The 115,011-nt window shown below is 69.1% G+C and carries 104 protein-coding genes, 3 tRNA genes, 1 other RNA gene and 1 pseudogene (2 of these 109 only partly in view); 37 read left to right on the plus strand and 72 right to left on the minus strand.

Going from position 1 to position 115,011, the window contains the following annotated elements; translation table 11 throughout:
- Positions 1-243, plus strand: the final stretch of a protein-coding gene (acs, locus tag E6C64_RS09750) for an acetate--CoA ligase (RefSeq protein WP_136427306.1). 1,782 nt of this gene lie to the left of the window's left edge; the window shows 243 of its 2,025 coding nt (coding positions 1,783-2,025); the start codon falls outside the window, past its left edge; the stop codon is at positions 241-243.
- A 94-nt stretch (positions 244-337) separates the two neighbouring features.
- On the opposite strand, the gene E6C64_RS09755 is transcribed toward acs, so the two are convergent.
- Together E6C64_RS09755 and sp36 are read right to left on the minus strand one after the other, a co-directional pair.
- On the minus strand, positions 338-826 hold the full coding sequence (locus tag E6C64_RS09755) for a RidA family protein (protein WP_136427307.1): 489 nt from the start codon (positions 824-826) through the stop codon (positions 338-340).
- Complete coding sequence (gene sp36, locus E6C64_RS19220; RefSeq protein ID WP_199241006.1) at positions 823-984, minus strand: Sp36 family protein; 162 nt, start codon at positions 982-984, stop codon at positions 823-825. The genes E6C64_RS09755 and sp36 overlap by 4 nt, the downstream gene beginning before the upstream one ends.
- An 86-nt stretch (positions 985-1,070) precedes the next feature.
- Here sp36 and E6C64_RS09760 point away from each other — a divergent pair, with 86 nt between their 5' ends.
- Both E6C64_RS09760 and E6C64_RS09765 read left to right on the plus strand, forming a co-directional pair.
- Positions 1,071-3,680 carry a transglycosylase domain-containing protein gene (locus E6C64_RS09760; RefSeq protein WP_136427308.1) on the plus strand — a complete coding sequence of 870 codons (2,610 nt, stop codon included), beginning with the start codon at positions 1,071-1,073 and terminating at the stop codon, positions 3,678-3,680.
- Positions 3,677-4,597 (plus strand): metallophosphoesterase, encoded by a 921-nt coding sequence (locus tag E6C64_RS09765; RefSeq protein WP_199241007.1) that lies wholly within the window; start codon positions 3,677-3,679, stop codon positions 4,595-4,597. The genes E6C64_RS09760 and E6C64_RS09765 overlap by 4 nt, the downstream gene beginning before the upstream one ends.
- Positions 4,598-4,678: 81 nt before the next feature.
- On the opposite strand, the gene E6C64_RS09770 is transcribed toward E6C64_RS09765, so the two are convergent.
- From E6C64_RS09770 to E6C64_RS09825, 12 genes are all read right to left on the minus strand, one after another.
- Positions 4,679-4,752: transfer RNA gene (locus E6C64_RS09770), tRNA-Pro, on the minus strand.
- 104 nt (positions 4,753-4,856) lie between these two features.
- Positions 4,857-5,525: a thymidine kinase gene (locus E6C64_RS09775; protein WP_136427538.1), complete on the minus strand. Its 669-nt coding sequence runs from the start codon at positions 5,523-5,525 to the stop codon at positions 4,857-4,859.
- Positions 5,526-5,568: 43 nt separating this feature from the next.
- Complete coding sequence (locus E6C64_RS09780; protein WP_136427310.1) at positions 5,569-6,333, minus strand: response regulator transcription factor; 765 nt, start codon at positions 6,331-6,333, stop codon at positions 5,569-5,571.
- Positions 6,320-7,456 carry a hypothetical protein gene (locus E6C64_RS09785; RefSeq protein ID WP_136427311.1) on the minus strand — a complete coding sequence of 379 codons (1,137 nt, stop codon included), beginning with the start codon at positions 7,454-7,456 and terminating at the stop codon, positions 6,320-6,322. The genes E6C64_RS09780 and E6C64_RS09785 overlap by 14 nt, the downstream gene beginning before the upstream one ends.
- The gene (locus E6C64_RS09790; protein ID WP_136427312.1) at positions 7,453-8,730 is read right to left on the minus strand and encodes a sensor histidine kinase; all 1,278 of its coding nucleotides are present in this window, start codon (positions 8,728-8,730) and stop codon (positions 7,453-7,455) included. The genes E6C64_RS09785 and E6C64_RS09790 overlap by 4 nt, the downstream gene beginning before the upstream one ends.
- A gap of 147 nt (positions 8,731-8,877) precedes the next feature.
- Complete coding sequence (locus tag E6C64_RS09795) at positions 8,878-9,984, minus strand: Rv2578c family radical SAM protein (protein WP_136427313.1); 1,107 nt, start codon at positions 9,982-9,984, stop codon at positions 8,878-8,880.
- Positions 9,985-10,043: 59 nt separating this feature from the next.
- Positions 10,044-11,522 carry a malate:quinone oxidoreductase gene (locus tag E6C64_RS09800; protein ID WP_136427314.1) on the minus strand — a complete coding sequence of 493 codons (1,479 nt, stop codon included), beginning with the start codon at positions 11,520-11,522 and terminating at the stop codon, positions 10,044-10,046.
- A gap of 84 nt (positions 11,523-11,606) precedes the next feature.
- Entirely contained in the window at positions 11,607-12,311 is a 705-nt protein-coding gene (locus tag E6C64_RS09805; protein WP_136427315.1) for an SGNH/GDSL hydrolase family protein, read from the minus strand.
- 128 nt (positions 12,312-12,439) lie between these two features.
- Positions 12,440-13,516: an aspartate-semialdehyde dehydrogenase gene (locus tag E6C64_RS09810; RefSeq protein ID WP_136427316.1), complete on the minus strand. Its 1,077-nt coding sequence runs from the start codon at positions 13,514-13,516 to the stop codon at positions 12,440-12,442.
- 55 nt (positions 13,517-13,571) lie between these two features.
- Positions 13,572-14,855: an aspartate kinase gene (locus tag E6C64_RS09815; protein ID WP_136427317.1), complete on the minus strand. Its 1,284-nt coding sequence runs from the start codon at positions 14,853-14,855 to the stop codon at positions 13,572-13,574.
- A gap of 91 nt (positions 14,856-14,946) precedes the next feature.
- Positions 14,947-15,546 (minus strand): recombination mediator RecR, encoded by a 600-nt coding sequence (gene recR / locus E6C64_RS09820; RefSeq protein ID WP_136427318.1) that lies wholly within the window; start codon positions 15,544-15,546, stop codon positions 14,947-14,949.
- A gap of 3 nt (positions 15,547-15,549) precedes the next feature.
- The gene (locus E6C64_RS09825; protein WP_136427319.1) at positions 15,550-17,631 is read right to left on the minus strand and encodes a DNA polymerase III subunit gamma and tau; all 2,082 of its coding nucleotides are present in this window, start codon (positions 17,629-17,631) and stop codon (positions 15,550-15,552) included.
- 347 nt (positions 17,632-17,978) lie between these two features.
- Here E6C64_RS09825 and E6C64_RS09830 point away from each other — a divergent pair, with 347 nt between their 5' ends.
- Complete coding sequence (locus tag E6C64_RS09830; protein WP_136427320.1) at positions 17,979-18,299, plus strand: hypothetical protein; 321 nt, start codon at positions 17,979-17,981, stop codon at positions 18,297-18,299.
- Between the two features lie 53 nt (positions 18,300-18,352).
- Here the strand turns inward: E6C64_RS09830 and E6C64_RS09835 are convergent.
- Positions 18,353-18,437: transfer RNA gene (locus tag E6C64_RS09835), tRNA-Ser, on the minus strand.
- A gap of 90 nt (positions 18,438-18,527) precedes the next feature.
- On the opposite strand from E6C64_RS09835, the gene ffs reads away from it, so the two are divergent.
- The 3 genes from ffs to E6C64_RS09850 all read left to right on the plus strand — a co-directional run bounded on the left by ffs (position 18,528) and on the right by E6C64_RS09850 (position 19,829).
- Positions 18,528-18,624: signal recognition particle sRNA small type (gene ffs / locus E6C64_RS09840), an RNA gene on the plus strand.
- A 62-nt stretch (positions 18,625-18,686) separates the two neighbouring features.
- A complete protein-coding gene (locus E6C64_RS09845; RefSeq protein ID WP_136427321.1) occupies positions 18,687-19,118 on the plus strand; it encodes a VOC family protein in 432 nt (143 codons plus the stop codon).
- A gap of 90 nt (positions 19,119-19,208) precedes the next feature.
- Entirely contained in the window at positions 19,209-19,829 is a 621-nt protein-coding gene (locus tag E6C64_RS09850; protein ID WP_136427322.1) for a hypothetical protein, read from the plus strand.
- 169 nt (positions 19,830-19,998) lie between these two features.
- Here the strand turns inward: E6C64_RS09850 and E6C64_RS09855 are convergent, their stop codons facing one another.
- The gene (locus E6C64_RS09855) at positions 19,999-21,276 is read right to left on the minus strand and encodes a saccharopine dehydrogenase family protein (RefSeq protein WP_136427323.1); all 1,278 of its coding nucleotides are present in this window, start codon (positions 21,274-21,276) and stop codon (positions 19,999-20,001) included.
- 172 nt (positions 21,277-21,448) lie between these two features.
- On the opposite strand from E6C64_RS09855, the gene E6C64_RS09860 reads away from it, so the two are divergent.
- The gene (locus E6C64_RS09860; protein ID WP_136427324.1) at positions 21,449-21,943 is read left to right on the plus strand and encodes a cation:proton antiporter regulatory subunit; all 495 of its coding nucleotides are present in this window, start codon (positions 21,449-21,451) and stop codon (positions 21,941-21,943) included.
- A gap of 27 nt (positions 21,944-21,970) precedes the next feature.
- Positions 21,971-23,176, plus strand: a complete 1,206-nt coding sequence (locus E6C64_RS09865; protein ID WP_136427325.1) for a cation:proton antiporter — start codon at positions 21,971-21,973, stop codon at positions 23,174-23,176.
- 144 nt (positions 23,177-23,320) lie between these two features.
- Here E6C64_RS09865 and E6C64_RS09870 read toward each other — a convergent pair whose 3' ends face one another.
- The 17 genes from E6C64_RS09870 to rplJ form a co-directional block, all read right to left on the minus strand.
- Positions 23,321-24,553, minus strand: a complete 1,233-nt coding sequence (locus E6C64_RS09870) for a multidrug effflux MFS transporter (protein WP_136427539.1) — start codon at positions 24,551-24,553, stop codon at positions 23,321-23,323.
- A gap of 199 nt (positions 24,554-24,752) precedes the next feature.
- Positions 24,753-25,841, minus strand: a complete 1,089-nt coding sequence (locus E6C64_RS09875; RefSeq protein ID WP_332908229.1) for a glycerate kinase — start codon at positions 25,839-25,841, stop codon at positions 24,753-24,755.
- A gap of 182 nt (positions 25,842-26,023) precedes the next feature.
- On the minus strand, positions 26,024-27,292 hold the full coding sequence (gene mmsB, locus E6C64_RS09880) for a multiple monosaccharide ABC transporter permease (protein ID WP_136427327.1): 1,269 nt from the start codon (positions 27,290-27,292) through the stop codon (positions 26,024-26,026).
- Positions 27,293-27,331: 39 nt separating this feature from the next.
- Positions 27,332-28,861 carry a multiple monosaccharide ABC transporter ATP-binding protein gene (gene mmsA / locus E6C64_RS09885; protein ID WP_136427328.1) on the minus strand — a complete coding sequence of 510 codons (1,530 nt, stop codon included), beginning with the start codon at positions 28,859-28,861 and terminating at the stop codon, positions 27,332-27,334.
- Positions 28,862-29,008: 147 nt separating this feature from the next.
- Entirely contained in the window at positions 29,009-30,157 is a 1,149-nt protein-coding gene (gene chvE, locus E6C64_RS09890) for a multiple monosaccharide ABC transporter substrate-binding protein (RefSeq protein ID WP_269846377.1), read from the minus strand.
- 143 nt (positions 30,158-30,300) lie between these two features.
- Entirely contained in the window at positions 30,301-31,812 is a 1,512-nt protein-coding gene (araA, locus tag E6C64_RS09895) for an L-arabinose isomerase (RefSeq protein ID WP_136427330.1), read from the minus strand.
- A complete protein-coding gene (locus E6C64_RS09900) occupies positions 31,809-32,549 on the minus strand; it encodes an L-ribulose-5-phosphate 4-epimerase (protein ID WP_136427331.1) in 741 nt (246 codons plus the stop codon). The genes araA and E6C64_RS09900 overlap by 4 nt, the downstream gene beginning before the upstream one ends.
- Positions 32,550-32,837: 288 nt before the next feature.
- Positions 32,838-33,881, minus strand: a complete 1,044-nt coding sequence (locus E6C64_RS09905; RefSeq protein WP_136427540.1) for a LacI family DNA-binding transcriptional regulator — start codon at positions 33,879-33,881, stop codon at positions 32,838-32,840.
- 106 nt (positions 33,882-33,987) lie between these two features.
- A complete protein-coding gene (locus E6C64_RS09910; protein ID WP_136427332.1) occupies positions 33,988-35,145 on the minus strand; it encodes a cystathionine gamma-synthase in 1,158 nt (385 codons plus the stop codon).
- Positions 35,146-35,217: 72 nt separating this feature from the next.
- Complete coding sequence (locus E6C64_RS09915) at positions 35,218-36,582, minus strand: cystathionine beta-synthase (RefSeq protein ID WP_136427333.1); 1,365 nt, start codon at positions 36,580-36,582, stop codon at positions 35,218-35,220.
- 195 nt (positions 36,583-36,777) lie between these two features.
- On the minus strand, positions 36,778-38,622 hold the full coding sequence (locus tag E6C64_RS09920) for an ABC transporter ATP-binding protein (RefSeq protein ID WP_136427541.1): 1,845 nt from the start codon (positions 38,620-38,622) through the stop codon (positions 36,778-36,780).
- Between the two features lie 138 nt (positions 38,623-38,760).
- Positions 38,761-39,723 (minus strand): carbohydrate ABC transporter permease, encoded by a 963-nt coding sequence (locus E6C64_RS09925; protein WP_136427334.1) that lies wholly within the window; start codon positions 39,721-39,723, stop codon positions 38,761-38,763.
- Positions 39,720-41,063: a carbohydrate ABC transporter permease gene (locus E6C64_RS09930; RefSeq protein ID WP_136427335.1), complete on the minus strand. Its 1,344-nt coding sequence runs from the start codon at positions 41,061-41,063 to the stop codon at positions 39,720-39,722. The genes E6C64_RS09925 and E6C64_RS09930 overlap by 4 nt, the downstream gene beginning before the upstream one ends.
- 185 nt (positions 41,064-41,248) lie before the next feature.
- On the minus strand, positions 41,249-42,568 hold the full coding sequence (locus tag E6C64_RS09935) for an ABC transporter substrate-binding protein (protein ID WP_136427336.1): 1,320 nt from the start codon (positions 42,566-42,568) through the stop codon (positions 41,249-41,251).
- Positions 42,569-42,747: 179 nt separating this feature from the next.
- Positions 42,748-43,869: a LacI family DNA-binding transcriptional regulator gene (locus tag E6C64_RS09940; protein ID WP_233255550.1), complete on the minus strand. Its 1,122-nt coding sequence runs from the start codon at positions 43,867-43,869 to the stop codon at positions 42,748-42,750.
- A gap of 221 nt (positions 43,870-44,090) precedes the next feature.
- A complete protein-coding gene (rplL, locus tag E6C64_RS09945) occupies positions 44,091-44,474 on the minus strand; it encodes a 50S ribosomal protein L7/L12 (RefSeq protein WP_136427338.1) in 384 nt (127 codons plus the stop codon).
- Positions 44,475-44,570: 96 nt separating this feature from the next.
- Positions 44,571-45,086, minus strand: a complete 516-nt coding sequence (rplJ, locus tag E6C64_RS09950) for a 50S ribosomal protein L10 (RefSeq protein WP_136427339.1) — start codon at positions 45,084-45,086, stop codon at positions 44,571-44,573.
- Positions 45,087-45,567: 481 nt separating this feature from the next.
- Between rplJ and E6C64_RS09955 the strand changes: the two genes are divergently transcribed.
- The 4 genes from E6C64_RS09955 (at position 45,568) to E6C64_RS09970 (ending at position 49,233) form a co-directional block, all read left to right on the plus strand.
- Positions 45,568-46,644 (plus strand): ABC transporter substrate-binding protein, encoded by a 1,077-nt coding sequence (locus tag E6C64_RS09955; protein ID WP_136427340.1) that lies wholly within the window; start codon positions 45,568-45,570, stop codon positions 46,642-46,644.
- An 80-nt stretch (positions 46,645-46,724) separates the two neighbouring features.
- Positions 46,725-47,549, plus strand: a complete 825-nt coding sequence (locus E6C64_RS09960; RefSeq protein WP_136427341.1) for an ABC transporter ATP-binding protein — start codon at positions 46,725-46,727, stop codon at positions 47,547-47,549.
- Positions 47,549-48,352, plus strand: coding sequence for an ABC transporter permease (locus E6C64_RS09965; protein ID WP_136427342.1), 804 nt, complete (start codon positions 47,549-47,551; stop codon positions 48,350-48,352). The genes E6C64_RS09960 and E6C64_RS09965 overlap by 1 nt, the downstream gene beginning before the upstream one ends.
- The gene (locus E6C64_RS09970) at positions 48,352-49,233 is read left to right on the plus strand and encodes an ABC transporter permease (RefSeq protein WP_136427343.1); all 882 of its coding nucleotides are present in this window, start codon (positions 48,352-48,354) and stop codon (positions 49,231-49,233) included. The genes E6C64_RS09965 and E6C64_RS09970 overlap by 1 nt, the downstream gene beginning before the upstream one ends.
- Before the next feature lie 78 nt (positions 49,234-49,311).
- On the opposite strand, the gene E6C64_RS09975 is transcribed toward E6C64_RS09970, so the two are convergent.
- The 5 genes from E6C64_RS09975 to E6C64_RS09995 form a co-directional block, all read right to left on the minus strand.
- A complete protein-coding gene (locus E6C64_RS09975; protein ID WP_136427344.1) occupies positions 49,312-52,131 on the minus strand; it encodes a molybdopterin-dependent oxidoreductase in 2,820 nt (939 codons plus the stop codon).
- Positions 52,128-52,979 carry an FAD binding domain-containing protein gene (locus E6C64_RS09980; RefSeq protein ID WP_233255551.1) on the minus strand — a complete coding sequence of 284 codons (852 nt, stop codon included), beginning with the start codon at positions 52,977-52,979 and terminating at the stop codon, positions 52,128-52,130. The genes E6C64_RS09975 and E6C64_RS09980 overlap by 4 nt, the downstream gene beginning before the upstream one ends.
- A gap of 61 nt (positions 52,980-53,040) precedes the next feature.
- Positions 53,041-54,045, minus strand: a complete 1,005-nt coding sequence (locus tag E6C64_RS09985) for a nucleoside hydrolase (RefSeq protein WP_136427345.1) — start codon at positions 54,043-54,045, stop codon at positions 53,041-53,043.
- 2 nt (positions 54,046-54,047) lie between these two features.
- The gene (locus E6C64_RS09990) at positions 54,048-55,406 is read right to left on the minus strand and encodes an 8-oxoguanine deaminase (RefSeq protein ID WP_136427346.1); all 1,359 of its coding nucleotides are present in this window, start codon (positions 55,404-55,406) and stop codon (positions 54,048-54,050) included.
- Positions 55,403-56,437: an adenosine deaminase gene (locus tag E6C64_RS09995; protein WP_136427543.1), complete on the minus strand. Its 1,035-nt coding sequence runs from the start codon at positions 56,435-56,437 to the stop codon at positions 55,403-55,405. Before E6C64_RS09995 ends, E6C64_RS09990 begins: the two co-directional genes overlap by 4 nt.
- 545 nt (positions 56,438-56,982) lie before the next feature.
- On the opposite strand from E6C64_RS09995, the gene E6C64_RS10000 reads away from it, so the two are divergent.
- Positions 56,983-58,284 carry an amidohydrolase family protein gene (locus E6C64_RS10000; RefSeq protein ID WP_136427347.1) on the plus strand — a complete coding sequence of 434 codons (1,302 nt, stop codon included), beginning with the start codon at positions 56,983-56,985 and terminating at the stop codon, positions 58,282-58,284.
- A gap of 228 nt (positions 58,285-58,512) precedes the next feature.
- On the opposite strand, the gene E6C64_RS10005 is transcribed toward E6C64_RS10000, so the two are convergent.
- Positions 58,513-59,562: a PDR/VanB family oxidoreductase gene (locus E6C64_RS10005; protein WP_233255552.1), complete on the minus strand. Its 1,050-nt coding sequence runs from the start codon at positions 59,560-59,562 to the stop codon at positions 58,513-58,515.
- Between the two features lie 198 nt (positions 59,563-59,760).
- On the opposite strand from E6C64_RS10005, the gene E6C64_RS10010 reads away from it, so the two are divergent.
- From E6C64_RS10010 to E6C64_RS10045, 8 genes are all read left to right on the plus strand, one after another.
- Positions 59,761-61,059 (plus strand): amidohydrolase family protein, encoded by a 1,299-nt coding sequence (locus E6C64_RS10010; protein ID WP_136427348.1) that lies wholly within the window; start codon positions 59,761-59,763, stop codon positions 61,057-61,059.
- A gap of 7 nt (positions 61,060-61,066) precedes the next feature.
- Positions 61,067-61,837, plus strand: coding sequence for an ABC transporter ATP-binding protein (locus E6C64_RS10015; RefSeq protein WP_136427349.1), 771 nt, complete (start codon positions 61,067-61,069; stop codon positions 61,835-61,837).
- The gene (locus tag E6C64_RS10020) at positions 61,834-62,682 is read left to right on the plus strand and encodes an ABC transporter permease (protein ID WP_136427350.1); all 849 of its coding nucleotides are present in this window, start codon (positions 61,834-61,836) and stop codon (positions 62,680-62,682) included. The genes E6C64_RS10015 and E6C64_RS10020 overlap by 4 nt, the downstream gene beginning before the upstream one ends.
- 144 nt (positions 62,683-62,826) lie before the next feature.
- Positions 62,827-64,014: an ABC transporter substrate-binding protein gene (locus tag E6C64_RS10025; protein ID WP_199241008.1), complete on the plus strand. Its 1,188-nt coding sequence runs from the start codon at positions 62,827-62,829 to the stop codon at positions 64,012-64,014.
- A gap of 72 nt (positions 64,015-64,086) precedes the next feature.
- Positions 64,087-64,842, plus strand: coding sequence for an SDR family NAD(P)-dependent oxidoreductase (locus E6C64_RS10030; protein ID WP_136427351.1), 756 nt, complete (start codon positions 64,087-64,089; stop codon positions 64,840-64,842).
- 88 nt (positions 64,843-64,930) lie between these two features.
- Complete coding sequence (locus E6C64_RS10035; protein ID WP_136427352.1) at positions 64,931-66,292, plus strand: FAD-binding oxidoreductase; 1,362 nt, start codon at positions 64,931-64,933, stop codon at positions 66,290-66,292.
- A complete protein-coding gene (locus E6C64_RS10040; protein WP_136427353.1) occupies positions 66,289-67,092 on the plus strand; it encodes a creatininase family protein in 804 nt (267 codons plus the stop codon). Before E6C64_RS10035 ends, E6C64_RS10040 begins: the two co-directional genes overlap by 4 nt.
- Positions 67,089-67,715, plus strand: a complete 627-nt coding sequence (locus E6C64_RS10045) for a pyridoxamine 5'-phosphate oxidase family protein (RefSeq protein ID WP_136427354.1) — start codon at positions 67,089-67,091, stop codon at positions 67,713-67,715. Before E6C64_RS10040 ends, E6C64_RS10045 begins: the two co-directional genes overlap by 4 nt.
- Before the next feature lie 94 nt (positions 67,716-67,809).
- On the opposite strand, the gene E6C64_RS10050 is transcribed toward E6C64_RS10045, so the two are convergent.
- The 5 genes from E6C64_RS10050 to E6C64_RS10070 form a co-directional block, all read right to left on the minus strand.
- Positions 67,810-68,217, minus strand: a complete 408-nt coding sequence (locus E6C64_RS10050; protein ID WP_136427355.1) for a DUF6855 family protein — start codon at positions 68,215-68,217, stop codon at positions 67,810-67,812.
- 108 nt (positions 68,218-68,325) lie between these two features.
- Positions 68,326-69,195, minus strand: coding sequence for a sugar phosphate isomerase/epimerase family protein (locus E6C64_RS10055; RefSeq protein ID WP_136427356.1), 870 nt, complete (start codon positions 69,193-69,195; stop codon positions 68,326-68,328).
- Positions 69,196-69,340: 145 nt separating this feature from the next.
- The gene (locus E6C64_RS10060) at positions 69,341-70,714 is read right to left on the minus strand and encodes an amidohydrolase family protein (RefSeq protein ID WP_136427357.1); all 1,374 of its coding nucleotides are present in this window, start codon (positions 70,712-70,714) and stop codon (positions 69,341-69,343) included.
- Positions 70,715-70,766: 52 nt separating this feature from the next.
- A complete protein-coding gene (locus E6C64_RS10065) occupies positions 70,767-71,387 on the minus strand; it encodes a class I SAM-dependent methyltransferase (RefSeq protein ID WP_136427546.1) in 621 nt (206 codons plus the stop codon).
- 10 nt (positions 71,388-71,397) lie between these two features.
- Complete coding sequence (locus E6C64_RS10070; protein WP_158437824.1) at positions 71,398-72,513, minus strand: methylenetetrahydrofolate reductase C-terminal domain-containing protein; 1,116 nt, start codon at positions 72,511-72,513, stop codon at positions 71,398-71,400.
- Between the two features lie 175 nt (positions 72,514-72,688).
- Between E6C64_RS10070 and allB the strand changes: the two genes are divergently transcribed.
- From allB to E6C64_RS10090, 4 genes are all read left to right on the plus strand, one after another.
- Positions 72,689-74,038, plus strand: coding sequence for an allantoinase AllB (gene allB, locus E6C64_RS10075; RefSeq protein ID WP_233255553.1), 1,350 nt, complete (start codon positions 72,689-72,691; stop codon positions 74,036-74,038).
- Positions 74,039-74,080: 42 nt separating this feature from the next.
- The gene (locus tag E6C64_RS10080) at positions 74,081-74,656 is read left to right on the plus strand and encodes a GNAT family N-acetyltransferase (protein ID WP_136427360.1); all 576 of its coding nucleotides are present in this window, start codon (positions 74,081-74,083) and stop codon (positions 74,654-74,656) included.
- 117 nt (positions 74,657-74,773) lie between these two features.
- Entirely contained in the window at positions 74,774-75,682 is a 909-nt protein-coding gene (pucL, locus tag E6C64_RS10085) for a factor-independent urate hydroxylase (protein WP_136427361.1), read from the plus strand.
- A complete protein-coding gene (locus tag E6C64_RS10090) occupies positions 75,679-76,188 on the plus strand; it encodes a nucleoside deaminase (RefSeq protein WP_136427362.1) in 510 nt (169 codons plus the stop codon). The genes pucL and E6C64_RS10090 overlap by 4 nt, the downstream gene beginning before the upstream one ends.
- 119 nt (positions 76,189-76,307) lie before the next feature.
- Here E6C64_RS10090 and E6C64_RS10095 read toward each other — a convergent pair whose 3' ends face one another.
- The 9 genes from E6C64_RS10095 to E6C64_RS10135 all read right to left on the minus strand — a co-directional run bounded on the left by E6C64_RS10095 (position 76,308) and on the right by E6C64_RS10135 (position 85,406).
- On the minus strand, positions 76,308-76,598 hold the full coding sequence (locus E6C64_RS10095) for a hypothetical protein (protein WP_136427363.1): 291 nt from the start codon (positions 76,596-76,598) through the stop codon (positions 76,308-76,310).
- A gap of 152 nt (positions 76,599-76,750) precedes the next feature.
- On the minus strand, positions 76,751-77,083 hold the full coding sequence (gene uraH, locus E6C64_RS10100; RefSeq protein WP_136427364.1) for a hydroxyisourate hydrolase: 333 nt from the start codon (positions 77,081-77,083) through the stop codon (positions 76,751-76,753).
- On the minus strand, positions 77,080-77,613 hold the full coding sequence (uraD, locus tag E6C64_RS10105) for a 2-oxo-4-hydroxy-4-carboxy-5-ureidoimidazoline decarboxylase (RefSeq protein ID WP_199241010.1): 534 nt from the start codon (positions 77,611-77,613) through the stop codon (positions 77,080-77,082). The genes uraH and uraD overlap by 4 nt, the downstream gene beginning before the upstream one ends.
- Before the next feature lie 138 nt (positions 77,614-77,751).
- On the minus strand, positions 77,752-78,627 hold the full coding sequence (locus E6C64_RS10110) for a MurR/RpiR family transcriptional regulator (protein ID WP_136427365.1): 876 nt from the start codon (positions 78,625-78,627) through the stop codon (positions 77,752-77,754).
- Complete coding sequence (locus tag E6C64_RS10115) at positions 78,624-79,892, minus strand: allantoate amidohydrolase (protein WP_136427366.1); 1,269 nt, start codon at positions 79,890-79,892, stop codon at positions 78,624-78,626. Before E6C64_RS10115 ends, E6C64_RS10110 begins: the two co-directional genes overlap by 4 nt.
- A gap of 30 nt (positions 79,893-79,922) precedes the next feature.
- On the minus strand, positions 79,923-81,122 hold the full coding sequence (locus tag E6C64_RS10120) for a pyridoxal-phosphate-dependent aminotransferase family protein (protein ID WP_136427548.1): 1,200 nt from the start codon (positions 81,120-81,122) through the stop codon (positions 79,923-79,925).
- A 224-nt stretch (positions 81,123-81,346) separates the two neighbouring features.
- Positions 81,347-82,630 carry an MFS transporter gene (locus E6C64_RS10125; RefSeq protein WP_158437825.1) on the minus strand — a complete coding sequence of 428 codons (1,284 nt, stop codon included), beginning with the start codon at positions 82,628-82,630 and terminating at the stop codon, positions 81,347-81,349.
- A gap of 126 nt (positions 82,631-82,756) precedes the next feature.
- Positions 82,757-84,304 carry an AtzH-like domain-containing protein gene (locus E6C64_RS10130; protein WP_136427368.1) on the minus strand — a complete coding sequence of 516 codons (1,548 nt, stop codon included), beginning with the start codon at positions 84,302-84,304 and terminating at the stop codon, positions 82,757-82,759.
- The gene (locus E6C64_RS10135) at positions 84,297-85,406 is read right to left on the minus strand and encodes an acetamidase/formamidase family protein (protein ID WP_136427369.1); all 1,110 of its coding nucleotides are present in this window, start codon (positions 85,404-85,406) and stop codon (positions 84,297-84,299) included. Before E6C64_RS10135 ends, E6C64_RS10130 begins: the two co-directional genes overlap by 8 nt.
- A gap of 145 nt (positions 85,407-85,551) precedes the next feature.
- Here E6C64_RS10135 and E6C64_RS10140 point away from each other — a divergent pair, with 145 nt between their 5' ends.
- Positions 85,552-86,250, plus strand: a complete 699-nt coding sequence (locus E6C64_RS10140) for a YoaK family protein (protein WP_332908222.1) — start codon at positions 85,552-85,554, stop codon at positions 86,248-86,250.
- A 113-nt stretch (positions 86,251-86,363) separates the two neighbouring features.
- On the opposite strand, the gene E6C64_RS10145 is transcribed toward E6C64_RS10140, so the two are convergent.
- The 4 genes from E6C64_RS10145 to E6C64_RS10160 form a co-directional block, all read right to left on the minus strand.
- Positions 86,364-87,800 carry an MFS transporter gene (locus tag E6C64_RS10145; RefSeq protein ID WP_332908223.1) on the minus strand — a complete coding sequence of 479 codons (1,437 nt, stop codon included), beginning with the start codon at positions 87,798-87,800 and terminating at the stop codon, positions 86,364-86,366.
- 97 nt (positions 87,801-87,897) lie between these two features.
- On the minus strand, positions 87,898-88,623 hold the full coding sequence (locus E6C64_RS10150; RefSeq protein ID WP_136427370.1) for an SDR family NAD(P)-dependent oxidoreductase: 726 nt from the start codon (positions 88,621-88,623) through the stop codon (positions 87,898-87,900).
- A 64-nt stretch (positions 88,624-88,687) separates the two neighbouring features.
- Positions 88,688-90,244 (minus strand): sensor histidine kinase, encoded by a 1,557-nt coding sequence (locus tag E6C64_RS10155; RefSeq protein ID WP_233255555.1) that lies wholly within the window; start codon positions 90,242-90,244, stop codon positions 88,688-88,690.
- Complete coding sequence (locus E6C64_RS10160) at positions 90,241-90,990, minus strand: response regulator transcription factor (RefSeq protein WP_136427372.1); 750 nt, start codon at positions 90,988-90,990, stop codon at positions 90,241-90,243. The genes E6C64_RS10155 and E6C64_RS10160 overlap by 4 nt, the downstream gene beginning before the upstream one ends.
- 281 nt (positions 90,991-91,271) lie before the next feature.
- Here E6C64_RS10160 and E6C64_RS10165 point away from each other — a divergent pair, with 281 nt between their 5' ends.
- A complete protein-coding gene (locus E6C64_RS10165) occupies positions 91,272-92,771 on the plus strand; it encodes an ABC transporter permease (protein ID WP_136427373.1) in 1,500 nt (499 codons plus the stop codon).
- 40 nt (positions 92,772-92,811) lie between these two features.
- Positions 92,812-93,480 (plus strand): ABC transporter ATP-binding protein, encoded by a 669-nt coding sequence (locus E6C64_RS10170; RefSeq protein WP_136427374.1) that lies wholly within the window; start codon positions 92,812-92,814, stop codon positions 93,478-93,480.
- Between the two features lie 79 nt (positions 93,481-93,559).
- Here the strand turns inward: E6C64_RS10170 and E6C64_RS10175 are convergent, their stop codons facing one another.
- A complete protein-coding gene (locus E6C64_RS10175; protein ID WP_136427375.1) occupies positions 93,560-94,828 on the minus strand; it encodes a GAF domain-containing protein in 1,269 nt (422 codons plus the stop codon).
- Between the two features lie 235 nt (positions 94,829-95,063).
- Positions 95,064-95,720 carry a Pr6Pr family membrane protein gene (locus E6C64_RS10180; RefSeq protein WP_136427376.1) on the minus strand — a complete coding sequence of 219 codons (657 nt, stop codon included), beginning with the start codon at positions 95,718-95,720 and terminating at the stop codon, positions 95,064-95,066.
- Between the two features lie 295 nt (positions 95,721-96,015).
- Here E6C64_RS10180 and E6C64_RS10185 point away from each other — a divergent pair, with 295 nt between their 5' ends.
- Positions 96,016-96,969, plus strand: coding sequence for an NADP-dependent oxidoreductase (locus E6C64_RS10185; RefSeq protein ID WP_136427551.1), 954 nt, complete (start codon positions 96,016-96,018; stop codon positions 96,967-96,969).
- 132 nt (positions 96,970-97,101) lie between these two features.
- Here the strand turns inward: E6C64_RS10185 and E6C64_RS10190 are convergent, their stop codons facing one another.
- The 6 genes from E6C64_RS10190 to E6C64_RS10215 form a co-directional block, all read right to left on the minus strand.
- Positions 97,102-97,653, minus strand: a complete 552-nt coding sequence (locus E6C64_RS10190) for a GNAT family N-acetyltransferase (protein ID WP_136427377.1) — start codon at positions 97,651-97,653, stop codon at positions 97,102-97,104.
- A gap of 150 nt (positions 97,654-97,803) precedes the next feature.
- A complete protein-coding gene (gene rplA, locus E6C64_RS10195) occupies positions 97,804-98,493 on the minus strand; it encodes a 50S ribosomal protein L1 (RefSeq protein ID WP_136427378.1) in 690 nt (229 codons plus the stop codon).
- A gap of 16 nt (positions 98,494-98,509) precedes the next feature.
- Positions 98,510-98,938 (minus strand): 50S ribosomal protein L11, encoded by a 429-nt coding sequence (rplK, locus tag E6C64_RS10200; protein WP_136427379.1) that lies wholly within the window; start codon positions 98,936-98,938, stop codon positions 98,510-98,512.
- Positions 98,939-99,077: 139 nt separating this feature from the next.
- Positions 99,078-100,118 carry a transcription termination/antitermination protein NusG gene (gene nusG, locus E6C64_RS10205; RefSeq protein WP_158437826.1) on the minus strand — a complete coding sequence of 347 codons (1,041 nt, stop codon included), beginning with the start codon at positions 100,116-100,118 and terminating at the stop codon, positions 99,078-99,080.
- A 122-nt stretch (positions 100,119-100,240) separates the two neighbouring features.
- Positions 100,241-100,516 carry a preprotein translocase subunit SecE gene (gene secE, locus E6C64_RS10210; protein ID WP_136427380.1) on the minus strand — a complete coding sequence of 92 codons (276 nt, stop codon included), beginning with the start codon at positions 100,514-100,516 and terminating at the stop codon, positions 100,241-100,243.
- Between the two features lie 81 nt (positions 100,517-100,597).
- A tRNA-Trp gene (locus E6C64_RS10215) sits at positions 100,598-100,670 on the minus strand.
- 180 nt (positions 100,671-100,850) lie between these two features.
- On the opposite strand from E6C64_RS10215, the gene E6C64_RS10220 reads away from it, so the two are divergent.
- From E6C64_RS10220 to E6C64_RS10245, 6 genes are all read left to right on the plus strand, one after another.
- Positions 100,851-102,107 carry a pyridoxal phosphate-dependent aminotransferase gene (locus E6C64_RS10220; protein ID WP_136427381.1) on the plus strand — a complete coding sequence of 419 codons (1,257 nt, stop codon included), beginning with the start codon at positions 100,851-100,853 and terminating at the stop codon, positions 102,105-102,107.
- Positions 102,108-102,206: 99 nt separating this feature from the next.
- Positions 102,207-103,394: a kynureninase gene (locus E6C64_RS10225; RefSeq protein WP_233255556.1), complete on the plus strand. Its 1,188-nt coding sequence runs from the start codon at positions 102,207-102,209 to the stop codon at positions 103,392-103,394.
- A 165-nt stretch (positions 103,395-103,559) separates the two neighbouring features.
- Positions 103,560-104,513: an ABC transporter ATP-binding protein gene (locus E6C64_RS10230; RefSeq protein WP_233255557.1), complete on the plus strand. Its 954-nt coding sequence runs from the start codon at positions 103,560-103,562 to the stop codon at positions 104,511-104,513.
- Positions 104,510-105,379: an ABC transporter permease gene (locus tag E6C64_RS10235; protein WP_136427383.1), complete on the plus strand. Its 870-nt coding sequence runs from the start codon at positions 104,510-104,512 to the stop codon at positions 105,377-105,379. The genes E6C64_RS10230 and E6C64_RS10235 overlap by 4 nt, the downstream gene beginning before the upstream one ends.
- A gap of 4 nt (positions 105,380-105,383) precedes the next feature.
- Positions 105,384-106,811 carry a sensor histidine kinase gene (locus E6C64_RS10240; protein ID WP_136427384.1) on the plus strand — a complete coding sequence of 476 codons (1,428 nt, stop codon included), beginning with the start codon at positions 105,384-105,386 and terminating at the stop codon, positions 106,809-106,811.
- The gene (locus E6C64_RS10245) at positions 106,808-107,437 is read left to right on the plus strand and encodes a response regulator (protein WP_136427385.1); all 630 of its coding nucleotides are present in this window, start codon (positions 106,808-106,810) and stop codon (positions 107,435-107,437) included. Before E6C64_RS10240 ends, E6C64_RS10245 begins: the two co-directional genes overlap by 4 nt.
- Positions 107,438-107,618: 181 nt before the next feature.
- Here E6C64_RS10245 and E6C64_RS10250 read toward each other — a convergent pair whose 3' ends face one another.
- From E6C64_RS10250 to E6C64_RS10285, 7 genes and pseudogenes are all read right to left on the minus strand, one after another.
- A complete protein-coding gene (locus E6C64_RS10250; protein ID WP_136427386.1) occupies positions 107,619-108,383 on the minus strand; it encodes an ABC transporter permease in 765 nt (254 codons plus the stop codon).
- A gap of 1 nt (position 108,384) precedes the next feature.
- Entirely contained in the window at positions 108,385-109,347 is a 963-nt protein-coding gene (locus tag E6C64_RS10255) for an ATP-binding cassette domain-containing protein (RefSeq protein ID WP_136427387.1), read from the minus strand.
- A 142-nt stretch (positions 109,348-109,489) separates the two neighbouring features.
- Complete coding sequence (locus E6C64_RS10260) at positions 109,490-110,680, minus strand: UDP-N-acetylmuramate dehydrogenase (protein WP_136427388.1); 1,191 nt, start codon at positions 110,678-110,680, stop codon at positions 109,490-109,492.
- A 1-nt stretch (position 110,681) separates the two neighbouring features.
- The gene (locus E6C64_RS10265) at positions 110,682-111,110 is read right to left on the minus strand and encodes a MaoC family dehydratase (RefSeq protein WP_136427389.1); all 429 of its coding nucleotides are present in this window, start codon (positions 111,108-111,110) and stop codon (positions 110,682-110,684) included.
- Positions 111,107-111,553, minus strand: a complete 447-nt coding sequence (locus E6C64_RS10270; RefSeq protein WP_136427390.1) for an FAS1-like dehydratase domain-containing protein — start codon at positions 111,551-111,553, stop codon at positions 111,107-111,109. Before E6C64_RS10270 ends, E6C64_RS10265 begins: the two co-directional genes overlap by 4 nt.
- 896 nt (positions 111,554-112,449) lie before the next feature.
- Positions 112,450-114,174 (minus strand): annotated as a pseudogene (locus E6C64_RS10280) (amidase); the annotation flags it as partial.
- A gap of 108 nt (positions 114,175-114,282) precedes the next feature.
- On the minus strand, positions 114,283-114,591 hold the full coding sequence (locus E6C64_RS10285) for an EthD family reductase (protein WP_136427392.1): 309 nt from the start codon (positions 114,589-114,591) through the stop codon (positions 114,283-114,285).
- 182 nt (positions 114,592-114,773) lie between these two features.
- Between E6C64_RS10285 and E6C64_RS10290 the strand changes: the two genes are divergently transcribed.
- Positions 114,774-115,011, plus strand: the start of a protein-coding gene (locus E6C64_RS10290) for an aldo/keto reductase (protein ID WP_199241011.1). Its footprint extends 746 nt past the window's final position; 238 of the gene's 984 nt are visible here — the first part of the coding sequence; it begins with the start codon at positions 114,774-114,776; its stop codon lies beyond the right edge, outside the window.

Below are 115,011 nucleotides of genomic sequence, written 5' to 3' on the forward strand. Positions count from 1 at the left end.
CCGGGTGCCGCCGATCAGCTGCGCTCCCACGTCGCCTCGACGATCGGACCGATCGCCCGCCCCCGCCAGGTGTTCCTGGTGAGCGAGCTGCCGAAGACCCGATCGGGCAAGATCATGCGCCGGCTGCTGCGCGATGTGGCCGAGGGCCGGGCGGTCGGAGACACGACCACCCTCGCCGATGCGACCGTGATGCAGGCGATCGGCGACAAGCTCGCGGACAAGGCCGCGGCCAAGAAGAAGTAGCCCTCTCGCGAGCTGCCCAGTTCTGCCGCCTAGAACGCGTTTCAGGCGGCAGAACTGGGCAGCTCGGAAGACGAGGGTTGTACGACGGGAACGGCTAGACGGCGCCGACCAGGAAGATCGCCTCGACCTCGACCGACGCGTCGAGGGGCAGCTGGGCCACGCCGACCGCGGACCGGGCGTGCCGTCCCGCCTCGCCGAACACCGAGCCGAAGAGCTCGGATGCGCCGTTGATGACGGTGGGGATGCCGATGAAGCCAGGGGCGCCCGCCACGAAGCCGACCACCTTGACCACGCCGACCAGCGCCTCGCCCGCACCGAGCACCGCGGTCGCGGCCGCGATGGCGTTGAGCGCCGAATACCCCGCCAGCTCCTTGGCCGCCTCGGGTGAGACGAGATCCTCGCCCTCTCCGACCTTGCCGGATGCGGGCATCGCGCCGCTGACCATCGGAAGCTGACCGGAGACGTAGATGTAGTCCCCCGTGCGCACCGCCGGCACATAGGCCGCGACGGGCGGGACGACCGAGGGCAGCGAGAGGCCGAGCTCGGCGAGGCGAGCCTCGACGGCGGACGGCGCCTCGGTCACGCGTCGGCTCCGACGGGGCGCTTAAGGTATGCCACCAGGCCGCCTTCGGGGCCCTGCACCACCTGGACGAGCTCCCATCCTTGGGATCCCCAGTTGTTGAGGATGGCTGCCGTGTTGTGAACGATCAGCGGAGTCGTGACGTACTCCCAGGTAGTCATCCGAACAGGCCCTTCTCGGTGCTTTGTCAGTCCGGCGCGCCCTGTTCTAGGGCCATGTCCCGGCTTGGCTCACGTACCCTGATCCTATGTCTGCCCCCGCCAGGCTGCCTCGCAGCCGTTCGGGCGCCATCCTCTCCTTCGTAGGCTTCAGTGTCGCAGCGGGGGTCCTCCTGACCCTCGGTGTCACGCCTGCGATCGCCCTGACAGGGATGGCGGCCAACAATTCGATCTCGCTCTTCGAGAATCTGCCGAGCTATCTGAAGATCGGCTCGCTGCCCGAGAAGACCACGATCTACGCGCACCGCACCGTCGACGGCGTCGACACCAACGTGCCCCTCACCTCGTTCTACGCCGAGGACCGCGACGTGGTCGGCTGGGACCAGGTCTCCCAGTTCGCGAAGGACGCCGCGGTCGACGCGGAGGACCCCCGCTACTACGAGCACGGCGGGGTCGACCCGCTCGGCGTCGTGCGCGCCGCGCTCTCCAACGTCATGGGCGGCTCCCTCCAGGGCGCCTCGACCATCACGCAGCAGTACGTCAAGAACGTGCAGGTGGTGCAGGCCTCGGCACTCGCGACGACCGAGGAGCAGGAGGCCGCCTACGAGGAGGCCACCAAGACGAGCCTCGACCGCAAGCTCAAGGAGATGCGCCTCGCCATCGCCCTCGAGAAGGAGACGAGCAAGGACGACATCCTGCTCGGCTACCTCAACATCGCGCTCTTCGGCGGCCGGACCTACGGCATCCAGTCGGCGGCGCAGCACTACTACAGCGTCAATGCGTCGGACCTGTCGCTCGCTCAGGCCGCGAGCCTGATCGCCATCGTCAACAACCCCGAGAAGTTCCGCCTCGACCAGCCCGACGACCCGGACAACGGAGCCGCCAACGGCTATGCGGCCAACCTCGAGCGGCGCAACTACGTGCTCGACAAGATGCTCGAATACGGGCACGTCACCCAGCAGGAGCACGACGACGCCATCGCGACGCCGATCACCCCTGCCATCTACAACCCGCCGTCGGGCTGCCAGGCAGCAGGGAACGCGGCGTTCTTCTGTGACTACGTGCTCAACGTGATCCAGAACGACCCGGTCTTCGGTGCGGACGCGGAGTCGCGCTACGCCGCCTTCGCCCGGGGTGGGCTCCAGGTCTTCACGACCCTGGATCTGGACATGCAGGACGTCGCGCAGGGCTCGATCGACGCACAGATCCCGAAGTCGATGGACGGGGTCGACATCGCCTCGGCCGCGACTGCCGTGCAGGCCGGCAGCGGCAGGATCCTCGCCATGGCCGAGAACAAGGACTACAACCAGGACGCGGACGCCGCGGAGCAGGGCGCGAACTTCTCGGCGATCAACTACAACACCGACTTCGACTACGGCGGATCCGGTGGATTCCAGGCCGCATCGACCTACAAGGCGTTCACACTGATCGCCTGGCTCCAGGCGGGCCACTCCCTGTACGACACCGTCAACGTGTCGGAGAAGGAGCTCGACCTGTCGACTTTCAAGGCCTGCGACCAGTCATTCAGCGGCACCAAGCTGTTCGAGAACGATGAGAACGAGCGCGGCAGTCGGTCGATCATGCAGAACGTCGCCAACTCGATCAATGGCGGGTTCATGGCGATGGCCCAGCAGCTCGACCAGTGCAGCATCCGCAATGCGGCAAGCTCGCTGCTCGTGCACTCCGCGGATGGAAGCCCGCTCGAGGACTTCCCGGCCAACGTCCTCGGCGCGACGAGCGTCTCACCGCTCACCATGGCGACCGCCTATGCGGGCATCGCGAACAACGGTCTGGTCTGCAGTCCTATCGCCATCGACAGGATCGTCAACCAGGACGGCACCGATGCCCAGCTTCCGACCTCCACCTGCACCCAGGGCATCGCGCCCGATATCGCCCAGGCGGCTCAGTTCGCGCTGAGGGGACCGATGGAGAACGGCACCGCGGTGGCGTCCAACCCCGACGACGGCATCGAGCACATCGCCAAGACCGGGACGAGCGACGGCAACCAGCAGACGTGGACGACCGGCGCGAGCTCCAAGGTCGGCCTCTCCGTGCTCGTCGGACAGGCGACCGGTGATGCGGACCTTCGAAAGACGTACCTCGACAACGGCACGGCGGCGACTGCTCGCCACCGCATCTTCGAGCCCATCATCGCCGCGCTCGACGAGCGGTACGGGGGAGACGATTTCACAGCTCCCAACCGCATCTTCCTCTACGGCCAGCAGCTCGATGTGCCGGACGTCATCGGGCTCTCGTCCAGCCAAGCGCAGTCGATCATCGAGGGCGCCGGCCTCACCTTCGGCGACGGGGGCAGCCAGCCCTCCGAGGAGGACGCGGGCACCGTCATCAGCCAGAACCCCGGAGGCGGCGGAACCACCAGCCGCGGCGGCACAGTGACCGTGATCACGAGCTCGGGAGTGCCCCCCGCTCCGACTCCGACGGCGGCCCCGGAAGAGGTCCCGGTGCCGGACGTGACGAACAAGAGCAGCAAGGACGCCATCGCCCAGCTGACGGCGGCCGGCTTCAGCTCGTCGAACATCACCTTCGCGTACACGCAGGACAACAACCCTGCCAATGCCTGCAAGGTGAAGAGCTCGAATCCGAAGCCCCAGACGCCGACCAGCAAGAGCGCCGCGATCGTGCTCACGCTGAACTCCCCGACAGGCGCGGCGCCCACGCCGGCCTGCCCGACCTCGTGAGCTCCGCCCTCCGGCGCACCCTCGGTGCCGTCGCCGCGGCGGGTGCCGCGGCGACGGTCTGGGGCACGCTGATCGAGCGGACGGCGTTCACCCTGCGCACCGCCACGGTGCCGATCCTGCCGGCAGGCGCAGAGCCGATCACGGTGCTTCACCTCTCCGATCTGCACATGGCGCCCTGGCAGCGCCGCAAGCAGAAGTGGGTGAGCGACCTCGTGGCGCTCCAGCCCGACCTCATCGTCGACACGGGCGACAATCTTGGTCACGCGGAGGGCCTGCTGGGGATCCGCGCCGCGTTCGCGGGCTTCGAGGGCATTCCCGGCGTCTACGTGTGGGGCTCGAACGACTACTTCGGACCTCAGGCGAAGAATCCTCTCCGCTACTTCGGCGATGTCTCGCAGACCCCCGCCAATCCGCAGCTGCTCGATCTCGACGCCTTGGAGGGCGCCTTCACGGGCCTCGGCTGGCAGAGCCTGAACAACCGGGCGACGACGCTGCAGATCAAGGGGCTGACCCTCGAGCTGTTCGGCGTCGACGATCCGCATCGTCGCTTCGACCGGATCGACGAGATGGACGCGTCGCTCGACGGCGTCCGTTCCGCCGGCCCCGCAGCCGACGTCTCGATCGGTGTGGCGCACGCCCCGTATCGGCGAGTGCTCGACGGGTTCGCTGCACGGGGTGCTGACGCGATCCTCGCCGGCCACACCCACGGCGGCCAGGTCTGCGTTCCCGGCTACGGCGCCTTGGTCACCAACTGCGACATCCCCCGCGAGCAGGTCAAGGGCCTCAGCATCTGGGACGACGGATCGAGTTCGTCATGGCTCAACGTCTCGGCCGGCCTCGGAACGTCGATCTACGCGCCGATCCGGTTCGCCTGCAGGCCAGAGGCATCGTTCCTCACTCTCATCCCCAGCTCCTGACGCCGAGAACACGAGAACGGCCGACCCGCACCAGCGGATCGGCCGTTCTTCGTCTGGCTCGCACGCGAGCCGGTCACCGTGTCGGGGTAGCGGGATTCGAACCCACGACCTCCTCGTCCCGAACGAGGCGCGCTACCAAGCTGCGCCACACCCCGGAGACCTCGAATGAAGCGGTATCCACGATAGCCGATCATTCGCCCATCGTTTGCGCGCCGCCGCAGAGGAGTCGCGGCGACAGGCAGGACAACCGGCGCTGGGTTCAGCTGAAGTCGGGATCAGGACCGGAGCTGTAGCTGAAGGCGCCGATCTTGGAACGGCCGCGGTTGAGCAGCCCACCGCTCTCGTCGAGGTAGCACTGGCCGCAGAGCGACTCGTACGTCACGTCCTCGAACGTGTCGATGGCCACCTGGTCGCCGTCGAAGACGAACCGGTCCCCCACCCGACGCGCGTTGAACATCGCCTTGCGACCGCACCGGCAGATGGTCTTCAGCTCTTCGAGGCTGTGCGAGATCTCCAGCAGCCGCCGACTCCCCGGGAAGGCGACGGTCTGGAAGTCCGTGCGGATGCCGTACGCGAGCACGGGCACGCCGAGCTCGATCGCGATCCGCAGCAGGTCGTCGACCTGTCCCTCGGCCAGGAACTGCGCTTCGTCCACGAGCAGGCATGCCACGTCATGCCCCGTCGTGCGCTGCACCCGCTGGCGCTCCGCGGCGAAGATGGAGAGCAGGTCGTCGTCGGGAGCGATCCCGAAGTCGATGTCGCGCTCGACGCCCAGTCGGGAGACGATGCGCCGGTCGCCCTTCCGATCCATCAGCGGCTTGGCGAGCAGGACGTGCTGGCCGCGCTCCTCGTAGTTGAACGCCGCCTGCAGCAGAGCCGTGCTCTTGCCGCTGTTCATCGCGCCGTATCGGAAGTAGAGCTTCGAGATGGTGCCGCCCCCGTCTGTCGTCGCAGCGTCCTCCCCGGAGGAGCTACTGCAGGTAGCCGTCCTCTGCCGCGCGGCGGATGAGATCCGCCTTGCGGCTGGCCGGCCGGTTGGCTCTAGCGTACTTCTCACGCACTCGCCGCAGGTATGTCTTGGCCGTCTCGTAGCGCACGTTCATCAGCTCGGCGACCTCGTTCGTCGAGTTGCCGGCGACGTAGAGCTTGAGCGCCTCGAGCTCGCCCAGGCTCAGCTTCGGGCGGTTCGGATTGACGGCTCCGACCGGCAGCGGCCGCCAGTCCCGCTGCGCCTCGCCGGTGCGCGCCAGGCCCATCACGCTGCGCGCCATGTCCATCACCTCGCGGAGCGGCTGCGACTTGGAGACGAATGCCGCAGCTCCCGCGGCGAGGGCGCGCTCCCGGGCGTCGACGGTGTCCAGGCCGCTCATCACGATCACCTTCGCTCCGGCAGCCCGACAGGTGCGCACGCGAGCCTCGATCGAGACCTGCTCACGCAGCTGGAAGTCGATGAAGACCAGCTGCGTCGGGAAATTCGCGCTGTGGACCAGCTCGAGCCAGGTCCGGGCGCTCAGCACCACCTCGAAATCGGTCGCGTTGGTGCTGATCCAGCTGGAGATGCTGTCGAGGAGCACCTCGTGGTCGTCCAAGATCGCGAGCCGGATGACATCGCGGCCCACCGGCGCCGGCGCCGGTTCGGCCGCGGCGGGCGGACGAGCGGCGCGGGCACCGCCGATCAGGGTGGGCACGTGCTCGGAGATGTGCTCGCGGTCGAAGCCGCGGTCAGAGTCGGTCATAGCTGAACCTCAGGGTGATCTGGGAGGCGATGTCGAATGCGACATCGTCGAAGAGCGCGGCGAGCACGGAGATGTAGGGATCCAGGAGGTGCGACATGGTGCCGGCAGCAGTGCCCGACTCTGCGGTCACCGTGACATCGCAGTGCGCTCCGCGCGTCCGGATGAGCACCTGCAGCGAGCCTGGGTCGGTGAGATCGGGATCGGCCAGGGTCACGAGGATGGCACGCATCGCCGCCCGCTGCTCCATCGTCATGTCGTCCGCTCGTCGATCGTCGTCGATGACCGACGCGTCCGAGAACTCATCCGCCGCAGGCAGGCTCTCGGCGAGCTGGTCGAGCCAGCTCCGATCCGCCTCGAGCACCATGACGCTCCTCAGCGCCTGCGCCACGGCCGATGCGCGCGCCTGATGGCCGCGGTCGATGGTCCCGGCGCTCAATATCTCGGAGAAGAGCGGCGCCACCTCGTGGTTGAGGATCCCCACCCGGTCGCGTCGTTCATCGACGGGATTGGAGCGGCGCATCAGCTCGACCGCCACCCCTGTCTCGGTCGCCTCCTGCCGCTGCCACTGCTCGACGCTGCGCACGACGGTCGCCGCGAATGCGGCTCCCCCGAGCGACAGGGCGAGAACCGGGGTGACGGCGGCGATCGCGTCGATCGTCACGCTCCGGGCGTCGCCGCCCTGCAGGACGGCGATGAGCACGAAGACCAGGGAGCAGACGCCGCCGAGCGTCAGGATCTCCCGGGCGGGCCGGTAGGTGGAGAGGGCCAGCACGAGGAGCGCGGTGGCGATGGGACCCCAGTCCTGGCCGATGCCCTTGACCATCCAGAAGGCCGCAGAGGAAGTCACCGATGCCGCCAGCGCGAGAGCGATGACGGTCGCCGCCGTGCCGCGCCCCGCCGGGGTGCGATGCGGCGAGGTGGTGATGGCCAGCACGAGTCCGGCCAGCGCGATGAACGCGAGAGCCAGCACGGCCGCGACGGGGACGCCGGCACTCGGTGAGGTCGCGAGCGTCGAGAGCAGCGCCACGAGGGGCGCTGCCACGGCGCCGATCAGGGTGAGCGGACGGCTCGCGAGGGAGCCGAGGGGGTCGAGACGGCGGAGCGTGCGCTCGGTCTCCCTCACGAGGCCGCCCTCTCGCTGTCCTGATGCACCGCATGTCGCGGAAGCTGCAGCGCAACGGAGGTGCCCCGGCCCGGCTGGGACCAGAGCTTGACCGATCCGCCAAGCGACTCGATGCGCGAGGTGACCGAGTGACGCAGGCCGAGCCGATCGGGTGCCACGGCCGCGAGATCGAAGCCGCGGCCGTCGTCGACGACGATCACCGAGAACAGATCCGGCGTGGAGCCGACGATCACTTCGGCGGACGTGACACCCGCGTGGCGGCGCACATTGGCGAGCAGCTGACCCACTGCGAGCCCCACTGCGGTGTCCTCTGCCGGGCCGAGCGTGTCGGCGTCGGCCGCCGCGCCGGTGATGGTGACGTCGAGGCCCTGCTGCCTGGCCTGCTCGACGGCCGAGGCGATGCCGGTCGACTGCCACCTGGTGGACGCCTCCGAGTCGGGCGGCATGTCCGGCTGCATGTGCTCCGAGGCCCAGTTGCGGCCCTCGATCGCGTGCAGGTCGTCCTGCAGACGGCCGAGCATCTGCCCGGACGGCGCTCCGGGGTCGTCGGCGGCGATCGCGTCGAGGTCGTCGAGGATCGTGTCGTGCACGAACGCGACGGCGCTCAGCTCGAGCTCGCTGCGGGCGGTGTCGATCCGCACGTCCCGCGCGGCCTGATGGATCGACGGCTGGGCGATGCGTGCGAGACGTTCGGTCCAGCGGGTGATCATGTGCACGAACAGGACGAGGACGAAGGCGACGAGCGGGACGTAGGCCCGGATCATCGGGGTGCCCGTCACCGTGCCGGCGAGGGACATCGCGACGGCGCCCAGCACGAATCCCCCCGCCGTCAGCGCGAGGGTGAGGCGGAGGGATGCACTCACGCCACCCACCATGATCAGGGCGACGTGCACCCCGACGATGGCGGCTCGGACAGGCTCGACCCCTCCGAGGCCGCTGCCCTGCATGGCGGCCGCCGCTGCGAAGAGCGCGACGCCACCCAGCAGCACGTAGGCCGCGGCGACGAGCAGGGTCCTGCGTCGCTCGAGCAGCACGAGCAGCGCGCCGATCGCCACGATCGCCGCGGGCGCCAGCCAGGCGATCGGCGTCGTCCCGCTCGCCGCGACCACGCTGAGCGCGACGGTGGCCATGAAGAGGCAGACCGCGGCGATCGCGTTCTCCCCCCGCGCCACACCGAGGGCGACGATGCGAGGAGCGAGGTGGCCAGGCAAGCCGAGCGACACGTGGATTCCCGATTGACTGATCCGGACCGAAGCCAGGGGAGGTTCTGCCATCCATCCGCGGACGACACCGGCAGCGGAGCCGCCGTACTGATTATCGCTCAGCCCACCGGGTTGTGTACCCCAATGCGCTGTACCCCGAGAATCCTGACGGCCGGCGAGCCGGCCGGCTCGGCCACCACTCGGACATCGAGCCCGGCCTCAGAACAGCGTCAGCGGCTCCACCGCCGCCGTGCGCGGCAGTCGAGCGTCAGCTGCCCGCCCGCCGGCCTCGCTCCTCGAGCCGACCGTGCGCCAGGTGCCCAGTGGCGCCACTGCTCCAGAGGAGAGCGCGGTGCCGGTGACCGGATCCAGCTCTCCGGTCCGCAGCCGGTGCTTGTCCAGCAGGGGACGGATCTTCGCGCTCAGCCACTTCCGGTACTCGGCGGGGGCGTAGGCGCTCGAGCGGTACATGTCGGCGTAGCGCGGGACCAGGTCGGGGTGCGCGCGCTGGAGCCAGCCCATGAACCACTCCTTCGTCCCCGCCTTGAGGTAGAGCACGCTGTACGAGACGGAGGTGGCTCCGGACTCGGCGATCTCGGCGAGCGCACGGTCCAGGTGCGCGGCGGTGTCGGTGAGATAGGGCAGCACGGGCATGAGGAAGACCGAGCAGGGCAGCCCTCTGTCGCGCGCGGCCGCCACGGTCGCGAGCCGAGCGGTAGTGCTCGGAGTGCCCGGCTCGATGGACTGCTGGAGCTCGTCGTCATAGATGGCGATGGACATGGCGAGATCGACGGGCACCCGGGTCGCCGCCTCTGCGAGGAGATCGAGATCTCGGCGCAGCAGGGTGCCCTTCGTGAGGATGGACAGCGGGGTCCCCGAGTCGGCGAGGGCGGAGATGATGCCCGGCATCAGCGCATAGCGCCCTTCCGAGCGCTGGTACGGGTCGGTGTTGGTGCCGAGCGCCACCGGATGGCCTCCCCACGAGGCCTTGGCCAGCTCGGTGCGCAGCACCTCGGCGACGTTCACCTTGACGATGACCTGGCTGTCAAAATCACGGCCGGCGTCGAGGTCGAGATACCTGTGGGTGGGGCGGGCGAAGCAGTAGACGCAGGCATGGCTGCAGCCGCGGTACGGATTGATCGTCCAGCCGAACGGCATCCGACTGCCACCGGGCACCTTGTTCAGCGCAGACTTCGCCAGGACCTCGTGGAAGGTCATCCCGGCGAACTCGGGCGTACGCACCGACCGCACGAGGTTGCTCAGCTTCGCGAGCCCGGGCAGAGCATCGCCCTGCTCGACATCGATCTCCTGGCCCGCCCAACGCATGGCGACATTCGAACATGCATTCGAAGAGAATGCAACTCCGAACTCGGGTCGCGCGCCTGCTAGGCGGTGAGCTCCAGTGCGGCCGCGGTCTCCTTCTGGATCGCCTGCACCGTGGCGGGAGAGTCGGACAGCAGGGTGCCGTACGTCGGCACCATCTGCCGGATCTGCGGCTCCCAGCCCGCGATGCGGTCGGGGAAGCAGCGCTTGAGCACATCGAGCATGATCGGCACGGCGGTGGACGCCCCCGGCGAGGCGCCGAGCAGACCGGCGATCGACCCGTCTGCGGAGGCGATGACTTCGGTGCCGAACTGCAGCACACCGCCCTTCGCCTTGTCGGGCTTGATCACCTGGGCGCGCTGCCCGGCGGTGATGAGCCGCCAGTCGGCGGGGTCGGCGTCGGGGAAGAACTCCTTGAGGCTGTCGAACTTCTTGGCTTTCGAGGCCATCAGCTCGCCGACGAGGTAGCGCACGAGGGAGAAGTTGTCCTTCGCGACGGCGAGCAGCGGCACGATGTTGTGCGGCTTGATCGAGCCGAACAGGTCGAGCAGCGAGCCGTTCTTGAGGAACTTGGGGCTGAACCCGGCGTAGGGGCCGAACATGAGGGAGGCGGAGTCGTCCACGATGCGGGTGTCGAGGTGCGGCACCGACATGGGAGGAGCACCCACCGAGGCCTTGCCGTAGACCTTCGCCTTGTGCTGCGCGACGACCTTGGGGTCGTCGGTGCGCAGGAACTGACCGCTGATCGGAAAGACCCCGTAGCCACGGGCCTCCTTGATCCGGGACTTCTGGAGCATCTTGAGCGCCCAGCCGCCCGCGCCGACGAAGACGAAGCGAGCCGTGACCTCATGCGGCGTCTGACCGACGAGCTGCTTGACCTTCAGCCGCCACAGGCCGTCGCGGGTGCGACGGAGGCTGCGGACCTCGTGGTCGAGCTCCAGCTCGGCCCCGTTCTCGGTCAGCTTGGCCATGAGCTCGCGGGTGAGCGCGCCGAAGTCGACGTCGGTGCCCGCGACGATCCGGGTGGCGGCGATCGGCTCGTCCTTCGCCCGACCGAGCACCAGCAGCGGGGCCCAGCGATGGATGACGACAGGATCCTCGCTGTACTCCATGCCCGCGAAGAGCGGGTGGTCCTTGAGCGCGTCGAAGCGCCGCCGGAGATAGTCGACGTTTCCCGCGCCGCGGACGAACGTCATGTGCGGCGTGGAGTTGATGAAGTCGGACGCCTTCTCCAGGTGCGAGGCGCCCACCAGGAACGACCAGAACTCGCGCGTCAGCTGGAACTGCTCGTTGACCTTCACCGCGCTGGTGATGTCGATGGTACCGTCGGCCTTCTCCGGCGTGTAGTTGAGCTCGCAGAAGGCGGCGTGACCGGTTCCCGCGTTGTTCCAGGGGTTGCTGCTCTCCCCCGCGACCTCGCCGAGGCGCTCGTAGATGCGGATCTTCCAGGTGGGCTCGAGCCTCTGGAGCAGGGTGCCGAGCGTTGCGCTCATGATCCCCCCGCCGATGAGGACGACGTCGATCGGATCCGCAGCAGACATGCCGTCCAGTTTACGGCCGCGCCCCCGCGAGTCCGTCTGATGAAGGTCCAGTGAGGGCGGGATTGCGATCGAGTTTGCCGGCCGTTAAAGATCGAGCTTCTTGAGCTCTGCGTCCATCCGCACGGCCATCGCGGCGTAGCCCGCGTCGTTCGGGTGCAGGCCGTCCGCGGCCATCCACTCGGGGTGCCCGGCGATCCACGTCGATGCACCCGGGATGTAGTCGGCGTCGATGTCGGCGGCGGCGGCCTTCACCCAGTCGATGACGGTCAAGATCGATTCGGGACGGTCGTCGAGGTACCAGAACGGCTCGACCACGATGAAGCGGGCGTCCGGAAGCGCCGACTTGAGCTGAGCGAAGTCGGCATCGATGGCGTCGTGGATCTCATCGGCGGCGCGGTCGTACGAGAAGGCGTCGTTGAGCCCCATCGTGATGAACACGATGTCCGGCTGATCGGCGATGATCAGGGCCGGCTCGTCCACCCCGAACGCGTCGCGGTTGTTGACGAACCCGAGGCCGTTGACGCTCGGGTTGAACTCCTGCCAGCCGCGTTCGGCGCAGATCACCGTGGACCAGCGCCTGTCCGCCGAGCTCGCACCCGTGCCGAGTGTGTACGAGTCGCCGTAGAAGGCGACCCTCTCCCCCGTCGCGGTTCCCGTCCCCGTCGTCGCGTCGCTTCCGGTCACTGCACTCCCCTGATTCGCCAGCCGCGCGCTCACGGCGATCGCCCCGACCACCAGGAGGACGACGACGACGATCGCGATGGTCACGATTCGCCCGGTCCTCGACATCCGCTCAGTCTGTCGGACGCTCCTGAACGCTCGGGTTCGGACATGGACCATCGGTCGCACAGCGAACTGCCCAGTTCTGTCACCTGAAACGCGATTCAGGTGGCAGAACTGGGCGACTCGCGGCGACGTCAGACGGTGGCGGGTGCCTTCGCGGCGATGAGCTCGGCGATCTGCACGGCGTTGAGAGCCGCGCCCTTGCGCAGGTTGTCGTTGCTGATGAACAGCGCGAGGCCGCGACCGCCGGGAACGCCCTCGTCCTGGCGGATGCGCCCGACATAGCTGGGGTCGGTGCCGGCGGCCTGGAGCGGGGTGGGAACCTCGGAGAGCTCGACACCGGCCGCGCCGGCGAGCAGCTCGCGCGCCCGCTCGGGCGAGATGGAGGAGCCGAACTCGGCGTTGATGGACAGCGAGTGGCCGGTGAAGACCGGCACGCGCACGCAGGTGCCGGACACGAGGAGCTCGGGCAGCTCGAGGATCTTCCTGCTCTCGTTGCGGAGCTTCTTCTCCTCGTCGGTCTCGTACAGGCCGTCGTCGACGATGGATCCGGCCAGCGGGATGACGTCGAACGCGATCGTGCGCGGGAACTTCTTCGCCTCGGGGAACTCAACCGAGCGGCCGTCGTGCACGAGCGCGGCGGTGTCCTGAGCGACCGCGGCACGGGCCTGTTCGAGGAGCTCTTCCGCCCCGGCGAGCCCGGCGCCGGAGACGGCCTGATACGTGCTGACGATCAGCCGCTCGAGGCCGGCCTCGGCGTGCAGCACCTTGAGCACCGGCATCGCGGCCATGGTCGTGCAGTTGGGGTTGGCGATGATGCCCTTGACCGCCTCGTCGATGGCGTGCGGGTTCACCTCGCTGACCACGAGCGGGACCTCCGGATCCATCCGCCAGGCCGACGAGTTGTCGATGACGGTGACGCCGGCGGCGGCGAAGCGGGGCGCCTGCGCCTTGGAGGTCGTCGCGCCCGCCGAGAAGAGGGCGATGTCGAGGCCCGTCGGGTCAGCGGTCGCCGCGTCTTCGACGACGATCTCGCCGTCCTTCCAAGGCAGGGTCGTGCCCGCAGAGCGGGCCGAGGCGAAGAAGCGGATCTCGGCGATCGGGAAGTCGCGCTCCTCGAGCAGCCGGCGCATGACGGCGCCGACCTGGCCGGTGGCGCCGACGACGCCGACGCGCAGGGCGCGTCCGCTGGAGAGGGGTGTGTCGCTCATGGGATGTCCTTCGGTATTCAACGGGACGGCTCGATGACGGTGGCAGCGACCCGCGTCAGCGGCCTGTGCCGGCGTAGACGACAGCCACGTCCTCGGCGTCGAGGCCGAACGCGGTGTGCACCACGCGCGCTGCCTCGTGGATGGTGTCGGCCCGGGTCACGACCGAGATGCGGATCTCGCTGGTGGAGATCATCTCGATGTTGATGCCGGCCTCGAACAGCGCGGTGAAGAGCTTGGCGGAGACGCCGGAGTTCGTGCGCATGCCGGCGCCGACGAGGGCGAGCTTGCCGATCTGGTCGTCGTGCTGGAGGCTCTGGAAGCCGACCTGCTCCTTCTCGACGGTCAGCGCCGTGAGCACGGACTGCGCCTCGGACTTCGGCAGCGTGAAGGAGATGTCGGTGAGGCCTGTCGCAGCTGCCGAGACGTTCTGCACGATCATGTCGATGTTCGCGCCGGTCTTGGCGACGATGTTGAAGATCTGCGCCGCCTTGCCGGGGATGTCGGGCACGCCGACGACGGTGATCTTGGCCTCGCTGAGGTCGATCGCGACCCCGGAGATGATCGGCTCTTCCACTGCTTCTCCGTTCTCGTCCAAGCCCGGCGCCGCCGGGTTGTAGACGATGGTGCCCAGGTTGCCGTTGAACGACGTCCGTACGTGAAGGGTAACTCCGTGCCTGCGGGCATATTCCACAGCGCGGATATGCAGCACCTTCGAGCCGGCGGCGGCGAGCTCGAGCATCTCCTCGCTGGTGATCCGGTCGATCTTCCGCGCATGCGGGACGACCCGGGGGTCGGCCGTGAAGATGCCGTCGACGTCGGTGTAGATCTCGCAGACATCCGCGTGAAGGGCCGCCGCCAGCGCCACGGCGGTGGTGTCGGATCCGCCGCGGCCGAGCGTGGTGATGTCGCCGGTGCCCCGGTTGAAGCCCTGGAAGCCCGCGACGATGGCGATGGCCCCGTCGGTGAGGGCCTCCTGCACGCGACCGGGCGTGACGTCGACGATCCGGGCGGCCCCATGGCGAGCGTCGGTGATCATGCCGGCCTGGCTGCCGGTGTACGACCGAGCCTCGTGTCCGAGGTTCTTGATCGCCATCGCGAGCAGCGCCATCGAGATTCGCTCACCCGCGGTGAGCAGCATGTCGAGCTCGCGCGGTGCGGGGATCGGCGCGACCTCGTGCGCGAGATCGAGCAGCTCGTCGGTGGTGTCGCCCATCGCCGACACGGCGACGACGACGTCGTTGCCCGCCTTGCGGGTCTCGACGATCCGCTTCGCGACGCGTTTGATGCTCTCTGCGTTCGATACGGACGATCCGCCGTACTTCTGCACGATCAAGCTCACTGCGACTCCTGGGGATTGGCCCCCGCGATTCTAGTAGGTCACGAATTGAGCGGATTTCCGGCTCTCCGTGCGGACCGAACTCGTCTACCGGCTAATGCTCGACGAGACGACGGCCCTCGAACGCGCGGCCGAGGGTGACCTCGTCGGCGTATTCGAGGTCGCCGCCGACGGGGAGGCCCGAAGCCAGTCGGCTGACCTTGAGCTCGATGGTGCGCAGCAGTCGGGACAGGTAGGTCGCCGTCGCCTCCCCTTCGAGGTTGGGGTCGGTGGCCAGGATGACCTCGTCCACGGTGCCGTCGGCGAGGCGCGCGAGCAGCTCGCGGATGCGCAGATCGTCGGGGCCGACGCCGTCGATGGGGCTGATCGCACCGCCGAGCACGTGGTAGAGGCCACGGAACTCACGGGTGCGCTCGATCGCGACCACGTCCTTGGCCTCCTCGACGACGCAGATGAGGTTGCGGACCCGACGCGGATCGCGGCAGATGTTGCAGCGGTCCTGATCGGAGACGTTGCCGCACTCGACGCAGAAGCGCACCTTCTCGCGCACCTCGAGGAGGATCTCGCCGAGCCGCTTCACATCGAAGGTCTCGGTCTGCACGATGTGGAACGCGATCCGCTGAGCGGACTTCGGGCCGATCCCAGGCAGTCGGCCGAGCTCGTCGATCAGCTCCTGGACGATTCCCTCATACATGGCTCAGTCCCCCGATCGCGGCGAGGCTCGGGGCGGCAGCGGCGCCTCTTCGACGAAGGTGGCGCCGAGGATCTCGCGCACGACGGATTCGCCGTATCGCGCCTTCTGGAAGCTCTCGTCGTGCGCCGATGAGGCGGGGGCGCCCGGCATCGAGCGCGCGGGCGCTGCGACCGCGGCGGCGGCTGGCGCGTCGACACGGGCGAGGAACTTCACCCGCGTGCCGATCACGTCGAGGATCGCCTGCCGGAGGATCTCGCTGACGCCCTCGCCTGCCGTCTGCTGCTGGCGGAACCCGGCGACGTCGTTCTCGCTGATGAAGCCGAGGGTCAGCACATCGTCACGGAGCGCGATGGGGGTGGCGGTGTAGGCGACCGTCCACGCGCTGATCTTGGCCTTGCGCACGGCGTCGAGCACCTGCGGCCAGGCGTCCTGCACGAGCTGGATCGTGAGCACCGCCGGCGGGGCCGGAGGAGCTGAATCCGCAGCGCGTGCGGAAGCCTCCTCGGCCGCCGCTTGCCCGGGGGCCGCGTTTCCCAGGGCTGCGTTCCCTAAGAACTCGGGCATGGGCGGCTCATCGAACGACGGCTCGGGGATGTCGTCAGCGGGCGCACCGCGTACGACGGCGGGTGCGGCGGGCGGGGTCACCCCGGCACCGCCCGGCACGGCGACATCCCAGCCGGGCTCGGAGACGGGAGCGACATTCACGCGTTCGGGCTCGCGTCGAGCGGGAGTGGAGGCTGGTGTCGACGCAGGAGCGGGCGTGACGACTGCGGGCGCGGCCGCGGCGGGCACATCGGCGGGCCGCTCACGTGTGGGCACGGTCGGCGGCGCGGAGCGCTGCGGCGGGGTCGACACCGCGCGGGCGATGGGCGCGGGCGCCTCGGACAGCACAGGTGCACCGCCCTGCACGCCGACGCGTCGTTCGAGGCGTTCGACGCGGGCGAGGGCGCCTCGCTCCGTCTCATCGGACTTGGGCACCATGATCCGGGCGATCATCAGCTCGAGGTGCAGACGGGGCGACGTGGCCCCTGTCATCTCGGTCAGGGCGGCATTGACGATGTCGGCGGCGCGCGAGAGCTCAGCGGAGCCGAAGTGCGCCGCCTGCCCGCGGAAGGAGGCGATCTGCTCCTCGGGCACTCCGCGCAGCACCGATCCGGCGGACTCGCCGGTTGCCGCGACCACGATCAGGTCGCGGAGCCGCTCGAGGAGGTCCTCGACGAACCGGCGCGGATCCTGGCCCGTCTGGATGACCCGATCGACAGCGCCGAAGGCAGCGGACGCATCGCGACCGCCTATCGCCGTGACGACCTCGTCGAGCAGCGCGCCGTGGGTGTAGCCGAGCAGGGCCACCGCGCGTTCGTACTCGACGGTTGTGGTGCCCGAATCGGACTCGCGGTCGGAGCCGGCGATCAGCTGATCGAGGAGGGAGAGGGTGTCGCGCACCGAGCCGCCGCCCGCGCGGACGACGAGCGGAAGGACGCCCGCAGCGACGGTGACCGCCTCCTGGTCGCAGAGCTGCTGCAGGTACTCGAGCATCTGAGCCGGGGGGACGAGCCGGAATGGATAGTGGTGGGTGCGCGACCGGATGGTGCCGATGACCTTCTCGGGCTCGGTCGTCGCGAAGATGAACTTGATGTGCTCGGGCGGCTCCTCGACGATCTTCAGCAGCGCATTGAAGCCCTGCGGCGTCACCATGTGCGCCTCGTCAAGGATGAAGATCTTGTAGCGATCGCGAGCCGGAGCGAACACGGCGCGCTCTCGGAGATCACGGGCATCGTCGACGCCGTTGTGACTGGCCGCGTCGATCTCGACGACGTCGAGCGATCCGCCGCCGTCGCGCCCCAGCTCGACGCAGCTCGGGCAGACGCCGCACGGGACATCGGTCGGGCCCTCGGCACAGTTGAGGCAGCGCGCGAGGATGCGTGCGGAGGTGGTCTTGCCGCACCCGCGAGGACCGCTGAACAGGTAGGCGTGATTGACCCGGTCCGTGCGCAGCGCGGTGCGCAGCGGATCGGTGACCTGGCTCTGTCCGATGAGCTCCCCGAACGTCTCTGGACGATAGCGACGGTAGAGGGCGGTGACCACCCGACAAGAGTACCCACGGCCTCCGACGTCGCTGCCGCTGTCGGCATGCGCACCGGGTCGCCTGCGATTCGGACGACCGCTGGCCCGCCCGCGGGTGGGCTGTACCCCGGCAGGGTCCGACGTCTGACCCCCATCCGCTCTCCAGATCCGCAGATCACAGCGGCAGACTCGGGTCGCATGTCCCCCATCCGCGTCGCGCCCGCCGAGGGGGCACTCTCCCTGGGGATTACGGGGGCATGCACCCGAGGCGCACACTCGTCCTGCGGGCCCGAGAGGAGCCCGAGGTCAGCACCCCCTATCGAGCACCGGACCGAACTACCAGCACCCCCGGAAATGGCAAGGCGAACGTGGACATCTCAGTGCAAGCGATGCAGGATGCGTGGCGATACCGCGCCGCTCTGCGCCGGCGCGTGGTGCTGCGCGACCGCCCGTCGCCCTCCGAGACGCTGTGGCGGATGACCCCAGACCCGACTCCTATCGCGTCCGTGGCCGAGCTCCTCCCCGTCGAGGTGCACGTCTCCACGATCCCTGCGCACACCGTGCCCGACCACTTCGAGGCGAGCGACTTCGCTCAGCCGTCCATCATCGCGGCCGAGCTGGTGCGATCCGTCGCGCTCGCCTGCGCCCAGCGGCTGTCCTCGCGTCCGGCGGTCTCGCTCGTCGCCTAAAGATCCTGTAAACGACGAAAGGCCGCCCATGGGGCGGCCTTTCGTCGTTTTTGCGGAGGATGGGGGATTCGAACCCCCGAGGCTGTTACACCAACACGCTTTCCAAGCGTGCGCCATAGGCCACTAGGCGAATCCTCCTGAGTGCGCACCGATGCGGAGTTCCAGACCACGGAGACTGAGAATCGGCGTGCGAGCCAGAAAGCATCCTACCTGCAAGCTAAGATCGTTTCCGGCTCCCCGCGTGGCGCCATCCAGGCCAACTCCCCCAGGGCGGAAACGCAGCAAGGGTAACCGGGCTCTGGCGGGTGCGCGGGGGGTCCTTTCTCGTTAGGGGCTGACCCCTCGAACTTCTGGGCGGATGCGCGAGGCGGCGAGTACCCTTCCGGCATGACCGCGCGGATCGCCAACGTCTCCATCCACGCCGAGGACCCCGACGCGCTCGCCCGGTTCTGGTCCGGCGTGATGGGCTACCCCGAACGGCACGGCTGGCCCGCCGATGAAGAAGCCGAGCTGCGCGCCGCCGGCCTGTCCGACGAGGACATCTCCGCGCGCGCCGAAGCCTGGGACGGGGATTCCCACCACCAGCGCTTCTACTTCACCCGCTACACCCACGAGCGCCGGCAGCGGAACCGGATGCACATCGACATCACCCCCTTCGAGGACAGCCGCGCGACCCGCGCCGAGCTCGAGGCCGAACGCGACCGACTGATCGCCCTCGGCGCCACGCTCGAGAAGGAGCTCACCGAGCCGTGGGGGCCCTACGAGGAGTACGCGATCATGATGCGCGACCCCGAGGGCAACGAGTTCTGCCTCCAGTAGCTCCCGTCGGCCTGCGACTGGCCTCTCTAGTGGGGATATCGAGCTCGGGATCACCCACGTAGCCTGGGGGCAACCGGGGGGTCATCTCGCATGTCAGCGATCAGTTCGACGCACACATCTGTGACGCTGCGCCCGCTCGTCGTGCGGGTCGGCGGCAGCATCGGGCTGTCCTCGGCGCTGATCACCATCCCGCCGTTCGCGGCCCTCTACTTCCTCAGCACGGACGCCGGAGGCTGGCCCTTCCTGCTGCTCCTCCAGGTGGGCGTCACCCTCATCGCGACGGCCGCCTCCGCACGGCTGCATCGTGCCTTCATCCGCATCGACGCGAACGGCTTCACCGAGAACGGCTACTTCGGCCGGCGCACCCGCACCCGCGTCGAGGACATCGGCTCGATCCTGATCATCCCCGTCTCAGGCGGGCAGACCCTCGCCGCGAACAACCAGGTATTCGTGCTCGACCGTGCGGGCAAGACGCGGCTGCGGGTTCGCGGGCAGTACTGGGGCCCATCCGTCGTCCAGGCGATCGTCACCGCGTTCGACGTCCCCGTGCACCGGATCGGGAACGCCATGACCCCGGCCGAGCTCCGCCACGCGCACGGCGCCAAGCTCTACGCGTACGAGCGCCACCCCGCCGTAGCGACCACAGCCCTCGCGCTGCTGATCGTCGGCATCTGCCTGCCGATCATGATCACCCTCGACTCGCTCATATAGGCGCAAGCGCCCCTATCGGCCGAAGGCGATGTCGCAATGGGCGCAAGCGCCCCTTTCGGCCGGAGGCGGCCTCAGGTGCGCGCGCTAGAAGCGCGCGGCTGCGCCGCGGCCGCCTGCGGCGGCTGACGAAGTCCGAGCTGTCCGTTCGCCTGCGTGGTCGTTGGCTTGGTCAGGCGGGGGTGGTCTCGCGGAGGCCCCAGGACTGGCCGTAGCCGCCGTCGGCCTGCGGCTTGGCCATGAGCTCCAGGTAGGCGCTCGCGTCGAAGGCCTCTGGGCCCAGCACTCCCGCACCCGACCATGCCCCGGTCGCCAGCAGCTCGAGTGCGATCACCGGGTTGAGCGCGGTCTGCCAAACGACGCACTGGCTCTCGTACTCGGCCATCGTCCACTCGTTGTCGCTCACGTGATAGAGGTACACCTCACGGGGCGCGCCATCCTTCCCCATGCCGGTGACCCACACACCCGCGCAGGTCTTGCCGGTCATCTGCGGCCCGAGGGTCGCGGGATCGGGCAGGGCGGCCGCGACCACGTCGCGAGGCGACACCTCGACCGGCCCATTCGCCGAGCGCACGCGGAGCGGGGTCGTCGAATCGAGCCCGAGCTGATGCAGGGTCTGCAGGATGCCGATGAACTCGGCACCCAGCCCGTACTTGAAGGTGACCCGGTTCGCATCGATCCAGCGCGGCATCAGCAGGACCTCTTCGTGCTCGACGTTCACGCACTCGACCGGTCCGATGCCCTCGGGGAAGTCGAACACCTCGGGCTCGCTGAAGGCGGGCGTCGTGAACCAGCCCCTGCCCTTCTCCCAGATCACGGGCGGGTTGAGGCACTCTTCGATGGTGGTCCAGATGCTGAAGCTCGGAGCGAAGATCTCGTTCCCATCTGCGTCGCGCACGACGAGATTCGCTCCGTCGCGGGTGCCGAGCTCGTCGATGGAGCTGAACAGGGTGTCGGCGGCATATCGCGCGAAGACGTCGCTGAGCCCTGGTTCGACGCCCATGCCGACGAGGGCGAGCCGCCCGGCGTCCTCCCAGTCCCCCGCCACCGCGAACTGGCCGTCGCCCAGTTTGACCCCGGTCTCGGAGTATGGCGCCGTCGGGTGCCGCTCGGACAGGCTCATCGCCATGTCGAGGTAGTCGGCGCCCGCCGCGAATGCTCCGGAGAAGATGGTGGGCACGAACTTCGGCTCCACCGCATTCATCACATGCGTGGCGCCGTGGGCACGCGCGACGGAGGCGACGCTCTCCGCGTCGGACGCGTCGATCGCCGACGTGGCGAACCGCGCGGCGACATCGGCTCCGTGCTTGGCGGCGATCCACGCCACCGTGCGCTCGGCGCGCGCCTCGTCGTAGTCGCTGACCACCACCAGCTCGTAGAAGGAGCGCGTCGCCGCGATCTTCGCGAACGCATCCCCGACACCACCGGCACCCACGAGCAGAATCCTCATGGCACGACTGTATCCGTATCGAATCCGCGATCTGGCTGACCAAATCAAGGACATTCTCGGTCCGGGGCCACGGGATCCGCATGAACCGGTCGGAAAGGGGAAGGATCTCCTTGATTCGGTCAGGAGACCCACCCGAAACAGGCCCGCAACGGCCCGCTGGTAGGTTGGCGGCGTGACTGTACGCGTCGAGAAGGTCGATCTGCCGGGCATCGGTGCCCGCCACGATGTGCTGACGGAGAGCGGACGTCGCGTCGGCGTCGTCTCCCATCGCGACGGCGCGCGCGAGATCGCCGTGTTCGACATCGACGACCCCGACGCCTGCCGGGAGTCGGTCACCCTCACCGACGATGAGGCCGCTGCGCTGGCCGACGTGCTCGGAGCCTCCATGATGCTCAGCCACATCACCGGGATCGGCGAGCAGCTCACGGGCCTCTTCACCGAGCAGCTCATCCTGCCCGCCGGCTCGCCCTACGTCGGCGGAGTGCTCGGCGACACCAAGGCACGCACCCGCACGAGCACCTCGATCGTCGCGATCGTCCGCGACAAGCAGGTCATCCCCTCTCCCACACCAGACACTCCCCTGCAGTCCGGCGACACCATCGTCGCGGTCGGCACGCGCTCGGGCCTCGACGCGCTGGCCGAGCTGCTGACCCACGGCTCCGACTGAGCCCGCGATCGACGCACCCGCCCGCCTGTGAACGAGTCGACGCTCCTGCTGCTCGAGGTGGGCGCGCTGCTGCTCGCGCTCGGCCTGCTCTCCCGGCTCGCGACCTGGATCGGAATCTCGCCGATCCCCCTCTACCTCATCGCCGGACTCGCGTTCGGCCACGGCGGCGCGGTGCCGCTCTCCGCCAGCGAGGACTTCTTCGAGATCGGCAGCGAGATCGGAGTGATCCTGCTGCTGGTGATGCTCGGACTCGAGTACTCCGCGGCTGAGCTCGTCGACGGGTTGCAGCGTTCCCGCGTGGCCGGCATCTTCGATGCCCTGCTCAACGCGCTGCCCGGCGCGATCTTCGCCCTCATCCTCGGCTGGGGTCCGATCGCGGCCGTGGCCCTCGCCGGCATCACCTGGGTGTCCTCGTCGGGCGTCATCGCCAAGGTCCTGCGCGACCTCGGCCGACTCGGCAACCGGGAGACGCCGACCATCCTCTCCGTCCTCGTCATCGAGGACCTCGCGATGGCGTTCTACCTGCCCGTGCTCTCCACCCTGCTGATCGGGGCGACGCTGCTGGCCGGCGCGACCACACTGCTCATCGCTGTGCTCGTCGTGGTCAGCATCCTGTACCTCGCGCTCCGGCACGGCCGGGTGATCTCGCGTCTGTTCGCGGCGAACCACAACGAGTCGCTCCTGCTGGGAGTGCTCGGCCTCACCCTCCTCGTGGCCGGCTTCGCCCAGCAGGTCAACGTGTCGGCGGCGGTCGGCGCCTTCCTCGTGGGCATCGCGCTCTCCGATCAGGTCGCCCACTCCGCCGTGCAGCTGCTCTCGCCGCTGCGCGACCTCTTCGCGGCCATGTTCTTCGTCTTCTTCGGGCTCTCCACCGATCCCGCGTCGATCGTGCCCGTGCTTCTCCCCGCGGCGATCCTGGCGATCGTGACCATCGCGACGAAGGTCCTCACCGGCTACCTCGCCGCGCAGCGCGCCGGCATCGGGGTCCCCGGTCGATGGAGGGCCGGCTTCGTGCTGACCGCCCGCGGAGAGTTCAGCATCGTCATCGCCGGCCTCGCCGTGAGCGCGGGGATCGAGCCGCAGCTGGCTCCCCTCGCCACCGCCTACGTGCTGATGACCGTCGTCGCCGGCCCGGTGCTCGCCCGCATCCCGGATGCGGCCTGGTTCAAGGCGGCGGTCAAGCGTCGAGGCGACGCCCGCCGAGCTGCCGAGGCGATCAGCCGCGCAGCCTGACCGCTCGGCCCACTTCACGGATCCGGAGATGTTGCACGGATCCGGATGCCCTGGGCGCCCATGGGTCGAGATGCCCGATTCTGCCGCCGTTCACCCGCCGGTCGGAGCTGACCTCCGGATCCGTGAAGACGGGGCGCCGAAGACTCAGTCGGTGAGCGCCGCGACGGTGCGCGGACGGACGACGAACCACAGGCTGGCGCTGCCGATCAGCGCGGTGATGCCCATGATCAGCCCCATCGGCGCGGCGGTCGTGATCCCGATGAGCCCGACGATCGGCGAGACGGCACCGGCGACCCCGAAGTTGACCGCCCCGAGCAGAGATGCCGCGGTCCCCGCCTCGCTGCCGTGGTTGGCGAGCGCCAGCACCTGGATGCAGGGGAAGGCGAAGCCGCAGGACATGATGAAGATGAAGAGCGGCACCAGCACCCCGGGCAGGCCCCAGCCGAGCGAGACCCCAGCGATGATCGCGAACGAGGCGAGGACCTGCGCCATCGTCGTGCCGGCGAGGATCCACTGCGGTCCGATCACCCGGGTCAGCCGCGCACTCGTCTGGTTGCCGATGAGCACCCCGATCGAGTTGATGCCGAACAGCAGCCCGAACTCCTGCGGGCTGAAGCCGTAGACGTCCTGGAACAGGAACGACGAGGAAGAGAGGTACACGAACAGTCCGGAGAAGACCATGGCGCCGATGATCGCGACGCCGATGAAGGTGCGGTCGGTGAACAGCGCCCGGTACCGCTGACCGACGGTGGCGTGCCCTGCGTCGTGCGCTCGGTCCTTCGGCATGGTCTCGCGGAGGAAGACGAGCGCGAGCCCGATCATGACCGCGCCGTAGCCGGCGAGGAAGAAGAACAGCTCGCGCCACTCGACGAACCGGAGCAGCTGACTGCCGATGACGGGCGCCAGGATCGGCGCCAGCGTCGTCACGAGCGCCAACCGGGAGAGCATCCGCACGAGCGCCCGCCCGCCGAAGAGGTCGCGCACCATGGCCATGGCGACGACCCCGCCACCAGCCGCGCCGACGCCCTGGAGCAGCCGGAAGATGCCGAGGATGGTGACGTCCGGGGCGAAGGCGGCACCCAGGCAGGCGAGCACGTGGATGGCGGTGGCGACGAGCAGAGGGATCCTGCGCCCCACCCGGTCGCTCCACGGCCCGACGAGCAGCTGGCCGAGGCCGAAGCCGATGGTGGTGCCGGTCAGGGTGAGCTGCACCGCGGCGTCGGTGACGCCGAAGTCCCGGGTGATGCTCGGGAAGGCGGGCAGGTACATGTCGATGGTGAACGGACCGAGTCCGACAAGAGCGCCGAGCACGAGGATGAAGAGGACGAGCTCTCCTCGCGACTTCGAGTCGCCGGGATGCACGGTTGTCGCGGGTATGAGACCTGCTCCTGAAGACGAGGGCTGGAAGGCTCCCTGCGCCCGCGCAGGAAGCCGATTCCCGTCCAGGCTATGCCACCCCGGGCGCACGACCGCTCGCTGCGCGGCGAAGAACCTCCACCTGGAACCTGAGATCGGCGGTCAGGCGAGTCGGCCCGATACCGGCCCGAGTGGGCTCGATCCGAGCCGTATCCGCTCCCTATCGGCTGTAGCGCCGTGCGAGCTCCGCGCCCGCGGCCTCGAGCCAGCTGATCGTGTCGCGCATGGCGGCCTCGGTCCCGCCCGCGAGCTCCTCGAGGGACACCGCAGAGTCGACGGTCTCGCTGGCGACGCTGATCCGGCCTGCCACGACCGCGACGGGCACGTGATGGCGGGTGGCGACGAGCTCGATCTCGCTCGCGACCTTGCCCGACGATGTCTGCTGGTCGTAGCTTCCCTCGCCGGTGATCACGAGGTCTGCGCCCGGCAAGGCGGCTCCGACCCCGATCGCCTCGCACACCGCCTCGGCACCCGACCGCGCGATGGCTCCCCACGCCAGCATCCCGAATCCCGTGCCCCCCGCGGCGCCGGCGCCGGTCGCGGTCGGATCGACGGGCATCCGCCGCGCCAGTCGTGCGAGTCCGCGCTCGAGCAGGAGCACCTGATCGAGGCTCGCGCCCTTCTGGGGTCCGAACACGGCAGCGGCGCCCAGCGGGCCGGTGAGCGGATTGCGCACATCCGAGAGCAGGTACGCGCCTTCGGACGGCACCTCGCGGACCGCGCCGAAGCTGACGGACGACAGTCGTTCGAGCGCACCGCCGCCGAGGGGCAGCCGATGCGCAGCCTCGTCGAGGAATTTGGCTCCGAGGGCGGTGAGGGCGCCGGTGCCCCCATCCGTCGACGAGCTGCCGCCGACGGCGAGCAGCAGGCGCTGAACACCTGCGTCGAGCGCGAGGGCGATCTGCTGCCCGAAGCCGAGGGTGTGCGCATGCAGCGGGTCCAGGGGGTCGAGCAGGGGCAGCCCGCTCGTCTGGGCGAGTTCCACCACCCCGGTGTCGACACCGTCCGCATCGACGAAGCGCAGCCAGTCGGCGGCGATCGGATCGCTCAACGGACCGGAGACCGTGCTCGGCACTCGGACCGCATGGGCGATGCCGCGCTCGAGCGCGTCGATCGTGCCCTCGCCCCCGTCTGCCATCGGCAGCTGGAGGAGCTCGTCGTCGGAACGCACGGTGCGCCAGCCGGCCGCGATCGCCGCCGCCACGTCCACGGCGGTCGCGGTGCCCTTGAAGGAATCCGGTGCGATCACGATGCGCAAATGACTACTCCTCGTCGTCGGCGACAGCCCCACCATACCGGTCCGTCTACCCCCGGGGTACGAGCTCGGCCTCGGCGCAGGAACCGCATCGCCTCAACGCGAACTGCCCAGTTCTGCCGCTCGGATTGCTCCGGATGCGGCAGAACTGGGCAGTTCGGGAGAGACGCTGCGTACTAGCGCGAACCGCCCGAGCGGCGCTTGCTGTAGACGTCGAACGCGACGGCCAGCAGCAGGACGAGGCCCTTCACCGTCTGCTGGTAGTCGGAGCCGATGCCGAGGATCGACATGCCGTTGTTCAGGACGCCGATGATGAAACCACCGATGATCGCGCCGCCGATGGTGCCGATGCCGCCCTGGACCGCCGCGCCACCGATGAAGGCGGCCGAGATGGCCTCGAGCTCGAAGCCCTGACCGGCCTGCGGGCCTGCCACGTTGAGGCGGGCGGTGAAGACGATGCCGGCGATGGCCGCGAGGACACCCATGTTGACGAACAGCCAGAAGTCGACCGAGCGGGTCTTGATGCCCGACAGCTCCGCCGCGTGGCGGTTGCCGCCGATGGCGAAGATGTGCCGGCCGAAGACCGTGCGGTTGGCGACCGTCGTGTAGATGAGCACGAGCACGCCGAGGATGATCAGCGTGACGGGGATGCCCTTGGCCGCGGCCAGGGAGTAGAAGAACAGGCCGATGCCGATCGAGATCAGCACGAGCTTGCCGACGAAGAAGCCGAGCGGCTCCACATCCTGTCCGTACTTGGCGCGGCCGACGCGGGTGCGGAACTGCTGCACGAAGAGGCCGATGATCGCCAGGGCGCCGACTGCGAGGGTGACCAGGTCGAGCGAGCTGCGGACGCCGAGCTCGATCGGTGCCAGCTCGATGAAGCCGTTGCCGAGCGCGCGGTACTCGGGCGGGAAGTTGCCGATGTTGGAGTTGTTGAGCACGATCAGCGCGAGGCCGCGGAAGATCAGCATGCCCGCCAGGGTCACGATGAACGCCGGGATGCCTATGTAGGCGATCCAGAAGCCCTGCCACGCTCCGACCACCGCTCCGACGAGGAGCGAGAGCAGGATCGCGACGAACCACGGCATGCCCATGTTCACCGCGAAGACGCCCGAGATCGCTCCGACGAAGGCGGCGACCGATCCGACCGACAGGTCGATGTGACCGGCGACGATGACGAGCACCATGCCGATCGCGAGGATCAGGATGTAGCCGTTCTGCACGATCAGGTTCGAGATGTTCTGCGGGCGCAGGAGGATCGAGTCGCCCTGGGGGCTGATCGTGAGGATCGCGAACAGCACCAGCACCGCGATCAGCGCGATGAAGATGCCGTTCTTGCCGATGTCGGCGAGGACGTGTCCGATCGCGGAGTTCGCGCGGTTCTCGGGCGGGCCGACCTCTTCGGTGCCGAGCGGTCCGCCGCCGGGCTTCAGTTCAGTGCTCATTGCTGTTTCTCCCTAGACGATTCGTGAGAGCGCGCCGCCTCAGCGGGGCGATTCCATGGTCATGTACTTGATGAGGACCTCGGGTGAGGCCTCCGCGATCGGCACCTCGCCGGTGATCCGGCCTTCGGACAGCGCGTAGATCCGGTCGCAGATCCCGAGCAGCTCGGGCAGCTCGGAGGAGATCACGATGATGCCCTTGCCCTCCGAAGCGAGCCGGTTGATGATCGTGTAGATCTCGTACTTCGCGCCGACGTCGATGCCGCGGGTGGGCTCATCGAGGATCAGGACGTCGGGGTTGGAGTAGATCCACTTCGACAGGACGACCTTCTGCTGGTTGCCGCCCGAGAGCTTGCCCACCTTCGAGAGCACCGACGGAGCCTTGATGTTCATGCTCTTGCGGTACTGGTTCGCGACGGTGAACTCCTCGCCGTCGTTGATCAGGCCGAGGCGCTCGAGCTTCTTCAGCGATGCCATCGAGATGTTGCGCTTGATGTCCTCGATGAGGTTGAGGCCGTAGTTCTTGCGGTCCTCGGTCGCGTAGGCGAGCCCGTTGTCGATCGCCTCGGTGACCGTGCGGGTCTTGATCTCCTTGCCGGCCTTGAAGACCTTGCCGGTGATCTTCGATCCGTAGGTGCGTCCGAAGAGGCTCATCGCGAACTCGGTCCGGCCGGCGCCCATCAGGCCTGCGATGCCGACGATCTCGCCGCGCCGCACGTTGAGGTTGACGTGGTCGACGACCACGCGCGTCGGATCGGTGGGGTGGTGCGCGGTCCAGTCCTCCACGCGGAGGATCTCCTCGCCGAAGTTCGGCGTGTGGTCCGGGTACCGGTGCTCGAGATCCCGGCCGACCATGTCCTTGATGATGCGGTCCTCGGTGATCTCCTCCTGGTTCATGGTCTCGATCGTCTTGCCGTCGCGGATGACGGTCACGGAGTCGGAGATCTTCTTGATCTCGTTCAGCTTGTGGCTGATGATGATGCTCGTGATGCCCTGGCCCTTGAGGCTGAGGATCAGGTCGAGAAGGTGATCGGAGTCCTCGTCGTTGAGGGCGGCGGTCGGCTCATCGAGGATGAGCAGCTTGACCTCCTTGGAGAGCGCCTTGGCGATCTCGACCAGCTGCTGCTTGCCGACGCCGATGTCGGAGATCTTGGTGGTGGCCTTCTCGCGCAGGCCGACGCGGGCGAGGAGCTTCTGCGCCTCCTGGTTGGCCTTTCCCCAGTCGATGAGCCCGAAGCGGCCCTTGATCTCGTTGTTGAGGAAGATGTTCTCGGCGATCGACAGGTGCGGGCTCAGCGCGAGCTCCTGGTGGATGATCACGATGCCTTTGGCCTCGCTGTCGCGGATGTTGCCGAGCTGCACGGTCTCGTTCTCGAAGACGATGTCGCCCTCGTACGTGCCGAAGGGGTAGACGCCGGAGAGGACCTTCATCAGCGTGGACTTGCCGGCGCCGTTCTCGCCGCAGATGGCGTGCACCTCGCCGCGCGCGACGTTGAGCGTCACGTTCTGGAGAGCCTTCACACCAGGGAACTCCTTGGTGATGTTGCGCATCTCGAGGATGTTGGTGGTCATCCGAATACCGCTTCCTGCTACGTCGTCGTGGGGGAACCCGGTGGTGAGGAGCCTATTCCCCACCACCGGGTAGGTGGTGCTGACCGGGCGCGTCGCGCGGAACGCGGCGCACCCGGTCGGTGGTGCTGTTGGTGCGGGTGGAGTGTGTTACTCCGCCTTGGCGCCGTCGATCTCGGCCTGGGTCCAGTAGCCGGTGTCGATGAGTGCGGTCGTGATGTTGTCCTTGACCACGGTGACCGGCTGCAGCAGGTAGGAAGGAACGACCTTCACACCGTTGTCGTAGTCGGTCGTGTTGTTGACCTCGGGCTCTTCGCCGTTGAGGACGGCAACGGTCATCTTCACGGCCTGGGCCGCGAGGTCGCGGGTGTCCTTGAAGATGGTCGCGTACTGCTCGCCGGTCTCGATGTACTGGACGGAGAGAACCTCTGCGTCCTGACCCGAGATGATCGGCCATCCGGCGCCGACGGCGTAGCCGTTGTCCTTCAGGGCCGATGCGATGCCACGGCTCAGGCCGTCGTAGGGCGAGAGCACGGCGTTGACCTTGCTGCCGTCGGAGTAGCTCTTGGTGAGCAGGTCCTCCATGCGGGCCTGGGCGTTGGCGCCCAGCCAGTCCTGCGTGGCCACGACGTTGAAGTCCGTCTGGCCCGACTTGACGACGAGCGTGCCGGCGTCGATGAGGGGCTGGAGGACGTCCATCGCTCCGTTGAAGAAGAACGTGGCGTTGTTGTCGTCGGACGAACCGGCGAACAGCTCGATGTTGAACGGACCGGCGGGTGCGCCGTCGATCGGGGTTCCGTCGAGCTCGGTGAGGCCGAGGCCGTTGAGGACCGACCACGCCTGCTGCTGTCCGACAAGGAAGTTGTCGAACGTGGCGTAGTAGCTCACCGCGTCGGTGTTGACGAGCAAGCGGTCATAGGCGATGACCTGGATGTCCTGGCTGGCTGCCTCTTCGAGGACCGTGGTCAGCGCGGAGCCGTCCTTGGCCGCCACGATCAGGGCGACTGCGCCCTTGGTGATCATGTTCTCGATCTGGCTGATCTGGGTGGGGATGTCATCCTCGGCGTACTGCAGGTCCGTGGTGAAGCCCTGGTCCTCGAGCTGCTCCTTCAGGGCGTTGCCGTCCTGGATCCAGCGCTCGGACTGCTGGGTCGGCATCGCGATGCCGACGAGCTGTCCGCCGCCCTCATCGGCTCCGCTGGACGAGCTGCCACCGGTGGTTCCGCCGCCTGCGCACGCAGACAGCGAGGCAACGATCGCTCCCGCTGCAAGCAGGGCGACGATTCCTCTCTTCTTCACTGTGTTTCCTCTCATGTGCCTGTTAAGGCTGATTGCTAGGGACGCCCATGTCTGCAGCATCTCTGGTGTCTCGGGCCCGATGGACTCGAGGTCTTCTCGCTCGGGCGCGGGTGCGCTCGGACGGAAATCTGTGTCGGGGGTGGCTAGATCCCCTCCTTCAGCCGGTAGTACGCCGCGTTCCACTGCGTCTCGCGCTGGAACCCTGCGAGGGTGGTGTCCTCGTCGATGACGAGGAGCTCGATGCCCGCCATGACGGCGAAGTCACGGAAGACCTCGACGCCGACGGCGTTGCTCATCACGGTGTGGTGAGCCGCTCCCGCGACGAGCCAGGCCGACGCCGATGTGCGGAAGTCGGGAGCCGGCTTCCAGATCGCGCGACCGACGGGCAGGTTCGGCATGGGCTCGGGCAGGTCGACGTTCTCGACGACGTTGGCGACGAGGCGGAACCGGTCCCGCATGTCGGACATGGCGACGACCACCGCGGGGCCCGCGTCTGCGGTGAAGACCAGGCGCACCGGGTCCTCCTTGCCGCCGATGCCGAGTGCGTGGATCTCGAGGCTGGCCTTCTTGGAGCTGAGGGCCGCGTTCACCTCGAGCATGTGGGCGCCCAGGATGAGCTCGCTGCCCGGCGTCAGGTGGTAGGTGTAGTCCTCCATCAGGCTCGCGCCGCCGGGGAGGCCCGATCCCATCACGTTCGCGACGTGCACGAGGACGGCGGTCTTCCAATCGCCCTCGCCGCCGAAGCCGTAGCCGTCCGCCATCAGGCGCTGGACGGCGAGGCCGGGCAGCTGCTTGAGCCGACCGAGGTCTTCGAAGCTGTCGGTGAAGGCGCCGAAGCCGCCCGCCTCGAGGAAGGATCGCAGGCCCAGCTCGATCCGTGCGCCGTCGCGGAGCGACTCGCGTCGTGCGCCCTCCGCCTGCAGCTCGGGGACCACGTCGTACTCGGCGTCGTAGACCGCGACGAGCGCGTCGACCTCGGCCTCGGAGACGGCGTCGACGGCGTCGGCCAGCTCATTGACGCCCCACGTGTTGACCTGGACGCCGAGGCGGCGCTCGGCCTCGGTCTTGTCGCCCTCGGTGACGGCGACGTAGCGCATGTTGTCGCCGAAGCGGGCGACCTTGAGGGAGCGGACGGCGGCGAAGCCGGCGGCGGCGCGGGTCCAGGACTCGACCTGCCCGACGACGACCGCGTCGGAGACGTGGCCGACGACGATCTTGTGCGGGATGCCGAGGCGGCTGAGGATGTAGCCGTACTCCCGGTCGCCGTGAGCGGCCTGGTTGAGATTCATGAAGTCGAAGTCGATCTCGCCCCAGGGCAGCTCGACGTTCGCCTGCGTGTGCAGGTGGAGGAGGGGCTTCTGCAGCGCCTCGAGGCCCGAGATCCACATCTTGGCGGGCGAGAAGGTGTGCATCCAGGTGATGAGGCCGATGACCCGATCGTCCGCGTTGGCGTCGAGCGTGGCCCGGCGGATCGACTCACTGTCGGTGAGCACCGGCTTCCAGACAACGGTCACCGGGACGCCCGCGCCCAGCTCGTCGGCGATGGCGCGCGACTGCTCGGCCACCTGACGGAGGGTCTCCTCGCCGTACAGGCCCTGGCTCCCGGTCAGGAACCAGACCTCGTAGGCGGCGAGGTCGGGGGTGATGCGGGTCACAGTGGATCTCCTGATGCGGTGCTCGCGGCGGCGAGGGCGCCCTCGGGGGCCTGGCCGTAGACGTTCTGGTAGCGGTCGAACAGCGAGTCGATCGCGCTCTGAGGGATGGGGATGAGCTCGCCACCCTGACGGGCGATGTGCACCGTGCGCGCGACGTCCTCGACCATGACGGCGGCCTTGACCGCGTCCTTGGCGTTCCTGCCGATCGTGAACGGCCCGTGGTTGCGCATGAGCACGGCGCGGGAGCGGTGGCCCGTGAGCGTCTCGACGATGCCCCGGCCGATCGAGTCGTCGCCGATGATGGCGAACGGCCCGACGGGGATCTCGCCGCCGAACTCGTCGGCCATCGCGGTGATGACGCAGGGGATGGGCTCGGCGCGAGCTGCCCAGGCGACGGCGTAGGTGGAGTGGGTGTGCACGACCCCGCCGACCTCCGGCATATTCCGGTAGACGTACGCGTGCGCCGCGGTGTCGCTCGAGGGCGAGTTCTCGCTGCCCGGGGTGCCGGGTATGACTGCGCCGTCGAGGTCGCAGACGATCATGTTCTCGGGGGCCAGGTCGTCGTAGCTGACGCCGCTCGGCTTGATCACGAACAGGTCGGCGCCGGGCACGCGGCCCGAGACGTTCCCGCCGGTCCAGATGACGAGACCCCAGCGGATCAGCTCATCGTGCAGCGCAGCGACGTCGGCGCGGGTGCGCGCGATGGCGACCTCGATCTCGGGGCTGAATGTGCTCACGCCTTCCCCCCGACCGACGAGGGGGTGTCGTCGACGCCGAGGACACGGATGCCGATCGGCTGCCGTGCTGCGGAGGCGGGAATTGCTGCTGTCACCCTGCGGAGACCTCTTCGTCTTGTTGCTGCGCCGATCGGGCCTCAGGCCGGACCAGCGATGTGAACGGTCACATCGACCGCGCATCAGAATACGCCTGACGCTGCACTTCCTGTCAACTCGACATTGTCTCGGTACGGTAACGACCGAAAACCAAGGCCTCATCAGGTATCCGGCCGGGGAGGACCGGCGTCTTCAGAAGGCGGGAGCCGCCGTCGTTCCCCGCACGATCAGCTCGGGCACGATCGTCTCGCGGTAATCCTCGCTTCCGTCCAGCTGCGCCAGCAGCAGGGCGACGGCGCGCCGTCCCAGCTCGGGGAAATCCTGCCGGACCGTCGTCAGCGGCGGGCTGAAGTGACGCGCCTCCGGGATGTCGTCGAATCCGACGATGCTCACGTCCCGCGGGCAGTCGAGGCCGGCATCGCGAACCGCATGCATGAGACCGAGCGCCATCTGATCGTTGGAAGAGAAGATGGCGGTGAAGTCGCGATAGCGCAGGAGCTCGACGCCGGCGCGATAGCCGAAGTCGGCCGTCCAGTCCCCCAGGATCGGCGCCGTCGTCGGCACGTCGTTGTCGCTCATCGCCTGCAGGAAGCCCTTCATCCGCGCCTCCGCCTCGATCCAGTCCTGCGGCCCGGCGAGGTGGTAGATCCGACGGTGGCCGAGATCGATGAGGTGCTGGGTGGCCATTCGGGCGCCGGCGATCTGGTCGAACGAGAGCGCGTGGGTGATCACCCGATCGGTCATCTGCAGCGTGACGTAGGGGACGCGGAGAGCGAGGGAGGAGAGCACGTCGAGCACGCGGACCTGCGGCGCGATGACGACGATCCCCTCGACGGCCTGGTCGACGAGGTGGTCGACCTCGGCGAGGATGGCGCCCTCGTCGGTGGTCAGGAGGTTGGACGTGACGACGGAGTAGCCGGAGGCGCGCGCCGCCACCTCGATGGCCTGGATGCTCGCCGCCGGCCCGTACTGGGTGCGGCTCGAGGACAGGATGCCGATGGTGCGCGACCGGCTGGTGACGAGCATGCGGGCCGCACGGTTCGGACGGTAGCCGAGCTCCTCGATGGCGTCGAGCACGCGCTGCTTGGTCTCAGGGCGGATGCTCGGGTGGTTGTTGAGCACCCGCGATACGGTCTGATGAGAGACCTCGGCGCGCCGTGCGACGTCACGGATGGACGCGGCTCGCGCTGTCACATCGCCTGTCACATTCGTCTCCACTGACGTCCCACGAACCATGTGCACGGTCACATGACCGCGCGGGAATCATTATGACCCCTTGATGTGACGTGAATGTGACAGCTGTGCTCGTCGGCGCGAGCGGACGCCTGGTCGCGCGTCCGGCTCAGCGCGGAAGGGCCTGCTCGAGGTCGGCGATGAGGTCGGCGATGTCCTCGATTCCGACGGACAGCCGCACGATGGTCTCTGGCACCTCGAGGTCGGTGCCGCGGACCGAGGCGTGTGTCATCTCGGACGGGTAGCCGATCAGCGACTCGACTCCGCCGAGGGACTCGGCCAGCTGGAACAGCTTCGTGGACTCAGCGAAGGCGCGGGCCGCCGCTCCCCCGCCCTTCAGCGCGACCGACAGCATGCCGCCGAAGGCACGCATCTGTCGGGAGGCCAGCTCGTGACCCGGGTGTTCAGGCAGGCCGGGGTAGTACACCCGCTCGATGGCCGGATGCTCGGCGAAGTGCTCCGCCACGGCCTGCGCGTTGGACGAGTGGCGCTCCATCCGCAGTCCGAGCGTCTTGACACCACGGGTGGTCAGCCACGCCTCGAACGGCGCGAGCACCGCGCCGGTGGCGAACTGGAGGAAGCGGACCTTCTCACTGAGCTCCTCGTCGTTCGTGACGACGGCGCCGCCCAGGACGTCCGAGTGTCCGCCCAGGTACTTGGTGGTCGAGTGCACCACGACGTCGGCGCCGAGCTCGAGCGGACGCTGCAGGTAGGGGGACGCGAACGTGTTGTCCACGACCACGGTGACGCCCGCCTCGTGTCCGAGCTCTGCGAGGAGGGCGATGTCGGTGATCTTCATCAGCGGATTGCTCGGGGTCTCCACCCAGAGGATCTTCGTGGTGGGTCGGATGGCCGCGCGGACGGCGTCGCGATCCGCCATCTCGACGGTGCTCACCTCGATGCCCCACGAGCCGAAGACCTTCGAGATGAGACGGTGGGTGCCGCCGTAGACGTCGTTGCCGAGCACGACGTGGTCGCCGGGCACCAGGAGTGCCCGCAGCAGCGCGTCCTCCGCGGCGAGGCCGGAGGAGAAGGCGGTGCCGAAGGCGCCGGACTCGAGCGAGGCGATCTGCGTCTGGAACGCATCACGGGTCGGATTGCCGCTGCGGGCGTATTCGTAGCCGCCGCGGAAGCCGCCGATGCCGTCCTGCACGAAGGTGGAGGTCTGGTAGATCGGGGGCACGACGGCGCCGGTGGTCGGATCGAACTGCTGGCCGGCGTGGATCGCGCGGCTGAGGAAGCCGAGATCGGAGGTGGACTCGGGCATGGGACTCCTTGTGACGGACGACTCCGTCGAAGGGCGGAGGCTGCGAGCGAGGGGAAAGTCGGCGGAGCCGATTCAGTCGGTGATGAAGCTGAGAAGGTCGTAGCGGGTGACGACCGCGATGGGCTTCCCGCCGTCCGTGACGAGCAGAGCATCGGCATGCCCCAGCGCGGAGCGGGCCGCCGACACCGGCTCATTGGCGCCGATCAGGCCGGGTCGGGCACCGACGAGCGGACCGATCGCATCGGTGAGCGACGCCTTGCCGCTGAAGACGAGCTCGAGCAGCTCGCGCTCGTCGAGTGCTCCGAGCACCTCGCCCATCACGACGGGCGGCTCGGTGGCGAGCACCAGCAGCTGGGAGACGTCGTACTGCTGCATCGCGGCGATCGCCTCGCGGACGGTCTGATCCCGCAGCGCGTAGACGAGGTCGGGCAGTCGGCCCGTCTTCGCCTTGACGACATCGGCGACCGTGCGGTCTTCGGTGACCCGTGCGAATCCGTAGGACCGCATCCACGTGTCGTTGAAGATCTTGCCGAGGTAGCCGCGGCCGCCGTCCGGCAGGAGCACCACGACGACCGCATCCGCGGGCAGATGCTTCGCCGCTTTGAGGGCGACCGAGACGGCGAGCCCGCTCGAGCCGCCAACGAGCAGGCCCTCCTCGCGGGCGAGCCGGATGGTGAGGTCGAACGATTCCTGATCGGATGACGCGATGACCTGGTCGACGACGGAGGGGTCGTAGGCCGTGGGCCAGAAGTCCTCGCCGACCCCCTCGACGAGATACGGGCGCCCGGTGCCGCCCGAATAGACGGAGCCCTCGGGGTCCGCGCCGATCACCTGCACGCGGCCGTTCGAGACCTCCTTGAGGTACCTGCCGGATCCGCTGATCGTGCCGCCTGTGCCGACGCCGGCCACGAAGTGCGTGATGGTCCCGTCGGTGTCCGCCCAGATCTCGGGTCCGGTGGTCTGGTAATGCGACAGTGGACCGTTCGGATTGGAGTACTGGTTGGGCTTGAAGGCCCCAGGGATCTCGCGGGCGAGCCGATCGGACACGCTGTAGTAGGAGGTGGGATCGTCCGGCGCCACCGCGGTCGGGGTGACCACAACTTCGGCGCCGTAGGCCTGGAGCACCGCGCGCTTGTCCTCCCCGACCTTGTCCGGCAGCACGAACACGCAGCGATAGCCGCGCTGCTGCGCGACGAGGGCGAGTCCAACGCCGGTATTGCCGGAGGTCGGCTCGACGATGGTCCCGCCGGGCTTGAGCTTCCCCTCTCGCTCCGCCGCGTCGATGATGTTGACCGCGATGCGGTCCTTGCTCGATCCACCCGGGTTCAGGTACTCGACCTTGACGAGCACGGTGGCGGCGATGCCGTCGGTGACGTGGTTGAGCTTGACGAGGGGCGTGCGGCCGATGAGGTCCAGCACGGAGTTCGCGATCTTCATCTGGGAGTTCTCTGCTCGAGCGCCTGCTTCGAGGTGCGGGCGCGTGTGACGGTGGGGTGGGGGATTACCGACACGAACACGGGAGCGAGAAGGTCACGGCCACAGTCTTCCACAGTCGCTCATGTGCACGAAACCGGCCGATACCTACGAAATTACGTAGGTACTGGGCCGGAACGTACACATTGAGGGGTGGGGCTAGGGCTGGCGGGCGGCCAGGCGGGCGAACGGGCCGTCGAGGTCGAGGAGGTCGGCCGCGCGTCCGCTCTCGACGATCCGGCCTCCCTCGACGACGTGGATGACATCGGCATCGACGACCGTCGAGAGGCGATGCGCGATGGCGATGGTCGTGCGCCCGACGGACGCCTCGTCGAGCGCCTCCTGCACCGCCCGCTCGGAGAGCGAATCAAGTGCGCTGGTGGCCTCGTCGAGCACGAGCACGGCCGGGTCCTTGAGGATCACCCGGGCGATCGCGATCCGCTGCTTCTCGCCGCCGGACAGCCGGTATCCGCGCTCGCCGACGACCGTGTCGTAGCCGTCGGGAAACGACTCGATCGTGTCCGCGATGTTGGCCATCCGCGCCGCTCGGCGGATCTCCTCGTCGGTGGCGTTCGGCTTGGCGTAGCGGAGGTTCTCGCGGATCGTGGCGTGGAAGAGATAGGTCTCTTGACTGACTATGCCGATGGAGTCGAGCAGCGACTCCTGGGCGATGTCCCGCACGTCGTGCCCGGCGAACCGGATGCTGCCCCCGGTCACGTCGTAGAAGCGCGGGATGAGGTAGCTGATGGTGGTCTTGCCCGCGCCGGACGGACCCACGAAGGCGATGTGCTGGCCGGGCTCGACCGCGAACGAGACGTCTCGCAGCGTGCTGCCGCCGCGCTCGGACTGGCCTGGATAGGAGAACTCGACGTCGCGGAACTCTACCGATCCGAGCCGGTCGTCGGGGCTCAGCACCACCGCGCCCGGGCGATCGCGGATGGCGGGCACCAGGTCGAAGTACTCGAAGATCCGGGCGAACAGCGCGCCGGAGGTCTGCAGATCGAGCGCGACCCGCATGAGTCCGAGCAGCGGCCAGAGCAGACGGGCCTGCACGGTCGTGAAGGCCACGATCGTCCCTGCGGTGATGTCCGCGCCGCCCACGATCAGGTAGGCGGAGATGAGGTAGACCACGGCGGGCACGATCGACAGGAAGATCTGGACGAACGCGAAGAATCCCTGCCCGCTCATGGCCTGCCGGACCTGCAGCATGATCTGGTTGCGGTTCTCGGCCGCGTAGCGCTCGGTCTCGCTGCCCTGCCTGCCGAAGCTCTTGGCGAGCAGGATGCCCGAGACGCTCAGCGTCTCCTGGGTGATCGCGGTCATGTCGGACAGCGATTCCTGCGTCTTGGTCGCGATCCGCGCCCTCACCTGTCCGACCCGACGCTGGGCGAACGCGATGGCGGGCAGCAGGATCAGCGAGACGATGGTCAGCTGCCAGCTGAGCAGCAGCATGGCGACGAAGGCGGCGATGACCGTGACCGTGTTGCCGAGCACGCTCGAGACGGTGTTGCTCAGCACACTGGCGACGCCGCCGACGTCGTTGGCGAGGCGGCTCTGGATGATGCCGGTCTTCGTGCGGGTGAAGAAGCCGAGCTCCATCGCCTGGAGATGACGGAAGAGGTCGACGCGCATGGCGCCCATCACCTTGTTGCCGACCGACGCGGTGAGGTAGGTCTGCCAGACGCCGAGCAGCGCCGAGACGACCCAGACGGCGATCATCAGCAGGACCAGCTCGAACAGCAGCGGGACGTTCGGCCCGCCCGATGCCGGGAACAGCCCGAGGTCGAAGGCCTTTTGGGTGAGCAGAGGCGGGATCACGGTGAGCCCGGCGCCGACCAGCACCAGCGCCATCGTCAGGACGAGCGCTGGCCGGTGCGGGATGAAGAGGTGCGAGATGCGGCGCAGAAGATGCTCGACCTTGGGTGCGTCCGCATTGGCGCGGCGCTGAGCCTCGGCGTCGCTGCCGGAGACCGGGTTCCTCACCCTCGCGCCCCGGCTGCCCATGCTCACGACCTAGAGCCTAGATCGCGCCCCCGACAGGGGCGTCACCTGCGGCACGCTGTGAGCGGACGCCGCGGATGCTCGCGTCGGAGAGTCGGAGGAGCCCTCGCCGGGATTGCTCCCGACGAGGGCTCGAGGCGATCAGCCCTTCGTCGCGCCCGCCAGCAGGCCGCGTACGAAGAAGCGCTGCAGGGAGAAGAAGACGATGAGCGGGACGATGATCGAGATGAAGGCACCCGCGGACTGCAGGAACCACTGATTGCCCCATGTGCCCGACAGGGAGTTCAACGTCTGCGTGAGCGGGAGCGACGACGACGGCGCGAAGATCGTCGCGACGAGCAGATCGTTCCAGACCCAGAGGAACTGGAAGATCGCGAACGACGCGATCGCGGGCGTCGCGAGCGGCAGCACGATCCGGAAGAACATCTGCCCGTGCCCTGCTCCATCCACCCGTGCCGCCTCGATGACCTCGCCCGGGATCTCCGAGATGAAGTTGTGCAGCATGAAGATCGCCAGCGGAAGGGCGAAGATCGCGTGCGCGATCCACACCGTCGCGAAGCTGTGCTCCGCATCCCGCAGCTCGAACCCCGGGAAGATGCCGACGCCGTTGACGGTCAGCCCCTTCGAGAAGAGGCTGAGCAGCGGGACGAGTGCCATCTGGATGGGCACGATCTGCAGGGCGAAGACACCGACGAAGACGATGTTCTTGCCCTTGAAGTCGATCCACGCGAAGGCGTATGCCGCGAGCGAGGCGATGACGAGCGGGAACACCGTGGCCGGAATCGTGATTCCGAGGGAGTTGATGAAGGACTGGGCCAGGGTGAGGGCCGTTCCTCCCGAGTTGAGAGCCTGCGAGTAGTTGTCGAGCGTGAACGACGGGTCGGTGAAGACCGTCCACCATCCGGTCGACTGCGTGTCCGCTCCTGGCCGGAACGAGGTGACGAAGAGGCCGAAGGTCGGGATCGTCCAGAAGATCGCGATGATGACCGCGACGATGGTGGCACCTCGCGAGGTCAGTCGCGCCTGCGCCGTCTTCTCGCTCTTGGCGTTCGCCCGAGCGATCTGCCGCTTCGACCTGTCGTCGATGAGAGTGTCGGCGATCATCGGATCTCCCTCTGCTTGCGCATCTGGTTGGCGTTGTAGATGATCAGCGGCAGCACGAAGAGGAACAGCACGACGGCGAGCGCCGCGGAGTGGCCGTAGCTCTGGAACCGCTGCTGCTGGTTGACCATCTCGAAGCCGAGCACGGTCGTGTTGGCACGTCCACCTGTCATCACCGCGACGATGTCGTAGACCTTCAGCGACCCGATGGCGATGGTGGTCAGCACCACGATCAGCGAGGACCGGATGCCCGGGACGGTGACGTTGGTGAAGCGCTGCCAGGCGTTCGTGCCGTCGAGCTCCGCCGCCTCCATCTGCTCCGTCGGGACGCCCTTGATGGCCGCCGACAGGATCACCATCGCGAACCCGGTCTGCGTCCAGATGAAGACCACCAGGAGCAGGAAGGTGTTGATCAGCGGCTGGGCGTCGAGCCACGAGACCGGCTGTCCGCCGAAGGCCGTGATGATGGCGTTGAGCAGACCCACCTGCTCGCCCTGGCGGTTGTCGTAGATGAACTTCCAGATGATGCCGGCGCCGACGAACGAGATCGCCATCGGCATGAAGACGAGGCTCTTGAGGTACTTCTCGCCCTTCGCCCTGTCGATGAAGGCCGCGTAGGCGAGACCGACGATCGTCGAGAAGACGGGAGCCACGAGCACCCAGATCAGGGTGTTGACGACGGACCAGAAGCCCTCGGGGTTCGCGAAGACCCAGAAGTAGTTGTCGAGTCCGACGAACGTCTGCGACGTCTTGTCGAAGAACGACTGGTAGATCGTGGCGACGGTCGGATAGATGAGGCCGATGGTGAGCAGCAGGACAGCGGGCGTCATGAACGTGACGAGCTGGAAGAGGTACCCGGCCCCCTGCCTCGACCGATAGTCGGCGAAGAAGAGCAGCGCGCCGACGATCAGCGCGATGGCGAGCACCCAGATCAGGGCGTTCTGATACGGACGCAGCAGCATGAAGGCGAGCACCGGCAGCACGAAGCAGGCGGCGAGGCGCGCGTAGAAGTACCCCCTGCCGGCGCGAGGGGCGAACTCGATGAGCAGCAGGATGAGGGCCACGACGAGACCGAAGATCACCAGGATGATCGGGATCTGGACGATCGGGTTGAGGCCGCCCATCCAGCGGAAGAGGCTGTTGAGCGAGAAGCCGAGTGAGACCGGCCGAGCGTCGTCGTTGGGGGGCGACGTGATGAGCGCGATGAAGGCGACCGCCAGGAGGACGGCCGCGCCCCCGACGATGAGCCGAGTGGTGTTCGCCGATCTCGGTGCCTTGGGCACCTTCGGCGGCTGCGCCGGTGCCGTGGCCACGGCGGGCGTCTTCGTTTGCAAGGAAGTCATGAATACCCTTTTCGAGTACGACGGTGGACTCTCGGAGTGTGTGCAGCGCGGCTGCCTGCGAGCCGGGACGAGTGTTCGTCCGCCCCGGCCCCCATGCATTCGATTGCTGCGCGTGAGACCGCCCCGGTGAAGGAGCTGCCCCACCGGCGGGGCCGGGTTCTCACCCAGCCCCGCCGACTGGCTGACTAGTTGTCGTAGCCGGCCTGGATGTCACTGAGCACGGTGTCCGTGTCCTTGCCGTCGATCCAGCTGACCATGCCCTTCCAAAAGGAGCCGGCACCGACGGTGGACGGCATCAGGTCGGATCCGTCGAAGCGGACCGTCGTGTTCGGGTCTTGGAGCAGCTTCATGGCGTCCTGCAGCAGCGGGCTGGATGCCTTGGAGGGGTCGGCGTTCAGGTTGGCCGAGATGACTCCACCCAGGCCGACACGGATGTCGGCGAACTCGGGAGTCGCCATGTAGGCGGTGGCCTTCTGGACGGCCTCGGAGTCGCTGAACGGCGTCACGAACTCGCCGCCGACCTCGATGTTGGCCGCATCCGCCTCGATGCCCGGAAGCACGAAGCCGTAGACGTCACCATCGGGGCCGACCGTGGGGGTCGCTCCGGCGGCGGTCTTCACGTCGAGGAAGTTCGCCGAGAGGAAGGACGCCTGGTGGGTCAGCGCGCAGCTGCCGTCGGCGACCTTCGCCGCGACGTCACCGAACGCGGTGGAGTTGATGCTCTTGACATCGCCGTAACCGGCATTCACGTACGCCGGGTTCTTCAGGATCTCTCCGACCGCGTCGAAGGCCTCCTTGATCTCGGGGTCGGTGAACTTCACGTCGCCGGCGACCCACTGGTCGTAGACGTCGGGGCCGGACTGGCGGAGCACGAGGTCCTCGATCCAGTCGGTTCCGGGCCAGCCGGATGCCGCGTCGGACGCGAAGCCCGCGCACCAGGGCGCGGTTCCGGTCTTCTCCTGGATGGTCTTGGTCAGGTCGAGGACTTCCTGGAAGGTCGTGGGAACGCTGACCCCCCACTCCTTGAACGCGGCGGGCGAGTACCAGACGTAGCCCTTGATGTTCGCGAGCATCGGAGCCGCGTAGAACTTGCCGTCGAACGTGCCGTACTTCTTCCAGTCCGGCGACCAGTTCTTGTCGACGTTGGCCTCGGTCTCCTCGCCGGCCTCCTTGACCTCGCCGGTGTCGACGAGGGTCTTGAGCAGACCGGGCTGGGGAACGATGGCGATGTCGGGGGCCGAACCACCGGACACCTTGGTGACGATGTTGCCTTCGAAGCTCTTGTCACCGGTGTAGACGACCTTGATGCCGGTGTCCTTGGTGAACTGCTCGAAGCTCTTGTTGAGCGCGTCGGCCTCGCCGCCGGTGATGCCGCCCGAGATGCGGACGGTCTGGTCACCGGTGGAACCGGTGTCCTCGGCCTCGGCGCAGCCCGCGAGGGCCAGTCCGGCGACGGCCAGGATCGCTAGGGGTGCTGTGTAACGGCGGCGCAGGGGTGACCGCATGTTTCCTCCTCGTTGAGAGCGTTCCCATCGCGAACTGGTCTTCGTCGACCCAATTCGATTTGGGGATGCGGATGGACATCCGCTTGGTGCGTGCTGTGGACGCGCGGCCCACGCTCTCACAGAGCGGTGCACTCGTGCAAGAGGGCTCGCGGCCGGACGGCGGCGGCGGGACGTGCACCTCAGATCGGGGGCGCCCCGCCGGCCCTGTGCATCGCTCCGACCGGCTGCGCGACGGACTCCCGTTCGATGATGTGGGAGGCCATCCGGGTCGGCCCCGGCTCGCCGGGCATTGCGTCAGATCTCTCCAGCATCATCGTCGCAGCGTCGACCGCCCAGCGTCCCATCTCGTAGTGCGGCAGCGCCACCGTCGTCAGTCCTGGAGCGAGGTTGTCCGCGATGAGCTCGAGGTTGTCCACCCCGACGACCGAGAGATCGCGCGGGATCCGGAGGTCGAACAGCGCGGCCGCCTGGTAGACGCCCATAGCCAACTGGTCGTTGAAGCAGAAGACCGCGGTGGGCCGTGCGCCGCGCTCGAGGAAGGATGCGAAAGCCACGCGGGCGATCCCCGTCGCGGCCGCGCCGCGCTCGACGCTCGCTCGCACGATGAGGCGCTCATCGATGCCGATCCCCGCACGCTGGATGGCCCGCCGGTAGCCGGCGAGCCGGCCGCGCATCGCGGGGGTGTCCTCTGCGACGGTGAGGTGGGCGATCGATCGATGCCCGTCTCGGATGAGCAGCTCGACGGCTGCCTCGGCGATGGCCTCCTCGTCCGGCACCACGGCCGGCGCCGCGACGGCGGGATCGAACGCGTTGACGAGGACGGTGGGGATCTGGTGCAGCAGGGCGGGCAGCTCGATCTGCTGGTGGTACATCTTCGCGTAGATGACGGCGTCGACCTGATGGGCCAGGAGGGCTTCGATCTGATCCCGCTCGACCAGGACGTCGCGGTTCGAGTTGACGACCATCAGGAGCATGCCGCGCTGGGCGGCGGCGGACTGCGCGCCGAGCACGAGCCGGCCCGCGAAGGGCGTGGTGGCGATCTCGTCGCTCACGAATCCGATGATGCCCGACCGCTGACGGCGCAGCGCGCTGGCGATCCGGTTGGGCGCATAGCTCAGCTCGGCCGCGACCCGGAGGACCTTCGCGCGCGTCTCAGCGCTGACCTGGCCCTGTCCGCTCATCGCGTGCGACACGGTGGTGACGGACACACCGGCGGCCTTCGCGACATCCGAGATGCCGTTCCGTTTCGCCGCTCGTCCTCGAGCCGGGGTGGTGTCCCGCACGCGGGTCAGTGTATCCACGACGATCCTGCCGAGCTGGCTCGTCGCATATATGCCCGAAAACGCATGAATGGGTCCGTCACCCATGGTGACGGACCCATTCAGGTCTCAACGCCGCAGATGCGACGCCGAAGAGTCGATGCCGCCGAGAGGCGGCGGCGACTATGGTTCGAGACAGCGGCGCAAGCATGCGCCGCCCCTCACCATGGCTGGGCCGAGTCGCTGGCGCGACCCGGCGCAGCTCACTTGAGGGTGACGGTCGCGCCGGCAGCCTCGAGCTGAGCCTTGGCCTTCTCGGCGGTCTCCTTGTTGGCGCCCTCGAGGACGGCCTTGGGAGCACCATCGACGAGTGCCTTCGCCTCACCGAGGCCGAGGCTGGTGAGGGCGCGCACCTCCTTGATGACCTGGATCTTCTTGTCACCGGCGGCCTCGAGGACGACGTCGAAGGAATCCTTCTCCTCGACCTCTTCCACCGGCGCGGCCGTGCCACCGGCAGCGGCTGCCGCGACGGGCGCGGCGGCGGTGACCTCGAAGACCTCTTCGAACTTCTTGACGAACTCGCTCAGTTCGATGAGCGTGAGCTCCTTGAATGCATCGAGCAGCTCGTCGGTCGACAGCTTGGCCATCGTTGACTCCTTTACGTCTTCATGTACAGCTAGTTGGTGGTGCGGGTTGTACTGCTGCGGTCTGGCGCGGCCGGTCCTGGATCAGGGCCGATCGGATCAGGCTGCGGACTCTTGCTTCTCGCGCAGTGCGTCGACGGTGCGAACCGCCTGCGACAGCGGCGCGTTGATCGTGTAAGCGGCTCGGAACAGCGTGGCCTTGAAGGCACCCGCCGCCTTGGCGAGGAGCACCTCCCGAGACTCGAGGTCCGCGAGCTTTCCGACCTCGGCAGCGCTCAGCGGAGCGCCGTCGAAGTAGCCGCTCTTCACGACGAGCAGAGGATTCGTCTTGGCGAAGTCACGAAGAGCCTTAGCGACGGCGACGGTGTCTCCGTGCACGAAGGCGATGGCGGAGGGGCCGGCGAGCTCCTCGTCGAACGACGAGATTCCTGCCTGGTTCGCCGCGATCTTGGTCAGCGTGTTCTTCACCACGGCGTAGGTGGCGTGCTCACCGATGTTCGTGCGCAGCTGCTTGAGCTGTGCCACCGTGAGCCCGCGGTACTCGGTCAGCAGGCTGGCGTTCGAGTCGCGGAACTTGTCCGCGAGCTCGGTGACCGATGCTTCCTTCGTCGCCATGGATCTCCTTAGTTGTCGTGCCGACCGCACGACCCGCTTGCGCGAGCACACCTGGAGAAACACGAGAAGCTCCGGCGCAAGCGCACGGAGCTTCGGCATCCCGGCTCGGAACGAGCACATGGACGAGTCACTTCACACACCTGCGCAGGCTCTCGTCTCCGAGATTTGAGGCGACATGTCCGGGTATTGATTCCGGGCACGCCGACCACCGGCGGTCTTTGGCTTCGTCAAGAGTACGTCATGGGGCGCGATCCCGCCAACTCCACCCATCGCCACCTCGCGATCAGCCCATCCGTTACCAACTCCTTAGCCACCTGTTACACGGGGGAAACACGCTGACCCGTCGGCGAAACCTGGGCGCCATAGCCTCGCTAGGTCACACCCCCCCGGTTGCGGGTCGCTCGCAGCCCGTCGGCCGCGCGCGTCGACGGATCCGGCCCGCATCATCGAACCGCATCTCACGAGTGGAGTCCCCATCACCATGAAGACCCGTGCATTCCCGGCCAAGGCGGTGCGCAGGGCGACCGCCGTCCTTCTCGCGACCGCGGCCGCCATCTCCCTCGCCGCCTGCTCCTCGGGCGGCGACAGCGCCGCCTCCGGCGACGGCGAGGCCGCCGACTTCGGCGACCTGAGCGTCCAGCTCTCCTGGATCAAGAACGAGGAGTTCTCGGGCGAGTTCTTCGCCGACTCGAAGGGCTACTACACCGACGCCGGCTTCTCCTCCGTCACCCTGACGGCCGGCCCATCCACCGGAACGGCGGAGCTGCTCTCGAACAGCGCCGATGTCGCGCTGAGCGACGCCGTCTCCGTCGGCACCGTCGTCGCCAACGAGGACGCGCCCCTGAAGATCATCGGCACCACGTACCAGAAGAACCCCTTCACCATCCTGTCGCTGGCGGACGGCGGCAACATCGCCACCCCCGAGGACATGATCGGCAAGAAGATCGGCGTCCAGGCCTCCAACACCTCGCTGTTCCAGGCGCTGCTCGCGGCCAACGACATCGACGAGAGCCAGGTCACGGTCGTCCCCGTCGAATACGACCCGTCCGTGCTGGTGAACGGCGACGTCGACGGCTTCGTCGCGTACCTGACCAACGAGGCGATCACCGTGGCCGCGCAGGGCAACGAGGTCACCAACCTGCCGTTCGCCGACAACGGCCTGCCGTTCGTGGCGGAGACCGTCACGGTCACCGACCAGTCCATCGCCGAGAACCGCGAGGCTCTGAAGGCGTTCCTGCTCGCGGAGATCAAGGGCTGGACCGACGCGGTGAACGACCCAGAGGCCGGCGCCCAGCTCGCCCTGACCGACTACGGGAAGGACCTCGGACTCGACGAGACCAACTCGATCGCCGGCGCCACGGCGCAGGCCGAGGACCTCGTCGTCTCGGACGACACAGTGGCCAACGGCCTGTTCACGATCACGGACACCCTGCAGCAGGAGACAGTGGACAGCCTCGCCAAGGCGGGGATCGACGTGAGCGTCGACGACCTGTTCGACATGTCGCTCCTCGACGAGGTCTACAAGGAGAACCCGGACCTCGTCGCCTACGCGAAGTAGTCCTCATGTCGGTCGGCCGATCGCATCCGCATCGGCCGACCCGACATCCCACCCGCTCAGCAGTTCAAGGAGATCCCCTCATGACTGACGTGGCAGTTTCCGACACCGCGGCCACAGCACTCGGCACCGGTGTGCAGATCAGCGATCTGAAGAAGGAGTTCAAGATGGGCTCCCGCAGCGTCATGGCGCTGCAGGACACCACCCTGCACACGGATCAGGGGACCTTTCTCGCGCTGCTCGGCCCGTCGGGCTGCGGCAAGTCCACCATCCTGCGGATCCTCGCCGGCCTCGAAGAGCCGACCTCGGGCACGACCCGGGTCGACGGCAAGAGCCCCAAGGAGCTGCGCCGCAACAACGAGCTCGGCATCGCCTTCCAGGATCACGCACTGCTGCCGTGGCGCAGCGTGATCTCCAACATCCGCCTTCCGTTCGAGATCGCCGGCAAGAAGGTCGACACCGCCTACGTCGACGAGCTCATCGACCTCGTGGGGCTCCGCGGCTTCGAGAAGGCCAAGCCCGCCCAGCTCTCCGGCGGCATGCGCCAGCGCGTCTCCATCGCCCGCTCCCTGGTGATGAAGCCGTCGGTGCTGCTGCTCGACGAGCCGTTCGGCGCGCTCGACGACATGACCCGGCAGAAGCTCAACCTCGAGCTGCTGCGGATCTGGACCGAGAAGCCCGCGACGACCCTCCTGGTCACCCACGGTATCTCCGAGGCCATCTTCCTGTCGGACCAGGTCGCGGTGATGAGCCCGCGCCCCGGCCGGATCAAGGAGATCATCGACATCGACCTGCCCCGTCCTCGACACCCGGACATGCAGCGCACGCCCGAGTTCCATGCGTACGTGGATCAGGCGTCCGAGCTGCTCTTCGGGCTCGGCGGCGCCGCTGCGGACGACGACCACTGATGAGGACGGTCAGGCTCCCGTCCTGGGCGATCGGCATCCTCGGCGTCATCGGCGTGATCGCCATCTGGTGGATCCTCGCAGCGACGGTCTTCGCTCCCGCGGCCGGCTCGAAGTTCTCCAGCGTCCCGACCCCGCCCCAGGTCGTTGCGACCTGGGTCTCCGACGGCTTCTCCTTCTACTGGACGAACTTCTCCGTCACCCTCGCCGAAGCCGGCATCGGCTACGTCTTCGGCAACCTGGCGGCGCTGATCCTCTCGGCGCTCGTCCTCGTGGTGCCCCGCCTCGAGGGCGTCGTGATGCAGATCGCCGTCGTCACCTACTGCGTGCCGATCGTCGCCATCGGGCCGCTGCTCATCCTCATCCTCGGCGGCGCGAAGACGCAGGGCGCGACCTCGGCGACAGCGGTCTTCCTCGCGGGGCTGTCGGTGTTCTTCACCACGGTCGTCGGCTCCATCCTCGGCTTCAAGGCCGCGGACCGCGCCTCGCTCGACGTGGTCACCGTCTACGGCGGCAGCAAGTTCACCCAGCTGCGCAAGGTCCGCCTCATCGCGGCGCTGCCGAACATCCTCAACTCGCTGCAGATCGCGGTGCCCGCCGCCTTCCTCGGGGCCGTGCTCGGCGAGTACTTCGGCAAGATCGAGCAGGGCGTCGGCCCCATCTTCGTCGCAGCCCAAGTCACCCTCAACTCCCCGCGAGTCTGGGCGCTGTTCCTGCTCTGCGCGGCCGTCGCCCTCGCCGGATACGCCCTCGTCGGGCTCATCGCCCGCTTCGCCGCACCATGGACACGAGGAAGGAGCGCCTGATGTCCTCTCTCGCCACCAGCACCCAGACCCAGGTCATCGCGGTCCAGGACCTTCGCGCGCAGGTGCGCTCCGCCGCCACCAAGGCGCTGCTGAGGTCACTGGGCAAGAGCGCCCTGATCGGGCTGTCGACCTTCGCGATCGTGCTGATCATCTGGGTGGCCGTGCTCACCTTCTCGGGCGTCTCCCCCTACGTCGCCAAGGGCCCGATCGACGTCTGGAACTTCCTCTTCACGGATGAGGATGCGGTCGCGAACCGCGCCGAGATCGGGGCGAACCTCGCCGTGACCATGCGGCACTCGGTCATCGGCTTCGCCGCGGGACTGGCCGTCGCGATCATCGGGGCGATCCTGTTCCGGCTCAACAGGGGCATCGAGAGCGCGCTCATGCCGGGCGCGCTGCTGCTGCGTTCGGTGCCCCTGATCGCGCTGGCCCCCGTCATCATCCTCATCGTCGGGCTCGGCACCGATGCGTCCGTCGCGGTGATCGGTGGCATCGTGGTGCTCTTCCCCGCGCTGGTGACGATCGCCTTCGGCCTCAACTCCGCCTCGGCGCAGATGCTCGATGTCGTCAGCGTCTACGGCGGCAGCACACTCACCGCGATCCGCAAGGTCGCTCTGCCGGGCGCGCTTCCGTCGCTGTTCGCCGCCATCCGCGTATCGGTGCCGGGCGCCATCACCGGCGCCCTGCTGGCCGAGTACCTCTCGACGGGCGACGGGATTGGCCGCGCGGCCGCGACGTACGGCACCCAGGCGAAGTTCCCCGATCTGTGGGCCTCCGTTGTGGTGGTGACGTTCATCTCGCTGATCATCTACACGGTGGTCCAGCTCATCGAGACGATCGCCCTCACCCGGATGGGCATGAACCCCGACCGCAAGGCCTGATCCGGTCCGACCTCTTCATCGAGATGCCACTTTCCGTCCCTATTCGCGACGCTAAGGGACGGAAAGTGGCATCTCGATTCAGGGGTTGAGGAGGCGCCAGATGCGGTCGCGGCTGAAGGGCTGCTCGTAGGGGCGGACTCCGATCGCCCGGCGGATGGCATTGCCGAGTGCCGGTGCGACCGGGTTGTACGGCGACTCGCTCATCGACTTGGCGCCGAGCGGTCCGAGGTCGTCGCTGGTCTCGGCGAAGTAGACCTCGGTGACCGGGATGTCGGCCATCTGGGGCACCCGGTAGGTGCGGAAGACGGGGTTGAGGATGCCGCCCTCCCCGTCGAGCATGACCTCCTCGTACAGCGCACCGCCGATCCCCTGGGCGACGCCACCCTCCACCTGGCCGCGGCACTGCTCGGGGTTCAGCACAGTGCCTGCGTCGGCGGACTGTACGGACTGGAGGATGCGCACCTGGCCGGTCAGGACGTTGACCGCCACCCGGAAGGCCTGCACGTTGAAGGCGAGGGAGCGCACGTCGCCGAACTCGCTGCCGGCGGCCGTCACGCCATCGCCGCTCCGGTGCGGCGCGGGCACGGCGGCGATGAGCTCGGGGAAGCCGATCAGGCGATTGTCGGCGACGACGCCGCTCGGCCCGAGCTCGCATTCATCCAGCGCCGCACCGCTGATCGCGACGGCTGCCTCGAGAATCACCCCCCGCAGGGCGAGCGAGGCCGAATACAGCGCCTTTCCGGCGACCGTGGTGCCCGCCGAGGCGAAGGCGCCGGTGTCGTAGGCGGCCGCATCGGTGTCCGACTGGCGGATGCGGATGCGATCCGTCGTCGTGCCGAGCGCGGTCGACGAGAGCTGCGCATGCACGGTCGTCGTCCCGTTGCCGAACTCGCTCGTGCCGACTCCGACGTCGTACATCCCGTCGGGGCGCAGCGTGACGTGCACCCGGGAGATGTGGCCGCGGGGCGCCATGGTCGCGATCATCGCGGCCGCCATCCCCTCCCCCACCTTCCAGTGATCGCCCGCGGGCGCCTCGACGCCGTTGCCGCGGCGCAGCGCGTCCTGAGCGAGATCGAGGCACTGGTCGAGCCCGTAGCTGCCCCAGACGACGTCCGCCTCGGCATGACCGTGTCCGGCGAGCACGGGATCGCTGGGGGTGACCGCGTTGATACGCCGCAGCTCGAACGGATCGATGCCCAGCCGGATGGCCAGCTCGTCCATCGCCGACTCCACGCCGAGGATCACCTGGCCGAGCCCGTAGCCGCGGAACGCGCCCGACGGCACGTTGTTCGTGTAGACCGCCTCCGCGTCGACGCGCTTGACGGGAGAGTTGTAGAGGCTCATCGACTCGGCGCAGCCGTGGAACATCACGCCGCGCGAGTGGTTGCCGTAGGCGCCGGTGTCGCTCAGCACGTCGACCTTCATGGCGGTGAGCCGACCGCGTGCATCGGCGCCGAGGTCGACCGTCACGCGCATGGGGTGCCGGACGCTGGTGCGCACGAACTCGTCGTTGCGACTCAGCTCGTAGGCGACCGGGCGGCCGAGCCGGAGCACGGCCAGGGCGACGAGATCCTCCGAGAAGATCTCCTGCTTGCCGCCGAAGCCGCCCCCGACCCGAGCGGTGAACACGCGCATCGCCGACTGCTCGAGGCCGAACAGGTGGCAGAGCTCGTCGCGGACGAGGAACGGCACCTGCGAGGAGGTGCGGATCACCAGCCGGCCCGTCTCATCCACCCAGCCGACGGAGCCGTGCGTCTCGAGCTGGGCATGCGAGATGCGTTGCGTCTGCCAGCTGCCGCTCACCGTGACGGCGGAATCCCGGAGCGCCGACTCGATGTCACCGAAGCCCTCGTGCATGGCGGCGATCACGTTGCGGTCGGCGTGATCGACGCGGTCCGCGGGCGTGCGATCGGGGTGGATGAGCGGGGCGCCGGGGGCCCGCGCCTCCTCCGGATCGAAGACGGCGGGCAGGATCTCCCAGTCGATTTCGATGAGCCGACAGGCCTCTTCGGCGATGGCAGCGGTGCGGGCGACGACCGCGGCGACGCGCTGGCCGCGAAACCGGGCGATCGTGTCGAGCATCAGGGTGTCGTCGGGATCATCGCCGCGGTGCTCGTGCCGGGCGGTCGAATACAGGGTCTTAGGCACGTCGGCAGCGGTCAGGACGAGCTCCACGCCGTCCAGCGCCTCGGCCGCGGAGGTGTCGATGGACAGGATCCGGGCGTGGGCGTGCGGGCTGCCCAGCACGCGGAGGGTGAGAGCCCCGTCCACGGGTTCGTCGAAGGTGTACGGCTCGGAGCCGGTGACAACCCGCTTCGCGGCCGGCGGATGGATCGAGCGTCCGGCGGTCGGCTCGGCGGGTGCGTGGCCGGACGTCTCCGGCTCGTGGACGGGCGAGTGCACCGGCGACGGACGGTCGTCGAGTCCGGTGGAGCCGAGATTGACGGCTCGGCCGGGGCGTGCGCTCTCCGAGACTCCGGCCGCGATGGACTCGGTCACTGAGCGGTACCCCGTGCAGCGGCAGAGGTTCCCCTTCATCAGCCGCGGCAGGTCGTCGAGCGACTCCTCATCGAGCGTCGAGGCGGTGACGATCATCCCGGCCGTGCAGAATCCGCACTGGAAGCCGAAGTGCTCGACGAACGCCTCCTGCATCGGATGCAGGTCGTCGGGTGTGCCGAGTCCGAGGACGGTGGTGACCTCGCGGCCGTCCATCCGCTGGGCGGGGTAGATGCAGGAGTGGATCGGCTCGCCGTCGAGGATCACGGCGCACGCGCCGCAGTCGCCGGCGTCGCAGCCCTTCTTGACCTCGGTGTGCCCCGTCTCGCGGAGCAGGGTGCGCAGGGCCTGGCCGGCACGGGGCTCGGCCTCGACGGGAGCGCCGTTGACGGTGAACCTCATCGCGGCACCTCTTCTGCGACGGCGAGCTCGCTGCGGATCTCCTCCAGCAGGACGCCGCTGACGCCGCGTCGCCAGTCCGCGGTGCCGAGCGGGTCGTCGTAGTACCCGACGGCGGCGTCCGAATCGGCCTGGAGCCGCGCGGCGGACGGGAGGATCGGATAGCGGAGGACATTCGGCGTCAGTGTCGCTGCGGTGATCGAGAAGACAGCCGATCCGTCCTCGTCCACGCGGCCGGTGAGCACCGCACCGGAGCGGCCGAGCTCGGCGAGCGCGATCTTGCGGAACCCGGTGTGGGCGCGGAGGGCGTGCTCCGGGATGTCGATCCAGCGCAGCACCTCGCCGTCCGCGAGGTTGTTGGTGCTGTTGCCGGTCATGAGGTCCGCGACCGGCACTGTGTAGTCGGTGCCGTCAGGGGTCCAGATCAGGGCCGTGGCGTCGAGTGCGGCGCAGAGCGAGGTCATCGATCCGGCGCTGAAGGACTGGCAGACGTTGCCGCCGACGGTCGCCACGTTCCAGATCTTGAACGAGGCCAGCAAGGCGGTGGCCGCCTGGAAGAACAGCGGATGGGCGCGCCATCCCTCCCGCTCGGGCAGCTTCGACAGCTCGGCGATCGTGCAGGTGGCGCCTATCCGCAGGCCCCCGCCGTCCGGGTACTCGATCGCCGGCCAGCCCATGGAGGTGAGGTCGACGAGCCCCGTGGTCGTCACCTGGGGCTCCGAGTACAGCCAGGTCCCGCCCCCGAGGATCCTCTCCCCCGGCGCGAGGCGGAGGTCCTCCCGCGACCGCGCCGCCCGATACGAGCTGACGGTGTTCAGATCCACCCGCCCGCCCTCCCATCGAGATGCCACTTTCCGTCCCTCAAACACGCGGATAGGGACGGAAAGTGGCATTTCGATTGACAGTGCTGGGTCATGGCAGGGCCAGGAGGCGGGTGATCAGGGTCGGGCCGAAGGGCTTGGCGACCTCCAGGACGACGGTGCAGTGCGCGTCCGGGCGCTCGGGGTAGTCGCGGAAGCGGCCGCGCAGGTCGCAGACGGTGCGGCCCCGGTCGGGGCCGTCGGTCGTGTCCACCGTCGCGGGCACGACGGGGGCGAGAGTCGCGATCGCTTCCCCCGTGGCGATCGCGACTGCCAGCGGATCGTGCAGAGCGGCGCAGCGCTCGCCGAAGATCTCGACGTGGAAGTCGAAGTAGAGCTCCAGCATCCGTCCGATGGCCTGCGCGCACAGACTGTCGGAGCTCGTCAGGCGCCACTGCTCCTCGAGCGCGATGGTGTGGCCGAGGGTGACGTCGAGGCCGACCATGGTCAGCGGCCACGGCGCGTGGAAGACGGCCTGCGCGGCCTCGGGGTCGTGCCCGATGTTCGCCTCGGCCGCCGCCGACAGGTTGCCGGGCACCATCGCTGCGCCGCCCATGATCGTGACGCGGCGGATAAGCGATGCCAGCTCCGCGTCACGCTGCAGGGCGATCGCGAGATTGGTCATCGGTCCGACGGCGATGATCTCCAGCTCGCCCGGATACTCATAGGCGAGGGAGATCAGCAGATCGGCGGCATCGCCCTCGACCGGCTCTCCCCCGCGCGGCAGGTCGATGTCGCCGACCCCGTTGCGGCCGTGGATGTGTGGCACTCCGCCGGCGTACTGCGTGGTGAGGAAGGCTCTCGCCCCGATGGCGACGGGGATGTCCGGCTGCTGCGCGAGGGCGAGCAGATCGAGGGTGTTCCGGGCCGCCTGATCCGCATCGATGTTGCCACTGACCGTGCCGATCCCGACGACATCGACGTCGGATGAGACGAGGAGCAGCAGCGCCATCGAGTCGTCGATGCCCGTGTCGCAGTCGAAGTAGACCGGACGGCCGTGCACGATCTCGACGGATGAGCCCGATGCCGATTCTGATCCCGATGCTGAAGCTGCCATGCTCACACCCCGCCAGCCAGCTCGGCCGCCGCGGTCGCGCCGGCGCGGGCGAGCTCGCGGGAGTCGACCCGGGTCAGCTCGCCCTGTCGGACCACGGCCTCGCCGCCCACGAGCAGCAGTTCGAGCGGAGGCTGCGCTCCGAGAGTCAGGGCGGCCACCGGGTCGGCGATGCCGGCAAACTCCACCGTATCGATCCGCCAGACCGCGATGTCGGCGAGCTTGCCGACCTCGAGCGAGCCCAGATCGGCATCCCGACCGAGCACGCGGGCGCCGCCGAGCGTCGCGATGCGCAGGGCGTCCCGCCCGCTCATCCGATCCGCTCCGGAGCCGAGCCGGTTCATCAGGACCGCGTTGCGCAGCTCGGTGCCGAGCTGGCCCGATTCGTTGGATGCGGCGCCGTCGACGCCGAGGCCCACCTTGACCCCAGCGGCGAGCAGCGCGGGCACCGGGGCGATGCCGGCCGCGAGCCGGGCGTTGGAGGACGGGCAGTGCGCGACGCCGGTGCCGGTGGCTGCGAACTTGGCGATGTCCCGCTCGCTGAGATGCACGCAGTGCGCCATCCAGACGTCGTCGCCGAGCCAGCCGAGCCCCTCGAGGTAGTCGGTCGGTCCCGCGCCGAACTTCTCGATGCAGAACGCCTCCTCCTCGACGGTCTCGGAGCCGTGGGTGTGCAGGCGCACGCCGAGTTCGCGTGCGAGCACCGCGGAGTCGCGCAGCAGCTCGCTGGTGACCGAGAACGGCGAGCAGGGGGCGAGAGCAATCTGCACCCGCGCATCACCCGACGGGTCGTGGAACCGCGCGACCGCGTCCGAGCTGGCGGCGAGGATCGCGTCGGCCGTCTCGACGGCGAAGTCGGGCGGCAGACCGCCCTGCGACCGGCCGAGATCCATCGATCCGCGGGTGGCGTGCAGGCGGACCCCGACCCGGCTGGAGGCATCCACGATGCTGCCGAGGATGTCGCCCGAGCCCTGCGGGAAGACGTAGTGATGGTCGCCGACGAGCGTGCAGCCCGATCGGGCGAGCACCGCCATGGCGGCGGCCGATCCGGCGCCCACGAGGTCTGCGTCGATCCGCGACCAGGCCGGGTAGAGCGCGACGAGCCAGTCGAACAGGATGGAGTCCTGAGCCCAGCCGCGGGTGAGCCACTGATAGAGGTGGTGATGGGTGTTGATCAGGCCGGGGGTGATCAGGCAGCCGCGGGAATCCACGATCTCCGCGCCCTCGCGGAGCGGATCGGGTGCGCGACCGGGCCCGAGCGCGGTGATCCGGCCGCCCTCGAACACGAGGTATCCGCCGTCGAACTCGGTCCCCGCTCCGTCGACGGTCGCGAGGTAGCCGCCCTCGAGGATGGTGCGGGTCACGCGCGCTCCTCCGGGCGGCCGCCCGCCGATCGGCCGACGAACGAGGGATCGGTCAGCCAGTCATCGATCGATGCGGCCAGCTCGGCCTTGCGGGAGTCCGAGGCGAAGGAGGCGATCACCGAGTTGCGGGCGAGGGCGGCGAGCGCCGGATCGTCGAATCCGAAGGCGCGCGCGATCGCGACGTAGTTGTCGCCGACGTACCCGCCGAAGTACGCGGGATCGTCGGAGTTGACGGTGACCAGGATGCCCGCCTCGATCATCGCCGGGAGCGGATGGTCGGCGATCTCGTCGACCACCTTCAGCCGGACGTTGGAGAGCGGGCAGACGGTCAGCGGGATCCGCTCGGCGACGAGCCGGGCGACCAGCTCGGGGTCCTCGAGGCTGCGGATGCCGTGATCGATCCGCTCCGCCCTGAGGAGGTCGAGGGTGTCGGTGACGAACGCGGGCGGCCCCTCCTCGCCGGCGTGCGCGACCACGTGCAGCCCCAGATCGCGGGCTCGGGCGTAGACGGCGGTGAACAGCTCGGGGGGATAGCCGACCTCGGTCGAGTCGAGACCGATGCCGAGGATCCGCGATGTCCGGTCGCCCAGGGAGTCGAGGGTCGCCATCGCGGATTCGACCGGCAGGTTGCGCAGGAAGCACAGGATCAGGCCGCCGGTGATGCCGAGCCGCTCTTCGGCATCCTCCAGCGCGGAGGCCAGGCCGTCGATGACCGCCTCGATCGGGACACCCCGCTCGGTGTGCGCCTGCGGATCGAAGAACAGCTCCACATGACGCAGCCCCTGCGCGGCGGCGCGATCCAGATAGGCCTCGGCGAGCGCGCGGAAGTCCGCCTCGGTCTGCAGCACGATCGTGGCGGCGTAGTAGAGATCCAGGAACGACTGCAGATCGCTGAAGGAGTAGCGCGAGCGCAGATCCTCGATATCGGCGAAGGGCAGCGCGATCCCATTCCGCGCGGCGAGCTCGAAGACGAGCTCGGGCTCCAGCGTGCCTTCGATATGCAGGTGCAGCTCGGCCTTGGGCAGCGTCATGATCCGGTCGACGTCGACTCCGTCGGCATCGCCTGCTGTGTCGTCAGCAGTCGCGGTGTCGCTCATCTGCGCTCCCTCCGGCCGCTGGATGTGGATGGCGGCTCCCCCATCGTTGCCGAGTCAGGTTTCGAGCGTGTCACACGCGGCTACGGATCCGGCTTCCTCCTGCGCCGAACTGCCCAGTTCTGCCGCCTGGAACGCTTTATGGGCGGCACAACTGGGCAGTTCGCGCCTGGGGCTCTCGCATCTGCAGGTCGCGTTCGGAGGGCTGCCGGACATCAGGGCACAGGGATGACCGGAGGCTGTGCGGCTCGAGGGGCGGGCGCGTCCGCAGGCGGACCTCCAGAATTCAGGTGGACGTGCGGAATGCAGGTCGTCGTGGGCAATGTGACCGGAGAACGTCGCTTCTTCCTGAATTCGGGATCCTGAATTCAGGACCTGGCGGGGAATTCAGGAGCCGCCGGGCATCCAGATCCTGCGTTCTGCGCCATCTCCTGAATTCAGGAGATGGCGAGGCGCATGAGGGCGGGTGCTATGCAGGAGACATGCTGATCGTGACAGGTGCTGTGTCCGTGCTCGTCGACGAGACGACCGAAGGACCGGCCGATCTGGTCCTGGATGGCGGTCGGGTCGTCGCGGTGACCGCGCCGGGTGGCGGCGCATCGGCCGCCCGCGAGCTGGACCCCGAAGCCGAGCTGCAGACACTCTCCGCGGAGGGCTGCGTCGTCACGGCGGGCCTGGTGAATGCGCATCACCACCTCTTCCAGAGCTCGTTCCGCACTCTGCCCGGCACGCGCGGCGTCGCCATGCGCGACTGGCTGCCGACCATGGCCGCCGCCTATGCCGCCGCGGGCATCGATGCGGAGACGGCCGCGACCGCCGCCAGCATCGGGGTGGCCGAGGGCCTGCTCAGCGGGGTGACGACGGTCGCGGATCACCAGCTGACCTGGCCCGCCGGATCGGATCGACTGGCCGACACCGTGGCGCTGGCCGAAGCGACCGCGGGGGTCGCCCGGCAGCTGGGCAGTCGCGTGGTCTTTGTGCGAGGAAGCGCTCGGGACGATCCGCAGGAGGCCGCGGCGAGCGCGGAGGCGATCGTGGCCGCCCTGCTCCGCGACGCACCGGGCGGGGTGAGCGGCGACGGCATGCTGCAGGTCGCGATCGGTCCGGCGGGCGTGCACAGCGATTCCCGCGAGACCTTCGAGCTGCTCGGCGAGGTCGCCGCCCGGCACGGACTGCGGAGGCGCACGCAGGCCAATGAGCAGGTCGATGTCGAGATCGCGCTCGAGCGCTACGGTCGCCGCCCACTCGATCTGCTCGACGAGTGGGGCTGGCTCGCGCCCGATGTCACGCTCGCGCACCTCTGCGCCGTGACGCCGGAGGAGATCCGACGGCTCGCTGCCGCCGGGATCACCGGAACCCACGCGCCCGGCTGCGATCTGCCGATGGGCTGGGGCATCGCCCCCGTCGCCGCCCTGCGCGACGCGGGCATCGTGGTCGGCCTCGGCACCAGCGGGGGCGGCAGCAACGACGCGGGGCACCTGCTCGCGGATGCCCGGCTCGCCATGCAGGTCGCGCCGCTCGTCGGCCCACCCATCCCCGCGCGCGCGGTGCTCGGCATGGCGACCGAGGGATCCGCCATCGGCCTCGGCCGCCCCGAGCTCGGTCATCTGAGAGTCGGTGCCGCCGCCGATCTGGCGCTCTGGGATGTCACCGGGATCCCGGACGCCGGAGTGGCCGACCCTGTCGCAGGCCTGCTCTGGGCCAACCCGGGCCGCCGTCCGAAGCACGTCCTGGTCGCGGGCGTCGTGGTGGTCCTGGACGGTCAGCTGGTGGCGCTGAGCTAGAAGGTCACCTGACCGCACTCCGTTGGTCGAGTAGGCGCCCCGCGCCGTATCGAGACCCGTTGCCGAACGCAGCCGGTCTCGAGACGCGCCGCAGACGGCGCTCCTCGACCAACGAAGCATGGCTGGGTGGCCACTCGCGGCGTGATGCGTGTCTCGAGACGCGCCGCAGACGGCGCTCCTCGACCAACGAAGCATGGCTGGGTTGCCGCGCTGGGACCCGAGAGGCTCTCAGAGCTCGATGGTGATCCTCGGGCAGTTGGCGCGGGAGACGCAGATCATCATGGCGAAGCTGTCCTCCTGCTCCTCCGGGGACAGCACGGAGTCGCGGTGCTCGATCTCGCCGTCGACGACGGGCACCTCGCAGGTGCCGCAGGTGCCGACCCGACAGCTCGACAGGGCCAGCACGCCGTTCTCCTCGACCACGTCGAGGATGCTCTTGTCCGGCGGCACTGTGACAGTGATCCCGGAGAGCATCAGCTCCACCTCGAAGTCCTCGGTCCAGAGCGGCGGCTCCAGCTCCTTGGCGACGAAGCGCTCGAGGTGCAGAGCTCCGCGCGGCCAGCCGGCGGCCGCTGCCTCCACGGCATCGATCATCCGCTGCGGTCCGCAGCAGTAGATGATCGTGTTCGGATCGGGATCCGCCAGTAGCTCGGCGAACTCCACCCGATCCCCCTCGTCGGCCGGATGGAGCTCGACGGAATCGCCGAAGCGCTCCGACAGCTCGTCGGCGAACGCCATCGAGGACCGCGACCGGCCCGCGTAGACGAGTCGGAACCCGTTGCCGCCGGCCTGCGCCGAGGCGAGCATCGGATAGATGGCCGTGATGCCGATCCCTCCGGCGATGAAGATGTAGCGCTTGCCCGGATAGGGCGCGTACGAGAAATGGTTGCGCGGGCCGCGCACCAGCAGCCGGGTGCCCTCCAGCGCGGTCTCGTGCAGATGGGCCGACACCTCCTGCTCGCGCAGCACCCCGATCCGCCAGCTGCTGCGATCCTTCGGATCGGCGCAGAGCGAGTACTGGCGCTCCCGGCCGTCCGGCAGCACGACGTCGATGTGGGCGCCCGGCGACCAGTTGGGCAGCAGTGCACCGGACGGTGCCACCAGCTCGAGGAGGGCCACCCGATCGGCCGCCTCCTGCCGCGAGCGTACGACCACCTCGATCTCGCCGCCTCCGGTCATGGCGACCTCCCGTCCTGGGCCCTCGGCCTCCCCGGCATCCCACCACGACTTCGCGCCGCGCGCCGAATTGTCCGCCTTCCGATCCTCGACACGGCGCACTCGCACAGGAACGATGCATCAATCGATATGGGCGCGTTACACGCACGAAACGCGGGAAACGTAACGTCGAGTCATCGAGTCATCAAGGTCTTGACGAATCGACACGCACGGCCCCACCTGCTCCACCTGCACGGCTCCAACTCCACAAGCACTGTTGCCACAACGACGCGGCAAAGCCCGAACCCCCAGAGGCTGCCCGTGTCCCATGTCCTCCCCCGCACCGTCGACCTCCTCGGTGGAGCCACGCTCCCCGACGGCCGCGTCGTCGACGTCGCGCTCCAGGACGGCCTCGTCAGCTCCGTGACTCCGGCCGGGGCCATTCCCGTGCCGGTCGGCGCAGAGGTGCTCGACCTCCGCGGCTTCCTGCTGCTGACCGCGCCCGCCGAGCCGCATGCGCACCTGGACAAGGCGCTGTCCTACGACCTCATGCGCCCGCCGCTCGGCGATCTCGACAGCGCGATCCTCTCCTGGCGCGAGTTCGCCGCCGACATGACGGTCGACAGCATCGCCGACCGGGCTCGTGCGGCCGCTCTCCGTCTGCTGGCCAACGGCACGACCGCCATCCGCAGCCACGTCGACGTCCTTCAGGGGAACGAGCCGACCCGGGGCGCCGAGGCGCTCGTCCGGGTCCGCAACGAGCTGGCCGGGCTGATGGACATCGAGCTGGTCGCGCTCGGCGGCTGGCAGTCGCCGGATGAGGCGTTCGAGGCGGTGCTCGACGTGGGCGTCGACCTGATCGGTGGAGCGCCCCACCTGGCCCCCGATCCGATCGCCGACCTCCGCCGGGTGCTCGCGATCGCCGAGCGCCGCGGCGTCGGCGTCGACATCCACACCGACGAGAGCCTGCACGGCGCCGTCACGCTGAGCGAATTCGCCCGCATCGTGCGCGGCTGGGACGTCAACGTCAGCGCGGGGCACTGCGTGCGCCTCGGCACACTCGAGCGAGCCGAACTCGGCGAGGTCATCGCCGACGTTAGAGCGAGCGACATCGGGATCATCTCCCTGCCGATCACCAACCTCTACCTCCAGGGCTGGGACGACCCGGTCGCCACCCCCCGCGGGCTCACCGCCCTCCGCGCGCTGCTCGACGCGGGCGTCCGGGTCGCGGCCGGGGCGGACAACATCCGCGACCCGTTCAACCCCGTCGGCCGCGCGGACGCGCTCGAGACCGCATCGCTGCTCGTGACCGCAGGACACCTCGACTTCGAGGAGTCGATCCACGCCGTCACCGACGGCGCCCGCAGCGTCATGGGCCTCGCACCCGCAGGAGCCTCCGAAGGGTGCGTCGCCGAGTTCCTGGCGATCCGGGCGGATTCCCTCGGCGAGGCCATCGCGTTCGCCTCGGCCGACCGCTACGTCATCCATCGCGGCCAGCTGGTGAGCGAGAGCCAGGTGACCACCCGCACCGCATCGGCCCCGGCCGCAGCGGCACGTCAGGCATCGGTTCCGCAGGCAGCCCCCGCACTCCTCCCCGAATCCGCCACAGCAGGAAGGTGAACCGCGCATGACATTGACCGCCCCCGCCAGGCCGGCGACCGCAACCAAGACGCTGCTCGATTTCAGCAACGTCGCCATGCAGTTCAAGAACGGCACTATCGCGCTGTCCGGAGTCGACCTCGTGGTCAACCGCGGCGAGTTCGTCACCGTCGTCGGCCCGTCCGGCTGCGGCAAGAGCACGCTGCTGCGCATCGCCTCCGGACTCGAGACGGCGTCGGAAGGCACAGCCACCGTCAACACGGACCGGATCGGCTACGTCTTCCAGGATGCGACACTGCTGCCCTGGCGAGACGTGCAGAAGAACGTCGAGCTGCTCGCCGAGCTCAACAAGCAGCCGGGCGCCGCGCGCAGGGCGAAGGCGAAGGAGGCCATCGACCTCGTCGGCCTCAAGGGCTTCGAGAAGAGCCTGCCCAAGGAGCTCTCCGGCGGCATGAAGATGCGCGCGTCGCTCGCCCGCTCGCTGACGCTCGACCCCGAGCTGTTCCTCTTCGACGAGCCGTTCGGCGCGCTCGACGAGATCACCCGCGAGCGCCTCAACGACGAGCTGATCCGCCTCTTCGCGGAGAAGCAGTTCGCCGGGCTGTTCATCACCCACTCCGTCTCCGAGGCCGTCTACATCTCGACGAAGGTCGTCGTGATGTCCGGCCGGCCGGGCAAGATCGTCGACACCTTCGACGTGCCGTTCGACATGCCCCGCGACCCCGAGATCCGCTACACGGGCGAGTTCGCCGAACTCGTCGGCAAGGTATCGCACGCCCTTCGGGAGGGCCACTCATGAGCACCGTCGCCAAAGCCGCCACCACCGGATCGCCCACTCTCGCGATCAGCACCCGCAAGGTCGACGTCAGGAAGTCCGTGCGCCAGGCCGGACCGCCGCTGGCCGTGCTCGCCGGCGTGGTCATCGTCTGGTACATCATCAGCTTCGCGCTCGGCACGAAGAGCTTCCTGCTGCCCGCACCGCACCGCATCTTCACCGAGGGCTTCTTCGACCCCGAGGTCGCCACCGACATCGGCACAGCACTGCTGCGCACGACCGGTGTGGCACTGGCCGGACTGGCGATCGCCATCATCATCGGCATCGCCTGGGCCGTCGCGATGTCGCAGGCCCGCTGGGTGGAGCGCTCGCTGTTCCCCTACGCCGTCATCCTCCAGTGCATCCCGATCCTCGCGCTCGTGCCCCTCATCGGGTTCTGGTTCGGCTTCGAGTTCTTCGCCCGGATGATCGTCTGCGTCATGATCGCGCTCTTCCCGATGGTCTCGAACACCCTGTTCGGCCTCCAGTCGGTGGACAAGTCGCAGCGCGAGCTGTTCCGGCTGCAGGGCGCATCGCGCTTCACCACGCTCACCAAGCTGCAGTTCCCGGCCGCCCTCCCCGCGATCTTCGCGGGAATGCGGATCTCCGCCGGCCTGGCGGTCGTCGGCGCCATCGTCGGCGACTTCTTCTTCCGCCGCGGCCAGCCGGGAATCGGCTCGCTCATCGGCACCTACCAGTCCCGACTGCTCGGCCCCGAGCTGTTCGCATCGATCATCTCGGCGTCCCTGCTCGGCGTCGTGATCTTCGCCCTCTTCGGACTGATCGGCCGCGCAGCGGTCGGCCGCTGGTACGAGCCCGCCGGCTCCTGACGCCCACCCGCCCTCGCTGCCAACCCGCCGGGCCATCCAGGCCCGGCTCCCCGACCCGCTCCATCTCCCTTCGCACCACAGCACCCTTCACCCCTCCGGATCAGGTCCCTCGCGGCCTGATCCACCCACAGAAAGAGGAATGCGATGCATTCGAAGTACAGGCGCGCGGCTGCTGCCGCAGGCATGATCGTCACCGTCGCGGCGCTCGCGGCGTGCTCCAGCGGGACCCCGTCGGACGACTCGTCGAGCGCGGCCGCCGACCTCACCATCGGCTCCGTCGACCTCGCGGCCGCAGGCTGCCCCGCCACCATCGTCATCCAGACCGACTGGAACCCCGAGGCCGAGCACGGCCATCTGTACGAGATGTTCGGCGACGACTACACCGTCGATGCCGACAAGAAGTCCGTGTCCGGCCCGCTCATGTCAGCCGGCGAGTACACGGGCGTCAACCTCGAGGTCCGGGCCGGTGGCCCCGCCATCGGCTTCTCGACCGTGTCCAGCCAGATGTACCAGGACGACTCGATCACCCTCGGCTACGTCACCACCGACGAGGCGATCCAGCTCTCCGGCACCACGCCGACCACAGCCGTCTTCGCGCCTCTCGACAAGAGCCCGATCATGGTCATGTGGGACCCAGACACCTACAAGAGCGTCTCTGACGTCACGGACCTCTCCGACCAGCTCAAGGCGAGCGGCGGCGTGTGGCGCTACTTCGCCGACTCGGCGTACATGGCCTACCTGATCGGCAGCGGCCAGGTCGACGAGAGCGTCACCGACTCGAGCTACGACGGCACCCCGGCCAACTTCGTCGCGGCCGACGGCAAGGACGTGCAGCAGGGCTTCGCGTCGGCGGAGCCGTACCAGTACGAGAACGAGGTCACCGACTGGGGCAAGAAGGTCGACTACTCCCTCGTCGCCGACGCCGGCTACAGCGTCTACGCGTCTGCCGTCTCCGTGCGCAACGACGACCTGGCTGGCCTCTCCGACTGCCTGAAGGCATTCGTGCCGGTCATGCAGCAGGCCGAGGTCGACTACTTCGCCGAACCCGCCACCGCCAACTCGCTCATCCTGGATCTCGTCGACCAGTACGACACTGGCTGGGTCTACAGCCAGGGCCTCGCCGACTACTCGGTGAAGACCATGATCGACCAGGAGCTCGTCTCCAACGGCGGCAACGACACGCTCGGCGACTTCGACGCCGACCGCCTGTCGGAGCTGTTCGACACCGCCCTGCCGATCTTCACGGACGGCGGAGCGGAGATCACGTCCGGACTCACGGTGGATGACATCTACACCAACGATTTCATCGACGATTCGATCGGCCTCAAGTAGCCGATCGGAAGCACCCGCACCACCAGCACCACCCGCACCACCAGCACCACCGATGACAGGAACACACGCACCATGACGGCACTCCCGGTGACGACCGCGCGACTCGAAGGTCTGCGCGCCATCGTCACCGGGGGCGCCCGCGGGATCGGCGCCGACATCGCCCGGCGGTTCACCGCCGAGGGCGCCCGGGTCGCGATCCTCGATCGGCTCGACGACTGCGGCATCCAGGTCGCCGAGAGCATCGGCGGCCACTACCTGCACACCGACCTCGCCGATGCGGACGACGCCAGCCGCGCCATGGATGACGCGATCGACCGTCTCGGCGGAGTCGACATCCTCGTCAACAGCGCCGGCGTGCTCAAGAAGGGCCCGCTCTCCCTCACCACGGTCGCCGAATGGGACACCGTCTTCGCGATCAACGTCCGCGCCATGCTCATCACCATGCAGCGCGCCTCCGCATGGATGCTCGAGAGCGGCGGCGGCAAGATCGTCAACATCGCCTCGATGGCCGCCAAGACCGGCGGTGCCGACGAGGGTGCCTACGCCGCCTCGAAGGCCGCAGTCGTGGCGCTCACCCGGGTGGCCGCGCTGGAATGGGGCTGCCATCGCGTCACCGTCAACGCCATCTGCCCCGGCTACGTGCTCACCGAGATGGGCGCCGACACCCGCACCGAAGCGGATGTCGCAGCCTGGTCGGCCCTCTCTCCGCTCGGCCGGCTCGCCGACCCCCGCGACGTCTCGGCCGTCGCCGCCTTCCTCGCATCCTCGGATGCGGACTACCTCACCGGCCAGGCGATCAACGTGACCGGCGGCATGATCATGCACTAGTCGTGCCGTTGCGTGCCGTTCCCGACCGTTCCCAGCCGTCCCCCGACCCACCCGATCCGCCCGGTCCCGTCCTTCGAGGAGAACCACCATGACCGACACCAGCACCAGCACGAGCCCGGAAGCCATCGCTGCCGCACTCCCGATCGTCGAGCTCGAGCACGAGCTGCGCGGCATCCTCGGCGACCGTGGGGTGAGCAACGAGCCCCGGGTCCGTGAGCGCGCCAGCGTCGACGGCGCGTGGATGTCTCCCATCCTCGCGGCCCAGCTGCCGCTCGGCCTCGCCGATCTCGTGGCCTTCCCCACCTCCGCGGAGCAGATCGCCCAGGTCGTCGGCGCCGCCGTCCGACACGGCATCGGCGTCACCCCGCGCGGCAAGGGCACGGGCAACTACGGCCAGGGCATCCCGCTGCACGGCGGTCTCGTGCTCGACATGTCCCGCGCGCGCGCCATCGTGGAGGTCGGCGATGGCTTCCTCACCGCCGAGGCGGGTGCGCAGATGGTCGCCATGGAGCAGGCCGCATGGGCCACGGGTCAGGCGCTCTGGATGTACCCGTCGACCATGCAGTCGAGCATCGGCGGCTTCCTCTCCGGCGGCTCCGGCGGAACCGGCACCATCGAGCACGGCTCCAACGACCAGGGCTACGTGATCGCGCTCGACGTCGTGCACGCCGACGGCAGCGGCGAGCTGATCCACGTCGAGGGGGACGAGGCGCAGAAGTACGTGCACAACTACGGCACGGCGGGCATCATCGCCCGCGCGACGGTGCGGCTCGAGCCGCTGCGCGAATGGCGCGGCCTCTACGCCAGTTTCCCCGACTTCCCGTCGGCGCTGTCGGTGCTGCGCGAGATCGGCCGGCTCACTCCCCCGCCGCGCCTCGTTTCGGCGGACAACCCCAGGATCTCCGCCGCGCTGCCCCCGGACGACGCCATCCCAGCCGGACGGGCCAGCATGCGCTCCATCCTGTCCACCGACACCATCGATGCGGCAACCGCGCTCATCGAGGGCGCCGGCGGCAGGGTCGAGGACATCCGCGAGGGACAGCAGGTGAGCTCCCGGATCTCGATGCTCAGCTACAACCACCCCATCGAGTGGCTGCAGAAGGCGACCCCCACCCCCACCTTCCACGTCGAGGTCGGGGGCGACGCGCTCGTCGAGCGGATCGCCGAGGTCGAAGCGGTCTACCCCAGCGGCGCGCTGCACATCGAGGCGGGTCACAGCGTGCCGATCGGCATGCTCGCCGGCGACTACGAGAGCCCCGAGCAGGTCTACGCGGGCATCGCGGCGCTGGGCGCACTCGGGGTCGGAGTGCACAATCCCCATCAGTGGAACGTCGACTTCGAGGTCGAGCGCACCGTCGAACTGGCCAAGGTGACCGATCCGAAGGGCCTGCTCAACCCCGGCAAGCTCAATCCGGAGTACGCCGGTCCGCGAAAGGGTGCGATCAAATGACCCGACTGCTCGCCGAGCTGCCCGGATCCGCCGTCGCCTCCACGCTGACGTCCGAATCGATCCTCGTCGTGCCGGTCGGGGCGATCGAGCACCACGGGCCGCACCTGCCGCTGATGACGGATGCGCTGATCGCCGAGTCCGTCGCCACCGCCGCCGTCGGCCGCGGTGCCGAGGCTGGGCTCGACGTCTGGCAGCTGCCGACGCTCGCCATCACGAAGTCCGACGAGCACCACTGGGCGCCGGGGACACTGTGGATCACGGCCGACACCCTGATGTCCGTGCTGCGGGACCTCGGCCGATCGATCGCCGCGACCCGCGCGAAGAAGGTCGTATTCCTCAACGGGCATGGCGGCAACACCGCTCTGCTCCAGGTGGCCAACCGCGAGCTGCGCCGGCTCTACGGGCTGCAGACCTTCTCGGCGCCCGCCGGACGCGTCGGCGCCGGCAGCGGATCGGATGGCGAACCCGACGAGTTCGGCATGGGCATCCATGCGGGCTACGGGGAGACCTCGATCGTGATGCACCTGCGACCCGACCTCGTGCACGAGTCGCTGTTCGAGCGGAACGTGCCAGAGCACCTCGCCTCGTTCTCGCAGATCGGCTTCAACGGCTACCCGGTGAGCTTCGGCTGGCTGTCCAACGACTTCGGTCCGAGCGGCGTCGTCGGAGATCCCACAGGGTCCAACGCGGTCGCCGGCGCCGCCATGTTCGATCGCAGCGTGACCCTGGCCGTCGAGGCCCTCGAGGAGATCAGTCGGTTCAGCCCACGTGCTCCGAGCCCTTCCTCCGGCACATCATGAGCGTCGCCGACGGGGTCATCGTCGCCGCGGGTGCGGCGCCGCACTCGGCCAATGTCTCGGGTGACGCGCTCGCTCTGCTGAGCGAGTGGCTGCCGAGCAACTCCGATCCCGCTCGCCCGCAGATCCAGCTCGCGACCGTCGACGCTGACGGTCGGCCCGACGTGCGCACCGTGCTGCTCAGCGAGTGGTCGACGGAGGGGTTCTATTTCCACACCGATTCGCGCAGCCGCAAGGTCGCGGACCTGCGTGCGAATCCGGCCGTCGCGATCGAGGTCCTGTGGCCCGGCTTCAGCCGTCAGCTGGTGATCCGCGGCTTCGCGGAGCAGGCCTCGAACGAGGAGGAGGCGGACGCCTACGCGCGCCGCTCGCCCTACCTGAAGCAGCTGGCCTGGCAGAACACCGCCGAGCTGGCCGCTCGACCCGTCGCCGAGCGGGAGTCGACCTGGACGTCGTTCGCGTCGGACAACGACATCGCGAGGATCGACGCACCGCCGACCTGGATCGGCTTCCTGGTGCGCCCCGACCGCCTCACCTTCTGGGAGTCGAACCCGACGGCCCCGAGCCACCGCGTCGAGTACGCCCTGGAGTCCGGCGACTGGACCGAGCACCACCTGCCCGGCTGACCTCGAGCTCGGCGCTCCTCCGGGGTACAGATTCTTACGTTCCGGCCCAATACCTACGAAATTCCGGGCACATCCGCCGGTTTCGTAGGGGAACTCACAGGCCGATCGCTCGCACCCTGTTGTTGCGCGCGTCATGGGTGAGCTCGACATATCCGAGCGACTCGAGCAGCGGCGGCAGGTACATGCCGAAGCGGCCGCGGTAGCCCTTGCGCAGTCCGTACCAGCCGCCGACCGGATTGGCTTCGCTGCGGCCCCAGGCCTCGACGGATCCGTCCGGCGCCGACTTCTGCTCATCCGCGGCGCCGAGCGGCACCCAGTCGCCCTGCTCGACGAGCCAGGCGCGCAGGTCATCGATGGCGCTCGCGTGGTACTTCAGCGTCGTCGAGCCGACCTGGCAGATCAGCGTGGGCGGATCCGCTGACGGGTCGAGGTACATCGTGTACTCGGACGAGCCGGGAGCCGTCACCAGCTGCCACGGATCGTCCTTCGTTCCTGCGGGCATGCTCGCTCCTCCGTGCCGGTCTTCTGGTGAGACTATGTGCTCCAAAGCGGCGGATACCTACGGAAATTCGTAGGTATCCGGCCGGAACGTAGGAACTTGTACCCCGGGTCAGAGGGAGCGCAGGTGACGGAGGGAGAAGAGGGTGCTCTCCGTGCGGTTGGGGAGGTCGGGGACGTCGACCTCGATGATCAGCCAGCCGGCGAATGACGGCGGGAGCGCGGCCAGCACGCCCGCGAAGTCGACCTCGCCGCGGCCCGGCTCGGTCCACACATGCAGACCCACCGTGGCCGTGTCGTAGTCGGCTCCCTCGGCGGTCGCCGCGGCTGCCCGTTCGGCGTGGAAGTCCTTCGCGTGCACCCCGCCGACCCGGTCGGCGTAGTCGCGGATGATGGCGACGGGATCCGAGCCGGCCCAGCCTAGCTGCGCGGTGTCCGGCCCGAAGCCGAGGGCACTGCCGGCGGACAGGTCGAGCACCTGCCGGACCTCCTCGTCGGTCTCGATCCACGACGAGATGTGGGAGTGCAGGAGTCCCCACACGCCCTCTGCGGCGAAGACGTCGGCGACCGCCATGAAGTCGTCGGCGATGCGCGCGACCCGATCCGCGTCGGGATCGAAGCCGACGCCGGGGTGGGCGAAGCGCTCCGGCGGGAGGTCCGGGCCGAGGAAGACCTCGGTCAGGCCGAGGCGGGCATGCTGATCCGCCTTGCGGCGGGCCGCGTCGAGAGCGGCCTGGTCGACGACGCCCGGCACGCCGAAGAAGCCGGGAGCTGCGGAGAAGCCGTGCCGCTCGGTCGCCGCGACGAATGAGCCGAGCTCCATCCCGTCGGGCAGATCGGCGCAGATGCCCTGGATCCCAGAGTTCTCGAGATCGCGCATGCTCGTCTCGAGCCCGAGGATCTGGCGGGCGGGCATCCCGAGGTTGGCCGTCCACTGCTCGGTCCAGGGCAGGGGGTTCAGTCCGATCCGCAGCTGCGTCATGGCACCAGGCTATTGCCGCCCGCCGAGCGCGGTGGGTGCAGCCGAGCGCGCAGCTCGCGCGGTCTGCAGCACCGAGCGCGGTGGGTGGACCGACCGCGCGGGGTGCCAACGGCCGCGCGAGGGCCGCGCGAGGGGGCGGGAGGCATTACTGCGGGTGGCCGTGCTCCTGGGCGATGCGCGGCAGGAACTCGTGCAGCCGCCGCGAGGCCTCAGCGGCCAGGGGATTCGTCGATGCGCCGTTCTCGTTCACGAGGCGCCCGCCGATGTAGACGGCGGCGAGGTTGCGCGGGCCGCAGGCGAGCACGTAGCTGCGGATCGGGTGCCAGAGCGGGCCGATGTCAGGCTTGCGCGGATCGACGACGAGGAAGTCGGCGAACTTGCCGACCTCGAGGCTGCCGACGCGGTCCTGGATGCCGAGCACGGTCGCGGAGCCGAGGGTGTGCAGGCGCAGCATCTCCTCGGGCATCATCGACAGCGGATCGCCCGTCTGCGCGCGCAGGCTGTACATCCCGATCCGCATGTTCTGCCACGGGTCGGAGATGTCGGTGCAGGCCTGATCGTCGAGGCCGACCCCGATCGTCATGCCCTGCTCGCGCATGGTGGCGATGTCCGCGAACCCCGAGGCGAGCCGGCCGTTCGAGCCCGGCTGCCAGGACATCCCCGATCCGCCCGCTGCGGCCTCAGCGATGATCTCGGGCGTGGTCTGGATGAAGTGGCCGAAGATCAGGTGCGGCCCGAGAGCCCCTGCGTCGCGGTAGAGCGCGAACTTGGCCCGCTGCAGCTCGACCTCCTCGCGGGTCTCGAGGAAGTGCGCCTGGTTGATGATGCCGAACCGGCGCATGGCCCGCACCTCGAGCTCCGCCGCATCGGAGCGCTGCGACCACTGGACCGACCCCGAGATCGCGGCGCCGAGCATCCGCTCCGGGTCGAGGCGGGCGCTGTACTCGACCACCTCGCCGAGCCGGTCGAGGATCTCGTCGTCCGTGCCGATCGCATCATCGAGCCCGGTGGCGTTGACGAAGCGGATCCCGCTGTCGATCTTGCCGTCGATCTGCCGCAGCTGGTGCTCGATCGGACGCAGCGGCGCCACGGCGGAGCGCTGTCCGTCGACCATGTCCTGCCAGGGGATGCGCGGATCGGTGAAGTCGAACGCCGAGGTGACGCCGTTGCCGATGTAGTCGAGCGAGCCGTGCAGGGTGCACCAGTAGAACTCGTCGGGCGTCGCGTGGTTGAGCAGGCTGAACATCGCGCTGCACCAGCCGTAGAGCGTCTGATCGACGCCCAGGCCGCGAGCGCCGCTCGTGAACAGGTGGCTGTGCGAGGAGACGAAGCCCGGCGCGACGAACGAGCCCGCGACATCGAGCACCTCTGCGTCCGGATCCCAGATCGGCTCGCCGTCGCCGAGCGCCGCGATGCGGCCGTCGACCACGTGCATCCAGCCGTTCTCCACATACGCGGGAAGGGAGCCGGTGGGCTCGGCCATCGTGATCAGACGGGCGTTGAGAACGAGCAGACGCAACGGTCCTCCTCGGGTTGGGAACGGACGATCGGATAGACGACCGTGCGGACGATCAGACGGTGGGTCCATCGGCCGCAGGAGCGGCACGCCGAGCGACGAGGACCGCGTCGATGGCCGGACGATCCGCGCCGCCGACCTCGCGCAGCTTCCGTCCCACGGTCTGGATCTCGAGGGACTCGGCACCGGCACGCAGGAGATCCTCGGTGTAGAGGATCCCGGGCTCCTGCGGACCTCCGACGCCATGCGCGATGTTGTCGCGGTGATGGCCGATGACGGCGAGGGTTCCGCCCGGCGCGAGCCAACCGGCCGCGCGCGCGAGCAGCGTGGTGAGAATCGGCTCGTCGAGGTGCAGATAGCTGAGCAGGACCAGATCGAGCGGCCCGGATGGCGTCCAGCCGGCCGCATCCGCGGTCGTCCAGACGACGGACAGACCCAATCCCTCGGCCCGCTGGGCGCCGCGCGCCAGACCGACGGCCGAGAAGTCGACCGCCTCGACGGTCCAGCCGCGCGAGGCCAGCCACAGCGCATTGCGGCCTTCGCCGGCTCCGAGATCCACCGCGCGCCCCGGCGGGAGGTCCTCCAGGGTCTCGGCCACCCAGGCGTTCGGCTCGACCGACCAGACGGGCGCGGCATCCGCCGCCGCGTAGCGGGAATCCCAGTCGCCGCTGGTCATGCTGTCCACGTCACGCCCTCGAATCCGCGATGCCGATGCCGATGCCGTTGCCGCGGCCGCTGCTGACGATGCCGATGCGCTCGGAGATCTCGGCGAGCGCCTCCGCGTAGACCAGCTCGTCCGAGCCGCCGGCCCCGCCCGAGAGGTTGACCCCGTCCATCCCCGCCTCCAGGAACTCGAGTGACATGCGGACCGCGGCGTCGATTCCTGCTGACCGCGGATCCGCGGCGGACACTATGCCGTCCAGATACCCCTCGGGAAGCACGAGGGTGGTGAAGCTCGCCAGGAGAGCGGCGCTCTCGAGACTCACCACGATCGGCACACAGGCGATGAACCGGGCCTCTCCGCCGAGCCCGCGCACCTCGTCGACGAAGACCCGAGCGGGCCCGGCTCCCCCGCAGTGATTGATGAAGCAGACCTCCGCTCCGGTGCGCAGCTTCTGCACGAGCCGACCGGCGCGGTGCTCGACGGGAGGGGTGAGCGGTGATTCGCCGACCGAGACGAGATGCCCTGCGGCCACGGCGAGCGCGGCGACCTCGGTCGAGTCGAGGTCGAAGACGGGAGCGGCATCGGGGCGACCGCCGGTCATCGTGTGATCGCCGGTCACGCAGTGCACCGCACCGGTCGGCACATCGGCCAGGCCGGCGAGCTCGCCCTCGATCGCCACCCGATTGCGGTCGCGGCAGTTCAGTCCCGTCCACGGCGTCAAGCCTGCGTCCTTGATCAGGCGAGCGCGATAGGCGGGCGGGAACTGTACGCGCTGGTCGCCCGAGTCTCCCGCGAGCACCGCATCGGCCGTTCCCCGCAGGATCGAGGCCACCTCGCGGATGGACGCGCCGGACATCGGCCGTGCGGGCAGATCGGAGACGAGGATCGGCCGCGAATCCATCAGCGCGCGCATCCGCACCGCCTCGGAGGTCGCGGTCGTCGCGGAGGCGACCGGAGTGCGGCGATCGATGCCGTCCCAGCGGACGACGGGCGCGTCGAGGAAGACGCAGCGGAAGTCGCCGACCTCGCAGGTGCCGTCGAAGTCGACCCCTCCGCACGGCCCGTACTCCATCTGCTTGGGACAGCCCGGCTCCGAACCGGAGGCGACCCGATGATCGGCGAGCTCATCGATCGACATGGATCCCTCCTCCGTGCGTGCGGTGCGTGCGGTGCGTGCGGTGCGTCCGCGAAATCTGCCGGACGCATGCCGCTGATTGAATGCCGGTGTTCGAACTGCTGTGTTCGAACAGTAATGGGGCCGTGTTTCGGGCAATGTCTCGCACCAGGAACGGTCCTCGGCCCCCCGCGGACGGATGGACAGCATGACCGACAGCTACGACCTCGTGATCCGCGGCACGGTGCTGCTCGAGGGCGCGTTCCGCCCGGCCCAGGTCGCCATCGTCGGAGACTCCGTGGTCCGGATCTCCGACGCCGCGGATGAGGATCTCGAGGGGGCGGAAGTCCGAGTGCTCGCGGATGACGAGCTGCTCCTCCCCGGCATCGTCGACACCCACGTGCACATCAACGAGCCGGGCCGCACCGAATGGGAGGGCTTCGCCACCGCCACCCGTGCGGCCGCGGCCGGTGGCGTCACCACCCTCATCGACATGCCGCTCAACTCGATCCCGCCGACCATCAGCGTCGCCGCGCTCGAGGTGAAGCGGGCTGCCGCGGCGGAGGGATCGGCGGTCGACGTCGGATTCTGGGGAGGCGCCGTGCCCGACTCGCTCGGCACCCTCGAGCAGCTGTGGGATGCGGGGGTCTTCGGCTTCAAGGCATTCCTCTCCCCGAGCGGCGTCGACGAGTTCCCGCACCTGTCCCGCGAGCAGCTCTTCCAGGCGCTCGAGGAGATCGCCGGCTTCGGCGGACTGCTGATCGTGCACGCCGAGGACCCGGCCGTGCTGGACCGATCCGCCAATGACGGCGGCGTGAACTACCCGCACTTCGTCGAGTCGCGACCTCCCGAGGCCGAGCTCGATGCGATCCGTTCGGTGATCGACGGTGTCCGTGCGACCGGCGCCCGCGCGCACATCCTGCACCTTTCGAGCGCTGCCGCTCTGCCGATGCTCGCGGCCGCGAGGGCCGAAGGACTCCCGATCACGGTCGAGACCTGCCCGCACTACCTGTCGCTCGACGAGGAGCACATCCCCGACGGCGCCACCCAGTACAAGTGCTGCCCGCCGATCCGCGACGCCGCGAATCAGGACGCGCTCTGGCAGGGTCTGCTCGACGGCACGATCGACTTCATCGTCACCGACCATTCCCCCAGCACGGCGGAGCGCAAGTTCGCGGGCGATGGCGACTTCCAGGTCGCATGGGGCGGCATCGCCGGCCTGCAGCTCGGTCTGCCGGCCGTCTGGACCGCCGCGCGCAGCCGCGGCATCCCGCTCGAGCGCGTGGTCGGCTGGATGTCGACCGCGACCGCCGCGTTCGCCGGGCTGGACGGCAAGGGCGCGATCGTCGAGGGCGGTCGCGCGGACGTCGTGGTCTTCGCCCCCGAGGCGCCGCTGCACGTCGACGCGGCGAAGCTGCTGCACAGGAATCCGGTGTCGGCCTACGACGGCAAGGACCTGCGTGGCGTCGTGCGCAGCACGTATCTCGCCGGTCGGATCGTGGATCCGACGTCGGACGCGCATCCGGGTCGCCTGCTCTCCCGCTCCTGACACGCGGTCCGGCGCGGCCGGCGCACCGAGCAGAATCGACCCATGCTCCGTCTGCCCTTCCGCCCGTCCCTCCCTCTCGAGACCGAGCGGCTGCTGCTCCGTCCGCTGACCTCCGCGGACACGGACGCCCTGCTGGCCTACCGGTCGGATGAGGAATCCTGTCGGTACCTGCCGTTCCCGCCGATGGATCGGACGGAGATCGACCGCAGGCTCCGGGAGCAGTGGGGACGGGTGACCTTCGACGGTCCCGAGCAGAACATCACCCTCGGCGTCACGCTGAAGAGCACTGGCGAGCTGGTCGGCGACGTCGTGCTCTTCCTGCATTCGCCGACGAGCCGCACCGGCGAGATCGGCTACGTGCTGCATCCGAACCAGGTCGGCAGCGGATACGCCAGCGAGGCGGCGACCGCACTGCTGCGAGTCGCCTTCGACGAGCTCGGCCTGCACCGGGTGGTCGGTCGGCTCGACGCCCGCAACGACGCCTCCGCACGTGTGCTCGAGCGGATCGGCATGCGGCAGGAGGCGCTGCTCCGCGAGGACGAGTGGTTCAAGGGCGAATGGTCGTCCACGCTCATCTACGCGATCCTCGAGCAGGACTGGGCGGCACGCACCCGATAGGCAGGATCGGCAGGGCAGCGGCCGACCGGCGCTCCCGAGCCCGCAATTCCCGCGCGCAATTCGCGCCGCAATTCGAAGGAAACACGGTCGACACACGCGCCTGGAAGACTTCCGCGCATGGCAATCGTGCTGGGACCCAACCAATACGGCAAGGCGGAGACGCACCTCGTCCGCATCGTGCGCGACAGCCCGCGGCACGAGATCACCGACCTCAATGTCTCGAGCGCGCTGCGCGGCGACTGGTCCGCCGCGCACCTCGAGGGCGACCAGTCGGCGATCCTGCCGACCGACACCCAGAAGAACACCGCGTACGTCTGGGCGAAGACCCACCCGGTCGACCCGATCGAGGACTACGGCCTCTCCCTCGCCCATCACTTCGTGGACGACGTCGAGCCGGTGGTCGGGGCACGGATCGAGATCGAGAGGTTCGGCTGGATCCGCGCGACCGTCGACGGCTCCGAGCACGATCACACCTTCGTGCGGACGGGACCGGAGATCCGCACCGCCGCGATCACCGTCGGCCCCGACGGCGAGCACGTCATCCAGGGGATGAAGGACTTCGTCATCCTCAAGTCGACCGAGTCGGCGTTCAAGGACTTCCTCGTCGACGAGTACACGACCCTCGCCCCGACCGAAGACCGGGTCATGGCGACCTCGCTCGTCGCGAAGTGGCGGATCAGCGGCGACTCGCTCAGCGAGGGTGGCATCGACTGGAACGCGATGTACGAGGGGGTGAAGGCGGTCATGGTCGCCCAGTTCGCGACGCTGCACTCGCTCGCGCTGCAGCAGACGCTGTGGAACATGGGCCGGGCGGCGCTCGAGGCGTATCCCGAGATCGCGGAGCTCAAGCTCTCGGCTCCGAACAAGCACCACTTCGTGGTCGACTTCAGCAGGTTCGGGGTCGAGAACCAGAACGAGGTCTTCCACGCCGACGATCGTCCCTACGGCCTCATCCAGGCGGATGTCGTCCGCGACGACGCCCCGCCCGCCGGTGATGCGTGGCGCAGCTACTCGGGGCTCGTATGAGCGCCCCGAGCGTCCCCGGATCGGCCGCGCTGCCGGCCCCGGACGACGCGCGCTGGCTCGAAGCCGCAATCGCGCTCGCCGTGCAGAACGTGGCCGACGGCGGCGGCCCGTTCGGCGCCGTCATCGTCCGGGACGGCGAGCTGCTCGCCGAGGGTCAGAACCGGGTCACCCGCGATCTCGATCCGACCGCGCACGCCGAGGTGCAGGCCATCCGCGCGGCCTGCCGGATCGTCGGGGACTTCTCGCTGACCGGGACGACGCTCTACACGTCCTGCGAGCCCTGCCCGCTCTGCCTGTCCGCAGCGCTGTGGGCGAGGGTGGATCGGGTGGTCTTCGCGGCGGATCGTGACGACGCCGCACGCGGCGGCTTCGACGATCGCGAGTTCTACGAGCTGTTCGCGAAGGACCGGTCGGAGTGGACGCTCCCGATCGACTCCGTGCGTCCGGACAACGCCCCGGCGCCGTTCGACGCGTGGCTCGCGCACGCCGCCCGCACGCACTACTGACGGCGCGCTGAGTCCGATCAGAACGGGCCTCGATACGGCGCTGGCGCGCCTATTCCACCAACGGAGGATCGGACGGCGTCGATACGCTGGCGCGCCTGCGCGACCGACAGGACGAGGGGTCAGACGGCCTCGGAGCGGACGACCCGGCAGGGCTGCAGTGACAGCTCCGTCGGGCACATCCAGTAGCCGTCTGCGTCGTCGCCTCGGTCCACGGCCGCCTTGAAGCAGACCTCGCAGACCGAGTGGTCGATCAGGTGGTCGCCGTCACCCTGCAGGGACGGGTCGGGCGGCTCCCGGAGGATCTGCACGAGCTGGACCGGAGGGATCAGCGGAAGATGCCTCCTGAACTCGTCCAGCTTCTCCAGGCGCTGCTCCACGCCGTGCTCGATGACGTCGACGATCCTGACCATGCATTCGCTCCTCGTGCCCAGTTCACGTGTTGCCTGCTCCTCTATGCATACGCGGCCGGATCGCGCGCCGACACCCCTTGCGGCGCGTCGACGGCCGTTGTACGCGAACGTCACAGGATGCAGTGGGGGCTCGAGCCCCTTCTTCGCGGCGGTCAGCTGCCGCGGTAGGTGGAGTACGCGAACGGGCTGAGCAGGAGGGGCACGTGATAGTGCTCCGGCCCGGTGATGGAGAACGTGATCACGACCTCGGGGTAGAACGAATCCCGCTCCGCGTCGTCGAAGTAGTCGCCCGTGGCGAAGGTCAACCGGTAGGCGCCCGGCTCGAGCCTGGCGGGGCCGAGGGTGCCGATCCGGCCGTCGGCGTCCGTCGCTCCCCCGCCGACCTCGCGCCAGCCGTCGGCGGTGTGCCGGTCGAAGACGACGGCGATCCCCTCTGCGGGGCGACCGAGCGCTGCATCGAGGACGTGGGTGGTGACCTGGCTCATGCGCCCGCTCCCGAGTCGCTGCTCGTTTCGGAGTCGCCGGTCGTCTCGGTGTCCGCGAACAGGGTGCGCAGACGGAGCTCCATGATCTGTCGGAGCTGCTCGCCCGCCTCGTCCGCCTCGGCTTCGGGGTCGTTCTTCAGTCGCCGCTGCAGCTCGTCGAGGATCTCCTGGCGGGATCGGCCGGCCGCGCGGATGAGGAAGACCCGGTCGAAGCGCTCCTCGTAGACCTTGTTCCCCCGGGCGATCGCGGCATCGACGCCCTCGTCCGCTGCACCGAGCCCCGCCTGCTCGCCGTGCGACAGCGTCTGCGACGCCCCTACGCCGATCGGCTTCTCGCCGATGCGGGGATGGTGCGCGACGGCCTCGTCGAGCTCCTCGTGCGGCAGCGGAGTCGCGCTCGCCCGTGCGAACTCTGAGAGGGTGGCGACCGACTCGAACGGGCCGGCGGCGATCACGTCGTCCACCCAGCGGCGCACGCCGAGCGCTGCGGTCAACCGCTCGCGCAGTTCGGGCTCGGGGAGGTCGATCACGGCACACCTCTCGGTCGTCGGGGACCCGTCCACTGTATCGGCCGGGCACCATCCCGCCCCGGGCGCATCGAAGTCGGCGGGCAAGCCGACGTGGATTTGCCCGTGCGAACTCGACGTGCCCGTGCGGCGAGCCGACGGTCAGGAGGTCTCGAGCTCGCCGAGGCGCGCATAGGACGACGTGATGGCGGCGACCCGAGCGCGCCCGACCGCTCCCGCCGCGGTCAGCACCGACCCCGCCAGCACGCTGATCAGGCTCATGGCGGCCGCGTAGCTGTCGAACGGCGACGCGGACTCGATCGGGCACTCGATGACCCAGTCGAGCGCGGCGCCGTGTCGCCGTCCGGTCGGATCCGTGATGAGCAGCGCCCGAGCTCCGGATTCCACGACCGCCGCCACCATCTGGGCGAAGCGATCTGGACGTCGGCGGAAGCCGATGAGGATGACGACGTCGCCGGCGCCGAGCCCGGCGATCTCCTCGGAGATCGACTGGCCGGGCTGCGGGCCGAGCATCACCTCTTCGCGGACATGCGCGAGCTGCTGGCGGAGCTGGAGGGCGACCGGCGCGGCCGAGCGGAAGCCGACCACCAGCACGCGATCGGCGGCCTCGACGGCGGTCGCGACCGAGCTCAGGAGCGCAGGGTCGAGTCCTGCGTAGAGCCGCGCGAGATTCTGCTGGTCCAGCCGCAGCTGAGCGTCCAGCTCCGTTCCCATCCCGGTCTGCGCGGCGTCGACTGAGCCGAGCGCGACGGGGATGCCGCTGCTGCGCTCAGCCCGCAGCAGATCGCGCACCTCGTGCGATCCCGAGAATCCCAGACGACGGAAGAGCCGCGAGACCGTGGCCTTCGAGACGCCCGACAGCTGAGCGAGCTCGGTGGAGTTGTAGAGGGCGACGGAGTCCGCACGGTCGCGGATCAGATCGGCGACCCGCTGCTCCTGCGGCGAGAGGGTCGCGTAGGCCGAAGCGATCCGCTCGGTGAGCCCTGCACCCGCCTCGACGGTTCCCGCGGCGGTCACGCCGCCCTGCTCGGGTAGCCGTCGGCGACCGCCAGCACCGCGGCCTCGAACGCGTCGAGCGCCGCGGCGACATCGTCCGGGGTGACTGTCTCATCGGGGTGATGGCTGATGCCGTCGTTGCCGCAGCGGAGGAACAGCATCGCGAAGCCGGTGACGGCCTGCACCGCCATGCCGTCATGACCCGCGCGGCTCCAGAGGATCGTCGGATCGGCGTCGCCGGTCGCCCGGATGCCGGTCTCGACCGCGGCGCGGAGCAGCGGATCGCAGACCACCGCGTCGGCCCGGTAGAACTCGTCGACCTCCCAGCCGAGCCCCCGCTCGGCGCAGACCTGCAGGGCGAACTCGTCGATCCGCTCCCACGCCGCGTCGCGGTCGGCGTCGAATTCCGCGCGGAGGTCGAGCGAGAAGCGGGCGCGCCCGGGAACCACGTTGACCCCGCCGGGAAAGGCGCGCACCCGGCCGACGGTGCCGATGGTGCCGGTCTGCTTCGCGATCCTCTCGATCTCGACGATGATCTCGCTCGCGCCCACCAGGGCGTCGCGACGTCGTGCATAGGGGGTGCCGCCGGCGTGACCCGCACGGCCGGTCACGGTGAGCGCGAACCGACGGGCGCCCGCGATGGACGACACGGCGGCGAGTGCGCGATCGGCGTCCAGCAGATGCGGGCCCTGCTCGATATGCGTCTCGAGGTACCCCACCAGCTCCTCCGGTGCGCGGGCGGCGTCGCGGATGGCCGCCGGATCGAGACCGAAGTGTTTCGCGGCGGTGCGCATCGAGACGCCCTTGCGATCCTCGATCTCCCACCAGGCGTCATCCCAGGACCCGGCGAATGCGCGGCTGCCGAAGAGAGCGTTGCCGAAGCGGGTGCCCTCTTCGTCGGTGAAGCCGATGACCTCGAGCGCGAACGGCAGCCTGCGGCCGCTGCGGCGGATGCGGTCGACGACCTCGATTGCGAGCATCACGCCGAGCATGCCGTCGTATCGGCCCGCGTCGGTGACGGTGTCGAGATGGCTGCCGAGCACGAGGGCGGGCAGGTCGGGCTCGGCGCCCTCGAGTCGTCCGCACTGGTTGCCGATGGCGTCCTGCCAGGTCTCGAGTCCGGCTTCGCTCATCCAGGCCGCGGCGAGCGCATTGGCCACCTTGTGCTCGGCCGAGAGGTGGATGCGCTCGATGGCGCCCTCGAGGGAGCTGATCCGGGCGAGCGCCTCGCAGTGCGCGAGTGCACGAGCCGCTCCCGGAGCGACGGTGGTCGGGCCGTGCTTCACAGCGACGCCCCATTCACGCGGCGGCTGCTCTCACGCCGCATCGGAGTAGACGTCCTGGGCGGCTCCGGTTCCGCCGCCGGCGGTCAGCGTCACCCCGGCTCGACGCAGCACGGCCTCGAGCGCCGCGAGGGTCGTGAGCACCGTGTCCTTCCGGGCGTTGTAGCCCATGGTGCCGATCCGCCAGACCTTGCCGTGCAGCGGACCGAACGAGGTGCCGATCTCGATGCCGTAGTCGTTCAGCAGCTCGGCGCGGACGGCGTCGCCGTTCACTCCGTCCGGGATGTAGACGGCCACGACGTTGGTCATCTTGTGGGCGAGATCGCCGAAGATCGTCAATCCCAGGCCGGTGAGCCCGGCGAGCATCGCCGAGCCGTGCAGTGCGTGTCGAGCGATCGTCTCGTAGAGGCCCTCTTCGAGGATGATCCGGGCGCACTCGCGTGCGCCGTAGAGCATCGTCGTCGCCTCGGTGTGGTGGTTGAGCCGCTTCGGTCCCCAGTAGTCGAGGATCATCGCGAGGTCGAAGTAGTTGCTGCGGATGCGCTCCGCGCGCACCTCGCTGTCCGCGTCGCCCGGATCCAGTGAACGCAGCCCTGCTTCGATGCTCTTGCGTGACTCGATGACCGCGACCGCGCGCGGGGAGAGCGTGATCGGCGCGCTGCCGGACGGACCGCCGAGGCACTTCTGCAGACCGCCGGTCACCGCATCGAGCCCCCAGGCGTCGGTCTCGAAGCGGTTGCCGCCGATGGAGGCGGTGACATCCGTGTAGAACAGCACATCGTGCGCTCGGCAGATGGCGCCGAGCTCGTCGAGCGGCTGCGCGACGGTGGTGGAGGTGTCGCCGTGCACGACGGCGAGCAGCGTGGGCCGCACCTCGAGGATGGCGGCCTCGATCTGCTCGGGCGTGAAGACGGTGCCCCACTCGGTCTCGATCGTGTGCACCTCGGCTCCGCAGCGCTCCGCGATCTCGACGAGCAGATGCCCGAATCGGCCGAAGACCGGGACGAGCACGCGATCGCCGGGGCTGAGCAGACTCACCAGGGCTGCCTCGATGCCGGCACGGCTCGTGCCATCCACCAGCAGGGTGGCCTCATTCGCGGTTCGGAAGACCCCCCGGTAGAGCTCCTGCGTCTCGGTCATGTAGGCGGTCATCGAGGGGTCGTACTGTCCCACCAGCTGGGCCGACATGGCACGGAGCACCCGCGGGTCGGCATTGATCGGGCCCGGGCCCATCAGCAGGCGGGCGGGCGGATTGATCGGCAGAACGGCCACGTGATCCTCTCGGGCAATGAAACAGCTGTTTCACGACCGCATCCTACGCAACAGATGTTTCAGCCACGTTTCGCCTGACGCTGACGGGGCCCGTACCAAATCAAGGAGTTCTTCGATCTGAGGGCCCTGGATCCGCATGAAGAGACGGGCGAACGAAGAGATCTCCTTGACTTGGTCAGGCGGGGTCAGGCGATGGCGCCGACCCAGCGGCGGATGCCCTCGCCCGCCACGGCGAGCAGGACGACGGCGAGGCCGAAGGCGGTGGCGACGAGGTAGCCCTGAAGCGGGCCCTCGGCGTCGAGCATCGCGCCCGCGAGGGTCGCTCCCGCGGTGACCCCGATGCCGAGACCCGTCGAGGGATAGGCGAGGGCCTCCGTTGCGCGAGCCGGCGGTGACCTGTGCTCGACGAGGGCGAGACCTGCCACCACCATCGGTCCGACGACGAGGCCGAGCACGAAGCTCGCGGCCAGCAGCAGCATGCCGCTTTGGGTGGCCGGCAGCAGCACAGAGAGCACGCCGAGCAGCGCGGCGGCGACGAGGTAGCGCCGCCGCATGCTGATCCGGAACCGCAGGACACCGAACACCGTCGATCCGATCGCCATGGAAAGGCCGAGGATGCCGATCAGGGTGCCGCCCAGCACGGGGACGCCGACGTCGGCGGCCCAGCCGATGGCGGTCACGTCGAAGGCGCCGAACAGGCCGCCGATCGCGACGAAGGCGAAGCTGACCGGTAGCACCTCGACGGGCGGGAGCACGTCGCGGAGCGTCCGCTTCCGAGTACGTCGCGGCGCTCTCGGCGGCTCCGTGCGCGTCTGGACGAGCAGGATGACCGCGCCGACGACACCGAGGAGCAGCGCGACCGCGAGCCCGGCGGCCGGGTGGACGGACGCCGCCAGCAGGGTGACGACCGGCGGCGCGACAACGAAGGCCGACTCGTCGGCGACGGACTCCAGCGCGAACGCGGTGTGCACCCGCTTCTGGTCGACGAGCGCCCTCCAGCGCGCGCGGACCGCCGAGCCGAGATCGGGGGCGGATGCTCCGGTCAGCGCGGCGGACAGGAACCAGAGCGGGCGCGGAGCATCGACGGTCACGACCACGATGAGCATGGTCGAGGTGAGGATCAGGGCGATGAGCGAGAGCGCCAGCACCCTGGCCTGGCCGAAGCGATCCATCGCCGCCGACCAGGCCGGCCCCGAGACGGCGAGCAGGAGCACGAGCATCGAGGCGACGAGTCCCGCGGTCGCGTAGCTGCCCGATTCGGCGGACACCAGCAGGACGACACCGAGCGAGAGCGTCGCCCGCGGGTACCGGCCGAGGCCGCCCGCCACGTAGAACGCCGCGGCACCGGGCAGGCGCAGCAGCGCGGAGTACGGGGACAGGAAGGATCCGCGCGACTCATCGGAATGGCCGAGATCGGTGCGAGGGTCGACGCGAGGGTCGACGTTGACGTCGGAAGTTGGGCGGGCCACAGGGGTCTCGCTCTTCTGGTCGGTCGAAGGGGGACGGCTCCCACCGGCTATCGCCGACCCCTCCATGCTACGTCGGAGGCTCCCTCGCTCGGTCAGCTGTCGCGGATCAGGGTCCACCCGCGCGGATCAGGGCAGCAGGGTCCCGGCGAGATCGAGCAGGGCGAGGTCGGTGCCGGGCGATCCGATCAGTCCGAGACCGAGCGGAGCGCCGTCGACGGCGAGCAGCGGCGCGGAGATGCAGGGTGCACCCGCGACGCCCGCGAAGCAGGTCAGCTGCAGGGTCTGCATCCGGATGCGATCGATGGTGGCGGCATCCGCCGTGGTCTGCGGTGCACCGGACGCGGCCGCGGGCAGCAGCAGGACGGACTCCTGCAGGATCGCGCGGAGCTTCGCGCGCTCGGCGGCCAGAACGACTCGGGCCGCCGACTCCTGCTCCTCGGTCACGGCGGCGGCGAGGGCGAAGCGCTCCGCCACCGCTCCGCTGACCGCGCCGGGATGCGCGGACAGCCACGCGCCGTGCGCGCGCCACGCCTCGGCGGCCTGCACCGTCCGGAAGGCGGCGAAGGTCTCGGCCACTCCGGTCAGCGGCACCTCGATCGGCACGGGAAGGCGTCCCTCGCCGACGAGTTCGCCGAGGCCGGTCCAGAACGCGGAGCGGACATGCTCGTCGAGAGTGGCGAGCAGTGCAGGCGCCACGGCGATCTGCGTCGGGAGGGTGCCGGCGTCCGCGGGCAGTCCGACGCCCGCGACCCGTCGCAGCGTCGGCAGGTCTCGGGTCAGCCAGCCGACCGTGTCGAAGGACGGCGCGAGCGGCAGCAGCCCGTCCACCGGAACGGCCCCGTGGCTGGTGCGCAGCCCCCACAGCCCTTGGTACGAGGCGGGCACCCGGATCGAACCCGCGGTGTCGGTGGCGAGCCCGACCGTCGCCTGGCCCAGGGCGACGGCGGAGGCGGGTCCGCTCGACGACCCTCCAGGGATGGCCCCGGGCACGGCGACGTTCGGCGGGGTCCCGTAATGCGGGTTGACCCCGGCGATGCTGTAGGCGAACTCGTCGGTCCGTGCGATCCCGGTGACCGCCGCTCCCGCCGCGAGCAGCGTGGCGAGGGCCGGCGCGGTCGACGTAGCCGAATCGGCTTCGGCAAGGTAGCCGGGCACTCCCCCGCCCACCCGCTGCCCGGCGATCTCGAAGAGATCCTTGACGGCGATGGTCTCGCCGTCGAGCGCACCCGAGCCGGTGGCGTCGACGAGGGGCGTGCCGACCACCCGCCAGACCCGCGGATCGATGGCGGGGATCGCGCCGCTGACGTGGGCGGCGATCACCCGCCAGCCGTCGGCTCCCCGCCGCCAGACCTGCGTCTGCTGGCCGCGTCCGCCTCCCGCGGGGCGGAGCACGGCGACGACGGCGGCGAGTTCAGGGCTGAGGACGCGGACGTGCACACGATCCACCAGCCGCTTCGGCGCACCACCGCGGCCCCGCCGGAAGGCGGCGATCGCCTCATGAGAGACGAGCACGCCGCCGGCGTCGCCGCGCAGCGTGTGCGGGTCGTCCTCGAAGAGCAGGTCGAGCGTCGGCACGTCGTCCGCCATCAGCGCCTGCTCGTAGCGCCAGAAGGTGTCGACGAGACCGTCGGGAAGCGGCGCGTCCGACTCGATCGGCACACTGCGCTCAGTCATCGAAATCCGCCTTTCGGATTTTGGCGTGCACGCCCTTGACCACGTCGACGACCTGCGAGATGTCGAAGTCCGTGGCCGCGGAGAGATAGGCGAGGGCATTCGGACGGTCCATGCCCCAGCGGGCATGGATCAGCTCGATGGCGGCGCGGACCGCATGCTGCACCGCTTCGTCCAGGTCCTCGCTCAGGCCGGTCGGCACCAGGAACTCCGGGGTCTCGACGAGGGGTCCAGTCACCGTGCCGAAGTGCTCGAGGGCCTCGGCCGCCGGGGTCACGGTCAGTCGCAGGGTGGCCCGGAGCGACGCCTCGACGGCGGTCAGGGCGACCTCTCCATCGCCCTGCGCGAAGTGCGGATCTCCCGCATAGAAGAGAGCGTCGGACACCTGCACCGGAAGGTGCAGCACCGTGCCGGGAACGAGCAGCTTGATGTCGATGTTGCCGCCGAACGGGCCGGGCGGCACGGAGTGCGGCCGTTCGGCTCCCGCGACCGCGACGCCCATGAGTCCGAGGAAGGGCGCGAGCGAGAAGCGGGCACGCCGCTCCGAGTCGCCCCCGAAGGGCACCGTGCCGTGCAGCACGCCGCCCGCGTCGAGGAGCTGGCCGTCCGGCCCCGTCTCGATGGGCGAGAACACGCTCACCGTGATCCCGTCGGCCGGGTACTCGGAGGGAAGGGCGCCACGACCGTGGCGGTTCGATATGACGCCGTAGGGCACGCGCGGGGCCAGTTCGAGAACCTCGATGGTCAGCAGATCGCCGGGCTGCGCACCGCGGACGGCGATCGGCCCGGTGACGACGTGCGGGCCGTCCACGCCGAGCACGCGCGGATGGCTCGACGCGGCGAGTGCCACCGCGTCGTCGAGCACGTGCTCGCGAGGCACTCCATGGCCGGCGAAATAGCCGATCGGATCGCGTCCCTGGTCCTCGAGCACACCCTCGTGGCTGATGGTGTCGATGGTGACCGTCGCGCCCGAGTCGACCGTCAGGACGGGCGAGTCTGCTGCACAGGGCAGCCTGCCCCAGAAGAGCGCGCTCGGCTCGGCGGCCAGGTAGTGCTCGCCGGGGATGGGCCCGACCCCTGGCTGGAGCGCCTCGAATGCGGGCATGGCGTGGTCCTCCGGAGGGCCGCGGACGGGCGAATGGACCGGCGCGGTGCGCTCGACGCGGAGCACGGCCGGTGAGCCCCACGATATGCCCCTGGCGGATCGCGATCGTTACGGCGAGGAAACATCCCTCCGATTGGATGGGGTCGTGCGCCAACGCCTCCGCGGGAACCAAGACCGACTGCATCTCGTCCTGATGCTCGCCCTGACCTTCTCGACCGGCGTCGTCGACGCGGTGGGATATCTCGGTCTCGATCGGGTCTTCACCGGCAACATGACAGGCAACGTCGTGATCCTCGGCATGGCCCTGACCGGTGCGGACGATCTGCCGGTGGTCGGACCGATCATCGCGCTGGTCGGCTTCGTGCTCGGCGCGATGGTGGGCGGACGGGTGCTGCGCACCGCGGAGAAGGGCTGGACCGGACGGGCGACCTGGCTGCTCTCGGTGGTGGCGGCCCTGATCGTGCTGGCGCTCGTGCCGATTCTGGTCACCTCCGATCCGTATCCCGTCGCCGCCACCTTCACGGTGACAGGGATCCTCGGCGCGGCCATGGGCATGCAGGCGGGCGTCGCCCGACACCTGGGTGTCGCGGACGTGACGACCGTCGTGGTGACCTCGACGCTGGTCGGATTGGCCTTCGACTCGCATCTCGGGCGCCGGAACGGGCAGAAGTGGGTGCGCCGACTGCTCGCCGTCGTGCTCATCGCCCTCGGCGCACTGACCGGGGCGGCCCTGCTGCAGCTGCAGCTCGGCTACGGCATCGGACTGGCGGCCCTCATCACGGTGATCGTGGCGATCCTCGGTCATGTCGGCGCTCCGCGTCGGGGGGCAGCAGCCTCGGCCTGACGCCGAGCACGGGTCACGCGCGGTCTGAAGCACCGAGCGCTATCGGTGCACCCACCGCGCTCGGCCGCTACGACCGCGCGGGTGCAGCGCCAGTGTGGGCCGACCGCGCTCGTCTAGCTGCTGACGCTGAGCGGCTCGGCGATCTCCTCCAGCGACTTCCCGGCGGCCTCGACGCCGATGAAGGCCTCGACCAGCCCGGCGGCGATCATCAGTCCCGCGCCGATGAAGTAGCCTACGGCGACCATCTGGATGCCCTGCTCGATGAACTGGCCGAACAGGATCGGACCGATGATGCCGCCGAGTCCTGTGCCGATCGCGTAGAAGAACGCGATCGCCATGGCCCGGGTCTCCATCGGGAAGATCTCGCTGACCGTCAGGTAGGCGGAGCTCGCGCCGGCCGAGGCGAAGAAGAACACGATCACCCAGCAGACGGTGAGGCTCACGGCGTCGAGCACCCCGTTGCTGAACAGGATGCCGGTCACGACGAGGAGCACACCCGATCCGACGTAGCTGATCGTGATCATCACCCGGCGGCCGACCGAGTCGAAGAAGTGCCCGAGCAGGAGCGGGCCGAGGAAGTTGCCGATCGCGATCGGGATCAGCGAGTAGGGCGCGATGTTGTCCGGCACGTCGAGCAGGCTGGTCAGCACGAGCGCGTAGGTGAAGAACACGGCGTTGTACAGGAACGCCTGTCCGATGAACAGCGAGAGCCCGAGCACGAACCGCTTGGGGTACTGGGTGATCGCGACGCGGGCGATCTCGCCGAATCCGGTGTGCGCCCGCTGGTGGATCTTCATCTCGCCCTCGGGCGGCGAGATCTCCTTCCCGTCGTCCGCGAGGCTCTTCTCGATGTCGTCGACGATCTTCTCGGCCTCCTCGTCGCGGCCGTGGATGACCGCCCATCGAGGCGACTCGGGCACGTTGCGGCGAACAAGCAGGATGAACAGGCCGAACAGTGCGCCGAGTCCGAACGCCAGCCGCCAGCCGAAGTCGGCGGCGAAGATGTTCGTGTCGAGCAGCACGACCGTCAGGGCGGCGCCGAACGCGGTGCCGAGCCAGTAGGAGCCGTTGATGATCAGGTCGATGGTCCCGCGGCGACGAGCGGGGATGAGCTCGTCGATGGCGGAGTTGATCGCCGCGTACTCGCCGCCGATGCCCGCTCCGGTGAGGAATCGGCAGACGAAGAACCAGAGCGGATTGGGCGAGAACGCCGTCGCGACGGTGGCAAGCAGATAGAGGCCGAGGGTGACGAGGAAGAGCTTCTTGCGCCCGAAGCGATCCGTCAGATAGCCGAAGCCGAGCGCCCCGACGCAGGCGCCCGCGACGTAGATGGCTGCAGCGAGGCCGATCTGCGCCTCGGTCAGGCCGAGTCCGCTGCTGTCCTCGGTGAGCCGGCTGCCGAGGGCGCCGACGATGGTCACTTCGAGGCCGTCGAGGATCCAGACGGTGCCGAGTCCGATGATGACCAGCCAGTGGAACTTCCCCCACGGGAGCCGGTCCATCCGCTCCGGGATCGAAGTCGTGACGGTCTTCAGCGTGATCTCGGCCACAGCGCCTCCATGCGTTCTGGATTCTGCGCCAGCGGGTCCGTCCCTCGAGCGCTGCTGACACGCTACTCCCGCAAGGACCCCGCGCGGGGGCGTGCGATCAGTACGAGCCGCCGAACTGCTTGGGAACGAGATCGGCCTTCTCCGCGCCACTGCGCACGAGGTCGAGGATGACCGCAGCGACCTCCTCGGCGCTCTGCGGCTGGGGCCCGAGGCCGGCCGATCCGCTGTCGGCGGGACCGGCTCCCGCTCGGAGGGAGCTGTGGAACTCGGTCGCGGTGATGAAGGGGTAGACGGTGGAGACCGCGATGCCGTCGGCGGCGAATTCGGCGCGCGCGACCGCAGAGAGCATGTTGAGCGCTGCTTTAGAAGAGGCGTACGCGCCGGCGCCGGGCCGCACCATCAGGGTGGTGCCCGAGCTGACGTTCACGATGCTCCCGCCGCCTCGCGCGCGCATGATCGGGACGACGGCCTGCATCGCCACCATCGGCGCGATGACGTTGAGATCGAGGATGGCGCGGAAGTCGTCGGCGCGGACCTTCTCGATCGGCTCGTGCAGTCCCTGCCCAGCGTTGTTGATCAGCACGTCGATGCCGCCGAAGGCATCGACGCCGACCTGGACGGCGTGCCGGAGCTGCTCGAGGTCGGTCACGTCGCAGCGCACGGCGACAGCGCTCGGCAGCCGCTCGGCGAGAGCGGCGATCCTGTCCTCCCGCCGTGCCACGAGCACCAGCCTGGCTCCGGCCGCGGAAGCGGCCTCTGCGGTGGCCGCGCCGATCCCGGAGGACGCTCCGGTGATCAGGATCACTGCGTGGTCGATCTGCATCGTCTGTTCCCGTTCCCTGTTCCGGATGCGGACCGCCGAAGTCCGGCCGCAACCGTGCGTCAGGCTACGCCGACGACGCCGGGGCTTTGCTGGATCGAGGAAGGCCGGGTGCTCCGAGCTCCGCGTGCGTCGACGGGTCCGCGGTCGCTTCGACCGCCGGAGCCATCGTCGCGCGCGGGGGGATGCGGACGATGAAGACCGTGTCGCCCGGCTCGCTCGAGACCATGACCTGGCCGCCATGAGCCTCGACGACGGCCCGCACGATCGACAGGCCGAGTCCGGTGCTGCCGGTCGCCCGGTTGCGCGAGCTGTCCCCGCGTGCGAAGCGCTCGAACAGCGTCTCGGCGAGCGCCGGATCTATCCCCGGCCCGTCGTCGCTGACCCGCATCGTGACCGTGCCGTCGGTGGTCCGCTGGATGCTCGTGGTCACCGTCGTCCCGGCCGGCGTGTGCACGCGTGCGTTCGCCAGCAGGTTCACCAGCACCTGGCGCAGTCGCGGGTCGTCGCCGATCACGGTGACCGGCTCGTCCGGCAGGTCGAGCACCCATTCGTGGTCGGGACCCGCGACGTGCGCGTCGCCGACGGCCTCCACGGCGATGATCGACAGGTCGACCTCTTCGGCGCGCAGCTCGGGCTGGGAGTCGAGACGGGCGAGCAGCAGCAGGTCCTCGACGAGTGAGGTCATCCGGATGGCCTCCGACTCGATCCGGCCCAGGCTGTGCTCCACCTCGGGCGGCAGATCGCGCTGGGTGCGACGGGTGAGCTCGGAGTAGCCGCGGATGCTGGCGAGCGGCGTGCGCAGCTCGTGACTGGCATCGGCGACGAACTGACGGACCTTGTCCTCGCTGCGCTTGCGGGCGGCGAGGGCCGATCCGACGTGGCCGAGCAGCCGGTTGAGGGCGAAGCCGACCTGTCCGACCTCGGTCGTCGGGTCGATGTCCCGCTGCGGCACCCGGATCGACAGATCCACGTCCCCGCGATCGAGCGGCAGCTCGGTGACGCTGGCGGCGGTGCTGGCCACGCGATGCAGCGGCCTGAGGGCGACGTCGACGATGAAGGCCGCCGCGGCGCCGGCCAGCACGAGGCCGGCGGAGGTCACGAGCACGACGACGAGCGCGAGCTGCGAGACGGTGGCCTCGACGGCGCTGAGCGGAAGTCCCGTGACGATGGTGGATCCGTCGTCGCGCTCGACCGCGATCATCCGGTAGGTGCCGAGTTCGCCGCCCAGGTCGTAGGTGCGCACGACGCCGTCGGCCGCGATGCCGAGCACCACGTCCTCCTGCTCGGTGGTCAGTGTCTGGCGCCTGCCGGAGTCGTCGACGTAGCCGGAGGTCTGCACGGCCCCGGAGGAGATGGAGGCGACGACGGTGCCCGCGCCCTGGCCCGGCGCGTCGATGAAGCCCTCGCCGTCACCATCGGGGCGCGATGGGAAGTCGCCGTCCCTCGGACCGAAAGCACCCTGCGAGCGCGAAGCCGCGCTGGTCAGCGACTGGTCGAGCTTGCCGACGAGGTAGCTCTGCAGCACGAGCACGCTGACCAGTCCGATGACCAGTCCGACGCTCGCGAGAAGACCGACGACGATCAGGACGATCTGGAGCCGGAGACTGCGTCCGCGTCTCACGGCGCGGGCTTGATGAGGTATCCGGCTCCTCGCACGGTGTGGATCATCGGCGTGCGACCCTGGTCGATCTTGCGGCGCAGGTACGAGATGTAGATCTCGACGACGCTGGACTTGCCGCCGAAGTCGTAGCTCCAGACCCGGTCGAGGATCTGCGCCTTGCTGAGCACGCGGCGCGGGTTGCGCATGAGGTAGCGCAGCAGCTCGAACTCGGTGGCGGTCAGCTCGATCAGCTCACCGCTGCGGCTGACCTCGTGGCTGTCCTCATCGAGCGAGAGGTCGCCGACGACGATCACCGGGTCGTTCTCATCGGTGATCGAGACGATGGAGCGGCGGATGAGGCCACGGAGCCGTGCGACGAGCTCCTCGAGGCTGAACGGCTTGGTGACGTAGTCGTCGCCGCCGGCGGTGAGGCCGGTGATCCGATCGTCGAGGGAGTCCTTGGCGGTCAGGAAGAGCACCGCGGTGTCGGCGCCGTCGGCGCGGACCCGGGAGAGCACCTGGAGGCCGTCGATGTCGGGGAGCATGATGTCGAGCACGATGGCGTCGGGCTTGAACTCGCGGGCCAGGCTGATCGCCTGGCGGCCGTCGGGTGCGGTCTTGACCTCCCAGCCCTCGTAGCGCAACGCCATGGAGAGCAGGTCGGTGAGGGTCGGCTCATCGTCGACGACGAGGACGCGGATGGGCGATCCATCGGCCCGGCGCATGGGAGCGCGAGCGGCACGGGACGCGGTTTCAGAAGTTGCCATGAAATCGATTATCGACGCGATCCTACGAACTCCCTATGAGCGGGATATCCGTCGGCCTGGAATCGCATCAGCGCGGCACCCCGATGATCCGGATGCGCGATATGCGACCGCCGGATGCCGACCCGCCCCTCGGAGAACCCGTTCCCTTCGTATGCGGATCTTCCCCGCCTCATAAGCGCTCCATAGACGGCGTCCTTAGCTTCGCTCCTTGACACGAGGCGCAGCCCTGCCTCCGACGGCCCGGCGCCGAGCGCCCGCACGATCCATCTGCAAGGAGACACATGTTCGCCACCTACCTGCGACGGGAGCTTCTGGGGCGCAAGCGCCAGACCCTCATCATCGCCATCGGCATGGCGCTCGCCATCGCCCTCGTTATCGTCGTGAATGCCGTCGCGGCAGGTGTGCAGTCGGCGCAGGCCAGTGTGCTCCAGTCGGTCTACGGCGTCGGCACCGACATCACCGTCACCGAGGCGGCCGCTGCTCCCGCGGACGGTCAGGCGCCCGGGCAGCGGTTCGACTTCGGCGCGGCGGACGGAACCACGACCGACGGCACGACCGCGGTCAGCTCGTCCCGCCTCGAGGCCGGCCGCGGCACCACGACCTTCGATGCCGCCGCCGTCAGCACTGCCAGCGGCGTCGACGGCGTGTCGAATGCGGTGGGCGTGCTCTCGCTGACCAACACGACGTTCGACGGCCAGATCCCCGGTGGCGCGCAGGGGCAGCAGGGCGGCGCCCCGACCGATGCAGGAACGGGCACAGGAACCGGTACGACGGACGGCACCACCGACGGCACCCCGCCCACCGGCGGACCCGACGGCGCGGGCGGCAGCGCATTCAACCTCGACTCGTTCACCGTCCTCGGCTACGACCCCGCCGCTGATGCCCTCGGCCCCCTGACCGCCGTCAGCCTCACCGACGGACGCGCTCTCACCGCCGACGACGCCGGCACGGACAACGCGATCCTCGACAGCGACTACGCCACCTCCTCCGACCTCGCCGTCGGCGACACCTTCGACATCGCGGGCACCACGTTCACCGTCGTCGGCATCGTCACCTCGACGTCGGCGGACGGCGCGAGCGCCTCCAACGTCTACATCCCACTCGACGTCGCACAGACCCTCTCGGGCCTCGATGGCCAGATCTCCAGCGTCTACGTGCAGGCAGCATCCTCCGACTCGATCGACGCGATCAAGGCCGACCTCGAGACGGCGCTGCCCGACAACACGGTCAACACCCAGGCCGACCTCGCCTCGTCCGTCTCGGGCTCGCTGTCCAGCGCGTCCACCCTCGTCTCGAATCTCGGCACCTGGCTGTCGATCCTCGTCCTGGTGGCCGCCTTCCTCGTCGCGATCCTCTTCACCATCTCGGGCGTCACCCGCCGCACCCGCGAGTTCGGCACCCTCAAGGCTCTGGGCTGGAGCAACCGCCGGATCGTCGGCCAGGTCGCCGGCGAGTCCCTGGTGCAGGGAGCCATCGGCGGCGCCCTCGGCGTGGCCCTCGGCCTTATCGGGATCCTGGTCGTCAACCTGATCGCCCCGACCATCGGCGCTTCGACCACCTCGGTGCAGGCTGCCGGTCCCGGGGGCCCGGGCGGAGGCCGATTCGGCGCCGTCGCCAGCGCGGCGGCATCGGCCGACGTGACGCTGCAGCTGCCGTTCACCTTCGCGATCATCGGGATCGCCGTGGGCCTCGCCGTGCTCGGCGGCCTGCTCGCCGGCGCCTTCGGCGGCTGGCGCGCGGCTCGCCTGCGCCCCGCGGCCGCCTTCCGCTCGGTCAACTGACCGCGCCCGCATCCCTCACGCATACGACCAGGAGACAGACATGTACCAGCTCACCGGAGTGACGAAGAGCTACAGCCAGACCAAGCGGACCGTGACCGCGCTCAAGGACGTCGACCTCACGATCGCCGACGGCGAGCTCGTGATGATCCAGGGGCCCACCGGCGGAGGCAAGTCCACGCTTCTGCAGCTGCTCGGGGCACTCGACCGGCCGACCAGCGGGTCAGTGATGCTCGGCGACGCCGACCTCGCGAAGCAGGACGACCGCAAGCTCGGCGAGCTGCGGGCCAGCGAGATCGGCTTCGTCTTCCAGGGCTTCAACCTCATCCCGACCCTCACCGCGCAGGAGAACGTCGAGACCGCGCTCGAGCCGCTCAAGGTCTCCGGCCCCGAGCGGATCCGTCGTGCGAGGGAGGCGCTCGAGTCCGTCGGGCTCGCCGACCGGGCGACCCATCTGCCGAGCGAGCTCTCGGGTGGACAGCAGCAGCGCGTCGCCATCGCCCGAGCCCTCGTCAAGGAGCCGCGCGTGCTGCTGGCCGACGAGCCGACCGGCAACCTCGACGAGCAGACCCGCGACGAGATCATGGACCTGCTCGAGGGCCTCTGGCGCGACCGCGGTCTGACGCTCATCGTCGTCACGCACGACTCAGAGGTCGCCCGGCGATCGCCGCGCCGCCTGCGGATCAAGAACGGAACCGTCGCCGAGCGCTGAGCTCCTTCTCCTACGTTCCGGCTCCATGTGCACGAAACATCGTGCACATGGAGCCGGTTTCGTAGGTATCGATGGGCCGTCAGGCCGCCCGACGCCGCAGAGCCGCCTCCCACAGGTGCTTCTCGACCATTCCGGCCAGATCTCGCAGGCTCGCGAGCTCGGACGGCCGCATCATGCGCGGAACGCGATCGGTGATGCACAGCATGCCGACCCGGTAGCCGTCCCAGGTGTGGATCGGGAACCCGGCATAGAACCTGATGCCGTCCGGTCCCGCGATCTGCGGGTTGCCCGCGAGACGATCATCCTGGTGGGTGTCGTTGATGAGGGTGAGCTCATCGCTGCGCACGGCGATGTCGCAGATCGCCTCGGCGCGCGGGATCTCGGACCGGTCCGCAGGGACCGCCGCCTTCTGCCACTGACGACCACCCTCGATGATGTTGATCGACGCCCGGTCGGCTCGGAAGGCCGAGCGGGCCTGACGGACGATCATCTCGAGGGCGGCATCGACGTCGGTCTGCTCGAGTCGCAGGCACGCCAGAGCCCGCTGACGGAGCCTCTCGTCGACGGGTCGCTCCCGGAACGCCCGCGGGCCGACGATCGGATCGATCCGCTCGAGCTCGGTGAGCCGCGGGTGGAGGTGCGCGACGATCTCCGCAGCCCAGCTCCGGTAGGTCGAATTGTCGAAGCGCGTCCCGATCGCGGGTCCCTGCAGCTGCGGTGCCAGCGCCAGGTAGGAGATCCGCGTCGTCAGAGCGCATGCGCGGTCGGTGATCGCGCCCTGCTGACGAGCGAGGCGAGCGACGCGCCCTCTTCGGGAGAGATCTCCCGAGATCTCGATCATGGCCCGAGCGGAGTCGAGCACCATCACGGGCGCCGACTCGACGGTCTCGGCGACGAGCGTCCGGACCAGCGCGACCAACCGCGCCTGCCACGAACGGTCACCGACGCCTGCCATCGCCGGTCGCGCGCCGAGGACGACGACCACGGCGTCGTAGCGATTGATCCGGAGCCCGAGGAGCCCATGCAGGGCACGTGCGCTCGTCGGGTCGGGTTCCACCACGACATCGAGGTCGAGCCCACGGCCCGCGATCTGCGACAGGTGGTCGGCGACCTGACCCGGAAGCCCGAGGTTGTGGTCGCGCACGCCCTTGCCGACCAGCACGCCGCCTCCGAAGAGCAGCACGCGGTACGGACGCAGGCCCGGGCGACGCACGGCCGCGACGGCATCGGGCCGCACCTCGATGTCGTCGAGCTCGGGCGACCTGAAGTGCGAGGTCGGTGAATGAAGTGCCTCCCTCAGCGACGCGACGGCTCCCGTGCGTGCTGGATGTGCAATCAGCCTGGACATCGTGAGTTCCCCCTGACTCATACGACCCGACGCCGGTCCCCTGCCGGCATCGATCCATCTATTGCAGCAGCGGCCCGGGCCCGTCGGTGGGCTGGTTCCGCAGAGTCAAGTATTCGTCGTTGCGGAGGCAGTTCCATTCCCTACTTCGGGGGTGGGACGTCGGATCCGCTCGCTCTGAGCGGCGCCGCTTCCGGCGGAGGCCGCACGATCAGGTGCGCTGCGTGCGTGCGCGGTCCTAGGGCAGCGCCGGGCTCGATGACGGGACCAGGAGCTGGCGCGTCCGGGAGACGGCGACGACGCCGACGCCCATGACTCCGATGAAGCCGGCGATCGCCACGCAGTAGATGAGTACCGCCCCGTATCCTCCGGGCTGCGCCGGGTTGAGGAACGGATACGGGTACCAGCCGACGATCGGCCCTCGGATCAGCGTGTACACCAGCCAGGCCGCCGGGAAGGCGAGGATGGTCGCGAACCGCTGCCAGGCGATGCGCTCGCGCCCGGGCGCGAGCAGCCAGTCGAGCAGCAGGTAGATCGGCGCGAACAGGTGCAGCACCTCGTTCGACCAGGGCAGGGTCGTCGCCTGATCGAGCGAGATCCCCCGCAGCAGCAGGTTGTAGACGACGCCCGTCGTGACCATGTAGGTCGTCACGCTGCCGCGGACCAGCGTGTACCAGGACGGGGTCGAGGCGGGCCGGAGGCCGAACCAGGCACCGGCCAGGAGCACGATCGCGGCCATCGCATTGGAGAGGATCGTGAAGAAGCTGAAGAAGTTCACCAGGAAGTGGGGCACGTTCGGCACCCCGTAGTCGAGGCTGAACGCGAGCTGGCCGACGATCGCGGCGATGATGCCCCCGCCGGCGATGATGCGGAGGATGACGAACAGCACTCTCATGGCGTCAGTCTGGCTCACCGCCGCGCGTGGGGGCGAAACTCGTGCGTCCACGCACGATATCCGCGAACCCCGAGCGCGCGCTCGGGCATTGTTGCCACGCGGTGACACGACCGTAACCTCGCCGAATCATTGGCCAAGTTGACTGTGCTCACGTCTCCTCGGGGCTTCGCCGAGGTCGACCGCGACGATGTCGACGCCCCCTTTCGACCTCACTGGAGAAGGGTGTGCCGCGATGAGGGAGCCTGCCACGATGCTTGCGCCGACCACGGCTGTCGACCCGATGGCGCCTGCGAGGATGCGGGCGATGGCCGTCGCCTCCCCCGGCGGACCGGAGTCACTTCGGCTGGTCGAGATGCCGACGCCGACCCGCGTCGGGCATGAGGTGCTCGTCCGCGTGGTCGCAGCCGGAGTGAATCCTGTCGACGCCAAGTCGCGCGCAGGCGCAGGCGTCTCGCCCGGGTCGGACTGGCCGATGGTGCCGGGCTACGACTTCAGCGGGGTCGTCGTGCAGACGCCGTACGAGGCGTTCCCGCTCAGCCCCGGCGACGAGGTCTTCGGGATGACCGCCTTCCCGCGCACGGGCGGCAGCTACGCCGAGTACGTCTCGGTGCCCGCATTCAGCGTCGCCCGCAAGCCCTCCGTCCTCAGCCATGCCGAGGCAGCTGCTGTCCCGCTCGCTGCGCTCACCGCATGGGGCGCCGTGGTCGACCTCGCGAAGGCGCACGAGGGCCAGAAGGTCCTGATCCATGCGGGCGCCGGAGGCGTCGGCCATCTGGCGGTGCAGATCGCCGCCTACTTCGGCGCGGAGGTCGTCACGACCGCGTCCCCCAAGAACGCCGAATGGCTGCTCGAGCTCGGCGCATCCCGGGTCATCGACTACACCACGACGGAGTTCGAGGACGAGCTCGCCGACCTCGACGTCGTCATCGATGGGGTGGGCAACGCGAAGCACAGCACCGGGTCGCGGTCTCTCCAGGTGCTGCGACCCGGCGGACTCATCGTCTCGCTGCCGTCGGCCGGCTGGCCGACGATGATCGAGGACGCCGCAGCCGCCGGCATGCGCGCCACGCACTACTTCGTCCAGCCCGATGCGGGAACGCTCTCGGTCATCGCACGTCTGATCACCTCGGGCGATGTGCGGGTGACCGCAGACACCGTGCTTCCGCTCGAAGAGGCCGAACGCGCGCACATCCTGATGGAGAGCGGTCACGTCCGCGGAAAGATCGCGCTCAAGGTCAGCGACTACTGACCCGGCCCTCCACCGTTCAGGCGATCCTCCCGGTTCAGGCTTTCGATCGCCGTTCAGGCGGAAATCGCCTGAACGGTGCTCGAAAACGCAGAATCGCCTGAACGGTGAAAGAGCGAAGCTGATCGGCCGCGATCAGGGCTCGACGAGGCGCTCGAGGACGAAGTCATCGTGCCGCTCCGGGCCGACCATGAAGTGCTTCGTGCCGACCACTCGAAAGCCGCTCTTCTCGTAGAAGCGCCGTGCCCGCCCGTTCTGCTGGTTGACCCCGAGCCATACCGACTCCGCCGGGCCCCGTGTCGCGGCTGCGAGGACCGCCGCCATCAGCGGCGCGGCCACTCCCCCGCCATGCCGGTCGGGCAGGACGTAGAACTTGCTGAGCTCGACCGTCGGCCTGTTCGCGACCGCCGCGGCCACCTCGGCGTCGGTCGGATCCGTGAAGACGAGCATCGCGTAGCCGAGCGCCAACGATTCGCCCGGTCGGATGACCTCCTCGACGAGCAGGAGCATCCGCTCGTCGTCGGCGAGATAGGCGTCGAAGCGCGAGACGCTGAGATGGTCGGCGATGAACGCGGCGATCGACTCGGGCGCGGTACCTGGCGGGCAGGCGAGCGGGAACGTCGCCGCCGCGACATCGGCGAGCAGTGGGGCGTCGGAGGCACCCGCCTCGCGGACCTGAAGCGTCATGGCTCCATCCTTCCCGTAACGCCGACCCGTAACGCCGACCCGTAACGCCGAACTGCCCAGTTCTGCTGCCCGAATGCGAATTCAGGCGGCGGAACTGGGCAGTTCGGATGTACGGCTGGTTCAGCTCGCGCTGGATCGGACCGCGTTGGGTCAGATGGCGGAGACGTCCAGTGGGATGCCCGGACCGAACGTGGTCGAGAGCGCACCCTTCTGGATGTAGCGGCCCTTCGAGGACGACGGCTTGAGGCGGACGATCTCCTCGAGCGCGGCCCGGAGGTTGTCGCTCAGCTGCTCCTCGGAGAAGCCCGCCTTGCCGACCACGAAGTGGACGTTGGCGTGCTTGTCGGTGCGGAACTCGATCTTGCCGCCCTTGATCTCCGTCACGGCCTTGGCCGCGTCGGGGGTGACCGTTCCGGTCTTCGGGTTGGGCATGAGGCCGCGGGGGCCGAGCACGCGGCCGAGGCGGCCGACCTTGCCCATGAGCTCCGGAGTGGAGACGGCTGCGTCGAAGTTGGTGTAGCCGGCGGCCACCTTCTCGATCAGCTCGTCGCCACCGACCTCGTCGGCGCCGGCGGCGAGAGCGGCCTCGGCGGCCGGACCCGTCGCGAACACGATGACGCGGGCGGTCTTGCCGGTGCCGTGCGGGAGGTTGACGGTGCCACGGACCATCTGGTCCGCCTTGCGGGGGTCGACTCCGAGCTTCAGCGCGACCTCGACGGTCGAGTCGAACTTGGCGGAGCCGGTCTCCTTGGCGAGGCCGACGGCCTCGTCGGGCGTGTAGAAACGACCCTCTTCGAGCTTCTCAGCGGCGGCGCGGTAGGCCTTTGACTTCTGTGCCATGTCTTCTTCCCCGTCCCTACTCGACCGTGATGCCCATGGAACGGGCGGTGCCTGCGATGATCTTCGCCGCAGCGTCGATGTCGTTGGCGTTGAGGTCGGGCTGCTTGGTGAGGGCGATCTCGCGGACCTGGGCCTGCGTGAGCTTGGCCACCTTGACGGTGTGCGGGGTCGAGGATCCCTTGGCGACGCCGGCCGCCTTCTTGATCAGCTCGGCTGCCGGGGGCGTCTTGAGGATGAACGTGAACGTCCGGTCCTCGTAGACGGTGATCTCGACGGGGATGACGTTGCCGCGCTGCGACTCGGTCGCGGCGTTGTACGCCTTGCAGAACTCCATGATGTTGACGCCGTGCTGACCCAGTGCCGGCCCGATGGGCGGGGCGGGGTTCGCGGCGCCAGCCTTGATCTGGAGCTTGATGAGCCCCGTGATCTTCTTCTGACGTGCCATTGGTGTGTTTTCCCTTTCATTCGAGCGGCCGGAGCCGCTCTCCCGCGATCCCGGCCTTTCCGGAATGCGGTGGTCTGCGCGCGTGCACGTCCCGCTCCAAGCGGGGCCTCACGCGGAGGTGCTGCTGTGCTCCAGAGGACTAGAGCTTGGTGACCTGATCGAAGCTGAGCTCGACCGGCGTCTCGCGCTCGAACAGCGAGACGAGCACCGTGAGCTTGCCGCTCTCGGGCTTGATCTCACTGATCGTACCGGGAAGACCCGCGAACGAGCCCTCCTTGATGGTGATGGTCTCGCCGATCTCGAAGTCGACCTCGGCCGGCAGCTGACGGGCTGCGCTGGCTGCGGTGCGTCCACCGGCGCCTGCCTTCGCAGGAGCCTCGGCGATCTGGACGGTGCTCTTCAGCATGTTGAACGCCTCGTCGAAGCGCAGCGGGGTCGGGTTGTGCGAGTTGCCGACGAAGCCGGTCACACCGGGGGTGTGCCGGACGACGGACCACGAGTCCTCGTTGAGGTCCATGCGGACGAGCACATATCCGGGGATGCGCACGCGGTTGACGAGCTTGCGCTGGCCGTTCTTGATCTCGACGACGTCCTCCATCGGGACCTGCACCTCGAAGACGGCGTCCTCCTGGCCGAGCGTGCCCTTGCGCTGCTCGATGTTGGACTTCACGCGCTTCTCGAACCCGGCGTAGGAGTGGATGACGTACCACTTGCCCGGCTTGGCGCGCAGCTCCTGGCGGAACTCCTCGTAAGGGTCGATCTCGACGGGCTCGGCGTCGGCGGAGTCCGTGTCGGCGTCCGCTTCCGCGATGTCCTCGGCGGTGGCGGGCGTGACGTCGGGCTCGTCCTCGGCGGCCTCCTCGGCGGCGATCTCGGCCTCGTCGTCGGTCGCGGTCACCGCGATGTCGGCGTCGTCGACGGTGTGCACCTCGAGCGCCTCGTCCACGACGGCGTCGGCCTCGGGGTCCGCAGACAGCTCGATCTCGTCGAGGGCCTCTTCGAGGTCGTCCTCCTCGTCGCTGTCGCTGACGATCGACAGCGCCTCGTGCTCAGCGGACTCGCTGGCCTCCTCGTCGGAGCCGAGCACGTTGCCCTCTTGGGCCTCGTCCTCCTCGGAGGACTGCTCGGCTGCGGTGGCAAGGTCGATGTCGTCGCGGTACTCGCGCTCTGAGTCAGACACGTTCTGAGTTCTCTCTTCCTGCGCGGCCTCGGGTCGGGCCGCTCTGGTAGTGCTCGGGGCTCCGGGTCGGGAGCCCGTCGTGGGACGAAGCTGTATGGCTGAGTGCGGGGCCGGCTGTCCGGCTAGGGGGTCGGCGTGCCGAACACGAAGACGACCAGCAGCCCGAAGACCCAGTCGAGCGCTCCGACCACGGCCATCATGATGATCACGAAGACCAGGACGACGGCTGTGAAGCCGAACAGCTCGCGCCTCGTGGGCGTCACGACCTTGCTCAGCTCGGCGATGACCTGCCGGATGAACAGCGCGATGCGAGCGAAGGGCGAACGCTTCGCCTGCCGCTCCTTCCGAGCGATGGCAACGACATCCTCGCTGGGTTCGTCGATGACCTTTCGCGCCACGGACGCTCCTTCGATCGTTGCCACTGAATTGTTCGTGCTGATTGCTCGTGTTGCCGGATATCGCTGCGCTTCGAGAAGCTGCAGGGCGGACAGGACTTGAACCTGCAACCTGCGGTTTTGGAGACCGCTGCTCTACCAATTGAGCCACCGCCCTATGAAGGAATTCGCATGGCTTCGCCACGGGCTCGATGGCCTGTGAGAGTGGAACAGTTCCGCCGATGGGCGTGGCAAAGCCTGGCTTCTTCCAACCAGTACCGGAAAGCTTAGCATCGACCGCCGTCCCCCGGCATTGTGGGACCGCGACGCGCGGAGCCCCGAAGCTAAGCTGAAGGCCATGCCCACCAGCACCACGCCCGCCGCCGCGCCCGCCCCCGTCCTGCCCCGACTCTCGCCGCGGATCGCCGCGATCAGCGAGTCGGCGACGCTCAAGGTGGACAGCAAGGCGAAGGCGCTGCAGGCGCAGGGGCGCCCCGTCATCAGCTACGCGGCCGGCGAGCCCGACTTCGCCACTCCTCGACACATCGTCGAGGCTGCGGCGGCAGCCGTGCAGGACCCCAAGAACTACCGATACACCGCGGCCGTCGGCCTGCCCGACCTACGCGAGGCGATCGCGGCCAAGACCTTGCGCGACAGCGGCCTCGAGGTGTCCCCCTCGCAGATCATCGTCACCAACGGCGGCAAGCAGGGCGTCTACCAGGCCTTCGCCACCATCGTCGGAGAGGGCGACGAGGTGCTGCTGCCCGCGCCGTACTGGACCACCTACCCCGAGGTGGTGAAGCTGGCAGGCGGCGTGCCCGTCGAGGTCTTCGCCGGAGCCGACCAGGACTACCTCGTCACCGTCGAGCAACTGGAGGCCGCACGCACGCCGCGCACCAAGGTGCTGCTGTTCGTGTCGCCCTCGAACCCGACCGGATCCGTCTACTCGAGGGAGCAGACCACGGCGATCGGCGAGTGGGCCGAAGCGAACGGACTCTGGGTCATCACCGACGAGATCTACCAGAACCTCGTCTACCCCGACGGACTCGCGGCCGGCGAGATCCCCAAGGCCGCGCTCTCGATCGTCGAGGCCGTCCCCGCCCTGGCCGACCGGACGATCCTCGTCAACGGGGTCGCGAAGTCCTACGCGATGACCGGATGGCGTCTGGGCTGGATGATCGGCCCGGCCGATGCGATCAAGGGCGCCGCGAACCTGCAGAGCCACCTCACCTCCAACGTCTCGAACATCTCGCAGCGCGCGGCGATCGAGGCGCTCAACGGCCCCCAGGACGAGGTCGAGCAGATGCGTCAGGCGTTCGACCGCCGTCGCAGGCTGATCACCGCGGAGCTGAACAAGATCGAGGGAATCGTCACGCCGCTGCCCGAAGGCGCCTTCTACGTCTACCCGGACGTGTCGGGGCTGCTCGGCCGCACCTGGGGTGGGGTCACGCCGACCACCTCGCTCGAGCTGGCCGACCTGATCCTCGACCAGGCCGAGGTCGCAGCCGTTCCGGGCGAGGCGTTCGGCCCGAGCGGCTACCTCCGCTTCTCCTACGCTCTCGGCGACGACGCCCTGCTCGAAGGCATCCAGCGCCTCCAGCGCCTCTTCGCCTGACCCCTCCTTCTCTCCTACGTTCCGGCGCCATGTGCTCGAAATTCCGTGCACATGAGTCCGGTTCGTGCACATGAACGCCTCCTCAGGAGGATGACCGGCATGCAGTCCAACACCCTGGACGCGGCAGATCCGCTCGCCGCCTTCCGCGCGCGGTTCATCGAGGCACCTGATGTCGTCGCCTACCTCGACGGCAACTCGCTCGGTCGCCCGCTGCAGGTGAGCATCGACGCCCTCACGGAGGGGGCGACGACCGCATGGGCGCAGCGCCTGATCCGCAGCTGGGATGACGGCTGGATCGAGCTGCCCGTCACCCTCGGCGATCGGATCGCCGAGGCCGCGCTTGGCGCCGCGCCCGGCCAGACGGTGGTCGGCGACTCCACGACCGTCCTGCTCTACAAGCAGGTGCGCGCCGCCCTCGCCCTGCGCCCCGACCGGGACGAGCTGATCGTGGCCGTCGACGACTTCCCGACCGATCGCTACGTGCTGGAGGGCATCGCGGCAGAGCGCGGCGCGACCCTGCGCTGGATCCCTAGCGGCGACGTCAGCCCGGATGCCGTCGCCGCTCTGCTCGGCACGCGCACGGCCGTTGTCGTGCTCTCGCACATCGCCTACCGGTCCGGCGCGATCGCCGACGTGCCGGCCATCACGGCTCTCGCCCACGACGTCGGCGCCCTGGTGATCTGGGACCTCTCGCACAGCGTGGGCGCATTCCCCATCCAGCTCGACGAGTGGGATGTCGACCTCGCCGTCGGCTGCTCCTACAAGTACCTCTGCGGTGGTCCCGGAGCTCCCGCCTTCGCCTACGTCGCATCCCGACACCTGGACGAGATCCGCCAGCCGATCCAGGGCTGGCTCGGCGGAGCGGAGCCGTTCGCGATGGGACCGGGCTATCGGCCCGGCCCCGGCATCCGCCGGATGCTGAGCGGCACGCCCCCGATCCTGTCGCTGCTCGCGCTCGGCCCGGCGGTCGACACCGTCGCGGAGGCGGGGATCGAGCGGATCCGCGAGAAGTCCATCGCGCTCACCGAGCACGCCATCGGGCTGGCCGACGAGCTCCTGCCCGACGCGATCCTTGCCACGCCGCGCGATGCTCGCCGCCGCGGCGGTCACGTGACCCTCGATCACCCCGACTTCGAGGCGATCATGCCGAAGCTGTGGGAGCGAGGCGTGATCCCGGACTTCCGCCGGCCCACCGGGATCCGTCTCGGTCTGTCGCCGTTGTCGACCTCGTTCGCCGAGGTCGAGTCGGGCATCCGTGCGATCGCGGAGGAGCTCTCGGAGGTCTGAGGGCGACGCTCGGAGCGCACCCGCCGACCACGGGCACGAAACCGGCATCAGGTGCAGGGAATTTCGAGCACATGGCGCCGGAACGTAGGTATCCACCGGTCGGTGGATGGGGGCTCACCCGGATGAACGCTGGTTCTTCGCGCCCCGTGCGGCGAGAGTTGCAGCGTGAACAACATCGCCCTCCCGGACGCGGTCGTCAGCGTCCGCGATCTCGCCAAGCGCTACGGAGCGTTCGAAGCCCTCCGCGGCGTCTCCTTCGACATCCACCGCGGCGAGACCTTCGCGCTGCTCGGTCCCAACGGCGCCGGCAAGTCGACCACGATCGAGATCCTCGAGGGCTACCGCGACCGCAGCTCCGGCGCCGCCTCCGTGCTCGGCACGGATCCGCAGTCGGGCGGGCTCGAGTGGAAGTCCCGGCTCGGGATCGTGCTGCAGAGCACCGGCGAGCAGGGCGACGTCACCGTGCGCGACCAGCTGGCGCACTTCGCGTCCCTCTATCCGAACCCCCGTGGAGTCGATGAGACGATCGCCGCGGTCGGCCTCGCCGACAAGGCGCGCACCCGCATCCGTGCGCTGTCGGGCGGTCAGCGCCGCCGCGTCGACGTGGCTCTCGGCATCATCGGACGCCCCGAGCTGCTCTTCCTCGACGAGCCGACCACCGGCTTCGACCCCGAGGCCCGTCAGCAGTTCTGGTCGCTCGTGCATCAGCTCAAGGCGGAGGGCACCACCATCCTGCTCACGACCCACTACCTGGACGAGGCCGCCCAGCTCAGCGACCGCGCGGCCGTCATCGCGGGCGGCGAGCTCGTGGCCATCGGAGCCATCGATGAGATCGGCGGCGCCGAGGCCCGCGTGCCTCTCGTTCGATGGACGGAAGGCGGCACCCGTCATACGGAGCGCACGCGTACCCCGGCCGGCACGGTCGCCTCGCTGAGCGCCCGCCTCGGCGCGGAGCCGACCGATCTCGAGATCTACCGGCCGAGCCTCGAGGACATCTACCTCGATCTTGTCCGGGAGAACGCCGAAGCGGCTGCCGCCGAGATCGACGCCGACGGTCCCACCAGTCCGACCACCCGCCCGTCCGCAACGGACCCCATCACGGAAGGCGCATCCGCATGACCGCACTCGCCCCCGCCGCGTCACCGGCGCGGACTCCGCTCGGCAGCTCGATCGCCCGCACTCTGCGGCTGGGCGTGCTCCGGGCCGGCTACGAGATCCGCGTCTACTTCCGGCAGGCGGACGCGATCTTCTTCACCTTCCTCTTCCCCGTGCTGCTGTTCGGCATCTTCTCGGTGGCCTTCAGCGGCCAGGGCAACATCGGCACGGCGCCCGATGGCTCGGGCGGGATCAGCCAGGGCGCCTACTACCTGCCCGGCATGGCCGCCGCGGGCATCCTGCTCTCCGGAGTGCAGAACCTCGGCGTCGACATCGCCAACGAGCGCAGCGACGGCACGCTCAAGCGCCTCGCCGGCACCCCCCTGCCTGTGGTGTCGTACTTCCTCGGCAAGATGGGCCAGGTCCTCGTCACCGGCATCCTGCAGCTCGCCCTGCTGATCGTCATCGCACGAGTGGCCTTCGGCGTGGAGCTCCCCACCGATCCCGCCAAGTGGCTCACCTTCGCCTGGGTGTTCCTGCTGGGCATCGGCACGTCTGCCGTGCTCGGCATCGCCATCTCCCGGCTGCCCCGTCGCGGAAAGAGCGCGACCGCGGTGATCATCCCGATCGTCCTGGTCCTGCAGTTCATCTCGGGCGTCTACCTCTCGTTCACGATGCTGCCCGTCTGGCTGCAGGACGTCGCGAACGTCTTCCCGCTCGCCTGGCTCGCGAAGGGCATGCGCTCGGTCTTCCTGCCGGAGTCGTTCGCCTCGGCGGAGGCCGGCGGTGCGTGGCAGCTCGGAACGGTGGCCGTCGTCCTGCTGCTCTGGCTGGTCGTGGGTATCGTCGTGAGCCGATTCACCTTCCGGTGGATCCGGAAGGACAGCTGACCCGATGACGAAGGGCGAGGGAACCGCGTCCGGATCTGCGCGCGCCACAGGCGCAGGCACAGGCGCAGGCACAGGCGCAGCTGCGTCGAGCGCCGCCCCCAGCGAGTGGCATCGGCGCGCGCTGCCGTGGTGGCACCTCGCCTTCGGCCTCGGCCCTGCGGCCACCCTGGGATTCTGCGCGGTGTTGGCGGACGACGACGCCGTCCCTCTGGCAGCCGTCGCTCTGCTGTCGATGACCGTGCTCTGGTTCGCCTTCGGCCGGCTGTCCTTCGGCAGCCGCACCGCGCGGATGGTGTTCCTGCCGCTGCTGATCCTGGCTCTCACCGTGGCCATCGCCGCCGCACCGAACGCCGCCGTGATCCAGTGCCTGGTGTTCCCCTTCATCTGGGTCTCGATCGACGGCCTCCGCTCGGCGCTGATCGGCAACGCCTTCGTCGCGATAGGCGCGTTCGTCGGCTTCTCCGTGGCCCAGCGGGGAACCGAGTACGGCTACGCCACCGCCGCCGCCATCTCCCTCGTCTCGGTCGCATTCAGCGTGCTGATGGGTCTCTGGATCACCCGGATCACCGTCTGGGGCCACGAGCGCGGGCGCCTGCTGGAGGAGCTGACCGATGCGCAGGCCGAGCTCGCCGCCGCGAACCGCGAGCAGGGCATCGCCTCGGAGCGGGAACGGCTGGCGCGCGAGCTGCACGACACGATCGCGCAGAGCCTCACCGGGCTCGTCATGGTCGCCCAGCGGGCGAGCGCCGCGCGCAACCTGGACCCCGCGGTCCGCGCGGACCTCGAGCTGATCGAGTCGATCGGCCGCGAGACCCTCGGCGAGACCCGTGCACTCGTCGCCTCGTCGGCCAGCGTCCGAGTCGAGGGCGGCCTGGCCGCCGCCGCCTCCCGACTCTCGGCACGGTATCGCCGCGAGACCGGGATCGACGTCGACCTCGACATCCGCGCGGCTCCATCCGAGCTGGACCGGGAGCTCGAGGTGGTCGTGCTGCGCTGCATGCAGGAGGCCCTGGCCAACGTCCGCAAGCACGCCGCCGCATCCCATGTCGTCGTGCGCATCGATGCCGACACCGAGACGCTCGTCGTCGAGGTCCTCGACGACGGAGTCGGCATCTCTGTGGCCGACGCCGAGACCGCCGGCGGCTTCGGTCTCAGCGGCATGCGCGAGCGGCTCGCCCTGGTCGGCGGCCAGGTGACCGTCGCTCCGCGCAGCACCGGCGGCACGTCGCTGCGCGCGACGATCCCGCTCGTCAGACCTTCGGCGCCGAACGGGGCTGCGGCCGACGGGGCAGCGGGCGACAGGACGGCCGCCGACAGGACAGCAGCGAACGCGGCAGCGGTTCAGGTGTCGGAGAGGCGTGCCCGAGCGGAGACCCAGCGCGAAGTGACTCCCGCATCGGATCCGGCCAGTCGGTCGGAGGTGGACGCATGACGATCCGCGCCCTGGTGGTCGACGACCACCCGATCGTCCGAGGCGGGATCGTCGCCCTGCTGTCCTGCGACCCCGAGATCGAGGTGGTCGGCGAGGCAGCCGACGGGCTCAGCGCCGTCCGGCTCGCCGCAGAGCTCTCCCCCGACATCGTGCTGATGGACCTTCAGATGCCCGGCCTCGACGGGGCCGCGGCCACGGAGCGCATCCTCAGCGCCGATCCCGGCATCCGCGTGCTGGTGCTGACCACCTACGAGTCGGACGATCAGATCCTCGATGCGATCGGCGCGGGCGCGAGCGGCTACCTCCTCAAGGCGGCGCCACGCGATGAGATCCTCGCCGGCGTGCACTCGGTGGTCGCCGGCGACACGGCGCTGTCACCCTCGATCGCCAAGACCCTCGTGGGGCAGGTGCGCAGGCGGAGCGCCGAGCCCGAGGCGTCGCTGACGGCACGGGAGCGCGAGGTGCTGGCACTCGTCGCAGCGGGCAACAGCAATCCGCAGATCGGCGCCGCGCTCTTCATCGGCGAGGCGACCGTGAAGACGCACCTGCTGCACGTCTTCGAGAAGCTGGGCGTCTCGGATCGCACCCGCGCCGTCACCAAGGCGTTGGAGCTCGGCATCCTCTAGCCCGAGCGCGCGTGGGGACGTCCCAGACCGGACCGCGGCTGTACCGATAAGCGGACTCGCAGCCCATTCTGGCCGCTTCAGGCCGCTGTGAGGCCTCCAGTCCGCTGATCGGTACACCCACTCCGCTGATCGGTGCGCCCACTCCGCTGATCGGTACGCGAGGACCCACCGAACTTCCCCGTCAGGCGTTCTCCTTGCGGAAGGTGCGGGTGCCGACGTACAGGCCCGCAGCGAACAGGACGACTGTCCAGACCGATCCCCAGAGCACGGCGCTGCTCGCGAAGACGCCGGTGAAGACCTCGCGGACGGCGTTCACGACGTACTTCACCGGGATGAAGTCGCTGGCGATGATCAGCCAGTCGGGCGCCCCCGACCTCGCGCTGATGGGCAGCAGGATGCCCGCCAGCAGCAGCACCGGCAGGGAGATGCTGTTGAGGATCGGCGCCATCACGTCCTCGCTCTTCACCGTGAGGGCGAGCGCGTTAGACCCCGCGGAGCAGGCCGCCCCGAGGAGGATGACCAGGAGGAGACCGAACAGCATCCCTCCGATCGATCCGCGGAGCCCGAACAGGAAGCCGATCGCGATCAGCACGATCCCCTGGACGGCGAGCAGCACGACGTCGCGGAGCACGCGGCCGAGCAGGAGCGCGGTCCGGCTGGCAGGCGTCACCCGCTCGGCCTCGATGACGCCGTCCCGCCACTCGGAGATGAGGCCGAAGCCGGCGAACAGCGCACCGAACAGGCCGAGCTGCACGAGGAGCCCGGGCACGAAGAACGTGTAGGCGTTGTCGGCGCCGATCTGAGCGGCGAGCGGCTCGAGCAGCGGACCGAAGAGGGCCAGGTACAGGATCGGCTGAGTCAATCCGATGATGACCCACGCGGGATTGCGGAGGTTCATCCGCATCTGGCGGCGCCAGACGACGAAGGTCTCGTTCCAGAAGCGCATCTCACGCACCCTCTCGCAGGGATCGACCGGTCAGATTGAGGAAGACATCATCGAGGGTGGGGCGGCGGACCTCGACCGCTTCTGGTACGACGCCCTCGGCGTCGAGCGCACGGATCAGCCCCGGCAGCTCGCGCCCTGCCGTCGGCGTTCGGACCGAGATGACGAGCTGGTCGATCGTCGTGTCACCGAGCGCGGAGAGCACGCGACGGGCCGCCGCAACGTCATCTGCGGATCCCACGGTCAGCTCGATCAGGTCGCCCGAGACCTCGCGCTTGAGTGCCTCAGGAGTTCCGCTCGCGACGATCGAGCCATGGTCGATGACCAGGATCCGATCGCACAGCGCGTCGGCCTCGTCGAGGTAGTGGGTGGTCAGGAAGACGGTGCTGCCGAGCCGCTGACGGAGGTCGGAGATGTGCATCCACAGGTTGGCGCGCGCCTGCGGATCGAGACCGGTGGTCGGCTCGTCGAGGAACACGAGGGTGGGGTCATGCACCAGCCCCATGGCGATGTCGAGCCGCCTGCGCTGGCCGCCGGAGAGCGTCTTGGGCGCACGCTCCCACATGCCGTCGAGCTCGAGCTGCTCGAACAGCTCCCTGCCCCGCCTCTCTGCCTGGGCTCGCGGGATCCCGTAGAGCAGACCGTGATCGACGACCTCCTCGCCGGCCCGCGCATCGCCCGAGGTGGATCCGCTCTGGGAGACGTAGCCGATGTTGCGCCGCACCTCGCTGGCCTGAGTGGCGACGTCGAATCCCGCGACCTGGGCCGACCCCGAGGTGGGCTTGAGCAGAGTCGTCAGCATGCGCAGCGTGGTGGTCTTGCCTGCGCCGTTCGGGCCGAGGAAGCCGACGATCTCGCCTTCGTCGACGTCGAGATCCACGCCGGCGACCGCGATGACCTCGGACCTCTCCCTGCCCCGCTTGGTGGAGAAGGTGCGCGCCAGCTGGCGGGCGGTTATCACGGACATCCGGTCTCCGTTCGGTCGCGAGGTGTGAAGCCGTTCCTAACGCATGCCGCGGACATCCGCTGTCCTATTGCGGAGAGACGACCTGGAAGGCCACGATCCGGCGGCTTCGCACACCCACTCGACCGCCGGGAAGCGCTGGACCTCAGACGGTGAGGCCCACCAGAACCGGTTCGGGGGCGAGCAGCACGCCGAACTCGACCTGCACCATGGCGCGGATGTAGCGGGCGAGCTCCGCAACCTCCTCGGCCGTCGCGCCGCCGGTGTTGACGATGGCGAGCGAGTGCTTGCGGGAGATCGCCGCACGGGAGCCGGGAAGCCGGAAGCCGCGGGAGATCCCCGCGTGCTCGATAAGCCACGCGGCGCTCAGCTTGACCCGGTAGTCCCCGCCCTGGCGCGTCAGCACGGGAGCTCCAGACGCGAGCGGCACGATGATGTCTGGCTCGTCGAGGCTGGTCGGCCATCGGGGAGCGGCCGTCGGCAGGGAGCGGGCGAAGTGCTCGCTGACGATCGGATTGGTGAAGAAGGATCCCGCGCTCACCGAATCGGGGTCGTTCGCGTCGAGCACCATGCCCTTGGAGCGTCGCAGCTCGAGCACCGCCTCCCGCACGACGGCGATCGGGACGTGGTCGCCGAGCCGCACCCCGAGGGTGTTGGCGAGCTGCGCGTAGGCGATCGGTCCGCTCAGGGCGGCGCGGCCGGGCTCTGCCTCGAGCAGCTCGAGCTCGATGGCGGTGACGACGCCGGCGCGGCCCTGCTTGAAGATCGAGGTGCGATAGCCGAGGCCGATCTGCGATGCCCGCCAGCGTCGCACGTCCCCGGTCATCGCGTCGAGGAACTCGACCGCCGCCAGGCTCGCCGCGAGCTCCTGGCCGTAGGCGCCGATGTTCTGGACGGGCGAGGCCCCGCAGGATCCGGGGATGCCCGAGAGCGCCTCCACGCCCGACCAGCCGTTCGCCACGCACTGGGCGACGAGGTCGTCCCACGGCTCGCCGGCCTCGACCTGGACCCGGATGCGGCGACTGGACGCGGAGCGCAGACGCGGGAGGGTGTCGAGCGATGCGCCGCGGGCGATCATCGGGATGCTCGAGGTGGAGGTCGCGACCGGAAGCCGGGACACGCCTCGGGTCGCCGTCTGCACGACCGTGCCGTCGAATCCCTCGTCGGAGACGAGCAGATTCGATCCGCCGCCGACTACGAGCCAGTCGTCGCCCTCGTCCCAGATGGCCGTGACCTCGCCGACGAGGTCGTCGCGCGTGGTCGGACGCACCAGTCGGGCGGCGGGTCCGCCCACCCGCAGGGTGGTGAGCTCGGAGAGTGCTACGCCGGATTCCACGTCAGCTCAGCGCCACGAGAACCTGGGCCTTGCCGAGCACGGTGTCGCCGCCGAAGCGCACGGTGAGATCGATCCGCGCGGTCCCCGCATCGGTGTCGATCGCCGCGACCCGGGCCGACACGGTCAGCTCCGCTCCATCGGTCGGATCGACGACCACCGGTCGGGTGAAGCGCACCTGGTAGTCGCGGATCCGATGGGCGCCGCCTGCCCAGTCGACGACCGGCTGCACGGCGGACCCCATGGTCAGCATGCCGTGGGCGAGCACGCCGGGCAGGCCGACCGACGCGGCGATGTCGTCGCGGTAATGGATCGGGTTGAAGTCGCCGGAGGCCCCTGCGTAGCGGACCAGGCTGTCCCGGGTGAGGGGGATGGCGATCTCCGCCACCACGTCTCCGACCGTGAGCGCATCGAGCACCGCGGCGGCGGTCACGCGTCGCCTCGCACGACGAGCGTCGAGACGGCGGTGACCACGTGCTCGCCCGCGGAGTCCGTCATCGCTGAGCTGGCGGTGAGCATGGAATTGCCTCCGAGCGACTTGACCGAGGTGATGGTCATGGTGGCGGTGAGCTCGTCACCCGCCACGATGGGCCGGCTGAAGCTGAAGCGCTGCTCGCCGTGCACCACGCGGGAGAAGTCGATGCCCGCATCCTCGTCCGCGAGCAGCTGCGCCAGGGTCCGCTCCTGGATCACGACGGAGAAGGTCGGGGGCGCGACGACGTCGGCGAAGCCGAGGGCCTGAGCGGCGGCGGGGGAGGTCGATGCGGGATCGGTCGCGCCGACCGCGGCGGCGAATTCGCGCACCTTCTCGCGGCCCACGAGGTAGGGCGCCGTGGGCGGGTACACACGTCCTTGGATGGCCGGATTGACAGTCACGGCCGCCAGTCTAGTTTCGCCCCGTTCCGAGCACGTCGAGGGTTCCTCGACGACGCAACGAGGCCGCCGGGCGACGAGAAAGCCCCGACCCGCACTCGGCGGATCGGGGCTTCGGTGAGCCTCGAGGATTCCCGTGGGAGCCCTCTGCTCAGGAGGTGATGCCTACTGGCAGCTCTCGCACTGCAGGAGGTCCATTGGGTCGACCGGAATTGCGTAGCCGCCGACGGTGTCGTTGTCGAAGTTCATGAGATCTCCCCTGGTCTGTGGCTCATCTTCCCCGGATGAGCCGCCTGTACTGGTTACCACCCTTGCGGGGGTGCATCCACTATATATCAGAAAGAACACGACTGTCATTCTCTACATGTTGTGTCGGCGTGTCTCATGACCCCATTTTAGGTGTGGCCTCAGACATTGACTTCGGAGCTCTCCACAGCCCTCCTGCGCGGTCTCCACACACCGTCCACACACGCTCCACAGGGTGGCCCGACGGGCAGATCGATGCGCGATCAGGAGCTTTGCCGATGGGCTCAGCCGATGCCCCCGAAAGCATCCACAGCCCCGACGGCGACTCCCCGCGCGTCCTTCACCACGACGATCACCAGCGAGCCGTATGGTTCGCGCCACACGCTGTGGGAGATCGAATGCGCGTCGGCGGGCAGCTCGACGGAGGCGGTGAAGAGATCCCCGTCGAGGAGGGGCTGGACGGGTCGGCCGTCCACGCTCAGCTCGAGGGCGAACGGGCCGGTCGCCCCCACCACGCGGCCCTGGACCGACAGGCCGAGAGCACCAGTCTCCGACCGCGTCACCGAACCCGTCAGATCGATGCTCGGCGGGGCGCTCGGGACAGCACCCTGGGCGGCAACGGGGGCGTCGCCGCGCGCCGCGGTCGGCGCGGGGATCGACGGCGTGCGCGGCGGGACGATCCGCCGGCCGCGGGTCATGTCGAACGCGGCCGCGAGGGTCAGCAGAGCCGAGTCGTCGTAGCCCCGCCCCGCGAAGGTGAGGCCGACCGGCATCCCGATATCGGCCATGACCCCCATCGGCACGGTCACCGTCGGGATGCCAAGGTGCCGGATGACGACGTTGCCGTTCGACACCCAGACCCCGTTGCGCCACGCCTTCGCATGCGACTCGGGATCGCGTTCGGCGTCTTCCGGCCCGACGTCGGCCGCGGCGGGGAAGATCACGGCGGCCAGCCCCCGTTCGTCCATCCACTGCTCGAGATCTACCCGCCGGGTCTCCTCGATGCCGCGCAGGGCCTCTCCGAGGAGCGGTAGCTCGTCCAGTGATCGCACACCATCGGCCGCCCAGCCCGGGTAGTCGGCGATGTCCGGATCGTCGGAGTACAGGTCGGCGATCGTGCCCGGCGGCAGGGGGAAGATCAGCGCGCCGTCCACCTGGTCCAGACGGTTGAGGGCGGGGTCGTCGTTGGCGCGGAGGAAGTCGTCCATGCCGAAGACGGAGAGCGGGCCGAGCTCCTCCGCGTGGAAGTCTGCGGAGACGAGCCCCCGCGTGACCATCGATCGCGCGCCCGGCCGATCCTCCTCGTAGTTGGACACCACCGGGAAGTCGACCTCCACCACCTCGGCGCCGAGCGCTTCGAGCTCGGCGGCGGCGGCCCTCCACAGCTCGAGGACGGACTTCCGGGTCTCGATCGGGTTGGCGCCGTCCGGATCGGCGTTGATGTACATCCGCGGCACGCCGAGCCGGACCCCGCGCAGGGCGTCGGGCCGCTGGCCGAGTGCGGGGTAGGACGCGGGCCGCAGGGCAGAGCTGGGCGGGGTCGGGATGTGCTGCTGCATCCTCCAGAAGTCGCCGCGCGGATCGGGGTCGTCGGCAACGATGACGTCCAGGATCTCCAGCAGATCGGCGGCCGACCGCGCGTGGGGGACCACGACGTCCATGGTGGGCACCAGCGGCCAGTTGCCCCGCATCGAGATGATCCCGCGAGACGGCGTGTACGCGACGAGCCCGTTGTTCGAGGCGGGGGCGCGTCCGGAGGACCAGGTCTCCTCCCCCAGTCCGAACGCGGCGAAGCTGGCGGCGGTGGCGGTGCCCGATCCGTTCGAGGACCCGGACGCGTACGCGGCCGTGAGGTAGTCGGCGTTGTAGGGGCTCTCGGCGCGACCGTAGACGCCCCGCTGCATTCCGCCGTTCGCCATCGGCGGCATGTTCGTGAGGCCGATCAGCACGGCGCCCGCCGCGCGCAGTCGCCCGATCGTGAACGCGTCGTCGGTCGCCGTGAGGTGTTCGAACGCGGGTGATCCGCTGGCCACGGTGAGCCCGCGCGCCTTGTAGCTGTCCTTCGCGGTGTACGGGATTCCGTCGAGGGGACCGAGGGTCTCGCTCCGAGCGCGTCGGGCATCGGAGGCCCGAGCATCCGCGAAGGCATCGGGATTGAGCACGGGAACCGCGTTCAGTCGGATTCCCTGCCGATCGAAGTGCGCGATCCGGTTGAGGTAGGCGGCCACCAGATCGACGCTCGTGATCTCGCCCGATTCCAGCGCGGCGCGCAGCTCGGCGATCGAGCGCTCGACGACGTCGAAGCCGGCAGCACGGGAGCTGTTCGGGGACGATGCCTCAGGGGCAGCGGGGATCGGCTTCTCGTCGTCGCTCGGCATGCTGGAGAGTATTCCAGCAGCGCGTCCGGCTGGCGGGGGCGCACAAGACGAGCTGCCCAGTTCTGCCGCCTGCGACGTGTTCCGAGCGGCAGAAGTGGGCAGTTCGCGCTAGTCCTCGATGTCGGCGAACACGATCCGGATGCCGCCGGTGGCGAGCTCGAACACCTTGGGGAACAGCGCGCCCGCCTCTGCGGTCGCCACCGCTGCACTGGCGGCGTCGTAGTCGTCGAAGTAGAGGTCGACGAGCCGGTAGGCGGGCGTCGCGCTGCCGTCCTCCTTCGGCCAGACCTTCGACGCCTCGAACCTCACGACGCCGGGGATGGCCTTCGCCGCGGCGACGAAGCCCTCGGCGTACGACGCCTCGAACGCGGCAGGATCGGCCGGGTTGTCGAAGATGAAGGTGATCTTGGTGGGCATGAAGCCTCTTCTGCTGAGGACGCGCTTCTCGAGAGATGCGCGCGTCGGGAAGGTGCGGCGGCGGGCGGTCCGGTCGTCCCGTTCAGCCTTCCACCAATCCCCGGCACCACGCCCGGCGCAGTTCGTGGAACGATGCGAACGGCGCTCACGATGCGGCGCTCCAGATCGACGAAGAGGTTGATGTGACAGGCGAAGACTCGACGGCGTCGGATATCGCGGCCCCGTTCTCCCCACGCACGCTGGGCCGGACCGGCCTCGTCCTCCCCGCGGTGACCGTCGGCGCTGCCGCCTGGGGCACGGATGCGCCGCTCTATCGTCTGGCGATGCGCGAGGACGACGTCACGCGGACCATGCTGCGTGGCTTCGCTCAAGGTCTCACCGCCATCGACACCTCCAACAACTACGGCGACGGCGAGAGCG

It is taken from the genome of Naasia lichenicola, from assembly GCF_004801885.1.
In the GTDB taxonomy this organism is placed as follows: Bacteria; Actinomycetota; Actinomycetes; order Actinomycetales; family Microbacteriaceae; genus Naasia; species Naasia lichenicola.

Coding starts and splice junctions, on each gene's coding strand:
- E6C64_RS10255 (WP_136427387.1), bottom strand. CDS start 109,347: ATGTCCGTGATAACCGCCCGCCAGCTGGCGCGCACCTTCTCCACCAAG.
- E6C64_RS10285 (WP_136427392.1), bottom strand. CDS start 114,591: ATGCCCACCAAGATCACCTTCATCTTCGACAACCCGGCCGATCCTGCC.
- E6C64_RS10135 (WP_136427369.1), bottom strand. CDS start 85,406: ATGCCCGCATTCGAGGCGCTCCAGCCAGGGGTCGGGCCCATCCCCGGC.
- E6C64_RS10050 (WP_136427355.1), bottom strand. CDS start 68,217: ATGCCCGCAGGAACGAAGGACGATCCGTGGCAGCTGGTGACGGCTCCC.
- mmsB (WP_136427327.1), bottom strand. CDS start 27,292: ATGAGCACTGAACTGAAGCCCGGCGGCGGACCGCTCGGCACCGAAGAG.
- E6C64_RS09805 (WP_136427315.1), bottom strand. CDS start 12,311: ATGTCGAGGACCGGGCGAATCGTGACCATCGCGATCGTCGTCGTCGTC.
- rplA (WP_136427378.1), bottom strand. CDS start 98,493: ATGGCACAGAAGTCAAAGGCCTACCGCGCCGCCGCTGAGAAGCTCGAA.
- E6C64_RS10045 (WP_136427354.1), top strand. CDS start 67,089: ATGAGCGTCGCCGACGGGGTCATCGTCGCCGCGGGTGCGGCGCCGCAC.
- E6C64_RS09910 (WP_136427332.1), bottom strand. CDS start 35,145: ATGCCCGAGTCCACCTCCGATCTCGGCTTCCTCAGCCGCGCGATCCAC.
- E6C64_RS10025 (WP_199241008.1), top strand. CDS start 62,827: ATGCATTCGAAGTACAGGCGCGCGGCTGCTGCCGCAGGCATGATCGTC.
- rplK (WP_136427379.1), bottom strand. CDS start 98,938: ATGGCACGTCAGAAGAAGATCACGGGGCTCATCAAGCTCCAGATCAAG.
- E6C64_RS10035 (WP_136427352.1), top strand. CDS start 64,931: ATGACCGACACCAGCACCAGCACGAGCCCGGAAGCCATCGCTGCCGCA.
- uraH (WP_136427364.1), bottom strand. CDS start 77,083: ATGAGCCAGGTCACCACCCACGTCCTCGATGCAGCGCTCGGTCGCCCC.
- E6C64_RS09915 (WP_136427333.1), bottom strand. CDS start 36,582: ATGAAGATCGCGAACTCCGTGCTGGACCTCATCGGCCGCACGCCCCTC.
- E6C64_RS10180 (WP_136427376.1), bottom strand. CDS start 95,720: ATGAGAGTGCTGTTCGTCATCCTCCGCATCATCGCCGGCGGGGGCATC.
- E6C64_RS10160 (WP_136427372.1), bottom strand. CDS start 90,990: ATGGCAACTTCTGAAACCGCGTCCCGTGCCGCTCGCGCTCCCATGCGC.
- E6C64_RS10095 (WP_136427363.1), bottom strand. CDS start 76,598: ATGGTCAGGATCGTCGACGTCATCGAGCACGGCGTGGAGCAGCGCCTG.
- E6C64_RS09995 (WP_136427543.1), bottom strand. CDS start 56,437: ATGACGCTGCCCAAGGCCGAGCTGCACCTGCATATCGAAGGCACGCTG.
- E6C64_RS09760 (WP_136427308.1), top strand. CDS start 1,071: ATGTCTGCCCCCGCCAGGCTGCCTCGCAGCCGTTCGGGCGCCATCCTC.
- E6C64_RS09790 (WP_136427312.1), bottom strand. CDS start 8,730: ATGGCAGAACCTCCCCTGGCTTCGGTCCGGATCAGTCAATCGGGAATC.
- E6C64_RS09850 (WP_136427322.1), top strand. CDS start 19,209: ATGTCAGCGATCAGTTCGACGCACACATCTGTGACGCTGCGCCCGCTC.
- E6C64_RS09960 (WP_136427341.1), top strand. CDS start 46,725: ATGACTGACGTGGCAGTTTCCGACACCGCGGCCACAGCACTCGGCACC.
- E6C64_RS10090 (WP_136427362.1), top strand. CDS start 75,679: ATGAGCGCCCCGAGCGTCCCCGGATCGGCCGCGCTGCCGGCCCCGGAC.
- E6C64_RS10185 (WP_136427551.1), top strand. CDS start 96,016: ATGCGGGCGATGGCCGTCGCCTCCCCCGGCGGACCGGAGTCACTTCGG.
- E6C64_RS10225 (WP_233255556.1), top strand. CDS start 102,207: ATGCAGTCCAACACCCTGGACGCGGCAGATCCGCTCGCCGCCTTCCGC.
- sp36 (WP_199241006.1), bottom strand. CDS start 984: ATGACTACCTGGGAGTACGTCACGACTCCGCTGATCGTTCACAACACG.
- E6C64_RS10150 (WP_136427370.1), bottom strand. CDS start 88,623: ATGCAGATCGACCACGCAGTGATCCTGATCACCGGAGCGTCCTCCGGG.
- E6C64_RS10120 (WP_136427548.1), bottom strand. CDS start 81,122: ATGGGCCCGGGCCCGATCAATGCCGACCCGCGGGTGCTCCGTGCCATG.
- E6C64_RS10015 (WP_136427349.1), top strand. CDS start 61,067: ATGACATTGACCGCCCCCGCCAGGCCGGCGACCGCAACCAAGACGCTG.
- allB (WP_233255553.1), top strand. CDS start 72,689: ATGGACAGCATGACCGACAGCTACGACCTCGTGATCCGCGGCACGGTG.
- E6C64_RS10070 (WP_158437824.1), bottom strand. CDS start 72,513: ATGTCGATCGATGAGCTCGCCGATCATCGGGTCGCCTCCGGTTCGGAG.
- pucL (WP_136427361.1), top strand. CDS start 74,774: ATGGCAATCGTGCTGGGACCCAACCAATACGGCAAGGCGGAGACGCAC.
- E6C64_RS10080 (WP_136427360.1), top strand. CDS start 74,081: ATGCTCCGTCTGCCCTTCCGCCCGTCCCTCCCTCTCGAGACCGAGCGG.
- E6C64_RS09920 (WP_136427541.1), bottom strand. CDS start 38,622: ATGGGCAGCCGGGGCGCGAGGGTGAGGAACCCGGTCTCCGGCAGCGAC.
- E6C64_RS09975 (WP_136427344.1), bottom strand. CDS start 52,131: ATGAGGTTCACCGTCAACGGCGCTCCCGTCGAGGCCGAGCCCCGTGCC.
- E6C64_RS10040 (WP_136427353.1), top strand. CDS start 66,289: ATGACCCGACTGCTCGCCGAGCTGCCCGGATCCGCCGTCGCCTCCACG.
- E6C64_RS09845 (WP_136427321.1), top strand. CDS start 18,687: ATGACCGCGCGGATCGCCAACGTCTCCATCCACGCCGAGGACCCCGAC.
- E6C64_RS10030 (WP_136427351.1), top strand. CDS start 64,087: ATGACGGCACTCCCGGTGACGACCGCGCGACTCGAAGGTCTGCGCGCC.
- recR (WP_136427318.1), bottom strand. CDS start 15,546: ATGTATGAGGGAATCGTCCAGGAGCTGATCGACGAGCTCGGCCGACTG.
- rplJ (WP_136427339.1), bottom strand. CDS start 45,086: ATGGCGACGAAGGAAGCATCGGTCACCGAGCTCGCGGACAAGTTCCGC.
- E6C64_RS10065 (WP_136427546.1), bottom strand. CDS start 71,387: ATGACCAGCGGCGACTGGGATTCCCGCTACGCGGCGGCGGATGCCGCG.
- E6C64_RS09965 (WP_136427342.1), top strand. CDS start 47,549: ATGAGGACGGTCAGGCTCCCGTCCTGGGCGATCGGCATCCTCGGCGTC.
- E6C64_RS09855 (WP_136427323.1), bottom strand. CDS start 21,276: ATGAGGATTCTGCTCGTGGGTGCCGGTGGTGTCGGGGATGCGTTCGCG.
- E6C64_RS09905 (WP_136427540.1), bottom strand. CDS start 33,881: ATGGTTCGTGGGACGTCAGTGGAGACGAATGTGACAGGCGATGTGACA.
- E6C64_RS09955 (WP_136427340.1), top strand. CDS start 45,568: ATGAAGACCCGTGCATTCCCGGCCAAGGCGGTGCGCAGGGCGACCGCC.
- E6C64_RS09985 (WP_136427345.1), bottom strand. CDS start 54,045: ATGGCAGCTTCAGCATCGGGATCAGAATCGGCATCGGGCTCATCCGTC.
- E6C64_RS09795 (WP_136427313.1), bottom strand. CDS start 9,984: ATGCGTTGGGCGGGCCAGGAGATCGATGTCGAGCAGGGCGATGCTCTG.
- E6C64_RS09970 (WP_136427343.1), top strand. CDS start 48,352: ATGTCCTCTCTCGCCACCAGCACCCAGACCCAGGTCATCGCGGTCCAG.
- E6C64_RS10190 (WP_136427377.1), bottom strand. CDS start 97,653: ATGACGCTTCAGGTCCGCGAGGCGGGTGCCTCCGACGCCCCACTGCTC.
- mmsA (WP_136427328.1), bottom strand. CDS start 28,861: ATGACCACCAACATCCTCGAGATGCGCAACATCACCAAGGAGTTCCCT.
- E6C64_RS10000 (WP_136427347.1), top strand. CDS start 56,983: ATGCTGATCGTGACAGGTGCTGTGTCCGTGCTCGTCGACGAGACGACC.
- E6C64_RS10240 (WP_136427384.1), top strand. CDS start 105,384: ATGACGAAGGGCGAGGGAACCGCGTCCGGATCTGCGCGCGCCACAGGC.
- E6C64_RS10170 (WP_136427374.1), top strand. CDS start 92,812: ATGTACCAGCTCACCGGAGTGACGAAGAGCTACAGCCAGACCAAGCGG.
- E6C64_RS10175 (WP_136427375.1), bottom strand. CDS start 94,828: ATGTCCAGGCTGATTGCACATCCAGCACGCACGGGAGCCGTCGCGTCG.
- E6C64_RS10235 (WP_136427383.1), top strand. CDS start 104,510: ATGACCGCACTCGCCCCCGCCGCGTCACCGGCGCGGACTCCGCTCGGC.
- E6C64_RS09925 (WP_136427334.1), bottom strand. CDS start 39,723: ATGATCGCCGACACTCTCATCGACGACAGGTCGAAGCGGCAGATCGCT.
- E6C64_RS10020 (WP_136427350.1), top strand. CDS start 61,834: ATGAGCACCGTCGCCAAAGCCGCCACCACCGGATCGCCCACTCTCGCG.
- E6C64_RS10250 (WP_136427386.1), bottom strand. CDS start 108,383: ATGCGCTTCTGGAACGAGACCTTCGTCGTCTGGCGCCGCCAGATGCGG.
- E6C64_RS09780 (WP_136427310.1), bottom strand. CDS start 6,333: ATGACCGACTCTGACCGCGGCTTCGACCGCGAGCACATCTCCGAGCAC.
- rplL (WP_136427338.1), bottom strand. CDS start 44,474: ATGGCCAAGCTGTCGACCGACGAGCTGCTCGATGCATTCAAGGAGCTC.
- E6C64_RS10245 (WP_136427385.1), top strand. CDS start 106,808: ATGACGATCCGCGCCCTGGTGGTCGACGACCACCCGATCGTCCGAGGC.
- E6C64_RS10165 (WP_136427373.1), top strand. CDS start 91,272: ATGTTCGCCACCTACCTGCGACGGGAGCTTCTGGGGCGCAAGCGCCAG.
- E6C64_RS10055 (WP_136427356.1), bottom strand. CDS start 69,195: ATGACGCAGCTGCGGATCGGACTGAACCCCCTGCCCTGGACCGAGCAG.
- E6C64_RS10220 (WP_136427381.1), top strand. CDS start 100,851: ATGCCCACCAGCACCACGCCCGCCGCCGCGCCCGCCCCCGTCCTGCCC.
- E6C64_RS09935 (WP_136427336.1), bottom strand. CDS start 42,568: ATGCGGTCACCCCTGCGCCGCCGTTACACAGCACCCCTAGCGATCCTG.
- E6C64_RS10130 (WP_136427368.1), bottom strand. CDS start 84,304: ATGACTGAGCGCAGTGTGCCGATCGAGTCGGACGCGCCGCTTCCCGAC.
- E6C64_RS09930 (WP_136427335.1), bottom strand. CDS start 41,063: ATGACTTCCTTGCAAACGAAGACGCCCGCCGTGGCCACGGCACCGGCG.
- E6C64_RS09800 (WP_136427314.1), bottom strand. CDS start 11,522: ATGTCTGCTGCGGATCCGATCGACGTCGTCCTCATCGGCGGGGGGATC.
- E6C64_RS09810 (WP_136427316.1), bottom strand. CDS start 13,516: ATGAGCGACACACCCCTCTCCAGCGGACGCGCCCTGCGCGTCGGCGTC.